The organism is Streptomyces sp. NPDC000404, from assembly GCF_040300365.1.
Lineage (GTDB): Bacteria > Actinomycetota > Actinomycetes > Streptomycetales > Streptomycetaceae > Streptomyces > Streptomyces ramulosus.
Genome location: NZ_JBEPDN010000019.1, coordinates 1 through 113,559, shown reverse-complemented (window position 1 = coordinate 113,559; position 113,559 = coordinate 1). Strand labels below are relative to the sequence as shown.

General features: G+C 73.4%; 101 protein-coding genes and 1 pseudogene (1 of these 102 only partly in view). 55 read left to right on the top strand and 47 right to left on the bottom strand.

Annotation, left to right across the window (positions count from 1 at the left end; genetic code table 11):
* Positions 1–506 carry the 3' portion of a DNA polymerase/3'-5' exonuclease PolX gene (polX, locus tag ABT345_RS30740; RefSeq protein WP_345080483.1) on the top strand. It extends 1,219 nt beyond the left edge of the window, so the window shows 506 of its 1,725 coding nt (coding positions 1,220–1,725); its start codon lies beyond the left edge, outside the window; the stop codon is at positions 504–506.
* A gap of 178 nt (positions 507–684) precedes the next feature.
* Here the strand turns inward: polX and ABT345_RS30735 are convergent, their stop codons facing one another.
* The 3 genes from ABT345_RS30735 to ABT345_RS30725 all read right to left on the bottom strand — a co-directional run bounded on the left by ABT345_RS30735 (position 685) and on the right by ABT345_RS30725 (position 5,631).
* The gene (locus tag ABT345_RS30735; protein ID WP_345080486.1) at positions 685–2,376 is read right to left on the bottom strand and encodes a hypothetical protein; all 1,692 of its coding nucleotides are present in this window, start codon (positions 2,374–2,376) and stop codon (positions 685–687) included.
* Positions 2,377–4,068: 1,692 nt separating this feature from the next.
* Positions 4,069–4,926, bottom strand: coding sequence for an alpha/beta fold hydrolase (locus ABT345_RS30730; protein ID WP_345080489.1), 858 nt, complete (start codon positions 4,924–4,926; stop codon positions 4,069–4,071).
* 216 nt (positions 4,927–5,142) lie between these two features.
* Entirely contained in the window at positions 5,143–5,631 is a 489-nt protein-coding gene (locus ABT345_RS30725) for a GNAT family N-acetyltransferase (RefSeq protein ID WP_345080492.1), read from the bottom strand.
* Positions 5,632–5,844: 213 nt separating this feature from the next.
* On the opposite strand from ABT345_RS30725, the gene ABT345_RS30720 reads away from it, so the two are divergent.
* Together ABT345_RS30720 and ABT345_RS30710 are read left to right on the top strand one after the other, a co-directional pair.
* Positions 5,845–6,309: a GNAT family N-acetyltransferase gene (locus ABT345_RS30720; RefSeq protein ID WP_345080495.1), complete on the top strand. Its 465-nt coding sequence runs from the start codon at positions 5,845–5,847 to the stop codon at positions 6,307–6,309.
* Between the two features lie 354 nt (positions 6,310–6,663).
* Complete coding sequence (locus ABT345_RS30710; protein ID WP_345080500.1) at positions 6,664–7,893, top strand: GNAT family N-acetyltransferase; 1,230 nt, start codon at positions 6,664–6,666, stop codon at positions 7,891–7,893.
* A gap of 195 nt (positions 7,894–8,088) precedes the next feature.
* Here the strand turns inward: ABT345_RS30710 and ABT345_RS30705 are convergent, their stop codons facing one another.
* From ABT345_RS30705 to ABT345_RS30625, 17 genes are all read right to left on the bottom strand, one after another.
* Positions 8,089–10,146 carry a collagenase gene (locus ABT345_RS30705; protein ID WP_345080502.1) on the bottom strand — a complete coding sequence of 686 codons (2,058 nt, stop codon included), beginning with the start codon at positions 10,144–10,146 and terminating at the stop codon, positions 8,089–8,091.
* Between the two features lie 449 nt (positions 10,147–10,595).
* Positions 10,596–11,324: a GntR family transcriptional regulator gene (locus tag ABT345_RS30700; protein ID WP_345080505.1), complete on the bottom strand. Its 729-nt coding sequence runs from the start codon at positions 11,322–11,324 to the stop codon at positions 10,596–10,598.
* An 89-nt stretch (positions 11,325–11,413) separates the two neighbouring features.
* A complete protein-coding gene (locus tag ABT345_RS30695; protein WP_345080508.1) occupies positions 11,414–12,358 on the bottom strand; it encodes an ornithine cyclodeaminase family protein in 945 nt (314 codons plus the stop codon).
* A complete protein-coding gene (locus ABT345_RS30690; RefSeq protein ID WP_345080511.1) occupies positions 12,355–13,356 on the bottom strand; it encodes a proline racemase family protein in 1,002 nt (333 codons plus the stop codon). The genes ABT345_RS30695 and ABT345_RS30690 overlap by 4 nt, the downstream gene beginning before the upstream one ends.
* Before the next feature lie 126 nt (positions 13,357–13,482).
* Positions 13,483–14,391 (bottom strand): dihydrodipicolinate synthase family protein, encoded by a 909-nt coding sequence (locus ABT345_RS30685; protein ID WP_345080514.1) that lies wholly within the window; start codon positions 14,389–14,391, stop codon positions 13,483–13,485.
* Between the two features lie 167 nt (positions 14,392–14,558).
* Entirely contained in the window at positions 14,559–16,031 is a 1,473-nt protein-coding gene (locus ABT345_RS30680) for an FAD/NAD(P)-dependent oxidoreductase (protein ID WP_345080517.1), read from the bottom strand.
* Positions 16,012–16,338, bottom strand: a complete 327-nt coding sequence (locus ABT345_RS30675) for a (2Fe-2S)-binding protein (RefSeq protein WP_345080520.1) — start codon at positions 16,336–16,338, stop codon at positions 16,012–16,014. The genes ABT345_RS30680 and ABT345_RS30675 overlap by 20 nt, the downstream gene beginning before the upstream one ends.
* A 168-nt stretch (positions 16,339–16,506) precedes the next feature.
* Positions 16,507–17,670, bottom strand: coding sequence for an NAD(P)/FAD-dependent oxidoreductase (locus tag ABT345_RS30670; protein ID WP_345080523.1), 1,164 nt, complete (start codon positions 17,668–17,670; stop codon positions 16,507–16,509).
* Positions 17,671–17,817: 147 nt separating this feature from the next.
* Complete coding sequence (locus ABT345_RS30665) at positions 17,818–18,624, bottom strand: class I SAM-dependent methyltransferase (protein ID WP_345080526.1); 807 nt, start codon at positions 18,622–18,624, stop codon at positions 17,818–17,820.
* A complete protein-coding gene (locus ABT345_RS30660; RefSeq protein WP_345080528.1) occupies positions 18,587–19,702 on the bottom strand; it encodes a glycosyltransferase in 1,116 nt (371 codons plus the stop codon). Before ABT345_RS30660 ends, ABT345_RS30665 begins: the two co-directional genes overlap by 38 nt.
* Positions 19,699–20,496, bottom strand: coding sequence for a 5'/3'-nucleotidase SurE (gene surE / locus ABT345_RS30655; protein WP_345080530.1), 798 nt, complete (start codon positions 20,494–20,496; stop codon positions 19,699–19,701). Before surE ends, ABT345_RS30660 begins: the two co-directional genes overlap by 4 nt.
* A gap of 3 nt (positions 20,497–20,499) precedes the next feature.
* Positions 20,500–21,534 (bottom strand): GTP 3',8-cyclase MoaA, encoded by a 1,035-nt coding sequence (gene moaA, locus ABT345_RS30650; protein WP_345080533.1) that lies wholly within the window; start codon positions 21,532–21,534, stop codon positions 20,500–20,502.
* On the bottom strand, positions 21,531–22,694 hold the full coding sequence (locus tag ABT345_RS30645) for a deoxynucleoside kinase (RefSeq protein ID WP_345080536.1): 1,164 nt from the start codon (positions 22,692–22,694) through the stop codon (positions 21,531–21,533). The genes moaA and ABT345_RS30645 overlap by 4 nt, the downstream gene beginning before the upstream one ends.
* Positions 22,694–25,129: an MBL fold metallo-hydrolase gene (locus ABT345_RS30640; protein ID WP_345080539.1), complete on the bottom strand. Its 2,436-nt coding sequence runs from the start codon at positions 25,127–25,129 to the stop codon at positions 22,694–22,696. Before ABT345_RS30640 ends, ABT345_RS30645 begins: the two co-directional genes overlap by 1 nt.
* Positions 25,130–25,200: 71 nt before the next feature.
* Complete coding sequence (locus ABT345_RS30635; protein ID WP_345080542.1) at positions 25,201–25,788, bottom strand: non-canonical purine NTP pyrophosphatase; 588 nt, start codon at positions 25,786–25,788, stop codon at positions 25,201–25,203.
* Between the two features lie 12 nt (positions 25,789–25,800).
* Positions 25,801–26,958 carry an SDR family oxidoreductase gene (locus ABT345_RS30630; protein WP_345080545.1) on the bottom strand — a complete coding sequence of 386 codons (1,158 nt, stop codon included), beginning with the start codon at positions 26,956–26,958 and terminating at the stop codon, positions 25,801–25,803.
* 194 nt (positions 26,959–27,152) lie between these two features.
* Complete coding sequence (locus ABT345_RS30625) at positions 27,153–27,827, bottom strand: DNA methyltransferase (RefSeq protein ID WP_345080548.1); 675 nt, start codon at positions 27,825–27,827, stop codon at positions 27,153–27,155.
* A 416-nt stretch (positions 27,828–28,243) separates the two neighbouring features.
* On the opposite strand from ABT345_RS30625, the gene ABT345_RS30620 reads away from it, so the two are divergent.
* The 7 genes from ABT345_RS30620 (at position 28,244) to ABT345_RS30590 (ending at position 35,250) form a co-directional block, all read left to right on the top strand.
* A complete protein-coding gene (locus ABT345_RS30620) occupies positions 28,244–28,825 on the top strand; it encodes an O-methyltransferase (protein ID WP_345080551.1) in 582 nt (193 codons plus the stop codon).
* Positions 28,822–30,858: a DUF2264 domain-containing protein gene (locus tag ABT345_RS30615; protein ID WP_345080554.1), complete on the top strand. Its 2,037-nt coding sequence runs from the start codon at positions 28,822–28,824 to the stop codon at positions 30,856–30,858. Before ABT345_RS30620 ends, ABT345_RS30615 begins: the two co-directional genes overlap by 4 nt.
* Before the next feature lie 551 nt (positions 30,859–31,409).
* On the top strand, positions 31,410–32,213 hold the full coding sequence (locus tag ABT345_RS30610) for a thaumatin family protein (protein ID WP_345080557.1): 804 nt from the start codon (positions 31,410–31,412) through the stop codon (positions 32,211–32,213).
* A 17-nt stretch (positions 32,214–32,230) separates the two neighbouring features.
* The gene (locus tag ABT345_RS30605) at positions 32,231–33,100 is read left to right on the top strand and encodes a glycoside hydrolase family protein (protein ID WP_345080560.1); all 870 of its coding nucleotides are present in this window, start codon (positions 32,231–32,233) and stop codon (positions 33,098–33,100) included.
* A 47-nt stretch (positions 33,101–33,147) separates the two neighbouring features.
* The gene (locus ABT345_RS30600; RefSeq protein WP_345080563.1) at positions 33,148–33,567 is read left to right on the top strand and encodes a septal ring lytic transglycosylase RlpA family protein; all 420 of its coding nucleotides are present in this window, start codon (positions 33,148–33,150) and stop codon (positions 33,565–33,567) included.
* Between the two features lie 395 nt (positions 33,568–33,962).
* Positions 33,963–34,343 (top strand): peptidase inhibitor family I36 protein, encoded by a 381-nt coding sequence (locus tag ABT345_RS30595; RefSeq protein WP_345080566.1) that lies wholly within the window; start codon positions 33,963–33,965, stop codon positions 34,341–34,343.
* A gap of 346 nt (positions 34,344–34,689) precedes the next feature.
* Positions 34,690–35,250, top strand: coding sequence for a cysteine hydrolase family protein (locus ABT345_RS30590; protein ID WP_345080569.1), 561 nt, complete (start codon positions 34,690–34,692; stop codon positions 35,248–35,250).
* Positions 35,251–35,308: 58 nt separating this feature from the next.
* Here the strand turns inward: ABT345_RS30590 and ABT345_RS30585 are convergent, their stop codons facing one another.
* The 3 genes from ABT345_RS30585 to ABT345_RS30575 form a co-directional block, all read right to left on the bottom strand.
* On the bottom strand, positions 35,309–36,706 hold the full coding sequence (locus ABT345_RS30585) for a DEAD/DEAH box helicase (RefSeq protein ID WP_345080572.1): 1,398 nt from the start codon (positions 36,704–36,706) through the stop codon (positions 35,309–35,311).
* A 197-nt stretch (positions 36,707–36,903) separates the two neighbouring features.
* Positions 36,904–38,394 carry an MFS transporter gene (locus tag ABT345_RS30580; RefSeq protein ID WP_345080575.1) on the bottom strand — a complete coding sequence of 497 codons (1,491 nt, stop codon included), beginning with the start codon at positions 38,392–38,394 and terminating at the stop codon, positions 36,904–36,906.
* 14 nt (positions 38,395–38,408) lie between these two features.
* A complete protein-coding gene (locus ABT345_RS30575; RefSeq protein ID WP_345080578.1) occupies positions 38,409–39,254 on the bottom strand; it encodes an alpha/beta fold hydrolase in 846 nt (281 codons plus the stop codon).
* A gap of 146 nt (positions 39,255–39,400) precedes the next feature.
* Between ABT345_RS30575 and ABT345_RS30570 the strand changes: the two genes are divergently transcribed.
* Both ABT345_RS30570 and ABT345_RS30565 read left to right on the top strand, forming a co-directional pair.
* A complete protein-coding gene (locus tag ABT345_RS30570; protein ID WP_345080581.1) occupies positions 39,401–40,333 on the top strand; it encodes a LysR family transcriptional regulator in 933 nt (310 codons plus the stop codon).
* Positions 40,334–40,460: 127 nt separating this feature from the next.
* On the top strand, positions 40,461–41,411 hold the full coding sequence (locus ABT345_RS30565; RefSeq protein WP_345080583.1) for a UbiA family prenyltransferase: 951 nt from the start codon (positions 40,461–40,463) through the stop codon (positions 41,409–41,411).
* A gap of 119 nt (positions 41,412–41,530) precedes the next feature.
* Here ABT345_RS30565 and ABT345_RS30560 read toward each other — a convergent pair whose 3' ends face one another.
* From ABT345_RS30560 to ABT345_RS30540, 5 genes are all read right to left on the bottom strand, one after another.
* Positions 41,531–43,471 (bottom strand): glycoside hydrolase family 5 protein, encoded by a 1,941-nt coding sequence (locus tag ABT345_RS30560; RefSeq protein ID WP_345080586.1) that lies wholly within the window; start codon positions 43,469–43,471, stop codon positions 41,531–41,533.
* A 218-nt stretch (positions 43,472–43,689) separates the two neighbouring features.
* Positions 43,690–44,925, bottom strand: a complete 1,236-nt coding sequence (locus tag ABT345_RS30555; protein WP_345082477.1) for an FAD-dependent monooxygenase — start codon at positions 44,923–44,925, stop codon at positions 43,690–43,692.
* A gap of 34 nt (positions 44,926–44,959) precedes the next feature.
* Positions 44,960–45,610 carry a maleylpyruvate isomerase family mycothiol-dependent enzyme gene (locus ABT345_RS30550; RefSeq protein WP_345080589.1) on the bottom strand — a complete coding sequence of 217 codons (651 nt, stop codon included), beginning with the start codon at positions 45,608–45,610 and terminating at the stop codon, positions 44,960–44,962.
* Positions 45,607–46,440 (bottom strand): fumarylacetoacetate hydrolase family protein, encoded by an 834-nt coding sequence (locus ABT345_RS30545; RefSeq protein ID WP_345080592.1) that lies wholly within the window; start codon positions 46,438–46,440, stop codon positions 45,607–45,609. The genes ABT345_RS30550 and ABT345_RS30545 overlap by 4 nt, the downstream gene beginning before the upstream one ends.
* Complete coding sequence (locus tag ABT345_RS30540) at positions 46,437–47,645, bottom strand: cupin domain-containing protein (protein WP_345080595.1); 1,209 nt, start codon at positions 47,643–47,645, stop codon at positions 46,437–46,439. The genes ABT345_RS30545 and ABT345_RS30540 overlap by 4 nt, the downstream gene beginning before the upstream one ends.
* Positions 47,646–47,723: 78 nt before the next feature.
* Between ABT345_RS30540 and ABT345_RS30535 the strand changes: the two genes are divergently transcribed.
* Positions 47,724–48,485, top strand: coding sequence for an IclR family transcriptional regulator (locus tag ABT345_RS30535; RefSeq protein ID WP_345080598.1), 762 nt, complete (start codon positions 47,724–47,726; stop codon positions 48,483–48,485).
* Positions 48,486–48,518: 33 nt separating this feature from the next.
* Here the strand turns inward: ABT345_RS30535 and ABT345_RS30530 are convergent, their stop codons facing one another.
* Complete coding sequence (locus tag ABT345_RS30530) at positions 48,519–49,295, bottom strand: IclR family transcriptional regulator (protein ID WP_345080601.1); 777 nt, start codon at positions 49,293–49,295, stop codon at positions 48,519–48,521.
* Positions 49,296–49,374: 79 nt separating this feature from the next.
* Here ABT345_RS30530 and ABT345_RS30525 point away from each other — a divergent pair, with 79 nt between their 5' ends.
* Genes ABT345_RS30525 through dmpG form a run of 3 tightly spaced genes read left to right on the top strand, consistent with a single transcriptional unit; the run spans position 49,375 to position 52,171 of the window.
* Complete coding sequence (locus tag ABT345_RS30525) at positions 49,375–50,199, top strand: 2-keto-4-pentenoate hydratase (RefSeq protein ID WP_345080605.1); 825 nt, start codon at positions 49,375–49,377, stop codon at positions 50,197–50,199.
* Complete coding sequence (locus tag ABT345_RS30520) at positions 50,196–51,152, top strand: acetaldehyde dehydrogenase (acetylating) (RefSeq protein WP_345080608.1); 957 nt, start codon at positions 50,196–50,198, stop codon at positions 51,150–51,152. Before ABT345_RS30525 ends, ABT345_RS30520 begins: the two co-directional genes overlap by 4 nt.
* Complete coding sequence (gene dmpG, locus ABT345_RS30515) at positions 51,152–52,171, top strand: 4-hydroxy-2-oxovalerate aldolase (RefSeq protein WP_345080611.1); 1,020 nt, start codon at positions 51,152–51,154, stop codon at positions 52,169–52,171. The genes ABT345_RS30520 and dmpG overlap by 1 nt, the downstream gene beginning before the upstream one ends.
* Positions 52,172–52,207: 36 nt before the next feature.
* Here dmpG and ABT345_RS30510 read toward each other — a convergent pair whose 3' ends face one another.
* The gene (locus ABT345_RS30510; RefSeq protein WP_345080614.1) at positions 52,208–52,858 is read right to left on the bottom strand and encodes a TetR/AcrR family transcriptional regulator; all 651 of its coding nucleotides are present in this window, start codon (positions 52,856–52,858) and stop codon (positions 52,208–52,210) included.
* Between the two features lie 207 nt (positions 52,859–53,065).
* On the opposite strand from ABT345_RS30510, the gene ABT345_RS30505 reads away from it, so the two are divergent.
* The 3 genes from ABT345_RS30505 to ABT345_RS30495 are packed head-to-tail and all read left to right on the top strand — an operon-like array spanning position 53,066 to position 56,392.
* Positions 53,066–54,562, top strand: coding sequence for a bifunctional 3-(3-hydroxy-phenyl)propionate/3-hydroxycinnamic acid hydroxylase (locus ABT345_RS30505; RefSeq protein ID WP_345080616.1), 1,497 nt, complete (start codon positions 53,066–53,068; stop codon positions 54,560–54,562).
* Between the two features lie 52 nt (positions 54,563–54,614).
* Entirely contained in the window at positions 54,615–55,550 is a 936-nt protein-coding gene (locus ABT345_RS30500; RefSeq protein ID WP_345080620.1) for a VOC family protein, read from the top strand.
* Positions 55,547–56,392, top strand: a complete 846-nt coding sequence (locus tag ABT345_RS30495) for an alpha/beta fold hydrolase (protein ID WP_345080623.1) — start codon at positions 55,547–55,549, stop codon at positions 56,390–56,392. The genes ABT345_RS30500 and ABT345_RS30495 overlap by 4 nt, the downstream gene beginning before the upstream one ends.
* A gap of 84 nt (positions 56,393–56,476) precedes the next feature.
* Here ABT345_RS30495 and ABT345_RS30490 read toward each other — a convergent pair whose 3' ends face one another.
* Complete coding sequence (locus ABT345_RS30490) at positions 56,477–56,911, bottom strand: cupin domain-containing protein (RefSeq protein ID WP_345080626.1); 435 nt, start codon at positions 56,909–56,911, stop codon at positions 56,477–56,479.
* A gap of 240 nt (positions 56,912–57,151) precedes the next feature.
* On the opposite strand from ABT345_RS30490, the gene ABT345_RS30485 reads away from it, so the two are divergent.
* Entirely contained in the window at positions 57,152–58,657 is a 1,506-nt protein-coding gene (locus ABT345_RS30485) for a glycoside hydrolase family 5 protein (RefSeq protein WP_345080629.1), read from the top strand.
* A 7-nt stretch (positions 58,658–58,664) separates the two neighbouring features.
* Here ABT345_RS30485 and ABT345_RS30480 read toward each other — a convergent pair whose 3' ends face one another.
* The 3 genes from ABT345_RS30480 to ABT345_RS30470 form a co-directional block, all read right to left on the bottom strand.
* Complete coding sequence (locus ABT345_RS30480) at positions 58,665–59,531, bottom strand: RNA polymerase sigma-70 factor (protein WP_345080632.1); 867 nt, start codon at positions 59,529–59,531, stop codon at positions 58,665–58,667.
* Positions 59,528–60,085, bottom strand: coding sequence for a carboxymuconolactone decarboxylase family protein (locus ABT345_RS30475; protein ID WP_345080635.1), 558 nt, complete (start codon positions 60,083–60,085; stop codon positions 59,528–59,530). Before ABT345_RS30475 ends, ABT345_RS30480 begins: the two co-directional genes overlap by 4 nt.
* 110 nt (positions 60,086–60,195) lie before the next feature.
* Complete coding sequence (locus ABT345_RS30470; RefSeq protein WP_345080638.1) at positions 60,196–60,597, bottom strand: ArsR/SmtB family transcription factor; 402 nt, start codon at positions 60,595–60,597, stop codon at positions 60,196–60,198.
* Between the two features lie 117 nt (positions 60,598–60,714).
* Between ABT345_RS30470 and ABT345_RS30465 the strand changes: the two genes are divergently transcribed.
* Positions 60,715–62,694 (top strand): heavy metal translocating P-type ATPase, encoded by a 1,980-nt coding sequence (locus ABT345_RS30465; RefSeq protein ID WP_345080641.1) that lies wholly within the window; start codon positions 60,715–60,717, stop codon positions 62,692–62,694.
* 2 nt (positions 62,695–62,696) lie between these two features.
* Here the strand turns inward: ABT345_RS30465 and ABT345_RS30460 are convergent, their stop codons facing one another.
* Positions 62,697–63,227: a GNAT family N-acetyltransferase gene (locus ABT345_RS30460; protein WP_345080644.1), complete on the bottom strand. Its 531-nt coding sequence runs from the start codon at positions 63,225–63,227 to the stop codon at positions 62,697–62,699.
* Positions 63,228–63,273: 46 nt separating this feature from the next.
* Between ABT345_RS30460 and ABT345_RS30455 the strand changes: the two genes are divergently transcribed.
* Positions 63,274–63,876: a hypothetical protein gene (locus tag ABT345_RS30455; protein WP_345080647.1), complete on the top strand. Its 603-nt coding sequence runs from the start codon at positions 63,274–63,276 to the stop codon at positions 63,874–63,876.
* Positions 63,877–64,086: 210 nt separating this feature from the next.
* Positions 64,087–65,970 (top strand): FG-GAP-like repeat-containing protein, encoded by a 1,884-nt coding sequence (locus ABT345_RS30450; protein ID WP_345080650.1) that lies wholly within the window; start codon positions 64,087–64,089, stop codon positions 65,968–65,970.
* A 109-nt stretch (positions 65,971–66,079) separates the two neighbouring features.
* On the opposite strand, the gene ABT345_RS30445 is transcribed toward ABT345_RS30450, so the two are convergent.
* Positions 66,080–67,000 carry a LysR substrate-binding domain-containing protein gene (locus ABT345_RS30445; protein WP_345080653.1) on the bottom strand — a complete coding sequence of 307 codons (921 nt, stop codon included), beginning with the start codon at positions 66,998–67,000 and terminating at the stop codon, positions 66,080–66,082.
* Positions 67,001–67,121: 121 nt separating this feature from the next.
* Here ABT345_RS30445 and ABT345_RS30440 point away from each other — a divergent pair, with 121 nt between their 5' ends.
* The 21 genes from ABT345_RS30440 to ABT345_RS30340 all read left to right on the top strand — a co-directional run bounded on the left by ABT345_RS30440 (position 67,122) and on the right by ABT345_RS30340 (position 88,180).
* The gene (locus ABT345_RS30440; RefSeq protein ID WP_345080656.1) at positions 67,122–68,303 is read left to right on the top strand and encodes a CaiB/BaiF CoA transferase family protein; all 1,182 of its coding nucleotides are present in this window, start codon (positions 67,122–67,124) and stop codon (positions 68,301–68,303) included.
* 69 nt (positions 68,304–68,372) lie between these two features.
* Complete coding sequence (locus tag ABT345_RS30435) at positions 68,373–69,218, top strand: enoyl-CoA hydratase/isomerase family protein (protein ID WP_345080659.1); 846 nt, start codon at positions 68,373–68,375, stop codon at positions 69,216–69,218.
* A 38-nt stretch (positions 69,219–69,256) separates the two neighbouring features.
* A complete protein-coding gene (locus ABT345_RS30430) occupies positions 69,257–70,423 on the top strand; it encodes an acyl-CoA dehydrogenase family protein (RefSeq protein ID WP_345080662.1) in 1,167 nt (388 codons plus the stop codon).
* Entirely contained in the window at positions 70,420–71,403 is a 984-nt protein-coding gene (locus tag ABT345_RS30425) for an acyl-CoA dehydrogenase family protein (RefSeq protein ID WP_345080666.1), read from the top strand. The genes ABT345_RS30430 and ABT345_RS30425 overlap by 4 nt, the downstream gene beginning before the upstream one ends.
* A gap of 379 nt (positions 71,404–71,782) precedes the next feature.
* Complete coding sequence (locus ABT345_RS30420) at positions 71,783–72,556, top strand: HAD family hydrolase (protein ID WP_386458568.1); 774 nt, start codon at positions 71,783–71,785, stop codon at positions 72,554–72,556.
* Between the two features lie 250 nt (positions 72,557–72,806).
* Positions 72,807–73,595: an AfsA-related hotdog domain-containing protein gene (locus tag ABT345_RS30415; protein ID WP_345080672.1), complete on the top strand. Its 789-nt coding sequence runs from the start codon at positions 72,807–72,809 to the stop codon at positions 73,593–73,595.
* 97 nt (positions 73,596–73,692) lie between these two features.
* Entirely contained in the window at positions 73,693–74,286 is a 594-nt protein-coding gene (locus ABT345_RS30410) for a hypothetical protein (RefSeq protein ID WP_345080675.1), read from the top strand.
* The gene (locus ABT345_RS30405) at positions 74,283–75,131 is read left to right on the top strand and encodes a hypothetical protein (protein ID WP_345080678.1); all 849 of its coding nucleotides are present in this window, start codon (positions 74,283–74,285) and stop codon (positions 75,129–75,131) included. Before ABT345_RS30410 ends, ABT345_RS30405 begins: the two co-directional genes overlap by 4 nt.
* Before the next feature lie 308 nt (positions 75,132–75,439).
* On the top strand, positions 75,440–76,510 hold the full coding sequence (locus tag ABT345_RS30400; RefSeq protein WP_345080681.1) for a 3-oxoacyl-ACP synthase III family protein: 1,071 nt from the start codon (positions 75,440–75,442) through the stop codon (positions 76,508–76,510).
* Between the two features lie 2 nt (positions 76,511–76,512).
* Positions 76,513–77,478, top strand: coding sequence for a zinc-binding dehydrogenase (locus ABT345_RS30395; RefSeq protein WP_345080684.1), 966 nt, complete (start codon positions 76,513–76,515; stop codon positions 77,476–77,478).
* A 255-nt stretch (positions 77,479–77,733) separates the two neighbouring features.
* On the top strand, positions 77,734–77,988 hold the full coding sequence (locus tag ABT345_RS30390; protein WP_345080687.1) for an acyl carrier protein: 255 nt from the start codon (positions 77,734–77,736) through the stop codon (positions 77,986–77,988).
* An 8-nt stretch (positions 77,989–77,996) separates the two neighbouring features.
* Entirely contained in the window at positions 77,997–78,986 is a 990-nt protein-coding gene (locus ABT345_RS30385; RefSeq protein WP_345080690.1) for a beta-ketoacyl-ACP synthase III, read from the top strand.
* Complete coding sequence (locus tag ABT345_RS30380; RefSeq protein WP_345080692.1) at positions 78,983–79,744, top strand: SDR family NAD(P)-dependent oxidoreductase; 762 nt, start codon at positions 78,983–78,985, stop codon at positions 79,742–79,744. The genes ABT345_RS30385 and ABT345_RS30380 overlap by 4 nt, the downstream gene beginning before the upstream one ends.
* Positions 79,745–79,808: 64 nt before the next feature.
* A complete protein-coding gene (locus ABT345_RS30375; RefSeq protein WP_345080695.1) occupies positions 79,809–80,582 on the top strand; it encodes an SDR family NAD(P)-dependent oxidoreductase in 774 nt (257 codons plus the stop codon).
* Between the two features lie 59 nt (positions 80,583–80,641).
* A complete protein-coding gene (locus ABT345_RS30370; RefSeq protein WP_345080699.1) occupies positions 80,642–81,400 on the top strand; it encodes an SDR family NAD(P)-dependent oxidoreductase in 759 nt (252 codons plus the stop codon).
* A gap of 122 nt (positions 81,401–81,522) precedes the next feature.
* Positions 81,523–82,005 (top strand): MarR family transcriptional regulator, encoded by a 483-nt coding sequence (locus ABT345_RS30365; protein ID WP_345080702.1) that lies wholly within the window; start codon positions 81,523–81,525, stop codon positions 82,003–82,005.
* On the top strand, positions 82,002–83,402 hold the full coding sequence (locus ABT345_RS30360; protein WP_345080704.1) for an MFS transporter: 1,401 nt from the start codon (positions 82,002–82,004) through the stop codon (positions 83,400–83,402). Before ABT345_RS30365 ends, ABT345_RS30360 begins: the two co-directional genes overlap by 4 nt.
* A gap of 119 nt (positions 83,403–83,521) precedes the next feature.
* Positions 83,522–84,139 (top strand): cysteine hydrolase family protein, encoded by a 618-nt coding sequence (locus ABT345_RS30355; protein WP_345080707.1) that lies wholly within the window; start codon positions 83,522–83,524, stop codon positions 84,137–84,139.
* 283 nt (positions 84,140–84,422) lie between these two features.
* A complete protein-coding gene (locus tag ABT345_RS30350) occupies positions 84,423–84,977 on the top strand; it encodes a hypothetical protein (RefSeq protein WP_345080710.1) in 555 nt (184 codons plus the stop codon).
* A gap of 642 nt (positions 84,978–85,619) precedes the next feature.
* Positions 85,620–86,276 carry a phosphatase PAP2 family protein gene (locus ABT345_RS30345; protein WP_345080713.1) on the top strand — a complete coding sequence of 219 codons (657 nt, stop codon included), beginning with the start codon at positions 85,620–85,622 and terminating at the stop codon, positions 86,274–86,276.
* A gap of 170 nt (positions 86,277–86,446) precedes the next feature.
* Positions 86,447–88,180: an enoyl-CoA hydratase-related protein gene (locus ABT345_RS30340; RefSeq protein ID WP_345080717.1), complete on the top strand. Its 1,734-nt coding sequence runs from the start codon at positions 86,447–86,449 to the stop codon at positions 88,178–88,180.
* A gap of 77 nt (positions 88,181–88,257) precedes the next feature.
* On the opposite strand, the gene ABT345_RS30335 is transcribed toward ABT345_RS30340, so the two are convergent.
* The 3 genes from ABT345_RS30335 to ABT345_RS30325 form a co-directional block, all read right to left on the bottom strand.
* Positions 88,258–89,685 (bottom strand): MATE family efflux transporter, encoded by a 1,428-nt coding sequence (locus ABT345_RS30335; protein ID WP_345080720.1) that lies wholly within the window; start codon positions 89,683–89,685, stop codon positions 88,258–88,260.
* Between the two features lie 266 nt (positions 89,686–89,951).
* The gene (locus ABT345_RS30330) at positions 89,952–90,368 is read right to left on the bottom strand and encodes a hypothetical protein (protein WP_345080723.1); all 417 of its coding nucleotides are present in this window, start codon (positions 90,366–90,368) and stop codon (positions 89,952–89,954) included.
* A 116-nt stretch (positions 90,369–90,484) separates the two neighbouring features.
* Complete coding sequence (locus tag ABT345_RS30325; protein WP_345080726.1) at positions 90,485–91,105, bottom strand: L-threonylcarbamoyladenylate synthase; 621 nt, start codon at positions 91,103–91,105, stop codon at positions 90,485–90,487.
* 133 nt (positions 91,106–91,238) lie between these two features.
* Here ABT345_RS30325 and ABT345_RS30320 point away from each other — a divergent pair, with 133 nt between their 5' ends.
* The 6 genes from ABT345_RS30320 (at position 91,239) to ABT345_RS30295 (ending at position 98,498) form a co-directional block, all read left to right on the top strand.
* Positions 91,239–91,991, top strand: a complete 753-nt coding sequence (locus tag ABT345_RS30320) for a uracil-DNA glycosylase (RefSeq protein ID WP_345080729.1) — start codon at positions 91,239–91,241, stop codon at positions 91,989–91,991.
* 186 nt (positions 91,992–92,177) lie between these two features.
* Positions 92,178–94,760 carry an ATP-dependent Clp protease ATP-binding subunit gene (locus tag ABT345_RS30315; protein WP_345080732.1) on the top strand — a complete coding sequence of 861 codons (2,583 nt, stop codon included), beginning with the start codon at positions 92,178–92,180 and terminating at the stop codon, positions 94,758–94,760.
* 154 nt (positions 94,761–94,914) lie between these two features.
* On the top strand, positions 94,915–95,070 hold the full coding sequence (locus tag ABT345_RS30310; protein WP_345080735.1) for a hypothetical protein: 156 nt from the start codon (positions 94,915–94,917) through the stop codon (positions 95,068–95,070).
* A 43-nt stretch (positions 95,071–95,113) separates the two neighbouring features.
* On the top strand, positions 95,114–95,431 hold the full coding sequence (locus ABT345_RS30305; protein WP_345080738.1) for a hypothetical protein: 318 nt from the start codon (positions 95,114–95,116) through the stop codon (positions 95,429–95,431).
* A gap of 469 nt (positions 95,432–95,900) precedes the next feature.
* Positions 95,901–97,346, top strand: coding sequence for a SpaA isopeptide-forming pilin-related protein (locus ABT345_RS30300; RefSeq protein ID WP_345080742.1), 1,446 nt, complete (start codon positions 95,901–95,903; stop codon positions 97,344–97,346).
* A 297-nt stretch (positions 97,347–97,643) separates the two neighbouring features.
* Complete coding sequence (locus tag ABT345_RS30295; protein ID WP_345080744.1) at positions 97,644–98,498, top strand: MIP/aquaporin family protein; 855 nt, start codon at positions 97,644–97,646, stop codon at positions 98,496–98,498.
* A gap of 24 nt (positions 98,499–98,522) precedes the next feature.
* Here the strand turns inward: ABT345_RS30295 and ABT345_RS30290 are convergent, their stop codons facing one another.
* Positions 98,523–99,197 (bottom strand): GntR family transcriptional regulator, encoded by a 675-nt coding sequence (locus tag ABT345_RS30290; RefSeq protein ID WP_345080747.1) that lies wholly within the window; start codon positions 99,195–99,197, stop codon positions 98,523–98,525.
* A gap of 194 nt (positions 99,198–99,391) precedes the next feature.
* Here ABT345_RS30290 and ABT345_RS30285 point away from each other — a divergent pair, with 194 nt between their 5' ends.
* From ABT345_RS30285 to ABT345_RS30270, 4 genes and pseudogenes are all read left to right on the top strand, one after another.
* A complete protein-coding gene (locus ABT345_RS30285; protein ID WP_345080750.1) occupies positions 99,392–100,609 on the top strand; it encodes a sarcosine oxidase subunit beta family protein in 1,218 nt (405 codons plus the stop codon).
* 11 nt (positions 100,610–100,620) lie between these two features.
* The gene (locus ABT345_RS30280) at positions 100,621–100,929 is read left to right on the top strand and encodes a sarcosine oxidase subunit delta (protein ID WP_345080753.1); all 309 of its coding nucleotides are present in this window, start codon (positions 100,621–100,623) and stop codon (positions 100,927–100,929) included.
* Positions 100,926–103,814 carry an FAD-dependent oxidoreductase gene (locus tag ABT345_RS30275; RefSeq protein ID WP_345080756.1) on the top strand — a complete coding sequence of 963 codons (2,889 nt, stop codon included), beginning with the start codon at positions 100,926–100,928 and terminating at the stop codon, positions 103,812–103,814. Before ABT345_RS30280 ends, ABT345_RS30275 begins: the two co-directional genes overlap by 4 nt.
* Positions 103,807–104,340 (top strand): annotated as a pseudogene (locus tag ABT345_RS30270) (sarcosine oxidase subunit gamma); the annotation flags it as partial. The gene ABT345_RS30275 and the pseudogene ABT345_RS30270, both read left to right, overlap by 8 nt.
* Here the strand turns inward: ABT345_RS30270 and ABT345_RS30265 are convergent.
* The 7 genes from ABT345_RS30265 to ABT345_RS30235 form a co-directional block, all read right to left on the bottom strand.
* Positions 104,276–105,715, bottom strand: a complete 1,440-nt coding sequence (locus ABT345_RS30265; protein WP_345080759.1) for a lanthionine synthetase LanC family protein — start codon at positions 105,713–105,715, stop codon at positions 104,276–104,278. The pseudogene ABT345_RS30270 and the gene ABT345_RS30265 sit on opposite strands and share 65 nt — an antisense overlap.
* A gap of 99 nt (positions 105,716–105,814) precedes the next feature.
* Positions 105,815–106,216 carry a DUF6917 domain-containing protein gene (locus ABT345_RS30260; RefSeq protein WP_345080762.1) on the bottom strand — a complete coding sequence of 134 codons (402 nt, stop codon included), beginning with the start codon at positions 106,214–106,216 and terminating at the stop codon, positions 105,815–105,817.
* Positions 106,213–107,145 (bottom strand): Gfo/Idh/MocA family protein, encoded by a 933-nt coding sequence (locus tag ABT345_RS30255; RefSeq protein ID WP_345080765.1) that lies wholly within the window; start codon positions 107,143–107,145, stop codon positions 106,213–106,215. Before ABT345_RS30255 ends, ABT345_RS30260 begins: the two co-directional genes overlap by 4 nt.
* Entirely contained in the window at positions 107,142–108,311 is a 1,170-nt protein-coding gene (locus tag ABT345_RS30250; RefSeq protein WP_345080768.1) for an Ldh family oxidoreductase, read from the bottom strand. Before ABT345_RS30250 ends, ABT345_RS30255 begins: the two co-directional genes overlap by 4 nt.
* A gap of 32 nt (positions 108,312–108,343) precedes the next feature.
* A complete protein-coding gene (locus ABT345_RS30245) occupies positions 108,344–109,657 on the bottom strand; it encodes a M20/M25/M40 family metallo-hydrolase (protein ID WP_345080771.1) in 1,314 nt (437 codons plus the stop codon).
* A complete protein-coding gene (locus ABT345_RS30240; protein WP_345080774.1) occupies positions 109,654–110,598 on the bottom strand; it encodes a sugar phosphate isomerase/epimerase family protein in 945 nt (314 codons plus the stop codon). The genes ABT345_RS30245 and ABT345_RS30240 overlap by 4 nt, the downstream gene beginning before the upstream one ends.
* Positions 110,588–111,661 carry a Gfo/Idh/MocA family oxidoreductase gene (locus ABT345_RS30235; protein ID WP_345080777.1) on the bottom strand — a complete coding sequence of 358 codons (1,074 nt, stop codon included), beginning with the start codon at positions 111,659–111,661 and terminating at the stop codon, positions 110,588–110,590. Before ABT345_RS30235 ends, ABT345_RS30240 begins: the two co-directional genes overlap by 11 nt.
* A gap of 497 nt (positions 111,662–112,158) precedes the next feature.
* Between ABT345_RS30235 and ABT345_RS30230 the strand changes: the two genes are divergently transcribed.
* A complete protein-coding gene (locus ABT345_RS30230) occupies positions 112,159–113,418 on the top strand; it encodes a nucleotide sugar dehydrogenase (protein ID WP_345080780.1) in 1,260 nt (419 codons plus the stop codon).
* Positions 113,419–113,559: the final 141 nt, after the last annotated feature.

The following is a 113,559-nucleotide window of genomic DNA, read 5'->3' as shown; positions in this document are numbered from 1 at the left end:
GGCTGCTGCACGGCACGGAGCTGAACATCGGGCCGGACGGCGAGGTGGACTGGCCGGACGCCTTCCTGGCCGGTTTCGATCTCTGCGTGGCCTCGCTGCACTCGCACTTCGACCTGGGCCGCGGGCCGATGACGCGGCGGCTGGTGCGGGCCTGCGAGAACCCGTACGTCCATGTCCTCGGACATCCCACCACCCGGCTGATCGGCCGGCGGCCGGGCGTGGACGCGGACTGGGACGAGGTGTTCGCGGCCTGCGCCCGTACCGGAACCGCGCTGGAGGTCAACGCCCAGCCGGACCGGCTGGATCTGTGCGACGAGGACATCCTGCGGGCCCGGGCGCACGGGGTGCGGTTCGCCGTGAACACCGATGCCCACTCGGTGCCGCAGCTGGCGCAGTTGCGGTACGGCATCGGCACCGCCCAGCGCGGCTGGCTCACCCCGGACGAGGTGATCAACACCTGGCCGCTGACCCGGCTGCGGCGGTTCCTGCGCAAGGGCAGGCGTTAGGGCCTTTCGCTCTGACCAGGTCGGAGCAGGTCGGAGCAGGTCGCTCTCGGAGCAGGTGGGCTTCGGGATGGCCTCTGCGGGGAATGGGCGGCTGCGCGTGCCGCCGTTGATCGCGCGTCGGCGCACAACCGCCCATTCGGCGCATGACCGCCCATCGTGGCAGCTTCCGCGGTCTTCCTCAGATGACGTTGATCGTGGTGGAGGGCGAGGTCCGCGCGTCGAGGGAGAACTCCACGCTGGTGGGGCCGGGAGGGGTGTCGTCACAGGCGCCGACGCAGACCCACATGACCGACCGTGATCCGGTGTCGGGGATTGCCAGGTCGACGTCGGAGAAGGTCAGGGACTGTCCGTCGTGGGAGATGCTCCCCTTGTACACGGTGGTCTTCCCGGCGGCTTCCCAGACGGTCAGCTGGTGATCGGGGTTCGCCTCGGTGCCGAAGCGCATGCCGGCACCGGCCGGAAGAGTTGCGGTGACCTTCTGCAGGGGGATGGCCTGTGAGCCGTTGTTGCGTACCTCTACGCCCGGGAACACGGGTTTTCCTCCGCGCTCAGCGGTCACCGGGGTGCCGCCCGGCGACACGTCGAAGGCCGGCGTGACGACGACCGTGGTCGAAGGGCAGACCTTTCCTCCCACGGTGAAGGTCAGATGGGTGGCTCCGAGCGGGGCTTCGTGGCCGGCGCTCACCGCGACCCACATCACCGACGTCCCCGGCAGTTCCAGATCCACGCCGGAGAACACGAGCGAGGTGCCGTCCTCCGACAGGGCGCCCCGGTACTGCGTCGCCTGCCCGCCGGCGTTCTGGACGGTCAGTTGGTAGTCGGCGAGTGTCTGCGTACCGAAGAGCAGACCACGGTTGGCGGGCAGCGCCGCCGTCACCGACACCGGCTCGAACGCCACGTCGGATGCGACCCGCACTCCCGGGTACCCGACCGGTCCGCCCTTCCGCAGCTTCACATCCGGCGGCCCACCGGGGGTGACGGTGAACTCCGTCCATTGCAGGACCACTTGGCCGCGGTGGTCCGCGTCCCCGACACCGGACTGGTACAGGGGGTCATCCTTGCCGCCCGCCTGTGTGCCGTTGCCGGCCACGGTGCGTCCTCCGCTGACTCCGGGGCCGTCCACATAGCTGCTGCCGCCACCGCCGCCGCTGGCATAGTCGCCGGACGGGCTGCCGACGAAGATGCCGCCACCGCCACCGGCGTAGCCGGCGCCTCCCCCGCTACCGCCGCTGTAGCCCGCACCGCCGCCTGCCCCCATACCGGGGACCGGCACCTGACCTCCCGGGGTTCCCAACACGGTAGCGCCGCCGTTCCGGCCGGTGTCGCCACCGCGTCCCCCGTAACTGGCCCCGCAGGACGCACCGGCACCGCCCGTGGAACCCGAAGCTCCACGCGCCGATGCCCCGGTCCACCCGCCTCGCGAGTAGATCCGTCCGTCGGCACCGCTGGTGCCGCCGCCTGCACCACCACGTGCGTCGGCGTTACTCGTGCCCCCTCCGCCGCCGCCGGCGATCAGCAGCATCTGCCCCAGCCGCTGGCTGAACAACCCGCTCATACCGCCCCCGCTGTCCGGTCCTCCTGCCAGGTCGACCACGACCCGCAGCGTCTCCCCGGGCACGACGGCGATCTCCCCCGTGGCAAATCCGCCCCCGCCCCCGGTGCTGCTCCGACCACCGCCACCACCCCAGCAGCGCGCGTTGATCGTGGTGACGCCGGGCGGAACGGTGAAGTCCTGGACGCTGCCGGTGTAGTTGAAGCGCTGGATGTGGGAGTAGGGGGCGAGGGGTGCGCTGGTGGTCGGCTCGATGGCTGTACGGGGTTCGACGGCGGTGGCGGGTTCGGGACTGGGAAGAAGAGCTGTCTCGGTCATTGCGTACCGTCCTTTCGCCGCGGACCGGCAGAAGGGGTCGTGGTACGCCCGTGTCCGGCAGTTCCGTGACGGACGCGGGCGTGGTTCGTGCCCCGGGGTTCGTGCCCCGGGCTCGGGCGTTGCTCCCAGGGCTGTGGCCTGCCTGGATGGCCTCGAAGTCGTCGAAGAAGATCTCAGCGAGCGTGCCGGGTGTGCGCCTGCGGAAGCCGGTAGCCGGGCGCTTACCGGTCGGTCTGCGGTTCCATGGCGGCGCACCGGATGCCGAGGTCGAGGGCTGCGCCCGGTTCGACGGAGGGGGCTTCGGCCCGGTGTCGGGCGCGGGCCCATTTTGGCCGGGGTCTCAGCCGTGTGCGCATATCTGCCGTCCGGGCACCGAGGCGGCCGCTTCGCAAGGGGGCAGCCGCGACGGGGGCACGGCCTGCTGCCCGGAGGTGCCGCGGGAACCGAGGGGCCTCCGCTCCGGTGTCCGGCCGCGCCCCGGTGGAGGCGGCGAGCCGGTCTCCGGGCCGGTGCCGGACTCCGCGGGCGCGGTCTTCCCCGGAGGTACGCCGCCTCCGGGGAACCGGCCTCGTGGTGTCCCGGGTCCGAGGTCGGGACTGCGTCCACTCATGCGGGCCCGCCTCCCAAGTGCGGTGCGTAAGACGCGCAGCCGTACCTTCCCGCGCTGCGCCGCGGGGTGGAGTCCTGGACGTCGCGTACGTCCGATGCGGACCCGCCGCTCCCCCGACCCGGCTCCCTCCACTTTCGGCGACCTGCCGGAGCGGGGCAACCGGGGCCGGGACCCGCCGTGACCGTCGCCGCACCGGGGCTCGGAGCCACGGGATGCGCACCGCGCGGGCCCGCGCCTCGTCGCCGCCGGGGGCGCCCGGGACGCTCCGGCCCCGGGGCTGTCTCCCCCGGCCGCCCCCCCCGCGGACGGCGCCTGATCCGGGTGCGCGGGCAGCACGCTGGACCTGGACGGCAACCCGTACGGCTCGTACGCAGCCCGCCGGTGGTGTTTGCCAGTGCGCCGACGGCCGGGCTCCCCCGCGCTCGGGGGATTGCTAGGTGGCCCGCCCGTGATCAGGTTGAGCCTTGCGCGCACCTCGTCCAGCGTTGCGCCGTGCCCTTCTCGTGCCCGCTTCAGTCTCGATGACTGCCTGAACCCGCTTCGGCAGGCCCACGGCAACCCAGCAGGCCACACGCCGAATCGGCCGCCCGCCTCCCTCGACGGCGCCGCCCTCGCGCCGTCCCCCGGGCGGCCGCCCTCCCGGCGTTCGTACCGCCTCCCGGGAGCGGTGGCCCCACCCGGCGGCCGGCACCCCGTACACTCCGGGGTTCTGCGAGTCGTCGTAGACAAGCAATTGCACGCGCAACGCCAGATGTGAGGAATACGTGAGCGGGAGCAACACTCCGATATACGAGGGCCTGATCGAGGAGCTCGGGGATGTCCCGGGGAAGGTGAGGGCCACTGCGGAAAGGGAACTGGAGCAGCTCCGGCGCGACTTCGGCTTCAGCGCCGTGCATGCGGCCGGGGTGCCGGCACAGGCCGAGGGGCGCGCACAGGGGCGCTTCCCCCGGGCCTTGTCGGCGTGAGGGCTCGGGTGGCCGGCGGCGGTTCTGTCGCGAGCAGCGCGCGGCCGGCCTGAGCGTCGGGATGCGAGATGTCGGCCCGGTGGGATGCCGGGCCGATCAAACCCCGGGGGAAGCCGGTCAGCCCCAGAACTCCCGCAGGGCGGCGTTGACGACGGCGGGTTCCTGGGTGTGCGGGTAGTACCCGGGCACCCGTAGGAGGCGGCCCCCGAGGGAGTCCGTGAGGGACTCGGCCACGGCGATGAGGGGAAGCCCCACATGCTCGCGGTACGCGGCCGGCGCACGGTCCCAGGTTCCGCAGATCACGAGAGTCGGCAGGGCGGCGGCGCGGATCGCCTCCAGCGGGATGTGCGCCTCCCAGACGGGCCGCTCCCCCATGGAGGTGGCGACGGCGCGGAGCCAGCGCGCCGTGGGCTCGGGCACGGCCATCCCCAGCCCCTCGGTGGACGCGCGCAGATACTGCTCCGGCGTGACGCCTTCCGGGATGCCGGGGGCGCCGTCGCGCACCCGGTCGAGGAGGGCGGCGACGACGGGCCGGTCCGCCGCGGCGGTGAAGGCGGAGGGCTGGATGAGGGCAAGGGAGCGGACGAGGTCGAGCCGGCGCGCGGCGGCGAGGAGCGCGGCGACGGCGCCGTTCCCGTGCCCCACGAGGTGGGCGCCGCCGAGCCCCGCGTCAAAGGCCCCGTCGAGAATCTCCACGACGTCCCCGGCGTCGACGTCGAAGTCGCTGCGCGCGGTGTCCGGGCTGTCGCCGTAGCCCCGGCGGTCCATCAGGAGGAGCCGCCGGCTGTCCGCGAGGGGCCGCTGCCCGGCGAACCCGAACAGCGAGTCGGCGCCCCAGGTGAAGATGTTGTGGACGAAGAGGGCGGGGGCAGCGGCCGCCGGAGGCACCGGGACCGCCGAAGCTGCCGAAGCTGCCGGGGCCCGGCTTTCCCCGACCCGGGCGCGGTCATCCCACACGGTCACGTGCACGGCCATGGGCCACCCTCCCGAGGCTGCGGGGTACCGACTCTTGTGAAGGTAACCCGCCCACCGGAACGGCGGCCATGCGCTGCTGCGCGACGGTGAGCACGCACTCTCCGAGGCCCTCGGGGGCGTCCCGTAAAGATCGTGGGGAGCCGGTGGCGGGCTGTCTCGTGAGCGCTCGGGCGGCGTCGTCACGCCCGCTGAGAGACCCCGCGAAGGTGGCCGAGCCTACGTGAGTTCCTTCCGCATCAACGTGCACATCGTCTCGTAGCGGCGCAACGACCCGTCAGGGGCTTGTTCGTCCCACGAGTCCGGCCGACGGTCATATGCGATATATCCCAGCCTCTCGTACAGCGCACGCGCCCGGGGACTGCTTTCCTCCACACCGAGCTCGGCCTGCCGCAGACCGCGGTTCCTGATCCGCAGTTCCGCGGCTTCCACAAGGAACGTGCCGATCCCGCACGACTGCAATGCGAGGTGGACCGCCAGCTGCCACAGAGTGCCGGCACCTTTCCTGACCTGGTAGTCGACGCCGCCTTTCGCCACAGGGATGTCCGTTGCAGGGCAGACCGCGAGGTAGTCGACCTCGCTGGTCCGGACACGTTCCAGCTGCTCGGCGACGTCGGCCAGGTGGAGGCCGGACCCTGCCCACCCGCACGACGCCAGGTCCGCATGCACCAAATCACGGGCTGACAGCTTCAGCACCACGTCAGTCATCTTCCGTACCTCCGGCGAGCCGGCATCCACGCCGACCAAGCCGGGCGCAAAGGCCTTTCCCCTGCCCGTACTCCCAACAGATCCGGTTCCCGCTCGGATCCGGTCGACGGCTGCCTCGCCGGCGCCGGCCGGGGAGGGCCGACCGGCAGGCTGATGGAGGCCGGGCCCGGAAATCCGGGAGCGCGACAACGCGGGGTGCGCGAGACTTGCCTGATGATCACTGACGTCCGTGTCCGCGAGGCCGACGCGGCTGATGCTCCGGTACTGGCCGCTCTACGCTGGGCATTCAAGCATGAGGACCATGAAGGAGACCTCTGCGAGCCGGCTCGTCCCGTGAGTCACGCCGAGGACTGGATCCGGGAGCGGCTCGCGAGCAAACACTGGCTGGCCTGGGTCGCCGAAAGCGACAGCGAGATCTGCGGGCATGTCTTCCTCCACCTCGTGGAGAGGATGCCTGAGCCTTACGAGGACAACACCCCGATCGGCTATGTCACGAACTTCTACGTGGTGCCTGAACAGCGCAATCGAGGGTTCGGAGCAGCCCTTCTGGAAGCTCTGAGGAGGCATGCGCAGGGCAGCGGCATGGACGTCTTGATCGTCTGGCCGTCCGATCGAAGTGCTCCGCTCTACCGCCGATCCGGGTTCCAGGCTCCGACCGGGCTCTTGGAGGCGCGGTGAACTGACCACTCATGGACGAACGGCCCGGCATCACCCGATCATGTTCAGCCCGATCATGTTCAGAATCAGATGGACGCCGCTGCTGAAAGCAGACCAAGCCGGCCGCGAGAGGCCACCGCGTATGGCCGGCAGTCGAGATGGTCTCGGTGTGCCCGATGTGATCACGGCGTCGGAGCCGTCCTGGACGATCCCGTTCACCGGGCTGGGCCCGCGGCAGTTCGGCAAACTCGGCACCGCGCCGCGACCGGCGACGGACTGGTCCGTAATTCGCTTGACCGGGCCGCGGGGCGGCGTTGCACTGTGGCCGGACACCACGAGCCGTGGTGCCGGCATCCCGAGGAGGCAGCGGCAGCGATGGAGATCCGTCCCACGACCGATGAGGATCTCGACGTCTTCGTCGACACGGTCCATGCCGCGTTCGGGCGCTTCCCGGAAACCCCGGTGGCGGGCGACGGGCACTGGTGGTCGGCGCTCGAAATGGACCGCGCGCTGCTGGCCCTGGCCGCGGACGGGCGGCCCGTCGGCACCGCCTCGGCGTACTCCTTCGAGCTCACCCTGCCCGGCCGGGCCGTTGTCCCGGCCGCCGGGGTGACCTCCGTCGGCGTCCTTCCCTCGCACCGGCGTCAGGGCGTGCTCAGCGCCATGATGCGGCATCAGCTCGCCGAGTTGCGGGGCGGCGGGGAGTTCCTCTCCGTGCTGCTGGCGTCCGAGGCCACGATCTACCGCAGGTTCGGCTACGGCCCGGCGACCCGCACCACGCATCTGACGGTGCCGCGCCACCGCGCCGCCCTCGCCGCTCCCCGGGCGCGCACCGAGGCCGGCGCACCGGCGGCCGGCGCGGACCCGGGCTCCGTCGAGGTCCTGCGGCGTGCCGAGTGCGGCGAGATTCTGGAGGAGGTCTACGACCGGTACCGCCGCTCGCAGCCCGGTGCGCTGTCCCGGCCGCACCGCTGGTGGACCCGGCGTGCGGGGAAGCCTCCGATCGCACCGGCGCCGCGCCACGTCGCCGTCCACCGGGCCGCCGACGGCGTCCCCGACGGGTACGCCAGCTATGCGATCGAGTCCGGCACCCTGACCGTCGACGAGATCATCGCCACCGACGACGCCGCCTTCACCGCCCTGGCCCGGTGCGTGCTCGGACACGACCTGGTCTCCGAGATCGTGTTCCAGCACGTTCCGCCCGGCCACCCGCTGCGCTGGCAGCTCGCGGACTTCCGCGCCGCCCGGGTGAGCGAGGACACCGACTGGCTCTGGGTGCGGCTGCTGGACGTCCCGCGCGCGCTGGCCGCGCGCGGCTGGTGCACGGACGGCGAACTCGTCCTCGACGTCGACGACCCGTTCCTCGGCGCACACGACCGCTATCTGCTGACCGTCCGGGACGGCAAGGCCGACTGCACCGTGACGGACCGGGAACCGGATCTGTCGCTGGACCTCAGCGATCTGGGCTCGCTCTACCTCGGCGGCACCGCCCCGAGCACGCTCATACGCGCCGGACACATCCGGGCCCACCACCCGGGCGCCGCCCCCCTCGCCGACGCCCTCTTCCGCACCGACCGTCCCCCGCACTGCCTGCACTGGTTCTGAGGGCGCGCTCGCCGGTCCGGCACGAATCCCGCCGGCCTGAGCGGGTGGCCGCCAGCCGTGGAGAGCCGAGCCCTTCCCCTCCTTCATGACGACGGCCTTGCGCCTGTCTGCGGCCGGTTCCCGTTCGGCGTCCGGCGCCCGCGTGCCGTACCGATCGCCGACCGGTACGGCACGCGGCCAGGTGTCAGGCCCGGGTCACGCGGCCCCGGGTGCGGTGGCCGGGCCGGTGGTGGCGTCGCAGTTGCCGGCCGCGCAGGCGGTCAGCCAGGTCTTCCAGTCGGCTTCGTAGCGGTCACCGATGGTCGAGGTGAGCAGGGTGCGGGCGCCGTTCCAGTCGCCCTTGCGGTAGAGGCCGAGGAGCGTGTCGACGTCCGCGCGGTGGGACTGCAGCATGTAGCGGACGGCCAGGTAGCCCCAGTTGTAGACGCGGGTCTGGTCGGCGTTGTCGTAGGTGGTGTCGAACAGGGTGCGCAGGGTGTAGGTGTGCGCTCCCGCCTGGGCGACGGCGTCGTCGTAGTTGATCTTGCGGTACGAGTAGGAGACGTACTCCGCGAAGCCCTCGACCCACCAGACGGTCGGCGTGGTCATTCCTGCCTCGAAGTCGCCGTACATGTCGAAGCGGCCGTCGAGGTAGTGCGTGTACTCGTGGTTGAGGTTCCAGATCTGGAAGTCGGGCCGGGTCCACTCGGCCTCGTAGGCGATGAAGCGGGGCTGGTTCCCGGCCGCCGCGGGGTCGCCCTCCAGGTACATGCCGCCGTTGTTGGTGTCGATTCCGTAGATCGCACCGGCGTAGGTCTGGTAGTCGGTGCTGGAGTCGAAAACCACGACCTCGATGGTGTCGTTGTGGTCGCCGTCGACCGGCCCGTTGTCCCGGGTGACGTCATGGAAGTAGGCGTCCTGGTTGCGCAGGCTGGTGCAGCTCGCGTCGAGGTCCGCGGCGGACATCTGCTGGGCCAGGATGCGGATGCTGTCGCTGCAGGTGTGGCTGACGGGGAGGACGGCGCTCTTCAGGCGCTGTACGAGGTCGCAGGTGTCGTAGTACGAGCAGTTCGCCTTGTCGTACGCCTCGACCATCTGGGCCAGGCCGACCCAGAGCGGGGCGGTGGGCCCGGTCAGGGAACTCTTGCCGAGCAGTGCGGCGGCCAGCGGGCTCGCCTTGGGGCGCAGGGAGTCCTCCTGCAGGAAGCGGCCGAGCTCAAGTCCCGCGTTGGAGGCGAGGAACGACTGCTCGGTGCCCAGCAGGTCGAGATGGTGCAGCGCGAAGTCGCTGAGGGCGTCCAGCAGGCTGGGATCGGCCTCCACCGCGGCGACGAACTCCGGCACCTGGTGACCGCGGAATGTCACCGTGTACACGCTGTTCACGGCGTTGAGCATGTACCAGGAGCTGTTGTACGAGGAGTCGTAGTCGGCCAGCAGCCGCTTGACGACGGACAGATAGCGGGCGTTCTCGACGGCGCTGTCGATCAGTATGACGGCCTCGGACAGGGTCTCCCCGTTGGCGTCGGAGACGTCGAAGGCGTGCGAGGAGGCGAAGAACGCGTCCAGCGCGCCCTGGATCGCGGTACGCAGCTCCGGTCCGTAATCGCCCACGGTGTCGGGGTCGTAGTACTGCACGTAGTACCCGGCGCGGAGGTAGAGGACCAGCTGGGGCATGCCGGTGCTGCTGTCGCCGGGGTAGGCGGCCGATCCGTCGCGCATGGCGTCGGCGACGGTGACCATCTGCGCCTCGCGGAAGGCGAGATAGCCGTCGTTGCCCTTGACCTGGAACAGCGTGTTGATGCAGTCGGTCGTCGAGGACGTGATCTGCCGGACCAGTTCGCTCCCGGTACGGCCGGTGAAGTCGCTGACCTTGCAGTCGGCCGCGGCCCGGGCCTTGGAGACGCCCTTCATCGAGGGCGCCGGGTGGCTCGGGGATGCGGCGCCGGGGGCGTCGTAGTCCCGGCGCAGTGCGTCCTTGGACGCGGACAGCGGCGGGCGGTCGGCGGCTTTGAGGGCCTTGCGGCCGAGGTGGGCGGGGTCGCCCGCGGGTGCGGTCGGCGATTGGGCGGAGGGACCGGCCGGCCCTGCGGCGGGTCCGCTGCCGCTTCGGGCCGGACCTGCGTCACCGGTCCGGGTGTGGCCGGCCGCCGTCGCCGCGGCGGGGCGTTGCTGAGCGGCCTGACTCGGTGCGGAGAACAGGCCGACGCCTAAGCAGGCCGCCAGGACCGCAGCGGATATTCCGGTGTATCTCTGTCGAACCGTTCGGTTCTTCACGTGCCGCCTCCCAGCGGAGTGGGGACCGCGCACACGACGCGCGGCTGTGGGGGATTGCGCAGGGGTGGGGCGGGGCGGGGCGGATCCGAGGTCTGAACGTGACATGGACACGCCCTCTGACCTCTGCGCGCAGTACAATGGCACATGTCACATGCTCTACGGAAGTATGCGAACGGGCATTCTTCCGAGCGCTAACTCTCCGCGATGACGGGGTAGTTCGTCCAAAGTCCGGCCAACGGCCGTGCTGTCGCTGCCCGTTACTCCTCGCGAATGCCGGCATGGCTTGAAGACCGGGCCGCTCCACCACATGGCCGACTTCGCCCGCGCCTTGCCCCAGCTCGGCCGCGCCTCCGCCGCGCAGCGCAGCGTCAATGAACTGATGCCAGCCGGATCGATATTGACGTCGCGTCAGGACGAGGGAACTTGAGGGTCCACGGCCGGAACGGGAATCAGGCCTCGGCGGCCGGCAGCGTCACCCTTCGGATCCGGATACCGTCCACGCTCGGGCCGGCGTCCTCGTCATCGGCCCAGAGCGACCTGACATGGGACATGTGGGTCAGCATGCAGGTCTCGGCGCGCTCGGCGTCACCGGCGATCACGAGGTCCAGCAGGCGGATGTGCTCCTCGGCCGATGCGGTCAACTGGCCGGTCTCCGCGAGCCGGTTCAACCCGAAGAGGCGCGACCGCTTGCGCAGGCTGCTCACTTCCTCCACCAGCCTGCGGTTGCCGGCCAGTCCGAGCAGTTCGAGATGGAAGCGGCGGTCCGCCTCCAGATAGCCGATGATGTCGTGCTCGGCGGCGGCGGTGACGATCGCCTGGGCGAGCGGCCGTAGCGCCGTCAGCTCCCGGGTCTTGCCCATCCGGGCGATGCGGCCGACGGTGGGCACCTCGATCATGGCGCGCAGTTCGGTGAAGTCGTCGAGGTCCTGATCGGTCAGCTCGGTGATCCGGAAGCCCTTGTTGCGGACCGCTTCGACCAGGCCCTCACGCGCCAGATCGAGCATGGCCTCGCGGACCGGGGTGGCGGACACCCCGAAGTCCGCGGCGAGGGCGGGCGCGGAGTAGATCATGCCCGGGCGGAGGTCCCCCGCGATCAGAGCCGCTCTGAGGGCATTCGCCACTCTGTCGCGCAAGTGCTCTTGCGCGGAAAGGGCGTTGAGCGTCGCCAGGCGGGCCATATGTGTTCCTCCAGCGCCGTACGGGCCCCTCAGAATACAATCTCGCGATTCCGCGGAGGCCTGTCGCGCCCGGCCTGTGGATATCTCGGTCACGGCACTGCGTTGCGGTACACCGCCGCGGCGACCGCGAGGTCTTCCCAGCCCATTCCGACGCTCTTGAAGAACCGGGGTCGTCCAAGGGCGGTTGGCTCCGCTCCGGCGTCCCGGCCGGCCGCCAGGTCCGCGAGGTTGCCGGCGATGTCCTCGGCGCGGAAGGCCCCTTCCGCCATCGGGATCAGCAGGTCACCCGCCTCCGACAGGGCTGCCGCCCTTGATTCGACGTACACCGCGGAGCGCGACACCACGGCGGAGTCGACCTCCCGGGCGTCCGGGGTGTGCGAGCCGACCGCGACGACCGTCGCGCCGTCCGGTACGAGAGCGCCGTCGAAGAGCGGGGTGGCGGACGTGGTGCAGCAGAGCACCAGATCGGCCGTGGCCACCTCCTCGGCCCGGTGCGTCTCGCCCGGGCGGGCGTCCACGCCGAGCCGGCGGGCCTGCTCGACCAGTGCGACGGCCCGGTGCGGGGTGCGGCCGATCACGGTGAGCCGCTCGACCCGCCGCTCCGCAAGCACCGCTGCGAGGTGCCCGTACGCCTGGGGTCCGGTTCCGAAGAGCACCAGATGCCGCAGGACGGGGCCGGTGAGATGGCGGATCGCGAGGGCGGACACCGCCGGCGTGCGCAGCGTGGTGAGCGCCGCCCCGTCGAGCAGGGCGAGCGGCTGCAGGGTGGGGCCGTCGAGCAGCAGATAGCTGCCGGTGATCCGGGGCAGGCCGTGTGCGGGGTTGCCGGGGGCGACTCCGACGATCTTCACCCCGGTCACCTGCCGGGTGGTGGCGGGCATGAGGAGCAGCTCGCCGCCGGGCGCGGTGACATGATGCCGGGCCGGGGAGTTCTCCGGATCGAGTCCGCCGCTCAGCGCCGCCGCCAAGGCGTCCACGGCTCCGGTGGGTCCCAGGGTCTCGATGTCGTCGGCGCCGAGCAGGGGCAGATTCACAGCAGGAACCCTTCGGGAAAGGGGTCGGACGGGTCCAGGAAGAATTGTGCCGTACCGGTGATCCAGGCGCGGCCCGTGACGGTGGGGACGACAGCGGGCAGCCCGGCCACGGTGGTCTCCTCGACGAGCCGTCCGGTGAACGAGGTCCCGATGAAGGATTCGTTCACGAAGTCGGAGTCCAGCGGGAGTTCACCGCGTGCGTGCAGTTGCGCCATCCGTGCCGACGTACCGGTTCCGCAGGGCGACCGGTCGAACCAGCCGGGGTGGATCGCCATGGCGTGCCGGGAGTGACGGGCGTCGGAGCCGGGGGCGAGGAACTGGACGTGCTTGAGGCCGTGGATGCCGGGGTCCGCCGGGTGGGCGGGCCGGTCGGTGGCGTTGACGGCGTCCATCAGGGCGAGTCCCGCCGCCAGGATGTCGTCCTTGCGTGCCCGGTCGAAGGGCAGTCCGAGGTCGGAGAGCTGCACCATGGCGTAGAAGTTGCCGCCGTAGGCGAGGTCGTAGCGCACCGGTCCGTAGCCGGGTACGTCCGCGGTGCGGTCGAGGGCGACGCTGAACGCGGGGACGTTGGTGAGGGTGACCGCGGTGGCCGCGCCGTCCCTGACCTGTACGTCCACGCTGACGAGTCCGGCCGGGGTGTCCAGCCGTACGGTGGTGACGGGTTCGGTGACCTCGACCATGCCGGTCTCCACCAGGACGGTCGCCACCCCGATGGTGCCGTGCCCGCACATCGGCAGAAAGCCGGAGACCTCGATGTAGAGGACGCCGTAGTCCGCGTCGGGCCGGGTGGGTGGCTGGAGGATCGCGCCGCTCATGGCGGCGTGGCCGCGCGGTTCGTACATGAGCAGGGTGCGCACGGCGTCCCGGTGCTCCTGGAAGTGGCGGCGCCGTTCGGCCATCGTGGCGCCGGGCACGGTGCCGATGCCGCCGGTGATGACGCGGGTGGGCATCCCCTCGGTGTGTGAGTCGACCGCGTGGAAGATGTGACGTGTCTGCAAGGCTCCCCCTGGTGCGTCACGGTGAAGGAAGACGGAGTGCGGGTGGTGCGGCGAGAGCGGGTCCGGTCGGGCGAGGGGCTGCTGCCCGACGGCCGGTTCCGGGCGGGGCGGAGCGTGGCGAAGGGCTCATCCGAGGCCGCCGGCCAGCGCCTTCCGCGTCACGGTACGCACGGCGGCCGCGTCGTCCTCGGGGAGGGGAAGGCGCGGCGGGCGGACCCGTCCGCCATGGCGTCCGGCGATGTCCATGGCCGCCTTGATGGCCTGGACGAACTCCGGCTTGGAGTCCCACCGCAGCAGTGGGTGCAGCTCCCGGTAGAGGGGCAGGGCGGTTGCCATGTCACCCGTCACAGCGGCCCGGTACAGCTCGACGCAGCGGGACGGCAGCGCGTTCGGGCAGCCCGCGATCCAGCCGACGGCCCCGGCGAGCGCCAGTTCCAGCAGGACGTCGTCGGCGCCCACCAGCAGATCGAGTCCGGGTGCCCGCTCGGCGATCTCGTACGCCCTGCGGACATCGCCGCTGAACTCCTTGACCGCCACGATGCTGCCCTCCTCGTGGAGTTCGGCAAGCAGCTTCGGTGTCAGATCCACCTTGGTGTCGTACGGGTTGTTGTACGCGACGACCGGAAGCCCGACCTCGGCGACCTCGGCGTAGTGCGCACGGACGGCCGCGTCCGCGCAGCGGTAGCCGTTGGGCGGCAGGAGCAGCACGGAGCCGGCGCCCGCCTGCGCCGCCTGCTCCGCCCAGCGCCGTGACTCCGCGCTGCCGTAGGCGGAGACGCCCGGCATGACGCGGCCGCCGTCGCCGGACGCCTCGACGGCGGTCCGGACGATCTGCTCGCGTTCGCCGTCGGTCAGGGTCTGGTACTCCCCCAGCGATCCGTTGGGCACCACCCCGTCGCACCCCGCCGCGATGAGCTGCCGGACATGTGCGGCGTAGGCGTCGTAGTCGATCGTGCCGTCCTCGCGCAGGGTGAGAGGCGTGGCGACCATGACACCGTGCCAGGGGCGGGTGCGGGGAAGGGCGTTCGTCTGCATCGCGACTCCTTGAGAGGTGTGACATGTCACAGAACGGAGTGGTGGACGAGGAAGGGCGGCGGGTCGGCTGCGCACGGCGCCGGGGAGCGACAGAGGTGTCCTCGGGAAGGACCGGGCCGGGCCGGAGTCCGTCCGGCGCCGCCGGGGAGGCGTCCGGCCGCCGTGGGCTAACCGGAGTCGTCCAGATCGGCGAGCGTGGACAGTTTCACGGGGCAGGCCAGCGGGCGCCGGTCGGGACCGGCCGGCGCCGCGGTGGGGCCGGTGGCGTGTGCGGCGGCCAGTTCCCGGACGGCGAATCCGCAGGTCCGGCCCTGGCACCAGCCCATTCCGGCGCGGGTGAGCAGCTTGACGGTCCGGGTGTCGCCCGCGCCGAGCTCCTCGCACGCGGTACGGATCCGGTCCGCGGTGACCTCCTCGCACCGGCAGACCTCGGTGGTGCCGGTGAGCCACTCGCTCCAGCCCGGCCCCGGCCGGTGCACGGCACCGGTCAGGGCGGCGAAGGCCCGCAGCCGCTGCCGGGAACGCCGCAGCGCGACCGCTCTGCGCGCCGTGCTCCGGTGTACCCCGCCCCGTGCCGCGCGGAGGACGGCGAGCGCCGCCAGCTCTCCTTCGCACAGGGCGAGTGCCACGCCGCCGACGCCGCCGGTCTCGCCGGCCGCCCAGATCCCGGGCACGGTCGTTGCGAGCTGCTCGTCGAGGACGACCGCTGCGGTGCCGTCGGCGCCCACGCGTGTCTCGCAGCCCGCCGCCACGGCGAGTTCCAGCTGCGGTACGAGCCCGTGTCCCACGGCGAGCGCATCGCAGGCGATCTCGCGGCCGGAGCCCGGGACGGGGCGCCAGCGGCGGTCGATCCGGCTGACGGTCACCGCCTCCACCCGGCCGTCGCCGTGGACCGCGGTGACCGCCCGGTGGCACAGGACGCGCACGCCGGCGCGGGCCAGCGCCGCCCCGTGGCGGGCTCCTTCCGCCGCCTTGCCGGGGTTGGCCGCCAGGACCCGGGGAGCGCGGGCGTAGGCCCCGTAGCCGGCTGCCTCGATCAGCGCCGGAACCTCGGCACCGGCGCGAGTCAGCGACAGGGCGACGGCCTGCAGCAGCGGTCCGCTTCCCGCGACCACGATCCGGTGCCCGGGGAGCACCAGACCGGACTTGAGCACGGCCTGCGCGCCCGCCGCGCCCACCACGCCCGGAAGGGTCCAGCCGGGGAAGGGCAGTTGGCGTTCGTGGGCGCCCGTTGCCAGCAGCAGACGTGGTGCGCGCACGGCCGAGTGGTGCTGTGCGTCGGCTCCGGTGACCGCGTGCAGGGTCCAGCCGCCGTCCCCGGCGCGTGCGACCGTCCACACGTGGTGGCCGGCGAGGTGCCGGATCGCGCCGGAGCCGCGGTGCGCCGTGAGGCGCGCGGAGAGCGCGGCGAAGACGGGCCAGTCGTGGTGGAGGGCCTCGGGCCGGGTGGCGCCGAGGCCGCCGGCCGGGCTGCGGTAGTACTGACCGCCGGGGGTGGCGGCCGCGTCCAGCAGGACCACGTCGAGCCCGTGATCGGCCGCGGTGACGGCCGCGGCCAGACCGGCCGGTCCCGCGCCCACCACGGCGAGATCGGCGCGGTGCGCGGCCGGTGGCCGTCGGTCAGCTCCCGAGTGCGGCATGCCCGTCGCCCTCCTGTGTGGTGAGGACGTCCCCGGGCCGGGCGGGGACCAGGCAGGCGCGCTGGTTGGGCCGCCCGTTGACGGTGACCAGGCAGTCGTAACAGGCGCCGATGCCGCAGAAGGCGCCCCGCGGCCGGCCGTGGATCCGTGTGGTGCGCCAGGAGAGGATGCCCGCCGCCCAGAGGGTGGCGGCGATGCTCCGGCCCGGCAGTCCCGGGACCGTGCGCCCGTCGAAGGTCAGCTGGAATTCCGGTTCGGGCTCGGCCCCGACGAGTTCGACCGGCGTACGCGCACGGGGGCGTCTCACAGGGAACCTTCCAAGGACTCGTCGGATGCAGCCAGGCACGGGGTTCCTTTCCTGGGGTACGAGGGCCATCTCCCGGGGTAGCAGGGGTCGTTCTCGTCGGTGCGCCGGGCCGCTCCTTCGCCGGGCTGGGCGCGCCCTTCCCGGAGCGCACGCGCCCCCGGTGTCATGTCACACCTGGCACGTGGCATCGAACCGGTCGGGCCTGAAGGGTTCGAGAGCGAGTACGGGCGGCCGGTCCTGGATCGCGTCGGCGATCAGCAGGCCGGTCGCGGGGGCAAGTCCGATCCCGGCTCCCTCGTGGCCGCAGGCGTGGAAGAGCCCGGGTACCCGGGGGTCCGGGCCGAGCGCGGGCAGGTGATCGGCGAGGTAGGGGCGGAAGCCGTGGTAGGCGCGCAGCACCTGTACGTCCTTCAGCACCGGGAACAGCGCGACGGCCTGGGCGGCCAGCCGGGCGACCACCGGTACGGACAGCGTCCGGTCGAAGCCGACCCGTTCGCGGCTCGCCCCGATCAGCACCGGTCCCGCGGGGGTGCCCTCGATCACCGGCGAGGTCTGCAGCGCCGCGGAGCCGCTCGACACATCGGACACGTACTCCGCCGCATAGACCTTGTGCCGGATCAGCCGCGGCAACGGCTCGGTGACGAGCACGAAGCCCTTGCGCGGCAGGACCGGCAGGTCCACCCCGGCCAGTTCGGCCAGCTCACCGCCCCAGGTGCCCGCCGCGTTGACGACGACGGGGGCACGCAGGTCCTCCCGTGCGGTGCGCACCCCGAGCACGGCGCCCGCCCGGTCCTTGAGTACCCCGATGACCTCCTGCCCCGGGCACAGGCGTGCCCCCGCGCGGCCGGCCGCCCGTAACAACTCGGCGGTGGCCACGGCCGGTTGGACCTGGGCGTCCTGCGGGTAGTGGCAGCCGCCGGCGAGGCCGGGTGCCAGGTGGGGCTCGGCGTCCGGCAGCCGGTCGGGCGGGACGTGGTGTGCCTCGGCTCCGGCTGCCCGCTGGCCCGCCGCGGTCGCCGACAGGGCGGCCAGGGATTGGTCGGAGGCCGCCACGACCAGGCCGCCCTTGCGCTCGTACTCGATGTCCGGCGGGAGTTCTTCCGCCAGTTGGCGCCACAGGGAGGCGGAGAGCAACGCCAGTTCCAGCTCGGGTCCCGGCACCTTGTCGGAGACCAGGAGGTTGCCCTCCCCCGCTCCGGTGGTGCCTGTGGCGAACGGTCCTCGGTCGACGACGGCTACGGACAGTCCGGACCGGGAGGCGTAGTAGGCGCAGGCGGCACCGACCACTCCGGCCCCGACGATGACGGCATCCAGGGGCTGTCTCAGGAGCACGGCGGTAATATGTCACATTGCTTTAGGCCCGCCAAGGGTGCGCGCAGAGCACCGGAAACGGCAGCGAGCCGCCTCACTTGGCCCGCTCCGTCCCGCACGCCGGCGCCCCTTTCGGACCGCCCGGAGGACGGCGTGTCCGCCCGAGGCTCACCGCCCCCGCCGGGCCATCAGCGCCTCCACCCGGATGACGTCCTCGAAGTGGCCTTGCGGACGGCATTGCGTCAACGCCGTGCGGAGGTCCCGTTCGAAGGCGTCTTTCCGGGCGCCGAGCCGGGCGGGGGTGAAGGAGGAATGGGAGAACTGGATTCCGATGAGTTCATCGAGGGTGTGGTCGACGCGGTAGGTCCAATGTTCTTCCGTGACGCAGGGGAAAGGGGAACGGCGGAGGATTTCCCGGTGGGATTCCTCCTGCGCCGGAAAGGTGCCGTTGTCACCGGAGGCGGCGGGGAGGAGATAGCGTTCTCTGATTTCGGCGACGGCGCGGGCCCATTCCGTATCAGGCGGCTGCACGGAGGCGATGACCACGCCGCCCTGAGCGGTGATGAGCAGGTCGAGGTCGGTGAGGACCTGGGCGCGGGACATCCAGTGAAACGATCTGCCCATGACGCAGAGGTCCAGCGGAGGCAGGTTCAGTGCGCGCAATCCGGCGGAATCCCCTTGCCGCCACTGAATGTTGTCGATGTGCCGGAGCGCGGCGAGTCTCTTTCCCTGTTCGAGCATGCCCGGCTCCGGGTCCACGGCGATCACCCGGCCGACGCGTCGGGACAACGGCAGGGCGAGGGTGCCCGGCCCGCATCCGAGATCGAGGGCCGTCCGGGCGTCGTTCAGCGCGAAATTTTCGCTGATCGATTCGTACAGCTCCGGCGGGTAATGCGGTTGATATCGGGCGTAGTACGGCGCCGCTGAGGCGAAGATTTCACTCGGCGTGGAAGGCATGAACGTCCTCGGCACCACTGCTGTCGGAGGTGGAAGCGGTCAGATCGCGGGCGAGCCAGGCGGCTCCGCCGGCCTCGGGGGACGCCGCGGTGCCGTCTGCCGCCGCGGTGCGCGGGCACTCGCGCAGGACGTCGGCGAGGGCGCCGGCGATGGCCTGGCCGTCGGCTTCGGTCACCGCCGCGTGGATGCGCGAGGCGGCGGCCCGCAGGTGCACGCGCTGGTCGTCGAAGTCCCGGCGACCGGGGACGACCACGGTGGGCACCCGGGAGCGGGCGAGTTCCTGGACGGTGTTGTAGCCGGCGTGGGTGAGGGCGGCGGTGGCGTGCCGGTAGGGATCGTAGGTGGGGTCCAGGTAGGGGGTGACCCGTACCGGGCCGGGCATGCCGGGCGGGATGCCGACCGCGCCGTCGAAGTGGGGGCCGGCGAGCACCAGCACGTCGATGCCGTCCGGGGCGTGGCGGCGTGCGTAGGTGCGGATGCCGTGGAGCGCGGCGGTGAGGAAGCCGGGGGCGTCGGGGTGGCCGCCCCCGCCGGCCACCACGGCGATCCGCATCGCCCGGGTGCCGTCCGGCCAGGGTGAGCGGTGGCCGAGCAGCCGGCGGACCATGTGGTCCACGCCCACCAGGCGCACCCCCTGTACGCTCGCCCGCCGGCCCTTCTCGCCCAGCAGGTAGACCGTGCCGATGGCGGGGGTGTGGCGGGCGACCCAGGCTGCGGGGTCGGGCCGGTTGCGCTGGAAGCGGTGGAGGAGGAACTGCGGGCAGCCGAGCCGGGTGGCCCGGTGGTACAGCTCCCGCTGCACGGTCACATCGTGCAATATCACATCGGTCGGCCGCAGTGCGCCGGCGACCAGGGCGCGGGCGATGCCGTGGTCGATGGCCGGGCCCGTGCCGTGCAGGGGCTCGCCGATCAGGCTGCCGGCGTCGGTGGGGACGACGATCTGGGCGAACCCGTAATCCTCGATGAGGCGTTGGGGGCGTTCGGTCAGCAGCAGGGAGTCCCAGCCCAGGGCCCGTAGTTCGGTGTGGACGGCGATCAGGCGGGAGACGTGGCCCAGGCCCCGTCCCCAGGTGAAGGAGACCACCCGGCGGTTCACTGCGGGTCTCCCACGAGGGCGCCGGGCACCTGCCGGGCGTCGGGCAGGTCGAGAAGGACGCCGGTGTCCTCGGTGGGCGGGCGCAGCGGGGTGACGGTCGCGTATCCGGCGGCGAGGAGGGTTGCCTCTCCCCCGCGGTGCCCCTGGTGTTCCTGGTGGGTGGCGCGCAGCAGACCGGGGCCGTGGCGTTGGACGGTGAAGCGGGCGGCGGCGTGCGGGCCGAGTCCGGTGCGCACCACGCCGACGAGCCGGGCGGGGTGCACGTTCGGCACGTTGAGGTTGAGCAGGAGCGGTCGGCGGTCCGGTGCGACGGCGAGGACGCCGGGCAGGAGGACCGCGAGGGCCCGCAGCGCGGTGTCCCAGTGGTAGGGCGCGCCGTGGCCGAGGGAGACCGCGACGGCGGAGCGCCGGTGGTGGGCGGCGGTGAGGACGGCTCCCACGGTGCCGGAGTGCAGCACGGCCGGGCCGGTGTTCGCGCCCGGGTTGATGCCGGCGAGGACCAGGTCGGGGGCGGGCCCGAAGGCTCCTTGGCAGGCGGCCGTGACGATCAGGCCCGGCGGGCCGCCGACGGCGTGGACGGGCACGCCCGCCGGCTCCTCCCAGGTGGTGCTGCGGGTGGGCACCAGTCCGCCGGCGGCGACCGCGCGGCTGGTGCCGCAGCCGCTCTCGTCCCTTTCCGGCGCCGCCACGACCACCTCGTGGCCGGCGTCGTGCAGGTGGGCGGCGAGGCGGCGCAGCCCGGGGGCGGCCACGCCGTCGTCGTTGGTGACCAGCACTCTTGCGCGCGCCGTCATACGTCAGCCGCCGATCATCGACATGCTGCGGTCGGGGCGGACGAAGTCGGGGTGGTTGATCTTGTGTCCGGGCCACTTGTGCCAGAGCGCCTCGCGGATCAGGCGTTCCAGTTCGGCGTCGTCCGTGCCGGCGCGCAGCGCGGAGCGCAGGTCGGTCTCCTCCAGGGCGAACAGGCAGACGCGGAAGGCGCCTTCGGCGGTGATGCGCATCCGGTTGCAGCTGTCGCAGAAGGGGTTGGTCACCGAGGGGATGAAGCCCAGTGCGCCGGGGGCGCCGTCGGCGAAGCGGAAGGCGGTGGCCGGCTGCGGGGTGTCCTGGGCGACGGGGGTCAGTTCGTAGGCGGCGGAGACGGCTGCCAGGGTCTCCTCGGCGGGCATCACCTTGTCCCGCTCCCAGGTCCGCTCTGCGTCCAGGGGCATGTACTCGATGAAGCGCACGTCGTAGCCGCCGTCGTGCGCCAGGCGCGCGAAGTCCACCGCCTCGTCGTCGTTGGTGCCGCGGATGACCACGCAGTTGATCTTGACGGGGTCGAGTCCCGCCTCCTTGGCCGCCGCCAGCCCCGCGGTCACCTTCTCGAAGGCGTCCCGGCGCGTCATCTCGGCGTAGCGGTGGCGGAGCAGGGAGTCGCAGGAGACGGTGATGCGGCGCAGTCCGGCGTCGGCGAGGGGGCGGGCGAGCCGGTCGAGGAGCAGTCCGTTGGTGGTGATGGAGACGTCCACGTCGTCGAGCGCGCAGACCCGTTCCACGATCTCGGGCAGTTCCCGGCGTACGGTCGGCTCACCGCCGGTGATCTTGAATTCGCGGACGCCCAGGGAGTGGAAGAGGCGGGCGAGCCGGTCGATCTCGTCGACGGTGAGGATCTCGTCCTTCTCCAGCCAGGGCAGTCCCTCGGCGGGCATGCAGTAGGTGCAGCGCAGGTTGCACTTGTCGATGACGGAGATCCGCAGGTCGCCCGCGATGCGGCCGAAGGTGTCGATGAGCGGGCCCTCGGTGGGGGCGGGGCCCGGGTTGCGCCAGTCGGTCTTGGGTGCGGTCATCGCTGTCGCTCCTTGGTGGAGGTGGGATGTTCGGGGACCAGTTCCCGGAAACGTGCCAGGACCTGATCGGGGGTCAGTTCCGAGGCGTCGAGGTGGTGGACGGGCAGGCGCGCGGACAGTTCCTCGGCCACGTCCTCGAAGCACTGCGCCACCAGGGAGACGTAGGCGCTGGTGAAGGAGCGCTCCAGGACGCGGTTGCGGCGCCGCATCCGCCGCATCAGGACGTCGGTGCGGGCGGTCAGGTGCACCACCGCGGCCGGCGGGGGCAGCGCGGAGGTGAGCAGGTGGTGGTAGCGGTAGTAGGTCTCGTACTGCCGGTGGCTCAGGGCGCCGCTCAGGCGCAGGGCCTTGGCGTACGCCAGTGAGCTGTGCACGTCCTGGTCGAGTACGGCGCCGTCGGTCGTGCGCAGGTTCTGCAGCACCCGCAGCAGCAGGGTCTCCATCTGGCAGAAGAAGGCCGAGGCGTCGTCCCCGCGGAGATAGCGGCTGAGGTAGTTGTCCCGGCCCGGCCCGCGGGTGACGGGGACGATGTCACTTACGTGGTGGGTGTGCGGGGCGTGCGCGATATGCCGTTTGAGCAGGGTGCTCTTGCCCACCGCGGGCGGGCCGAGGACGACCACTCCGGCCGGTTCGGTGGGGCGCCACATCGCGGGGACGGGGTCGATCAGCCGCCGTGCCGTGCGCTCGATGTCGGACAGCGCCGTGGGTTCCGCGGACTCCTCGGTGGCCAGGCGGAGAAGCCGGTCGAGGTCGGTGCGGAGGCAGTGGGCGGCCGCCGGATCGAGTTCGTCCTCGGCGATCGAGGCGAGCGGCCTCCAGTGCAGATGCGGTCCGGGCGGCGTACGGAGGGCGGAGTCGCGCTGGTGGTGGGCGAAGACCCGCAGGTCGTGGGCGACTTCGCCGTCGGGCCCGGGTGGCAGGTGGAGTTCGCTCAGGTAGCGCAGGCGGGCCGCGGGCACGCGGGTGCCGCACGCCCGGTGCGCCACCGAAGCCGCGGCCTGCCGTGCGGTGCTTCCGGCGGGGACGACGGTCCAGGGGAGGCCGGGGCGCCCGGACGCGGTGGGCGGCCGGGAGATCAGGACGCGGTCGCGGTCGTCGAGGACGAGGCAGGCGGCGCGGCGGTGGTCGGGGCGGTGGCGGGGCGGGACCTCGGTGAGCATCACAGTCCTCGCGGGTCGGTGGGTTGCAGCAGCGGTGCGGTGGGGGCAGCGGTGCCGGTGGACGACGGGGTGGCTGCCGGGGTCCGTTCGTGGACCAGATGTGCCAGCGTCAGGAGTGCCACCCGCTCGGCGAAGGCGACCGGGTCCACCTCCCGTCCGGCCCGGGTACGGGTTTCCCGCGGCGGCAGCAGCCACGAGAAGCGGGCGTCGCCGCGGATCAGCGTGTCCCGCACGGCGGCCTCCGGGTCGCGTACGCGGTCCGGCAGCGCGGCCCACACGCGGAAGTCGGGTCTGTCGCCGGTGGCCGTCCACAGCGGTGCGCCGCCGGCCTGCGATGCCGGCTCGACCAGACCGCGCAGGCGGCAGCCGGGCGACTCCGCCACCCGCAGCTCCCGGCCGCCTCCGGCCGCCGGCGGCGCCGGAGGCACCCCCAGCCACCAGCACCGCTCCGCGGTCCGGCCGGGCCCGGGCGCCCAGGGGCGCCGCGGGGTCAGGATCTGCCCGCGCCAGCCGCGGCGGGCCAGGTCGGCACGGAGCCGGTCGACCGTGACGGGGAAGAGGGAGGCCGCCCGCCAGGTCGGCACGCTCACTCCGTCGGGCAGCGCGGTCGGCACGCGCCAGCTGCGGAGCGGGGAGCCTTCGATGTTCTCCAGCAGCCTGCGGTACGAGGCGGCCGGGAACCGGACTCCCCCGCCCAGGTGAGGCTGTGCCTCGATGAGGCTGGTCAGCAGGAGCAGACCCGCTCCGTCGTCGGACTCGTGCGCGGGCGCGGGCCACGGGACGCGGCCCAGCACGCCTACGTAGCACCGCCGGCCCGCGACGGTGATCGTGCCGGAGGCGGTTGCCGGGTCCTCGCCCCGGGCGAGGGCCCGGCCGAGCCGCGCCCACACCGGGGCCAGCCCGGCGTCCGGCGGCGGGCGCACCTCGGCGGACGGGCGCAAGGAGCGGGCGCGGGCGGCGGCGGGCGGGCGCACGGGACGGCGGTGGCGTACGGCGTCGATCTCGCGGTCCAGTTCGGCCAGCGCCGAGCCGAGCCGGGCCCGCAGCAGCAGGGCGAACAGCCCGATGCCGGACAGCGTCACCGGGCCCTCGGCGGGCAGGGCGTCGTGGCGGCTGGTGAGGACGGTCGGCGCGGGTTCCGGGTCGGTGGCCGGGCCCGGCCGTATCTCGCGCAGCCGCCCTCCGTACTGTGCGGCGGAATACCCCAGGCGGCCGGCGAGCAGATCGTCCAGGTCGCTTCCCGTGACGGCCACCTCGATGTCCGCGACGCTCCTGGGCGGCTCCGCGGCGAGGGTGCCGTCCGGGTGCAGCCGCACCGTTCGCTCCGCCGCCGGAAGGGCGTCCGGCCCCACGGCCACGAAGCGGTAGCGGGTGTCGCGCAGCCGGCCGGCGGCGCTCGCGGCGATCTCGGCGAGGCCCGGTACCGGAGTGCGCGAGGAGCCGTCCGCGTCCAGCGGCGGCAGGGCGAGCAGATGGTCCAGGAGGGATCCGGCCTGGCGGGGGGACGTGTCCTCGGGGGGTGGCGTGGAGGGGGTGGCCGGCCGCCGGTCCGCGATCAGCGGCCCGATCCAGGACCCGGGACGGTAGCCGCGGTCGTACGGTGCGTCCGTGGCCCGCACCCAGGTCAGGGCGCCCGTCTCGCGGCGTACCGCGCCACGCGACACGGTGAGTCGGTCTCCGGGGCCCGGGCGGAGGATCACGCGGTCCGGGTCGTCCGCGCGCAGTGCCTGGTCGACGAGGCCGGGCGGGACGGGGAACTTGTGCCCGTTGAGCCATGCCGCGTCGCCCAGGCCGTACTGCCCCTCGGGGAGCGGGACCACATGGGCGGGGCGGGCCTGGGCCAGCAGATCGGTCAGCGGTTCCGCCCAGCCGGTGTCCGCGCCGGGCGGTACCCCGTCCACGCTCCGGGTCTCCTCGATCGGCTGACACGGTGTCAGGAGGAGGTCGGGCGGCGGCCCGGAGCCGAGCAGGCGCTCCACCCATGCGGGGGTGACCAGGCTGTCGACCATGTGCCAGACGAAGGAATCCGGGGTGCGGACGGCCAGGCCGTGTTCCGGGCCGGCGAACGTCGAGGGCGTCCACATCAGTTCGAGCCCCGGGCGCGGGGCGAGGGTCATCCAGTCGCGCACCACGGTCGTCCGGGTGAAGCCGAGCCGGCGCAGTGCGTGGTGGATGCGCGGATCGTCGGGGTGCAGCACCGGCAGCGACCGGTCGAGCAGGGCCAGGGAGGCGATGTCGAAATGGTCGCGGTGGGAGTGGGAGATCCACACCGCGTCCGGTCGCGGAAGGGCCTGCGGGACGACGCGCCGCGGCGGTGCGTACCCGAGCAGCCCGCCGCGGTAGGACTCCCCCAGGTGCGGATCGCACAGCAGGCTGAAGTCGTGCGCCCGTACCAGCACCGTCGCGTGGCCCGCGATCTCGATGGTGACCGGCATGCCGTTCTCCTCGCTTCCGTGGCCCGGGGCCCGTCGTACGCGCGGCGGCGCGGGGCCGGGGCGACCGGGCGTCATGCGGCCACACGCAGACGGGCGGCCAGCCCCCGGAAGGCCCTGCCCCGGCAGTACAGGGCGGCCTTCTCCTGCGGGGTCATCTGGCCGAGGGTGCGTCCGTCGCCCTCGGCCGGTACGAAGACGGAGTCGTAGCCGAATCCGGAGGTGCCCCGGGGCCGTTCGGCGATGTGGCCGAGCGTCACTCCCTCGTGGAGCACCCGGCGGCCGTCGGGGTAGCGCAGCAGGGCCACGGTCCGCACCCGCGCCCCGCGCCGCGGCGCCGCCACGCCGGTCAGCTCGGCCAGGACCTTCGCCACGTTCTCCGCATCGCTCGCCGTGTCGCCCGCGTAGCGGCCCGAGCGCAGTCCGGGGGCGCCGCCGAGGGCCGCCACCTCCATCACGGTGTCGTCGGCGAGCGCGGGCAGCCCGGTCGCCAGGGTTACCGCGACGGCCTTGAGGTGGGCGTTCTCCTCGGCGCTCGCCCCGTCCTCGATCACATCCGGCAGCCCGGGCGGACGCGGCAGCAACTCCAGGCAGCCGTCGAGCAGGGCGGCTATCTCCACGGCCTTGGCCGGGTTGGCGGTTGCCAGCACCACACGCTGCACGGGAGGCCTCCTTCAGGCGGGGGTGACGGGTTGCGGGGCGGGCTGCCGGCCGGGCAGCGTCCCGGGTTCCGACCGGCTGTGCCCCATGGCCAGGTAGCCGCCGTCCACCGGCAGGTCGGCACCGGTGATGAACGTCGCGCCGGGGCCGCACAGGAAGAGGACCGCGGCGGCGATCTCCGCCGGCTCCCCCACCCGTCGCAGGATGTGGTGCCCGCCCATGACCGGGCCCCACCGCGCACGGTCGCCGCCCGTCATCCGCTCGACCTCCGGGGTCCAGACGAGGCCCGGCGACACGCTGTTCACGCGGATGCCGTCGTCGGCCAGATCGAGCGCCTGGCAGCGGGTCAGCGCCAGCAGGGCGCCCTTGCCCGCGCTGTAGGTCCACTGGCCGGGCTGTGCGATGTGGCCCGAGATCGATGCGACGTTGACGACCGCGGCGCCCCGGGCCCTGCGCAACGCGGGGGCCAGGGCCGCCGTCATCAGCGCGCTGCCCTTGACGTTGACCCCCAGACTCCGGTCCCACTCCTCGGGGCTGGCGTGCTCGGCGCGGGCGAGAAAGGTGGCGGCGCAGTTGACCAGCGCGCGCACCGGAAGACCCATGGCTTCGGCCGCTTGGGCTGCTGCCCGGCAGTCGCTCTCTTGTGAAATGTCACCGGTCACCGTGGAGACGCGTGGCATGTCACTGGGCGTGGTGGGGGCCCGTGACATGTCACCGGTGACCGTGCTGCGTGAAATGTCACCGGTCGCCGTAGCGCGTGGCATGTCACCGGTCACCGCGCCACGTGGCATGTCACCGGTCACCGCGCCACGTGAAATGTCACCGGTCACCGCGCCACGTGGCACGTCACCCGTCACCGCGCCACGTGGCACGTCACCCGTCACCGCGCCACGTGAAATGTCACCCGTCACCGCGCCACATGACATGCCACCCGTCACCGTCGCAACCGCCGCCCCCTCCAGCTCCTTGGCCGCCGCCCGCACCCCCTCCCCGTCCCGGTCCACGAGCAGGACGTGGGCGCCCGCCGCGACGAAGGCGCCGGCCGTGGCGCGGCCGATGCCCGAGGCCCCGCCGGTGACCACGCAGACGGTGCCGGCGAAGTCCCCGTCGGGCCGCTGCCCGCCACCGGTGGCGGCTCCCGGAGCACGCTCCGGCTCACTTGGCGATGTCATGGGGCCCCAGATCGAGGTCGACGAAGAGCAGAGATTCCGTTTTGGGCATATCGCCCGTTCATCAGCGTGTTCGCGGTGGAAGAGGTCCACAACTTCGCAGGCGCCAATCCGGCGAACGGCGGTGCGCGGACGGTCACTTCCCGGCACCGGGTCCCGGCGCCTGCCGCGCGCCGCTCTGCCGGGCAGCCGGCCGTTCAGGGCTCGTAGCGGAACACCAGCACATGGGTGTGGTGGTAGCCGGGGGCCGCCTTCTCGGGGCCCGTGTGGACGAACACGATGTCCTCGGACAGGCGGAACAACTCGCTCAGCAGCATGCCGAACTCCCACACCAGGGGCCGGGTCTCCGTCCATTCCGGGCGACGTGCCTGGGAGACCTCGACCACCACCGCGGCGCCCGGCAGGAGGAACCGGGTGAGCCCCGCGAAGATGCGGCGGGCGTCGTCCAGATGAGTCGCGCGGGCATCGGCCGCCTGCGAGGTGCGGAAGCTGGTGTAGGGCGGGCCGGTGAACAGCAGCGAGAAGCCGGGCCAGGACCCGGCGGGCACGTCCTCCGCCGAGGCGACGACGAGCCGGGAGGGGTCGGGCAGCCGGGGCCGGGTGAAGTCGGCGCGCTCACGGTCGCGTTCGAAGCCGACTGCTTCCCGGCCCAGGCGATGGGCCACGGTCAAGGTGGTGCCGAACCCGCAGAACGGGTCGAGGACCCACTCCCCGGGACGGGAGAAGCGGTCGATCACGTACTCGGCCAGCGGCTCGGGGAACCGCATGTCCGTGAGGCCGTCGAAGTCGAGGGGTTCCAGGGAGCCGTCGATGGCCTGCCAGGAACGCCGCGCGGCCGTTGGGCCATCGGCTGTCACCAGCGGATCGGGCATGTGCACGCACCTCGCAAAGGCAGGGGTAGCTGAGCGGTACGCCCCCCGCGGCGGAGGGCCGCGCCTCGAACATCGCCGACCCCGGCGCGGTGCGCCACCGTTCTTCCCCTGACCGGCGTAGCGCGTGCCCACCGAGTACCCCGGGGCCGTGCCCGCGGGCGGTGCGGCGCGGGACCGCCCTCCAGGCGGAACGGCCGCCGGCCGGGGCCCGGGAAGCGGCTCCGCAGACCGGGCTCATTGCCCCTTGTCGGGTAATTTCGAGCTGCGGCCCGCGGCCGCGCACGGGCGCCCCCGGCCCCGCGCCATCCGCCTTGCTCCCCCGGCTCCCCCGGCTCCCCCGGCTCCCCCGGCTCCCCCGGCTCCCCCGGCTCCCCCGGCTCCCCCGGCTCCCCCGGCTCCCCAGGAAGGAATGCCCCTTGGACGACAGCCCCCTTCGGCACCCCGCCGTGGCCGCCACGATCCGGGCACGCAACGCGGTCCTGGGATTCAACGGTTCCTGCCAGGACCGCACCGGCGCGCTGCTGCGCACCCTCGCCGCGCTGAAGCCCGGCGGCCGTCTGCTGGAGCTGGGCACGGGCACCGGCGCGGGGACCGCCTGGATCCTGGACGGCATGTCACCGGACGCGCGCCTGGTCACCGTGGAGCAGGATCCGGAACTCGCGGCGGTCGCCGGTGACCTGTTCCGGTCGGACCCGCGCGTGGAGTTGGTGGTCGACGACCTCCAGCGGTGGCTGCCGCACCAGCGGACGCAGACGTTCGACTTCGTCTTCGTCGACTGCCGCCTCGCCAAGCAGCGCCACGAGGCCGTGCTGAGCCTGCTGCGCCCCGGCGCCGTCTACGTCGCCGACGATCTCCACCCGGGCAGCGGCTGGGGAGCGCAGGACGTGGTGGCGCGGGACGAATATCTCGCCACCCTCGCAGCCGATCCCCGCCTGCGGCCGACGCTGCTGGGCTGGTCCAGCGGCCTTGTCGTCGCCGCCGTCGACGGGCACGGATGAGGCCGCCGAGCGGACGGCGGCCGACGAGCGAGTGTCCGGGCCGCCTGGTGCTGCCGCCGGAGGACCGGGTCCGCTCACCGCGCACGGGCTGGACCCGGGCGCACTGGGAGGCCGTCGCGGACCATCTGCTCGACTCCGTACGGCCGTACGCGAGTCCGCTCGGGGCCTCGGTGCTGCCGCCGGGGCGGCCGAGCTGGTCCGGGTCCCGGGTCGACGGCCTGGAAGGGTACGCCCGGACGTTCCTCCTGGCCGCCGTCCGTCTCGCCGGCGCCGGCGGCGCGGACCGCGGCGGCCGGACGGAACTCTGGGTGCGCGGGCTGGGCGCGGGCACCGAACGCCGCGGCCCGGAGTCCTGGCCGGAGATCACCGAGTGCAGCCAGCAGATGGTCGAGGCGGCGGCGATCGCGGTCGCCCTGCATCTGTCGCGGCCGTGGATCTGGGACCGCCTCACCCACGGCGTCCGAGAGCGCGTCGTCCACTGGCTCAGCGGCACGGTGGGCCGCCGCACCCGCCACAACAACCATCTGCTCTTCCAGGTCGTCGTGGCCGAGTTCCTCCACTCCGTCGGCGCCCTCGACGACCGCAGCGGTATCGAGGCCGCACTCGACCGCGTCGACGAGTGGTACCGGGGTGACGGGTGGTACCAGGACGGTCCCTGTCACCGGAGCGACTACCGTGACGCCGGCGGAACGGTCCGGTCGGCGGCATCGGCCTACGACGCCGGCGAACGTTTCGACCACTACAACGCCTGGGGCTTCCACCTCTACACGCTGCTGTGGGCACACATCGCCGGGCCGCGGGGCGGCGCCCGCGCCGCGGTCTACCGGGAACGCCTCCATGCCTTCCTGTCCCAGTACGTCCTTCTCTTCGGCTCGGACGGCGCCCCGGTCCACCACGGACGCTCGCTCACCTATCGGTTCGCCTGCCTCGCGCCGTTCTGGGTCGGCGCCCGGGAGAACGCCACACCGCTCTCCCCCGGCCTCACCCGCCGGCTGGCCAGCGCCACGCTGCGGCACTTCGTGGAACACGACGCGCCCGACGGGCACGGTCTGTTGACACCGGGCTGGTACCGGGCCTTCCGGCCTTCGGTCCAGGACTACAGCGGGCCGGGGGCGCCGTACGCGGCGGGCAAGGGGCTGCTGGGCCTGCTGTTGCCGCCGGACCATCCGGTGTGGACCGCGCGCGAGGAGCCGCTGCCCGTCGAGACCGGCGACTACGCGAGGGCGCTGCCCGCGCCCGGCTTCCTCGTGCACGGGACCCGGCGCGACGGTCTGGTCCGGCTGCTGAACCACGGGAGCCACTACCTGACGCCGCCGCCCGCCACGCACCGGGACGATCCGCACTACGCCAAGCTCGCGTACTCCTCGCGTACCGGCCCGGAGACGGGAGCGGACGGCCGCGCGGCACGGATCGACAATCACATCGCGCTTCTCTCCCCGGCGGGCGAGGTCTCGCGGCGTGAGCGCATCCACCGGGTGGCCGTCGCCGACGGGTTCGCCGCTTCCTGGCATCAGCCGCTCTCCGATGACGGCGCCGCATCGGACGCGTGCCGCATCGACAGCGTGTCGGTCGTGTGCGGCCACTGGGAGATCCGCGTCCACAAGGTGACCGCCCCGGCCGGGCTCCTGCTGCGCGAAGGGGGCTACGCCCTCGCCTGCCGGGAGCGTCCCCGGGCCCGCGTCGCGGGTGATCACGCCGTCGCCCGGCGCGCCGACGGCCTGGTGAGCGGCGTCGTCGGCCTGTACGGGTGGGCGGCTGCGCACCTGCGGCGGGAGGCCGGGAGCAACGCCTTCGGGGAGCATTCGTGCGTGCCCTACCTGACCGCGGTCACCGGCCCGGCGGCGGAATCGGTCCATGTCACGGGGGTGTTGTTGAGCGGAGCCGCCGGCGGTTCGCTCGATGCGGTGCTCCGGCACGAGATCACCGTCACCGTCGACGCGGGCACCGTGCGGCTGGAGGCGCCCGGGCAGGGCCGCCGGCTGATCCGGCCGGGGGCGGAGCGGCCGGTGACCGTCGAGGGCGGACACCGGTAGGCCGTCGGCGGGCGGGCGCCCGCCCCGCCTTCCGCATGCGCCGCACCCGGCCGCCCGCCGAAGCGGACAAGGATGCGCGGCGCCGCCCGCCCGCTCCCCGCCGAACGCCGTCTCCCCTCCGCTGGCCGGAAACGGGTCCCGCCCAGGTGCAGACCATTGACAGGGTATGCGGGCGACGGATGTCATATGCCCGCCGGGTCCCCTACCTCCCTACTCCTGGGGCTCCGTCCCGGGGGTGGCAAGCTCTCCATCCGGCACGAACCCGCCGATGACCGGTCGCGTCACCGTCCGCCCCACGCTCCCGCATCCACCGCCTCCGCAGCCCACGTACGGCCACGCGCACCCGATATGCCCTCATGGCCAGGGCCGCGGCAGGCCTCGTCCCACCCTTCCCGCGTGCCGCCGGTACCCGGCTCCGGCTTCTGCTAGGCCGGGACCGCGGCCGCCGGACCGCACTCCGGGCGCCGCCACCGTGTCCGTCCACCGACCCGGCCGGCCCCGGCTTTCCCGCCTCCCACCCCACATGCAACGGAGGAGCTTTGCGCAAGGTTGTGAGCACTCTGGCGGCCACGATCGCCGTGGTCGCCGCGTTACTGGCGCTGGTCCCGTCATCCGCGGACGCCCCGCACCGGGCGAGCGCGGCCCCGGGCGCGGTGTTCGACCGCGCCGCGCCGGCCGCGGCCACCGCGGGCGCCCACACGGTGACGTTCGTCAACAGCACCGGCAAGAAGATCTGGGTCGGCAGCGCCGTCAACGCCGACGGTTCCCGGAACTTCGGGTCGTTGCCGGTCCTGGCGCCCGGGCAGTCGGCGACGGTCACCGTCCCGGAGGACGCGGACCCCGGACACTGGCGCGGCAAGTTCTTCGCCCGCATGGGGTGCAGCGGCGAGTCCGGCAGCAGCTTCCACTGCGAGCTGGGCGACTGCGGCGTCTTCGCCGACCACTGCGCGCCGGACACCGGCGAACAGCCCGTCAGTCTCGCCGAGTTCAACTTCGACCGCGCCGACGGCATGGCGCCCTGGTACAACGTGAGCTACGTCAACGCCTTCTCCGTGCCGATCACCATCACGCCCACCGAGGTGTCCGGCTCCGGTGCCGGCTGCGGTGAGGTGGGCTGCGCCGAGGATCTGCTGCCGAAGTGCCCGGCCGGCAATCTGACGCGGTGGGACGACGGCACGCCGAAGCTCTGCACCAGCCCGAACCGCGATGCCAAGACCCCCTACAGCGACATGATCGCCACCAACTGCCCGAAGGCGTACGGCTGGTCGGGGCAGGACCAGGAGCCGGGCAACCAGGTCGTGCAGCAGTGCAGCCGGTGCAGCGGCTTCACCGTCGAATTCCACCGCGGCGCCTGAACGGACGGGAACACACCATGCGCAGAAGGAACATTCTCACCGCCGCGCTGGCGGCCCCGCTCGTGCTCTCGGCAGCCGGCCGCGCCACGGCGGCCCCGGCCCCGGGCGGTCCGGCGACGGCCACGGAGCGGATCACGGCGCCGGGCGCCACCGCCGTGAAGAAGAAGGGCGTGAGCGCCTGGAAATTCGACGGCGACGCCCAGGATCTGGCCGATTCCAAGGCGGGCTGGTTCTACACCTGGGCCTCGGGCCGGTCGCAGATCGCGGCGCCCGACGGCGTCGAGTTCGTCCCGATGATCTGGGGCCCGGCCTCGGTGACCGACGACGAGCTGAACCAGGCCAAGCAGCAGGGCACGACCCTGCTCGGCTTCAACGAGCCCGACCATCCGGGGCAGGCGACGATGCCCGTGGGGCAGGCGCTCGATCTGTGGCCCCGGTTGCAGTCGACGGGCCTGCGGCTCGGCGCGCCCGCGGTGGCCACCGGCGCGGACACCGCCGGCGGCTGGCTCGACCAGTTCCTCCAGGGCGCCGCCGGCCGCGGCCTCAAGGTCGACTTCGTGCCCGTCCACTGGTACGGCGCCGACTTCAACGCCGCCAACGCCACCGGCCAGTTGCGCGGCTACCTCCAGGCCACCTACGACCGTCACCGCAAGCCGCTCTGGCTGACCGAGTACGCGCTGATCGACTTCTCCTCCGGGACCCCGCGGTACCCGACGCAGGAGGAGCAGGCGGCCTTCGTGCAGCAGTCGACGGCCATGCTCCAGGGCCTGCCGTTCGTCGAGCGGTACGCGTGGTTCACGCTCTCCACCAGCCGCGGCGACGGCACCGGACTGTACGACGGCACGACCGCCACGCAGGTGGGCGCCGCCTACCGCGCGGCGGGCTGAACCGCACACCCGCCAGGAACATTCCGCTCCGGAGAAAGGCAGCAGCCATGGTCCGCTTACTTCCCCTTGCCCGTCTGGCCGTCGGGGTCACCGCGCTCGCCGCGGTGGTCGTCGCGGCGCCGCCCAGCTCCGCCGCGCCGCGCGCCGGCACCTGCTGGGCGACGCATTACGGCCCCATACCGCCCGGCTCCTACACCGCCAGCGGCGAACTCTTCGACAACAACGCCGACACCGCGGCGACCTCCCTCTCCCGTGACCCGCAACTCCCCTTCAACACCCGGGTGAAGGTCACCAACACCGCGAACGGCGCGTCCCTCGTCGTCCGCATCAACGACCGCGGCACCTTCCAGCAGACCCCGCAGGAACCCAAGTGTCTCGACCTGACCGACGGCGCCTTCCAGCGCCTCGGCGGCGTCATCGACCCCGACCAGGGCCATATCGAGGTGACGGAGGAAGTGCTGCCGTAGGCAGCCGTATCGGCGACGTCGGCGCGGCCGGGGAGGGGCGGCCGCGCCGACGTCGCATTTCCCCTCCGCACCTCGGGATCAATCAATCCCGTCACCTTTTCGGATCTTCTACGGAAGGCGAACTCGCAGGCCCGGCGAGCGGCATCGCGCGATCAGCCGGCGCCGGCCGGGACGCGGTTCGGGAGCGTTTACCTGAAGAGGCTCCGGAATATCACCTGTTCGTGTTGCACGGCAAAATTTCCCAAAACCCCGGGAAGCCAATTAACCCAGCGGGAGAAACCTTCACTCGCCGAATTCCCGACTTCCGGTGAGTATTGCGAGCCGGCCTGCCGCATTCCTACTCTGACCACGGTTGACTTTATGCGGTCGACCATGGAAACGAAACGGAGAAAAGCATGGTCCGATTCAGAAGCTTCTCCTCCCGCCTGTGGGCCGCCGCGGCCGTCCTGGCGTTCACCGCGGGCACCGCCTCCATGACCGTGAACCCGGCGGCAGCCGACTCCGAACAGTGCCCGTCCGGATCTTTCTGCGTATGGGAACAATCCAGCTACCGGGGCGACTTCCGGCACTACACCTCGTCGAACCCCAACGTCGGCGACTACATGAACGACCGCATGACCTCGTACTGGAACCGCACCGGTAAAACGGTCAGCGTCTACGAGCACTCCAAGTACGTCGGGTGCATGTTCACGATCGGCCGGGGCAAGTCCGAGGCGGCCGTGGCCTCGCATTTCAACGACAAGATGACCTCCCTCCGCATCGGCCAGGGCTGCTGACACCGCCTCGAAGGCGAACGGCGTCCGCGAAGCCGGAGCCGCGCCGGTGAATTCCGCCCTGTGAGCCCTGAGAGCCCCAGCCCGACCGGGCCGGGGCTCTTCGCCATGCGCTCGCCGTGCCGGGCCGAGAGGGCGCCGTGGATGGTCAGACACCACGGGAGCCGGCCGGGAATTGTCCCAAAGCCCAGGTGGAACAGGACAGTCAAGTCGTTCAATGGGGAGGATCGCACGGCACGGGGGGGGCGGGGATGACGGCATCGCACCACCGGCCGGTCACGCCCGGCGCCTGCCCGGCGCACGCGAAAGCCGAGCCCCTTCCCGATCCGACTCTGCCCCTGGAGACGACATGAGCAGCGCCCTTCTCGTGATGGACGTCCAACAGGACATCGTGGACCTCGCCGACGACGGCTCCGGCTATCTGCCGCGCCTGCGCAAGGCGATCGACGCGGCCCGGGCGGCGGATCTCCCCGTGATCTACGTGGTGATCGCCCTGCGCCCCGGCTTCCCCGAAGTCGGCACCCGCAACAGGGCGCTCGCCGCCATCGCCCGGGCCGGACTTTACGTCGAGGGTGCGCCCGGTACCGAGATCCACCCGGAGGTCGCGCCGCGGCCGGGCGACGTCGTGGTGACCAAGCGGCGGGCGAGCGCGTTCTCGGGCAGCGATCTCGACCTGGTGCTGAGGGCGCGCGGCATCGACAGCCTCGTGCTCACCGGCATCGCCACCGGCGCGGTGGTGCTCTCCACCCTGTGCCAGGCGAACGACCTGGACTTCGGGCTCACCGTCCTGTCCGACGCCTGCCTGGACCTGGACCCGGAGGTGCACCGCGTCCTCACCGAGCGGCTGTTCCCGCAGTGGGCGGACGTGGTCACCGTGGACGACTGGTGCGAGGGGATCGCGTCCCGGTAGCGGCGGGCCGCAGGCCCCACGGGGCGGTGCGGCCGTTCGCCCGGTCGGCGGCGGGTGCTCAGTTGCCGCGCCGCACCCGGGCCGCCTTGCGCGCCTCGGCGAGCTTGCGGGCCTCGGTCGCCTTGCGGGACCTGCCGCCGGTGCCGCGGGAGGAGGCGCCCTTGCCGGTGCCCAGGCCGCGGAAGGGCTCGTGGGAGTTCTTGGGCCGGGAGGCGGCGGGCCCGCCGTCGAGCGGGGTGCCGGAGGGCGCCTTGGCCCCGGTGATCCGGGTCAGCTCCGCCTCGCCCGAGCGCACCTTCGTGATCGTCGGCTCGATCCCGGCCTCGGCCAGCAGCCGGTGCGTCTCCCGGCGCTGGGCCGACAGCACCAGCGTGACGACGGTGCCGGACTCCCCGGCCCGGGCGGTGCGGCCCGCGCGGTGCAGATAGTCCTTGGGGTCGGTGGGCGGGTCGACGTTCACCACCAGATCGAGGTCGTCGACGTGCAGGCCGCGGGCCGCGACATCGGTCGCCACCAGGGCGGTGACCTGGCCGTTCCGGAACTGTGCGAGGGTCCGGGTGCGCTGCGGCTGGGACTTGCCGCTGTGCAGCGCCGCGGCGTGCACCCCGCTGGCCCGCAGATGCCGGGTGAGCTGGTCGACGGCGTGCCTGGTGTCCAGGAAGAGCAGGACGCGGCCGTCGCGGGCGGCGATCTCGGTGGTGACGGCGTACCGGTCGGGGCCGTGGACGACCAGCAGATGGTGGTCCATCGTCGTGACCGCGCCCGCCGACGGGTCGACCGAGTGGACGACCGGGTCGTGGAGGTGGCTGCGGACCAGCTGGTCGACGTCGCGGTCCAAGGTGGCCGAGAACAGCATCCGCTGGCCGTCGCGGTGCACCTGGTCGAGCACCTCGGTGACCTGCGGCAGGAAGCCCATGTCACACATCTGGTCGGCCTCGTCGAGAACGGTGATCCGTACCCGTCCCAGGCGGCAGGCCCGGCGCTCGATGAGGTCGTGCAGCCGGCCGGGGGTGGCGACGACGATCTCGGCGCCGTCGCGCAGCGCGGCGGTCTGCCGGCCGATCGACATCCCGCCGACGACCGTGGCCATCTTGAGCCGGAGCGCGTCGGCGTACGGCGTGAGCGCCTCGGTCACCTGCTGGGCCAGCTCCCGGGTGGGCACCAGGACCAGCGCGAGGGGCTGCTTCGGCTCCGCGCGCCGCCCGGCCGTCCGGACGAGCAGCGGCAGGCCGAAGGCGAGCGTCTTGCCCGACCCCGTGCGCCCGCGCCCCAGGACGTCACGTCCGGCGAGGGCGTCGGGCAGCGTGGCCGACTGGATCGGGAAGGGCGTGTGCACGCCGCGGTCGGCGAGCGTGCGCTGCACCTCGGCCGGAAGGTCCAGGTCGGCGAAGGCGATCGGGGGCGCCGCCGGGGTGGGGGCGCCGGGCGCGGTGGTGAGGTGGTCCGGGTGATCCATGAAGAGCCTTCCGCAGGGGGAACGTACCGAGAAAGGCCCGGCAGGAGTGGTGAGCAGCCGACGAACCAGGGGAACCGCACGGACGGATCCGCCAGCCGTCACGGCCGTCCGGACAAGTGAGACTAACTGATCGATTCAGCATGAGGTGCGCAGGCGGCGGAGGCGGACGAGGCCGCGGGCCGGCTCGGCGTCGGGCCTTACCGGCCTGCTACCTCGCCTCCCGGCGCTTCGCGCAGCTCACGTTCCAGGTGTTCCGGGCGTCCCGCGGCACGCGCCGCATCCGCCCGTGGCGCGGCCGGGCGGTTCCGGTCGCGCATCCGAAGGCTGATCAGCGCGGTGACGGTGAAGACGGCGGCCTCGTAGATCATGGCGTGCCGGAACGCGGCGTCCGGGCCGGCGGCGGGTGCGAAGTAGACGAGCCCCGCCGCGGCCACCCCGATCGACCCGCCCAGCTGCTGAGCCGTGGGCAGCAGCCCGGACACCGAACCGGCCGCGGAGCCGTCCACCCTCGCCAGCACTGCCGCGAACACCGAGGCGGTGAACGCACCGAACGCGGCACCGCCGAGAGCCAGGACCGGCAACGCCGCCCACCGTCCGGCCGCCGTGCCGATGAGCGGCGCGAGAGCCAGGGCCGTCCCCGCCAACACCAGCGCCGAGACCGTGAGCACGGCCGCCCCGTGCCGGCGGGCCGCCGCGGGTGCGCCACGGCTGCCCAGCACGGCCGCGGCCGCGAAGGGAGCCGACGTCAGCGCGGCCGTGAGGGCGGGATATCCGATGGCCGACTGCAGATGCAGGAACAGCAGATACGTGAAGGACGGCACCCCGGAGTTGAACACGAACACCAGCAACACGCCCGCACGCGCCCTCCGGTCGCGGAACAGCGACGGATGCACCAGGGGGTCCGGCCGGTGCGGGAGAGTCAGGGCGAAGCAGCCGAGAGCGACCGCGGAAACGGCCAGCGTGGCCCAGGTCCACCAGGGCCAGCCGGCCTCCCCTCCCAGAGCGAGCGGCAGCACCAGCGCGCCGAAGCCCACGGTGGTCAGCAACGCACCCACCCCGTCCACGCGCTGTCCGGCCGCGCCCCGCGCGGGTGGCAGTACGATCGCGCCCGCGAGCGGGACGAGCGCCACCGCCGCCGTGACCAGGAACACCGAGCGCCAGCCGAGACCGAAGGGGTCGGCACCGACGAGGAGTCCGCCGATCAGCGGCCCGGCCAGCGACGCCACTCCCATCGTGGCGCCGAAGAGGCCGAGAGCCCGCGGGCGCCGGGCTGCGGGGACGGCGACCTGGATGATCGACAGCACCTGCGGGGCGACCAAGCCGCTGCCCGCGCCCTGGACCAGCCGGGCCGCGATGAGGAACGAAGCATCGGGAGCACCCGCGGCGGCCACCGAACCGGAGATGAAGACGACGGTGCCCCACACGAACAGCCGGTGGTAGCCGTACCGGTCGCCGAGGCGCGCGGCCGTGATGAGCAAACAGGCGTAGGTCAGGGTGTATCCCGCAAGGATCAGCTGCACGGCACCCGATCCGGCGCCCAGGTCGGCCCGGATCGCCGGGGCGGCGATCTGCGCGACGGTGACGTTGAGCAACTGCACGAATGTCGCGCACAGCACGACCGGCAGGACGAGCCGCCCGCCGCCACCGGCCGCGAGCCGTCCCGCGCTCGGGAACGGGGAACCCTTCACGGGCCGGTGCCGGCTCATGAGGCGAGGGCCGCGGCGAGCTCGCCCGGCCGGGCGGCGAACGGGCTGTGGCTGCCGGGCAGGGTGTGCACGGTGAACGGGTTGCCGGGGAAGGCCCGGTCGGCTTCCGCGATCATCAGGTCCTGCGCGGCCGGTGCCAGCGCCCGGTCCTCGGCGCAGCGCAGGAAGGTGCGTGGAATGCGTCCCCACCGTGCCGCGGTCAGGGTGACCGGAGTCGTCGGGATCGCCAGGGGCAGGTCGGGGCTCAGCGCGGACCGCCACCGGTCGAAGCGGTCCGGCGGGGTGTCGTGGTAGTGGGTTTCCCGCAGCTCGTCGAGGTAGGCGGGGTCCGGTGAGAGCGGATTGATCCGTACGGCGCCCAGGGCCTCGGGGTCGCCGAGGTTCAGGTTCCGGCCCAGCGCGGTGGCGTTCTCGGGTGAGCCCAGGTAGTCGGAGAACCGCGGCCGCCCGCCCGGGACGAACGCGGACAGGTAGACGATCCGGTCCACCAGCTCGGGCGCCCGCTCCGCGGCCAGGGACGCGGGACCGCCGCCCGCGCTGTGCGCGACGAGCACGACGGAGCGGTGGTGACGCACCTGGCGCAGGACGCTCAGCACCGCCTCGGCGCAGTCGTCCATCGTCAGGGAGGCGAGCCGTGACTTCTCGGTCAGCAGGCCCGGCTGGCCGGGCAGCAGGTATCCGGTGGGCAGGGGTGCGTCGAAGCCGTGCCCCGGCAGGTCGACGGCCACGCTCGCGGCGCCCGGTCCGGCCAGCGCGCGCTGCGTCGCCGCCCACTGTCCGGAGCTGTGCCAGGCGCCGTGCACGAGAACGAAGACGGTGCCGGTCAAAGAGACGTTCTTCATGGCTCCATTCCAGACGGGAACCACAGCGCCATCCATGCGTAGATCTGGTAAGTGGCACGGCGATATCTTTCAGGTATTGCCGTTCGGGTATTGCCGTTCGGGTGTTGCCGCACAGCCGATGGGATCGACGGAACGGAGGGCGGGTCATGGAAGCGCGACACCTGCGGTACGCGGTGGCTCTCGCCGAGCACGAACACTTCGGCCGGGCGGCCGGCGCGCTGGGCATCGCGCAGCCGCCGCTGTCCAAGCAGATCGCCGACCTGGAGCGCGAGGTCGGGGCCCGGCTGTTCGACCGCACGCGTCAGGGGGTGTTCCCGACCGCCGCCGGTGAGGCGTTCCTCGCGCGGGCACGCCGGGCGCTCGACGAGATCGCGGCGGCCACGGTCGACGCGGGCCGGGCCGCGCGCGGCGAGACGGGCCGTCTGCGCCTCGGCTTCATCGCCTCGGCGCTGCTCGACCCGCTGCCGGGCGTCCTGAGCCGGTTCGGCCGTGAGCGGCCCGACGTGCGGCTGGAACTGCACGAGATGGCGACCAGCCGCAGCAGCTCGGCTCTCGTCGCCGGGGAGCTGGACGTGGCCCTCACCCTCGGCCCGCCACGGGGCGCCGGAGCCGAGCAGCTCGTGTCCGTCCCCGTAGGGCGCGACCATGTGATCGCCGTGGTGAGTGCGGCGCACCCGTACGCGGGTCAGCGGTCGGTGAGTGCCGGCCAGTTGCGGCGGCAACCGCTGATCGTGTCGGCCGGCGAGGACGAGCCCGCCGTGGTCGCCGGGCTGCGCGCCCTGCTGGGCGCGGACTCATCGGCTCTGGGCGGCGCGACCGTCGCACGGGACGTGCACACGATCATCGGCCTCGCCGCCTCGGGCGTGGGCGTCGGCCTGGGACCGTCCCGCATGAGGACGGTCCCGCGCCCGGGAGTGCGGTTCTGTGAAGTGACCCCGCGCACGCCCCTGCCCGACCTCGTCCTGTCCTTCGCGGCCCGCGACCGCTCCCCGGTGCTGCGCGCCTTCCTCGACACCATCCGGAAGACCTGCCCCGACGTCGGTGCCGCACTCGACGACCGGCTCCGACCCCACACCTGATGCGGGCCGGAGGCCGAGCGCCGGCCTGACGGGCGTCCAGGCTGTCCGGGAGGGGGGTTCCGTTGCTTCGCGTCGGCTGCTTCGTTAGGGCAGGGGGACCGACGTTCTGGAGCTGTGACCTCTCGCCATGCATGCCGAGCCTGCCGCCTTCCGCACCGCACCGTTCGGCGCATACGTACGGCTGGCCAAGGCCGACTCGCTCGATCTTTTTCTGCTGCCGATCCTCGTCGGCTGGTCCGCGCTGCCGGCCGGGCACCGGCTGGCCGCCGGCTCCGTGCTCGTCGTCGCGCTGATCACGCTCGGCACGGCGGGCGTGTTCGCGGCCGCCGTGGCCCTGGATGATGTGCGCGGCCACCGTGACGGCAGTGACGCCGCCAACTACGGGGCGGCGCACGGGCTGCGCGAGCTTTCCCGCAAGCCCCTCCTGGGCGGGGAGCTGACCGGGCCGCAGGCGCTGCGTTTCGCGTATGCGGCCTGGGGGGCCGGGGTGTTCCTGTGGTGCCTGGCCGTGGCCGCCGCCGCCCAGCGTCCGGGGTGGGTCGTGCTCCTCGTCGTCGTCCTGCTGGCCGCCGCTCCGCAGTACTCCTGGGGGCTGCGGCTGAGCCACCGGGGCATGGGAGAGACGCTCATGGCGTACTTCTCCGTCGTCCTGCCCGTGGCGGTCCTCACCCTGGCGGCCGGTGGCCGGCCCACCTCCGTGCCGCTTCTGCAGGCGTTGCTGGTCGGTGTGTGGCATGTGCTGATCGACGGCTTCGCGAACACGGCGGACGTCTTCGGTGACCGGGCGGTCGGCCGCCGTACCTTCGCCACCTGGGCGAGCCCGGCCCGTAACCGCGCCTTCCTCGCCGCCCTCATCACGGCCGAACTGCTGCTCACCGCCGCGGTCATCGGTCTGTCCCCGGCGCCGGGGTGGTTCGCGGTGGCGCTGCTGCCCGTGGTCGTGCTGCGGTTCCGGCAGGTGCACGAGTACGGCAGGAGCGGCGACGCCGCGGCCGCGAGCAGGCGCTGCTGGCACATCCACCGGCTCGGCGCATGGGCGCTGACCGTCGCGAACTGCGCCGCGACGACGCTGCTGTAGGTCCGTGTGCGGCCCAGTTGCTGCGGCGGTACGGCTGAGCGGCTCGCCGCCGATCGCCCGTGCGGCGCACGCCCCGGAGGCGTGCGCCGCGGCCCCTCGGGCGGGGCGACCGTCCCCGATCAGGCCGTGAGGGGGCGGCACAGCAGGGCGGCGGGGCGGCCCTGCTGGAGTGACTTCCAGGTCATGGCGACGCCGGCCAGGTACTCGTGGTCGGCGCACTGGCCCTTGTAGTCGTGCTCGGCCCAGTCGCTGCCGTGGGCGCCGCCGGTGGCGGGGCGGTTGTCGCCGCGGTCGAACCACACGCTGCGGCCGTCGGTGGGCAGCGGGGTGGCGGCGGGGGCGCAGAGCAGGGAGACCATGGCGGGGCCGTGGGTGCTGTAGCCGACCGCGAAGCTGTTCACCGGGCACTGGACCTTGTTGTAGCCGACGGCCCAGTCGCCCTGCTGGACGTAGCGCTCGTCGGCGACGGTCTCCCAGGCGCCCGCCGCCTTGCGCGGCTCGGCGGCGTCGGTGCACAGGCCGCGGCCGTGGGTGTGGCTGAGTCCGATCAGGCGCTGGGTATCGGGGCAGTTGCCCTTGGTGTTGCCCGGGCTCCAGTCGTCCTCGGCGAGCATGGTGCGGGAGAGGTTCCAGTCGGAGTGGTCGGTGAAGACGAGGTTCCAGTGGTCGACGGGGGCTATGGGGCCGCTCTTGGACGGGGCGTTGACCAGCTTGTTCCAGTCGGTGGCCCGCCAGTCGCCGGCGTCCTCGACGCCGGTCCTCCGTCCTGCGGCGTCGTACGAGAGCAGTGCCCAGTTGTCGTTGGGTGTGCCCTTGTCGTCGCTCCAGCCCACCAGCGGCCACTGGGCGAAGTCGGTGTCGTTCTTCACCAGGATGTCGGTGAAGTTCCTGAACCAGGCCTGTTCCTCGGTGTTGGCGGAGCCGCGGCCGGCGGCGCCGAATTCGCTGACCCAGACCGGGGCGGTGAAGTGCTTGCCCTCCTCGGTGACGAACAGCCCCTCGTCGTTCACGACCCGGGCGAGCTGTTCGGGGGTGAAGTCCTGGTAGCGCGGGTCGTCGGTGGAGCCCGGGCCGCTGCCCGCACCGGTGTTGGCCGGGCCGGTGTAGCCGTAGAAGTGCACCGCGTAGACGAGCTTGCCCGAGTCGATCAGGGTGTGGGAGAGGGTGCGGACCGGTTTGAGGTCCGGGCGTCCGTGGGGCAGGCCGTTCGCGGGGATGCCCTGCCAGTTGATGCCCTCCATGATGATCAGCAGGTCCGGGTCGGCCTGGAGGATCTTGTTGCCGGCCTGTTCGAAGGCGGTGTACTCGTCGTGGTCGTCGCCCATGCCCCAGTTGGCGTCGTCCCAGGTGTCGCGGCGGACCTCGTTGCGCAGATCGGCGCCGACCACGCGCTTGTCGTTGCGGTAGCGCTCGGCCATGAACACCCAGTCGTCGATCCACTGCTGGGTCGACTGTCCGCTGTTCCAGCGCTCGTTGCCGTCCAGCCCGCAGCAGAAGCGGTAGCTGGTGGTGTGGTTGTTGAGGATCACCGCGAAGCCGTCGGCGGTCAGCGCCGCGACGACGGCGTCGAAGATCTCCAGGGGCGTCTTGCCCTTGAGTTCGGGATTGGCGGCGACCGCGGTGTCCGGCACCGCGGTCCGATCGTGCACCAGGGCGTTGGCGAACGGCAGGCGGACGCTGTTGATGCCGAGGCGGTGGAAGTCGGCCAGGATCCGCTCGATCGGGGTGCGGTCCAGACCGAGCGGGATGTTGTTCGACTTCTGGTGCGCCTGGTGGTTGGCGACGTCGTCGGCGTCGCCGCTGCCCGTGTACGTCCCCTGGGCGCCCGCCCAGTTGCCGGACCTGAGCTTGAAGCGGTTGCCGTCGGCGTCGACGATGTACCGGCCCCGGGTGCTGAGCGGGCCGGTCCACGAGGCCGCGAGGGCGTCGGCCGTCGCCGCGGCGGGAGCCGGGGCGGGGGTGTCCGGGGCGGCGACGGCTCCGGGGACGGCCACCAGCAGCAGCACGGCGGCGACGAGCAGCGCCGGGATGCCCCACAGGGCGGATATGACGGTTCTCATGGTGCCCTCCGGGCGGGGTGGGGGTGAGGAGCACGGCGACTGTGTGGCCCACCACCCTTGTACGGAGCGGCAGTTGGCGCATCACCGTACACGGCGGCCCCGTCCGCCGCACCACCCTCACCGGGCCTTGCGCACCGTCCGCACCACCCGCCCCGGCCGACCGGATCGCCCGGCCGGGGCACGGCCGGGGCCGGCCGCCACCGGGCGCGCGGTCCCGTTCAGAGGGCGACCGAGTCCAGCGGGACCGGCCGGAACATCTCCGGCTCCTCCTTCGGGGTCAGGGCCGTCGGGCCGTAGAGCCAGTCGATGAACGTGTAGTCGTGGATGTCCCGGTCGCGCAGGACGGCGTTGCGCCGCAGCCTCGGGAGGCCTTCGAGGTGCCACAGCTCGCCCCAGGCGCGGGCGGTCTCGACGACCCGGCGGCAGTGCTCGGGCCGTACCGCCTCGTAGGCGGCGAGTGCGGTGTCCCAGTCGACGCCGGAGCCGTCCGCGGTGCGCCGGGCGCGCTGCGCCGCGACGTGTTCGCCGAGCACCCAGCCGTCCTCGATCGCCATGATCGCGCCCTGCGCCAGGTACTGGAGCGGCGGGTGCGCGGCGTCGCCGAGCAGGGCGATCCGGCCCGACACCCAGGTCGTGACGGGGTCGCGGTCGTACATCCGCCACCAGCGGTCGCGCCACATCAGCTCCAGGCCCTGCCGGACCGGGCCGCAGGTCCCCGCGAAGGCGGCGTCCAGCTCGTCCGGGGTGCCCCAGTCCGCCTCGCCGGCCAGGGCCTTGGGCGATTCGAAGACGGCGACCTGGTTGAACATCTCGCCGCCGCGCAGCGGGTACTGCACGAGGTGGCAGCGCGGGCCGACGTGGACGACGACGTCCTTGCCGTGGATGTCGTGGCCGGCCACGGTCTCGAACGGCACGGCCGCGCGGTAGGCGACGTAGGCGGAGTTCACCGGTTCGTCCCCGACCAGCAGCGCGCGGGCCACGGAGTGCAGCCCGTCCGCGGCGATCACCAGTTCCGCCTCGTCGGTGCGGCCGTCGGCGAAGCGGACGCGGGCCCCGGCGCCGGTGTTCGCGTACGCCGTGCAGTGCGCGCCGGTCACCAGGTCCACACCGGCCCTTTCGCAGGCGGCCAGCAGGACGGCGTGCAGGTCGCTGCGGTGGATCACCAGGTAGGGGTAGCCGTAGCGGCGTTCCAGGTCGCCCAGGTCGAGGCGGGTCAGCTCCTCGGCGTCCACCGCGTCCTTCATGACGAGGTGCTGCGGCACCACACCCCGGCTCCTGGCCTCGTCCAGCAGCCCGTAGCGGTCGAGGATGCGGGTGCAGTTGGGGGCGAGTTGCAGGCCCGCGCCGACTTCGCCGAAGGCGGGCGCCTGCTCGTACACCCTGACGTCCAGGCCCTGGCGGGCGAGGGCGAGCGCGCCGGAGAGGCCGCCGATGCCGCCCCCGATGATGATCACGTCCATGGGTTCGGTCCTCTTCTCCGCGGCGTCTTCACAGCCACGCCGGCAGGGCGGGCGGTGTGCTTCCGTCGGCCGTGGTCACCCCGGTCGCGGGGCGCCCGGCCAGATAGGCGACGATCTGGGCCCGCGGCCCCGCCACCTCCGGCACCGCGCCGGGGCCGCGCCGGGCGCGGATGTCCGCCTCCAGCTCCCGCAGGAAGTCCGCGGGCAGATCGGCGAAGGTGAGGCCGGTGGCGAGGTCGACGGCGTGGACCAGGACCTCGCGGGCGCGCAGGTACGGGGTCTCCTCGGCCGGTACGGTGCGGCCCTGCGCGGTCACCACCTCGGCCTGCCACGCCGCGTCGGACAGGGCGTCCATCGCGGCGGCCAGCCGTGCCGCCGAGGCCATGAACCACCCGGTCAGCTCGGCTCCGCTCAGCCGGGGACCCTTGGCGATGCCCGCCGCGCGCTCCTCGGGTGAGGCGTACATCGGGGTCGGCTCGCCGGTGTGCGCCCACCGGATCAGGTTGCCGACCGCCTCGGCGTTGGCCGCCAGGTGGGCGACGAGGTGCTTGCGGGTCCAGCCGGGCAGGGCCGAGGGGGCTGCGTACTCCTCCTCGGACAGCCCGGCGAGGACGGTGGCGCACCGCGCGGTTCCCTCATCGACCCAGGCGAGCGCGGCGGTCCGGGTCCGTGTCCTCACACGTCCTCCCGCACGACGCGGTTCTCCAGGCGGCCGAGGCCCTGGATCTCGGTGACGACCGTCTCGCCGCCCTGGAGGAAGACGGCCGGCTTGCGGGCGTGGCCGACGCCGCCGGGGGTGCCGGTCGCGATGATGTCGCCGGGGCGCAGCCGCAGCGTCGTCGAGACGTAGCGGACCAGTTCCACCGGGTCGAACAGCAGGTCGCCGGTGTTGTCGGACTGCATGAGACGGCCGTCGACCTCGCAGCGGATGTCGAGCGCCGGGCGGGCGCCGGTCTCGTCGGCGGTCACCAGGAAGGGGCCGACGGGGGTGGAGGAGTCCCAGTTCTTGCCCTGGAGCCATTCGCGGGTGCGGAACTGCCAGTCGCGGCAGGTGATGTCGTTGAGCACGGTGAAGCCCGCGATCGCGGCGACCGCCTCGTCCTCGTCGGCGCGGCGCACCTCCTTGCCGATGACGAGGGCGAGTTCGGCCTCCCAGTCGAACTGCTCGGTCTCCACGGGGCGGCGGATGTCGTCGCCGGCGCCGATCAGGGTGTCGGCGAACTTGGCGAAGAGCGTGGGGTGCTGCGGCAGGTCGCGGCCCATCTCCTGGATGTGGTTGCGGTAGTTCAGGCCGACGCAGACGACCTTGCCGGGGTGCGGGACGACCGGGGCGAGGTCGGCGCCGGCGCGCGGGTGGCGCGGGCCGTTCGCGCGAGCGGCGGCGGCGAGGCCGCCGGGGGCGGCCAGGACCGCGCCGACGTCGGGCTGTCCCAGCTCGACGAGGTGGTCGCCGTCGGCGCGGACGGCGGCGGTGCGGTGGTCATCGAGGCGGATGGTGGCGAGCTTCATCGGGAGTCCTTCGCGTCCTTCGGGCCGCTCTCCGTGCGGCTGCGGAACAGGTTGAGCTTGGTGAGGATCGGGGCGTCGCTGAACTGGAAGAGGTCGAGCGCGCCGGAGTCGGAGTCCGAGGCGGACGCCTCCGAGCGGATCGACAGCGGCTGCCAGGACGGCACGGTGAACAGGTCCCCGCGCGTCACCGACCAGGTGCGGTCGCCGACGGTGATGCGGCCGGACCCGTCGAAGACCTGGTAGACCGAGGAGCCGGTCTCCCGGTGCGGGGCGGTCTGGGTGCCCGACGTGATCCGGTGGAACTGGGCCCGGATCGTGGGCAGGACGTCCGCGCCGCTGGTCGGGTCGGTGTAGCGGACGAGGGCGTGCCCGTGCTCGACGGTGCCGGGGTGGCCCGCCCGTTCCAGTTCCAGCTGGTCGGTGAGGGCGGCGTCGGTGTCGGCCCAGCGGTAGCACAGCAGCGGGGTGCCGGCGCGGGGTCCGAGCTGGGCTGCGGGCGCGAGTCCCGGGTGCCCCCACAGCCGCTGCGAGCGGGAGCGGTCCGGGGTGGCGTGCTCCGCCTCGTCGAGGGTGTCCCGGCCGGCGTCGAAGAACTGTGCCTCGACGGCGTACTGGAACGGGATGTCGAGCCCGTCGAGCCAGGCCATCGGCTGCCCGGCGGCGTTGTGGTGGGCGTGCCGGTGCATACCGGGTTGGGGGAGGAAGTCGCCGCGGCGCATCGGTACCGGGTCGCCTTCGACGACCGTCCACACGCCCTCGCCCTCGACGACGAAGCGGAACGCGTTCTGGGTGTGCCGGTGCTCGGGCGCGTTCTCGCCCGGCAGCAGGTACTGGATCGCGGCCCAGAGGGTGGGGGTGGCGCAAGGGCGGCCGCCCAGGCCCGGGTTGGCCAGGGCGATCGCCCGGCGTTCCCCGCCGCGGCCGACGGGGACCAGGCCGCCGGCCCGGCCGGCCAGCTCCAGCAGCCTGTTCCACCGCCATCGGTGGGCCCGGGCCGTGGGGCGCGGGTGCGTGGGCATCAGGTCGCCGATCTCGGTCCACAGCGGAACGAGCAGCTCCTGCTCGAAGCCTCGGTAGAGATCGACCAGTTCGGGGGTGACGGGGGGTTGGCCGGGCCGGTCCACCGCGGTCAGGCGGACCGGTGACACCGGGATGTCCGTATCGGGCTCCGCCTCGGTCCTGGGGTCGGGCTGTGCGTCAGACATGGCCCGAATATCGACCTGGGCGGCGATTGCAGAACAGAGGATTCTGCTCCGCGGAACAGCTCATGGCAGGATCGACCCATGGCGAAGCCGATGAAATCACCTCCTGCCTATGCGCCGAGCAGCGTCGACCACGCGCTGCGGCTGGCCCAGATCCTCCAGGTCGACGGGGCGGTCACCGTCTCCGCGGCGGCCGAACGTCTCGGCGTCGCCCGCTCCACGGCCCACCGGCTGCTCACCGCGCTGGTCTTCCGCGATTTCGCGGTGCAGGGCGAGGACCGCACCTACCGGGTGGGCCCCGTCCTCGCGCTCGCCGAGCGCGCCCGCTCGGACCTCGGTGCGCTCCGGGCGGCGGCCGTCGGTCCGATGCGTGCCCTGGCCGACAGGTTCGACGAGACGGTGAACCTCGGCATCCGCTCCGGGCGGACCGTCCGCATCATCGCCTCGGCCGAGTGCACCCGGACGCTGCGGGTGGGCAGCCGCGAGGGCACGGTCTTCCCGGCGCATCTGGCCACCGGCGGCCTGATCGAACTGGCGGCGCTGACGGACGAGGAGATCGCGGCGCTCTACGCGGACGGCCGGCGCTCCCCGGGCGAGGAACTGCCGGACCTGGCGGAGCTGCGGCGGGAGCTGTGGGCGGTGCGACGCAGCGGTGTCGCGCTCAACAGGGAGCGCACCGAACGGGGCGTGGTGGCGTTGGGGTGCGCGGTCAAGGACCGGGCCGGTGCCACGCTCGCGGGGCTGTCGGTGGCCATGCCCGCCGTCCGCTACACGCCCCGGATGCTCAAGCCGCTCACGGCGGCGCTGACGGCGGCCGCGGACAAGATCACCGGGGCGTTGTGACGGACCGTCCGGCCCGCCGGCCGGGCCGGACGGTCACTGACGCGGTGGGCGCCGGAGCAGCATGCTGCCCAGCCCCGCGGCCGCGGCCCGTACCTGGGTGACGCACCGTTCGGGCCGGAAGCGGCTGGTCGGCCCGGCCACGCTGATCGCGGCGATCGCCTCGTTGTCGCGTCCCAGCACCGGTGCGGCCACGCACTGGAGCCCGGCGGTCGACTCCTCGTGTTCGAACGCGACGCCCGTCTCGGTGATCTCCCGCAGCTGGCGGCGCAGCGCGCCCGGCGCGATGAGGGTGTGCGGGGTGCGCCGCTCCAGGGGCCCGGCCAGCACCTCCTGCCGCAGGGCGTCGTCGGCGTGGGCGAGCAGCGCCTTGCCGATGGCGGTGCAGTGCAGCGGCATCCGCCCTCCGGTGCGCGAGGGCGCCCTGACCTGGCGGTGTCCGCCGATCTTGGCGACGTAGACGATGTCGTGTCCCTCGCGCACCCCGAGGTGGACGGTCTCGTGGGTGCGTTCGTACAGGTCCTGGAGAAACGGGACCGCCACCTCCAGCAGGCTGCGCTCGGGCGAGGCCAGCATGCCGAGTTCGAAGAGGCCGCCGCTGGGGCGGTAGCCGCCCTCGACCCGGTCGAGCAGCCGGTTGGCGACGAGCGCCGCGGCCAGCCGGTGCACGGTCGCCTTGTGCAGGCCGGTGCGCCGGACGAGTTCGGCCAGCGGCACGGCCCGGTCGTCGGGGCGGAAGGCCCGCAGGATCGTGACGGCTTTGCCGAGCACGGTGTCGAGACCGGCGGCTTCGGGGCGAGGGGCTTCCGTCATGCGTCCACCGTAGCCGCCGCGTATCGCTGAGCGAGACGAAAGGCTGGTCCGCGCCGGGCGGCGGACCCAAGGTGATGCCGTGACTGCGAATCCACCGCTCGCCTCCGCGAGCCCCTCCGCCATCGCCGCCGCGGCCGCGCGGCTCGCCGGCGCCGCGGCGTCCGGCGTGCCCTGCGCGCCGGTACGCGATCTGATCGGCCGGGACGATCTGGCCGCCGCCTACGCCGTGCAGGCCGAACTCACCGCGCGGCGCCTGGCCCGGGGCGCCCACATCACCGGCCGGAAGATCGGCCTGACCTCCGCGTCCGTGCAGCGGCAGCTCGGCGTCGACCGGCCCGACTTCGGCGTCCTCCTCGACGACATGGCCCATCCGGACGGCGGCACGATCCCTGCCGGACGGGTGCTGCAGCCCCGTGTGGAGGCGGAGGTCGCGTTCGTGCTCGCCGCCGATCTGGCCACCGGCCCCCTCGACACCGCGCAGGTCCGCGACGCGATCGGGTACGGCGTCGCCGCGCTGGAGGTCTGCGGAAGCCGGATCGCCGGCTGGGACATCAGCTTCGGCGACACGGTGGCCGACAACGCATCCGCGGGCGCCTATGTGCTCGGGACCGACCGGCGCACCCTCGCCGAGGCCGAGCCGGTGGACACCCGGATGACGCTGCGCGTGAACGGCACCGAGGTCTCCGCCGGAACCGGCGCCGCCTGCCTCGGCGACCCGGTCGAGGCCCTCGGCTGGCTGGCCCGCACCGCCCGTGAGCTGGGCGAACCGCTGCGCGCGGGCCAGGTCGTGCTGTCCGGTGCGCTCGGCCCGATGTACGCGGTGTCCCCCGGCGACAGCGTCACCGCCGAGCTGTCCGGCTTCGGCTGCGTCACGGTCCACTTCGGCGAGGGAGAGCCGTCATGAGCAGGACGAAGGTCGCGATCATCGGCTCCGGCAACATCGGCACCGATCTGATGATCAAGACGCTGCGCGGCGCGGAGCACCTGGAGACGGCCGCCATGGTCGGCATCGACCCGGCCTCCGACGGTCTGGCCCGCGCCGCCCGGCTCGGCGTCCCGGTCACCCACGAGGGCGTCGACGGGCTGATCGCGCTGCCCGGCTTCGACGAGATCGGCATCGTCTTCGACGCGACCTCCGCCAAGGCGCACCGGGCGAACGCCGCCCGGCTGATCCCGCTGGGCAAGCGCCTGATCGACCTCACCCCGGCCGCCATCGGGCCCTACGTCGTGCCCGCCGTCAACCTCGACGAGCATCTCGGCGCCCCCGACCTCAACATGGTCACCTGCGGCGGCCAGGCCACCATCCCGGTCGTCGCCGCGGTCAGCCGGGTCGTCCCGGTGGCGTACGCGGAGATCGTCGCGTCGATCGCCTCGAAGTCGGCGGGCCCCGGCACCCGCGCCAACATCGACGAGTTCACCGAGACCACCTCCGCCGCCATCGAGCAGGTCGGCGGCGCCCGCCGGGGCAAGGCGATCATCGTCCTCAACCCCGCCGAGCCGCCGCTGATGATGCGGGACACGGTCTTCTGCCTGGTCACGGCCCCGGATCCGGACGTCCGGGAGGAGATCCGGCGGTCGGTCGAGCAGATGGCCGCCGAGGTCGCCGCCTACGTCCCCGGCTACCGGCTCAAGCAGCGGGTGCAGATCACCGAGATCCCCGGCGACCAGCCGGTCGGCACGCTGCTGGCCGACGCGGCAGCCGGCGGCGGCGCCCGGCCCACCCACCAGGTGTCGGTCTTCCTGGAGGTCGAGGGCGCCGCGCACTACCTCCCCGCCTACGCCGGGAACCTCGACATCATGACCTCCGCGGCGCTCCGGGTCGCGGAGCGCATCGCAGCAGGGAAGGCAGACCGCTGATGGGCACCCCGATCTTCGTTCAGGACGTCACCCTGCGCGACGGCATGCACGCCGTACGCCACCGGATCACCCCGGACGACGTCCGGCGCATCGTCACCGCGCTCGACGCGGCGGGCGTCGACGCGATCGAGGTCGCCCACGGCGACGGCCTCGCCGGCGGCTCGGTCACCTACGGCCCCGGCTCGCACACCGACTGGGAGTGGATCGAGGCCGCGGCCTCCGTGCCGCGCCGCGCCCGCCTGACCACGCTGCTGCTGCCCGGCGTCGGCACCGTGCACGAGCTGAAGCGCGCCTACGACCTCGGGGTCCGCTCCGTCCGCGTCGCCACGCACTGCACCGAGGCGGACATCTCCGCGCAGCACATCGCCGCCGCGCGCGAACTCGGCATGGACGTCTCCGGGTTCCTGATGCTCTCCCACATGGCGCCGCCGAAGGAGCTGGCCCGGCAGGCGAAGCTGATGGAGTCCTACGGCGCGCACTGCGTCTACGTCACCGACTCCGGCGGCCGGCTCACCATGCCCGACGTGGTCGCCCGCGTCCGTGCCTACCGGGACGTGCTGGACGCCGGGACCGAGATCGGCATCCACGCCCACGAGAACCTGTCGCTGTCGGTCGCCAACTCCGTCGTCGCCGTCGAGAACGGCGTCCGCCGCGTCGACGCCTCGCTGGCCGGGCACGGGGCGGGCGCCGGCAACTGCCCGATCGAGGCGTTCGTCGCGGTCGCGAACCTGTCGGGCTTCACCCACGGCTGCGATCTGTTCCGGCTCCAGGACGCCGCCGACGACCTCGTCCGGCCGCTCCAGGACCGCCCGGTGCGCGTCGACCGCGAGACCCTCACCCTCGGGTACGCGGGCGTCTACTCGTCGTTCCTCCGCCACGCCGAGGCGGCGTCGGCGCGGTACGGGGTCGACGTCCGCGCCGTCCTCATGGAGTGCGGGCGGCGGCGTCTGGTGGGCGGTCAGGAGGACATGATCACCGACATCGCCCTCACGCTCGCGGACGACGGGCGGCCCGCCTGACGCCGCTCCCGCCGGGGCCGGGGGCGCGGGCGGCGGTCAGCGGGGCCCGGTCAGCGCCTCGCCGAGCGCCGCCACGGCGTCCGTGAGTTCGCGCATGTACGCCGCGATGGGCTTGCCGTCCTCGGACTGGAGGGAGACGAAGGCGCCGTCGAAACCGGCCATGCCGAAGTGGGCCAGCGCGTCCGCGACCCGGTCCGCGGTCTCCGCGCCCTCGCCGAGGAACGCCGAGCGGATCATCCGGCGCATGTAGGCGCGCCCCTCGTCGCGGATGGTGATCACGGTCCGCAGCGCCTCCGGTGCCTCGGCCGCCTCATGGCTCATCACCAGGACCAGCAGCAGCCGCAGGAAGTCCTCGCGGTGCTCCAGCACCTCGCCGGCCCGCTGCAGGTACCAGCCGAGGCGCTCGCGCGGCGTGCCGCCCTGCGGCGGGTCGCGGTGCGCCTCGCGCATGGCGTCGAAGAACTCGTGGGCCCCTCGCTCCATGACGGCGGCGAGCAGGCCCGCCTTGGAGTCGAAGTGGTGGTAGAAGGCGCTCTTCGGCAGCCCTGACTCCTTGACCAGCGCGGACATCGAGGTGCCCGCGTATCCGCGCGCGGCCATCACCCGGGCCGTCGCGTCGAGGATCTCCTGTCGTGACCGCCGGCCGCGCCGGTTCACGGAGTGCGCCTGCCGCGCGGAATTCTGCATTCGCCGAAGTTTACGGGCCGCCCCCGCACGCACCGGGCGCGGCCCGAAGTCCCGTACGCCGAGGCCGTCTTCGGCCGCCGCCCGCACCCTCTTTTTCCGCACCGCAACCCTTGACACACGGCCGAAGCGCGCTGTTAGCCTCACAACTAATGGACCGATCGGTCCAACACTTCCGCAGTGCTGCGGATGGGACGACGGAGTCATCGCATGACCCACAGCTACGACGCGGATGTCGCCCTCGTCGGGTACGGCCCGACCGGAGTGATCGCCGCTCTCACCCTCGCCAGGAACGGGGTGTCCGCCGTGGCCCTCGAACGGGACCAGGACCTCTATCCCCGGGCCCGGGCCGTGACGGTCGACGACTGGACGATGCGGATCTTCCAGGACCTCGGCATCGACGAACGGGTCGAGAAGAAGATCGAACCCCAGCGCGCGCTGCGCTGGATCACCTACGACGGCACACAGCTCATGCGCGTGGACCGGCCGCGGTCGGTCCTCGGCTGCCGCGCCCGCGCCTTCAACATCTACCAGCCGGCCATGGAGGCCGAACTGCGCGCCGCCGCCGAGGAGTACGGCGACCGCCTCACCGTGCACTACGGCGCGGAGGTCACCGGCCTCGCCCAGGACGCCGACGGCGTCACGGTCACCGCCGCGGACACCGCGACCGGCGAGCGGCGCACCGTCCGCGCCCGGTACGCGATCGGCGCCGACGGCGGCAGCAGCGCGACCCGCGGCCGGATCGGCTGCCAACTCCTCGGCGAGACCGGCGATGTCACCTGGGTGGTCATCGACTGCCGGGTCAAGCGCTGGTGGCCCCACCGCGACACGCTGACCTTCTGGTCCGACAAGAAGCGCCCGGTCGTCGACATCGCGCTCTCCGCCGGCAACCACCGCTGGGAGATCCCGCTCCTGCCCGACGAGACCCCGGCCGACTACCCCACGAGCGCCGAGGTGTGGCCGCTGCTCGAAGCCCTCGGCGTCACACCGGACGACGTCGAGATCCACCAGCACGCCTTCTACCGGCACCACGTCCGCATGGCCGACACCTGGCGCGCGGACCGGGTCTTCCTCGCCGGGGACGCCGCCCATCTGATGCCGCCGTGGGCCGGGGCCGGTATGCAGACCGGCATCCGCGACGCCCACGACCTCGGCTGGAAGCTCGCCCGCGTCATCAAGGGCGAGCTGCCCGCGAGTTGGCTCGACACCTACGAGGCGGAGCGCCGCCCGAGCGCCGCGTTCTTCACCGAACTCGCGGTCTCCCTCGGCCAGGTCGTCAAGCAGGAGGTCACCGGCGTCGAACCGCCGCTCAACGCCGAGCCCCGGCTCCGCGGCGGCTGGCTGCGGGGCCCGGTGGACGGCAGCGGCATCGTCGGCCGGATGGTGCCACAGCCGGTCGTCGGCAACACCGCGGGCCGGATGTCCCGCCTGGACGACCTCTTGGGCCGCGGCTTCGTCCTGCTCGCCGACGACACCGACCCCGCGACGCTGCTGACGCCCGAGGAGAAGGCCGCCTGGGACGCGCTCGGCGCCCGCTACCTCGCGGTGCGCCCGAAGTCGGCCCACACCCGCGGGCCCGACGAACTCGTGGACCTCGACGAGGTCCTGCTCCCGTGGCTGCGCGGCCACGGCGCGCGCGCCGTCGCGGTGCGCCCGGACAAGTTCGTCGCCGCCTCCGACATCGACGGCCTGGCCGTACCCGCATGAGCAGCACACGCACGCCAAGGACGAGCACGACAGCACGGCAAGGAGCAGCCATATGACCGGGGTGAGAGAACTCGGTTACGTCGTCTACGAAGTCAGCAACGCCGCCGACTGGGAACGCTTCGGCACCGAACTGCTCGGTATGCAGCTCGGCGAGCGGACCCCAGGCGGCCTGACCCTGCGCACCGACCGGAAGGCCCACCGCTGGATCGTCACCGAGGGCCCGGCCGACGACCTGGTGGCCAGCGGCTACGAGGTCGCGGACGCGCAAGCGCTGGACGCCCTGGTGGCGAAGGTCCGCGCGGCCGGTGTCGAGGTCACCGAGGGCGACGCCGCGCTGGCCGCCGCCCGCAAGGTGGACCGGATCTTCCTCACCACCGACCCGATGGGCAACCGCATCGAACTGGTCACCGGCCTGGCCGACGCCGCCACACCCTTCACGTCCACGAAGCTGCTCGGCGCCTTCGTGACCGGCGCCGGCGGCGCGGGCCACCAGGTCCTCATGACCCACGGCGTGCCGCGCGAGACCTACCTGGCCTTCTACCTCGATCTGCTCGGCTTCAAGATCAGCGACACCGTCGTCGAGGAGGTGGCCCCGGGCGTCGTCGCCGACCTGATCTTCCTGCACTGCAACGGCCGCCACCACACCGTCGCCTTCGGCGACATGCCGTCCCCGAAGGCCACCCACCACTTCATGGTCGAGGTCGGTGACCTCCGCGACGTCGGCGCCGCCTACGACCGCTGCATGGACGCCGGGCAGCCCTTCGAGATGACGCTCGGCATGCACCCCAACGACCACATGTTCAGCTTCTACGTCTTCACGCCCTCCGGCTTCAGCATCGAGTACGGCTGGGGCGGGCTGATCATCGACGACGAGACCTGGCAGGTACGGACGCTCGACCACCTGCACAGCTGGGGCCACCGCCCCCCGGGCGCCGTGGCCGAACTCCTCGCCGCCGCCCCCCACCCCCATGGAGAGGACCACCGATGACCCTCGACCCCCAGGACATCGCCCGCACCGTCCGGGCCGGCGGCTTCCACCTCCGCTACTACGAGGCGGGTTCCGGCCACCCCGTCGTCCTGCTGCACGGCAGCGGTCCCGGCGCCACCGGCTGGAGCAACTTCTCCGGCAACATCGAGGCGCTGGCCGAGCACTTCCATGTGTACGCCGTCGACATGCCCGGCTGGGGCGAGTCGGATCCCGCCACCGTCGACCGGCTCGACCATGTCGGGACGGCCATCGCCTTCCTCGACGCCCTGGGCATCGGCAAGGCCGCGTTCGTCGGCAACTCGATGGGCGGCCAGACCTCCCTGCGGCTCGCCACCGAACACCCCGACCGCATCTCGCACCTGGTCACCATGGGCCCGCCGGTCGGCACGGCGCCCACTCTCTTCGGCCCCGGCGGCGGCCCCTCGGAGGGCCTCAAGGTGCTCATCGAGGCCTACCACGACGCCGGCCCCGAGAACATGCGCCGCCTCGTCGAGATCATGGTCTACGACAAGGAGCGGTTCGCGACCCCCGAGCTGTGCAAGGCCCGTTCCGAGGCCGCGCTCGCCCGCCCGGAGCACCTGCGCAACTACGTGGCGGGACTGCCCAAGGGCGCACCGCTGCCGAAGTGGGCCGACCCGAAGCTGCTCCCCGGCATCGAGGTGCCGACGCTGCTCATCCACGGCCGCGACGACCGCGTCGTCCCGTACGAGACCTCGCTCCATCTGCTGGCGAACATCCCGCACAGCCGGCTGGTGCTGCTCAACCACTGCGGCCACTGGGCCATGATCGAGCACGCCGACGAGTTCAACCGCCTGGTCACCGACTTCATCGCGCACAACTGACCGGCCCCGGCCGGGCGTTCGTCACCGTGCCACCGCATGCGGACGAGGGCCCGGCCGGATTCCGTCGTCGCACTCCCTGGGCGGCTACCCGAAGGGGCACCCCGGGTTGGGCGCGTCCTGCGAGAAGGGTGCCCCGTGCGGCAGCACGTACAAGACCGTGAGGACGACGTCCGTGGTGCCGCGGTTCTCCCCGACGTGCACATGACCGGCGCCCGCCGGTTCCTCGATCGAGCTGCCCTTCGGGTACACGCCGTCCGAGGCGCAGGTGGCATCGAAATGGCTCAGCGTGCCCTGCTCGACGCGGCCGTAGAGGGTGCCGTCGTGATAGTGCCATCCCGTGCCCTGACCTGGCGGAACGGTGATCTCGCGCAGGATGTGGTCCGTGTCGCCGACGGTGATCCGGGCGATGTCCTTCGCGGTGACCCCGGGCCCGCCCGGCGTCGCGGAGGCCGGACCGGCGGATAGACAGAGGGCGAGCAGTGCGGCGCCGATCGTTCCCGGACGTGAAAGATTGCGCATGAAAGCCCCTTCGGGGGATGCGGGTTGCCGAACGGTCCCGGCCCGTGGCCGGCGGAAGAGAAGCGGTTCGTGTCGCGTGTCCGGCGCACCCCGCCAGAGGCGGGATGCGCCGCTGTCCGGTACCGGCGACGCCCGCGGGGTGCCGCGCGGTTCCGGTGGTAGCTGACGGCGTCCCGGGGTAGGTAACGCCCGGCTCTTCGAACTGATGCGTCGTCAATTTCCTGCCATCGGGAGTTCGTTATGCGTCTGCGCCGTACCACCGCGGTCCTGGCCCTCGGGCTGGCCCTGCTCTGCGCCGTCCCCGAGACGGGCCCGGCGGCGGCCGCGCGGGCCGTCTCCGGGCCCGGTCCGGCGGCCGTACCCGAGGTCCCGAGCGCCGGCCGGCCCGTCCCCGCCGGTACCGTCACCGCGCCCGACGGCCGTACGTACCTCGCCGACCGGCACGGCCGGGTGCTGCGGCTGCGCGGCCTCAACCTCGGCAAGAACGAGACGGTGACCGAGGAGGACATCGCCCGGCTGGCGGGCGACGGGTTCGGGCTGCTGCGGTTCACCGTCCAATGGGAACGGCTGGAGCCGCGGCGCGGCCGCTACGACACGGACTATCTGGCCTACCTCGGGCGGGTCCTGAGCTGGGCCGACCGCCACGGGGTGCAGGTCCTCGTCGACTGGCACCAGGACGTCTACGGCCCGGCGTTCGGCCACGGCGGCATCCCCGCCTGGGCCACCCGCACCGACGGACTTCCCTTCGAGCCCGACCCGGACGACTGGTTCGCCGACTACTTCCAGCCCGCCGTACAGGCCGCCTTCACGCATCTGTACGACGACGGCGATCTGCGCGCCGCCCAGAACGCCGCCTACGCCAAGGTCGCGGCCACGCTGCGCGGACACCGTTCCCTGCTGGGCTACGACCTGTTCAACGAGCCCTTCGGGCCGGTCCCCGGCGACCCGGCCGACCCCGGCGACCGGATCGAGGCCTCCGCCGCCCTGGAGCGCGGACGGCTGGCCGCGATGTACCGGCGGCTGATCGGCGCCGTCCGCTCCGCCGACCCCGACGCCTGGCTCTTCGTCGAGCCCACCGTCCTGGTCGGCGAGGGCGTACCCACCAGCCTGCCCTCCTTCACCGACCCCCGGCCCGGCGCGGACCGGCTCGGGTACGCCCCGCACTACTACGACACGGCCGTCGAATCGGGTGCCGACTGGGACACCGGGAGCCGCTTCGTCGAGAACTACGAGGCCGCCGTCGGCGCCTACCCCACCGCCCACCGGCTGCCGGTACTGGTCGGCGAATGGGGCCCGCCGCAGGCCGTCACCCCCGGCAACGCGGAACTGTTCCGGCGTCAGGTGGCCTCCATGGACCGCTTCGCCGCGGGCTGGGCACTGTGGTACGACTGCCGCGCCCGCGACGGCGGCGGCTACTGCGCCTACGACACCGACGGCAGCCCCGCCCCCGGCAAGCAGCCCGCCTTCGCCCCGTACGCACCGGCCGTGGCCGGTATCCCGGCCGCCGAGTCCTACGCCCCGGGCACCCGGACGTACACCCTCACCCTGACCGCCACCCGCACCACCCGGCGCGCCTGGACCCAGCTGGCCCTCCCCGCCACGGCCTTTCCCGACGGGGCGCGGATCGCCGTCAGCGGCGCGGGCCCGGCGGTGGTGGTGAACGACGGCCGCGGCACGGCCCGGGTGCGGCTCCCGGCGGCAGCCCCCGGGGCCACGGTGCGGATCACGGCGACGGCCCGTCCGTAGCTCCGGGTCAGCCGGCGAGCCGGACGCGGAGGAGCTTGTCGGGGTTGCGGATCAGCCGGATGGCGCTGATGGTGCCGTCCTCCGTGACGTCGCAGCAGGCCACCGAGTCGGGCTGGGCGCCCGAGGTGAAGAGGTGGCCGGGCAGGCCGTTGACCAGCACCCGGTGGGCGCCGGCGGCCGGGAGCGGGGTGGAGAGGACGCCGAGGATCCAGCGGGAGACCTTGTCGGCGCCGAAGAGCGGGCGCAGCGCGGCCCGGATCTTCCCGCCGCCGTCGGTCCAGACCGTCACATCGGGGGCGAGCAACGCCATCATCCGGTTGAGGTCCCCGCCGAGGCAGGCGGCCAGGAACTCGTCGGTGACCTTGCGCCGTACGTCGGCGGGCGCGTCGTAGCGGGGCCGCCGGGCCTGCACATGGCGGCGGGCCCTGCTGGCGACCTGACGTACCGAGGCCTCGGAGCGCTCCAGCATCCCGGCGATCTCCGGGTGGCCGAAGCCGAACACCTCCTTGAGGACGAACACCGCCCGCTCCAGCGGGGAGAGCGCCTCCAGCACCACCAGCATCGCCAGCGAGACCGCCTCCGCCTGCTCGACCCCGGCGCCGGCGTCCGGCGCGGTCACCAGCGGCTCCGGCAGCCACGGGCCCACATACGACTCGCGTCGGACGGCGGCCGACTGTGCGCGGTTGATCGCGAGGTTGGTGACGATCCGGCACAGGTATGCGCGGGGGTGCTCCACCGCGTCGACGTCCACGGCGCTCCATTTGAGCCAGGCGTCCTGGACGATGTCCTCGGCATCGGCGGCACTGCTCAGCATCCGGTAGGCGATGCCGAACAGCACCGGCCGGTGTTCCTCGAAGAGTTCAAGCGCGCTCACGCACGCGACGGTACCTCGCAGCGGTCCGAGAAGCCCTGCCCGGTGAGGCCGAAGGCGCTGTTCATCCGGGAGCGCAGGTTCTCCACGGCGACCATCGCGGTGAGTTCGACGAACGCCGGCTCGCCGAGCTGCCCGATCAGCCGGGCCGTCAGTGCGTCGGTGACGGCCGGCGGGGTCGCGGTCATCGCCTCGGCGTACTCCAGGACGTCCAGTTCCAGCGCGGTGAACGCCTCACGGCGGTTGCGCCAGTCCGGTACGGCGTGCAGCTTCTCGCGCGGCATGCCGTTGTTGTGGGCCTCCCAGTAGCCGAAGTCGGTGCACCAGGAGCAGCCGATCAGATGCGCGGGGGCCATCACGGCGAGCAGCTTGAGCTGAGGGTCCAGCGTCTTCCACCGGGCGACGGACAGCTCGAAGCGCATATCGGTCAGCATCACCTTGCGGTGATGGGCCATCGCGCGGGCCGGATCGAGAACCGCGCCGAAGGTACGCCGGGAGTACCACGCGCTGATCCGGTACAGCAGGGTGCGCGGCGGGTCGAGTGAAATACGGGCCATGGAAATCGCCTCCGAGGTGGGAGTCCCGGGGTGGGACTCCTCGTCACCGGAGGGGACAGGGCAGGGCGGCGGGGTGTGACATGGCGCCGCGCGAGGTGCGGTCCGCGCCCTCAGCCCGCCGTGGTGGCTTTCCGCTCGCCGCCGGCGGGCGTGCGGGGTGTGGCGTCGGTGAGGCCGAGTTGCAGGTGTTCGACGTGGTAGAGCGCCTGGTCGAGGAGTTCGGCGACGTGGTTGTCGTAGAGGGCGTAGACGACGGAGCGGCCGTTGCGGGTGCCGGTGACCAGGCCGAGGTTGCGCAGCAGGCGGAGCTGGTGGGAGCAGGCGGACTGTTCCATGCCGACCTCGGCGGCAAGCTCCGTGGCGGGCAGCGGGCCCTCGCGCAGGCGGGCGAGGATCAGCAGGCGGGAGGGGGTGGCCAGGGCCTGGAGCGTGGTGGCCACCTTGGCGGCGTTGTCCGCGTCCAGGCGGGTGCGCGGGACGGCGTTGTTCGCGGGAGCGGCTCCATGACCCATGGATTCATCGTAACGACCCGGACCAACATATGAATCAATGTTCATTTGTTCCTGTACGGTGGTGGGACCGGGCCCGTTCCCCGTATCCCGCATGCGACCCGAAGGATCTCCGCTGCGATGACCTCGACCCTCACCCACCGGCCCCCGGGGCCGGACGCCGTCCGTCAAGCCGTGCCGCCCCGGCGCCGCACCCGGATCTTCGCCCTGCCCGAGGCGCGATGGGCGGCCGCCGCGCTGGTGCTGTTCCTGATCGCGCTGCCGCTGCAGCTGCTCGGCGCCCCGGCCTGGGCGTGGGGGCCGCTGTACGCGCTGACCTATGTCTGCGGCGGCTGGGAGCCGGGGTGGGCCGGGCTCCAGGCGCTGCGGGAGAAGACCCTCGACGTGGACCTGCTGATGGTGGTGGCCGCGCTCGGTGCCGCCGCGATCGGGCAGGTGCTGGACGGCGCGCTGCTGATCGTCATCTTCGCCACGTCCGGCGCGCTGGAGGCGGTCGCCACCGCCCGCACCGCCGACTCCGTGCGCGGGCTGCTCGACCTCGCCCCCGCCACGGCCACCCGGCTCGCCGACGACGGCACCGAGGAGACGGTGCCGACCGGGCGGCTCGCGGTGGGCGACACCGTCCTGGTGCGGCCCGGCGAACGGATCGGTGCCGACGGCCGGGTCCTGGACGGCGCGAGCGAGGTGGACCAGGCCACCATCACCGGCGAGCCCCTGCCGGTCGCCAAGGAGGCCGGGGACGAGGTCTTCGCCGGCACCCTCAACGGCACCGGCGCCCTGCGCGTCAAGGTCGAACGCGATCCGTCGGACTCGGTGATCGCCCGGATCGTGGCCATGGTCGAGGAGGCCTCCGGGACCAAGGCGCCCACCCAGCTCTTCATCGAGAAGGTCGAGCAGCGGTACTCGATCGGGATGGTGACCGCCACCGTCGCGCTGTTCGCGCTGCCGCTGCTGTTCGGCGCGGCGCTCCAGCCGACGCTGCTACGGGCCATGACCTTCATGATCGTCGCCTCGCCGTGCGCGGTGGTGCTGGCCACCATGCCCCCGCTGCTCTCCGCCATCGCCACCGCGGGACGCCACGGCGTCCTGGTCAAGTCCGCCGTGGTGATGGAACAGCTGGGCCGGATCGACGCGGTGGCGCTGGACAAGACCGGCACCCTGACCGAGGGCACCCCGCGCGTCACGGACATCCGTCCGCTCGCCGCATCCGAGCTGGGCGAGGAGGAGCTGCTGACCCTCGCGGCGGCGGCCGAGCACCCCAGCGAGCACCCGCTGGCCCGCGCCGTCGTCGACGCCGCCCGCGCCCGCGGCCTGGATCTCCCCGCCGCGGAGGACTTCACCTCCGCCCCCGGCTCCGGCGTGACGGCCACCGTGGGCGGCAGGGCCGTCGCGGTCGGCAGCCCGGCCCGGCTGCTGCACGGCCGCACCGGTCATCCGGCCGCGGCCGTCGCCGCCCGGCTGGAGGACGCGGGCCGCACCGCCGTCCTGGTCGAGGTCGACGGCGTACCGGTCGGGGTGTTGGGGATCGCCGACCGGCTGCGGGCCGAGGTCGCCGCCACCGTCGCCGCCCTCACCGCCCTGACCGAGGCCGCGCCGGTGCTGCTCACCGGCGACAACCCGCGCGCCGCCGCCCGCCTCGCCGACGAGGCCGGCATCACCGACGTCCGCGCGGGGCTGCTGCCCCAGGACAAGGTCGCGGCCGTCAACGAGCTGGAGCGGGCCGGGCGCAAGGTCCTCGTGGTGGGCGACGGCGTCAACGACGCTCCCGCGCTGGCCGCCGCCCACTCCGGCATCGCCATGGGCCGGGCCGGTTCCGACCTCGCCCTGGAGACCGCCGACGCGGTCGTCGTCCGCGATGAACTCGCCACCGTCCCCGCGGTCGTGGCCCTCTCCCGGCGGGCCCGCCGTCTGGTGGTGCAGAACCTCGTCATCGCCTCGGTGTTCATCACCGGATTGGTGCTCTGGGACCTGATCGGCACCCTGCCGCTCCCGCTGGGCGTCGCCGGCCACGAGGGATCCACCGTCATCGTCGGCCTCAACGGCCTGCGCCTGCTGGCCGACGCCGCCTGGCGCCGCGCCCGCGCCGACAGCGGCCGTTGACCTCACTCCAGCTGCCGCCGGTAGTGCGCCAGTTCCACGCGTGCGCCGGAGGGCGTGCGGTCGACGTCGACCCCGGTCCGGTGGAATCCGCTGCGCTCCAGACAGCGCTGGGACGAGAGATTGCCGGTCGCGGTGCGTGCCGTCAGTTCGCCGAGGCCGCTGCGGGCCGCCAGCGCCGCGGCGAGTTCCAGCGCCGCGGCCGAGTGGCCCCGGCCCCGCGCGTCCGGATGGAGCCAGAATCCGACTTCGGCGGTCGTGTCGGTGACATCGAAGAGCACCAGGCTGCCGAGGAAGGCGTCCGCCTCGTCGGCGATGCCGAGCACGGCGAGGTCTCCGGTCCGGAGGCCTCGCGGGACGACGTCGGCGGCGAGGCGGGCCACGGTCTCGGGCGTGTACTCCGGTTCCGGCAGGTGTCCGTACTTCCGCACGAGCGGATCCCGGGTTCCGGCGGCGTACCGCTCGGCGTCGTGCACGGACAGGGGGCGGAGTGTGCGGAGGCCGTCGCTGATCGGGAGCAGGGTTGCGTCAATCACGGGCCTAAACTAACAGCGATCGCTTAAGGGTCGATTAAGGAGGGCCATGAGTTACTGGGAACGCGTCAAACCCGTGCGGCGCGTCCGGGCTCTCGACCCGGACGCCATCGCACGCGCGGCCGTGGGCATCCTGGACGCTTCGGGGTTCGACGGGCTGTCGCTCCGCGGCCTGGCGCAGGCCCTGGGGACGGCGCCGGCGAGTCTCTACTCGCGCGTCAACGGCCTGGCCGACGCACTCGACCTGGCGCTCGACCATGCCCTGGCACACGATGCCGCGGTGCAACGCGCCGTCCGCGAAGAGGAGGCGGCGGAGATCCTGCTGGCGCTGTACCGCCACCTCCTCGCGCACCCGTGGGCCGTCCGGGTCATCGCCGCGCGCCCGCCGCGCGGGCCGGCCTATCTCGCGTTCTCGGAAGGGCTCTCCGCGCGACTCGGCGAGCCGGACGCGGCCACGCCGCTGTGGACCGCGTACGCGGCGACCAACCTCGTGATCGGAAGCGCGCTGACCCGCCAAGCCGCCCAGCTGGAACCACGGACGCCAGGGGACGACGAAGTCGCGCCGGTGTACGAGGAGTTGAGACGCCGTGGCTCGGACGGTCCGGAGGACGTCCTGCGGCAGGCGCTGCACACGCTTCTCGGGAACGCGTGACCGTCGCCGGCACACGGAAGAGCGAGGTGAGAGGCGGAATTCACCGAGCTGCCGCCCCGGACCTCGCACCTACCGGGGCGGCGCCGGCAGCCGTAAGGACTGTGCATTCCCGGCCAACAATCCCTGTATGTACGGCAGTTCACCCGGTGTGGCGCTTGAGGGAGCGGATTAGGGTGAGCCTTCCATCGGCGAGGGGAAGGGGTTGGCCTCGTGGGGGACAGCCGGCTGGGACTGGTGATGGTCCACGGAATCATGTCCGGGCCGCAGGTGTGGGAGCCGTTGCGCAGATTGATCGCCGCGGACCGGGACCTCGATTTCGTCGCGCCGCTGGCATTCGAATACGCCACCGGCCTGTTTCCGGTCCATCCGCTGCGGGTTCTTCCGTCGATCGAAACCGTGGCCGACAGCCTGAAGGAGTATCTGGCCACCGAAGCCGGCGCATTCGACAAGCTGATGCTGGTCACCCACAGCCAGGGAGGGCTGGTCGCCCAGCGCTACCTGGCCCGGATGCTCCAGGACGGCAGGGGCGCCGAGCTGGCGCGGATCCAGCGGCTGGTCATGATCGCCTGCCCGAGCAACGGTTCCGAGCTGTTCCTCTCGCTGCGCCGGCGCGCGCTGGGCCTGCGCCATCCGCAGGAGAAGGATCTGCGCCCGCTCAGCGATCAGGTCAGCGCGACGCTGCGCACGGTCCTGCGCGATGTCGTGCACGCCACCGCGGTCACCGAGCGGACCTGCCCCATTCCGGTGACGGTGTACGCGGGCGAGAGCGACGGCGTGGTGTCCCGTGCCTCGGCGCAGTCGGTCTTCCCCGACAGTTCCGCGCTGCCCGGTGATCACTCCAGCATCCTCAAGGCCGATTCGCCCCGGCACCGGACGTTCACCGCGCTGCGCCGGCTCCTGCTGGCCACGCCGCACGAACCGCCCGCGTCCGGCCCCGGGGCGCCGCGGCCGTTCCCGCCGCCGCCCGCGCCGTGGGATTCCGCGGGCGCCGCGGTGCCCGATCGGAAGCGGCGGCGCCGGACGATCGCCGTCGCCTCGGCCGCCGCCGTGGCGGTCGCCGTCCCGGTGCTGCTCCTCGCTCCCCTGCCGTGGACCTCCGCCGCCGATACGTCCGGGAGCACCCGGCCCGACGCCACCGCCTCCGGGAGCACGGCACCCGACTGCGGGGCACCCGGCGGCAAGGCGCCCGCTGCCGGGAAGACCGATGCGGGCGCGCCGGGTCCGGCGGCGCGGGGCAGCGGCGGCACGCCGGAGAAATTCCCGGCCACGAACGCGTTCTGGTTGGTCGACATCAACGAGAGCAAAGCCGATTATGTGACGGTCGACGCATGCCAGCGTTTCCAGTTCTGGTGGAACGGCGGTGTCAAGAACGACCTTCTGCTCTTCGGCGAGAAGGGGCGGAACTCGTACACCCCTGATCCCGGAGCGAGGGGCGAGGCGTTGCGCTTCGGCGATATCGACGGCGACGGTTGGCCCGACTGCCTGGTGACCGATCGGACCGGCGGACTCACCGTCCACACCTGGATCGAGGACAATCCCGAAGGCGCACGGATGTGTATGCGGCGGTACGACGGTGTCGCCGACGTGTTCACGCACGGCTCCACCGGAGAGAAGCTGGACATCGGGAAAGGTACGCAGATCCAGTTCGCCGATCTCAACGGCGACAAGAAGGTCGACTATCTGCTGGTGGAGCCGGACGGCACGGTGAGGGCCTGGTACAACAAGGGCCGCCTGTCCGAGAACGGCCGGGAATTCCTCCTGGAGTGGTCCCCTCCCCAGCAGATCGCCTCGCCTCTCGCGAAACCCCATCCCTTGATGTACGCCGACATCAACGGGGACGGAAAGGCCGACCAGATCCTCCTCACACCCGGAGGCGGCGCACGGGCCTGGATCAACAAGGGCTACGAGGAGGGCACCGAAGCCTTCGACATCGGCGAGATCGTGAAAGACACCGGGGCCCCTCCGGAGGAAATCCAGTTCGCGGATGTCGACGGGGACGGAAGGGACGATTTCACGTACATCGAGAAGACCGGCGTCGTCCACGTGCGGCTGAACAGGCTGACGGACGAGGATTTCCGCACCTTCCACAGCTGAGGTCCCGCCGCGGCCGCGCCCCGCGGAGCAGCCGCACGGCATCGCCCTGGACCCGGTAGGAGCCGGGCCCCGCCCCGTTTCCCCGGTGTGCGGCCGAGGCCGGCTGACCTCAGCTGTCCGGCCCGGTTCCGCCCGGCGGGTGGCAGGCGTCGATCAGCTTCAGGACCTGCTGTACGGCGGCGTCGGGGCCGTCCGCGCGGTGCACGGCGGCGACCGCGGTCTCCAGGTAGGGGGAGTCGCCGTGCAGGGGGCGGTGGACCACGCCCGGGATGCCCAGGGTGCGGACCTGCTCGGGGGCGAGCGCCAGGCACAGACCGGCGGCGACATGGCTGAGCAGCCCCGGCAGGTCGTCCGCCCGGCCGCCCGGCCTGGGGGTGAAGCCGGCCTGTGCGCAGGCGAGGGCGATCTGTTCGGAGAGGGCGGGCAGCGCGCCCGGCTTGGGCACCGCGAACTGCTCCTCGGCGAGTTCCCGCAGATCGAGGCGGGATGCGGCGGTGAGCGGATGGTCTTCGGGGAGGACCACCACCAGCCGTTCCACGCCGATCCGCCGGACGGTCAGCCGTTCCGTGCCGGTGACGGGCAGCCGGACCAGGGCGAGGTCGAGGGCCCCGGCCCGGAGCAGGTCGATCAGCTCCGCGGAGGGGTGTTGTCCCAGGTGCAGCCGGAGGCCGGGCAGTTCCTCGCGGGTGCGGCGCAGCAGGCGCGGCAGGAGGCCGTAGCCGAGGCTGCTGATGAAGCCGAGCCGCAGTTCGCCCTCGTGCCCGCCGGCGATCCGCCGGGCCCGGTCCACGGCCGCGGCCTGCGCTTCGAGCAGCCGCCGGGCGTCCTCGGCGAACGCGCGGCCGGCCGGGGTGAGCCGGACACCGCGCGGCAGCCGTTCGAACAGGGCGGCCCCGAGGCCGCGCTCCAGTCGTTGGATCGCCTGGCTGAGCGGTGGTTGCCGCATGGTGAGCCGTTCGGCGGCGCGGCCGAAGTGCTGCTCCTCGGCCAGCACGACGACCTGCTCAAGGAGGCGCTGGGTCAGTTCCATATGCCACAGGATATGGGTGCTGCCAGTAGGAAGTATTGGACGATATCGGACGCCGCGGATTTGACTGACCGTCGACGGCCCGGCGTGCGAAGCCGGTCCCGAGGGAGATCGGAGACGTGCCATGACAACAGGACGGGAAGCGGACGCCGGCGTCGGCCCGCTGCACGGCGTGCGGGTGGTCGAGCTGGCCGGCGTGATCATGGGCCCGTACGCGGCCCAGCAGCTCGGCGACCTCGGGGCGGACGTGATCAAGGTCGAGCCCCCGACCGGCGATCTGACCCGCCACTACCCGCCGACCCGCAGCCCCGGCATGGGGGTGATGACCCTCAACCTCAACCGCAACAAGCGCAGCGTCGTACTCGACCTCAAGGCCCCGGACGGCCGCGACGCGCTGCTCGCCCTGCTCGCGACCGCCGACGTCTTCCTCACCAACGTCCGCCCGCAGGCCCTGCGCCGCCTCGGTCTGACCTACGAGGACGTGGCGGCAGCGGCCCCCGGCCTCGTCTACCTCAACGCCCAGGGCTTCCGCAGCGATTCCGCCCTCGGCGGGCGCCCGGCCTACGACGACGTCGTCCAGGCGGCCTCCGGTCTGGTGTGGCTGAACGAGCAGGTCAGCGGCGTCCCCTATTACGTGCCCACGGTGCTGGCCGACAAGATCTGCGGCCTGGTGATCGTCCAGTCGGTGCTCGCCGCGCTGCACCACCGCGACCGCACCGGCCAGGGCCAGCACATCGAGGTGCCGATGGCCGACACCATGCTCGCCTTCAACCTCGTCGAACATCTGGCGGCGGCGACCCTCACCCCGCCCGACGGGCCGATCGGCTACCCGCGGGCGCTCAGCCCCCGCCGGACGGCCTCCCGCACGGCGGACGGCTGGATGTGCCTGCTGCCCTACAGCGACCGCAACTGGCGGGACTTCTTCGCCCATGTCGGCCGCCCGGAACTGGCCGACGACCCTCGCTTCGCGTCGTACGCCGCCCGCGCCCGCAACGCCGACGCGCTCTACGTCCTGCTCGGGGAGCTGACGGAACGCCACACGACGGCGGAATGGCAGGAGTTCTGCACCGCGGCCCAGATCCCCGCCGCCCCGGTGCTGAGCCTGGCCGAGGCCGCCACCAGCGCCTACGCCACCGAAGGCGGTCTGCTCCGGGAAGCCGAGCACCCCACCGAGGGCGGCTACCGCCTCATCGGCCAGCCCGTGCGCTTCGGCGCCACACCGGCCGGCGTGCACCGGCACTGCCCGCACCTGGGCGAGCACACCGAAGAGGTCCTCGCCGAGATCGGCCACCGGCCGTCCGCCTGAGCGGCGAGCCGTCAGCCACCGGCACCCCGCACGCACCCGTCCCCCTCCCGTGGACCGAATCGAGGACCCGTGAACGAGCAACCGCCCCTGGACGAACCGACGGCACCGGACGCACGAACGACGCCCGGCGACCGGGAACCGCTGCGTATCGAGCACCGGCCGAACGGCGTCACGGTGCTCACCTTCTCCCGCCCCGCCACACGCAACCCGATGACCGCGCGGCTGACCGCGCAGTGGCGGCAGGCGATGCGGTCCCTGCGCCGGACCCCCGAACTGCGCGCCGTGGTGATCACCGGCACCGGCCCCGCCTTCTGCTCCGGCGCCGATCTGGGAGAACTCGCCGACCGGCACGGCCAGGACCTCCCCGACGCCCGGGACCGGCTGTCGGACTTCTACCGGACCTGGCTGGCCGTCCGCGACCTGCCCGTCCCCACCGTCGCGGCCGTCAACGGCCATGCGGTGGGCGCCGGACTGGCCCTGGCCCTCGCCTGCGACCTGCGGTACGCCGCGGCCGAGGCGCGGCTCGGCGCGCCGTTCGTCCACCTCGGCCTGCACCCGGGCATGGCCACCACCGCCCTGCTCGCCGAGGCCGTCGGCCCGGCGCGGGCCCGGGAACTGCTGCTGACCGGGCGGCTGATCAGCGGGGCGCGGGCCGCCGCCCTCGGCATGGTGCACGAGGCGCTCCCCGCCGGTCAGGTGCTGCGGGCCGCGCTCGATACGGCCGACGAGATCGCCGCCGCGGCCCCGCTGGCGGTCCGGCTGACCAAGAGCGGCCTGGCGCAGGGGCAGCTCACCGTCGAGCAGGCGCTGACCTGGGAGGGGCTCGCCCAGGCGGTGACGACCACCACCGACGACTTCCGCGAGGGCGTCCGGGCCCGCCGAGAGCGCCGCCGCCCGCGCTTCACGGGCGCCTGACCACCACCGCACACCACGGACTCCCCAAGGAGCACCCCATGCCCTTCTCCGCCCTCGACCTCAGGGCCGTACACCTTCCCCCGAGCGTCCGGCAGTTGCGACAGGAGGTCCGCGACTTCCTCACCGCGGAACGCGCCGCCGGCACCGTCCTCGGGCGGCCCGATTCCTGGCTGACCGGCTGGGACCCGGCGTTCACCCGCCGGCTGGCCCGGCGCGGCTGGGTCGGTATGACGCTGCCGCGGGCGTACGGCGGCGGCGGGCGCAGCGACCTCGAACGGTATGTCGTCATCGAGGAGTTGCTGGCCGCCGGCGCCCCGGTCTCGGCCCACTGGGTCGCCGACCGGCAGGCCGGCCCCACCATCCTGCGCCACGGCACCGAGGCGCAGCGCCACCGCTTCCTGCCCCGGATCGCCGCCGGGACGTGCTTCTTCTCGATCGGGATGAGCGAGCGGGACAGCGGCTCGGACCTGGCCTCGGTGCAGACGCGCGCGGAGCGGACCGACGGCGGCTGGCGGCTGACCGGCACCAAGATGTGGACGGGCGGTGCGCACGTCAACGACCACGCGATCGTGCTCGCCCGGACCCACGACGCCGAGGACCGGCACGCCGGGCTGAGCCAGTTCCTCGTCGATCTGCGCGATCCCCGCGTCCACGTCGAGCCGATCCGGCTGCTCAGCGGTGAGCACACCTTCAACTCCTGCCGTCTGGAGGGCGTCGAACTCGCCCCGGACGCCCTGCTCGGACGCCCCGGTGACGGCTGGCGGCAGGTCACCGGCGAACTGGCCCTGGAGCGCAGCGGGCCCGAGCGTTTCCTGTCCACGCTGCCGCTGCTGACCGCGCTGGTGGAGCAGGTGCGGCGAAACGGCGGGGGCGACCTTGGGCAGCAGGCCCGGGTGGGCCGTCTCACGGCGCGCCTGTCGTCCCTCAGGCAGCTGTCGTTGGGGGTGGCGACGGCGCTCGCGGCCGGCCGGCCGGCCGACGTGCAGGCGGCGCTGGTCAAGGATCTCGGGACCCGCTTCGAGGGCGAACTCGTCAACGAGGTCCGCGAGATCCTGCCGACCGCCGCCCGCTCCGACGCCACCCCGGGCAGCTACCCCGAGCTGCTGGCCACCGCGATTCTGCACGCGCCGGGGTACACGTTGCGCGGCGGCACCAACGAGATCCTGCGCAGCATCATCACCCGAGGTCAGGAGAGGTCCCGATGAGCACCGAGTCCCCCGCCGCACACGCCGCCGGCGCCCTGCCGCCGCTCGGCACCTCCCCGGCCACCCTGGTGGCCCTCGCTCAGGAGGCCGGCCACGGCGGCGCCCCGGGGCCGCTCGCCGAGACGTTGCTCGTCGCCCGCCCGCTGCTGGCCGCGGCCGGGATCGCCGTCCCGGACGGGCCGCTGACGGTTGCGAGCGGCCCGCTCGATGTGCGGTTCGCCCATGTGGACACCGGCAGCCGGGTCGGACCGGTGGGAGCGGCGGGCACCGACGACGCCCTGCGGGTGAGCGGCACGCTGCACCGGGTGCCGTGGGCGCGCGCCGCCGGCGCCGCGGCCGTGCTGACCGAGGGACCGCACGGCGGACCGGTGCTCCTCCTCCTGGAAGCCGCCGAGTGGCGGCAGGTGGCGGGCACCAACCTGGCGGGCGAGCCCCGGGACGACCTCGTCCTGCTCGATGTGACCGTCCCCGCCGAGCGGGTCCGCCGCGTTCCGAAGGCGCTGGTGAGGGAGGCCGCGTGGCGGTGTGGCCTGGCGCGCGCCGCCCTGATCGCCGGTGCGGCCCGCCGCTGCGTCGAGCTGACGGTCGCGCACACCGCCGCCCGCCGGCAGTTCGGCCGGCCGCTCCGTCAATTCCAGGCGGTCAGGCAGGAGGAGGCCAAACTCATCGAGGAGGCGGCTCTGGTCGCCGCGGCCGTGGAGGCGGCCGCGTCCGCGCTGGTTGGGCCGGATTCCGCCGAGTTCCCGGCGTGGGTCGCCGCCGCGCAGGCCGCCGCCTCGGTCGCCGAGATCACCCGGATCGCCCACCAGCTGCACGGCGCGATCGGCTTCACCCAGCTCAGCCCGCTCCACCTGGCCACCACCCGCATGTGGTCCTGGCGCGACGAGGACGGGGGCGAACGGGCCTGGCAGCAGCGGCTCGGCCGGCAGGTGCTCGACGGGGACGGCGACCGGTTGTGGCGGCAGGTGACCGGCGGCTGACCTGCGGCCGGCCGGGCCCGCGGACACCTGATCGCCGACCGGCGGACCGGTGTCCGCGGGCCCGGCCGTGCCGCCGCACCGTCCGCGGGCCGTACCGCACGGCGCCGGGGCCCGCCGGACATGCCCCTTCGCCGGTGCGGAGGCGTACGGAGTTGTCGTCCCGGATGTTTCCCGTCAGCCCCGGAAAGTTTGCCCGCCACTTACCGGCAACGCTTGTACGGGAGACCTCCCCGACTTTTGAAGCTGGCCGAAAGGTAAGCTGCGTCGGCTCCTGTGAGGGCTGAGACTGAAGGGACACGACACGCACTTCGGTGATGCCTGGCCCACGGGATTTCCTTCCACCCGGGTGGATTTGCATCGCCCGACGAAGGTAGGCGCTGTGAGTGATGGGGCCGGATTACCACCGGAATTCACACACGAGGGATACGCCGTGCGGGAACGGCGTCCGGCGGGCGGAAGCCCGCGGTCCGCAGCATTCTTCGATGTCGACGAAACGCTCATCACGGTAAAAAGTATGTTTGCTTTTCTGCGCCACTGGCTGGCGCGGAACGGGGACGACGGCACGCTGTACCGGCGAAGAGCCGACGCGCTACGGGAGATGGCCGCGCGGCTGCCCCGCGAGGAGGGCAACCGCGCCTACTACACCTTCTTCGCGGGCGTGCCCGCCGCCGGACTCCTGGCCGCCGGCCGGGAGTGGTACGCCGCCTACCGGATGGGGCCGGACGCGTTCGTCACCGCGACCGTCCGCGCACTCGCCCGTCACCAAGCCGCGGGCGACCGCACCGTCCTGGTCTCGGGCGGCTTCGCCGCCTGTTTGGAGCCGCTCGCCGAGGACCTCGGGGTGGACCTGATCCTGTGCTCGACTCCGCTGGTCAGCGCGGACGGAACGCTCACCGGCGAGGTCGGGACGGCGATGATCGGCAAGGCCAAGGCCGTCGCCGTCGACCGGACGATCGCCGAGTTCGGGCTCCCGGCGGCGGACTGCTGGGCGTACGGGGACCACTCCAGCGATCTCGGCATGCTGTCCTCGGTGGGGCACCCGGTGGCCGTCGGGGACGACCCGGTGCTGTGCGCCCACGTCCGGCGCCACGGCGGCAGCGTCCTGCCGATGACGGGCGGACGCCGGGACGGAACCGGAAGAACGGACCCCTGAGCACTCCGCTTCCCGCATTCCCCCTTCCGGAAAAGGGGAAGAAGCGTGACCACGACGTGAATCTCACGCGCGGCCCCCGGAAAGGCGCACCGCTACGCCGCTCCTGACCGCTTGTCGGGTGCGGCAGGAAACGCCTCGGCGGTGCCTCCGGAGCACTTTGCGGCCTCTCCCGGAATTCAGTGGCGCACACACCGTGCAACGGCGCACGGGTGCCGGCGCCTGCCGGCCATGTGATGAATGGAATTCTCGCATGTCAGAAAGTGAAACCACCGCCCTCTTCATCGTCGGCGACCGTTACGGTGCTTTCGCCGACCAGACTTCCGCCGTTACCGTCTCCCGGTTCATCGACCAATTACGGGCCGGCGCATACCGGAACGCGGACGGCGGCAACGCCCTGCTCCTCGCCGAGGGACAAGGGATCACCGCCTACGACTGGGACCGTATACAAGAGGAATTGCAGCGCTGCGACTCCCCCCGGCGCACCGTGATCGAACGCAGCCCGCGGGGTCGGCTGGGCAACCACACCGAGACGCACAAGCACCGCGAGAGCAATGTGCTCCTCGCGGGGCTGACCCGCCGCTCCGAGACCTCCTTCCGCGCCTGCCTGCGGCTCCACAACGACCAGGAGATGCAGCTCGATCACCAGGCGAGCCATGTGCAGGGCATGGTCGTGCTGGAAGCCGCGCGGCAGATGTATGTCGCCGTGTGCGAGCGCTACTACACCTGCCGGCGGCCGGAGCACCGCTACAGCCATGTCTTCGCCCGCCTGGAGACCAGCTTCCGCAACTTCCTCTTCCCGCTGGAGGCCACCCTCGACTGCGAGGTCCTGCGGGCGGACCTGAGCGACCCCGAACTGCTGCTGTTCGACCTGGAGGTCACTCTCCGGCAGGCCGCGCTGCACGTCGCCACCGTACGGATGACGGGTACGGCGCTGCCCGGTGCGGTGATGGCGCGCAAGGAGCGCCGCGGCGCCGAGCGGGCCGTGCGGTACGCGCTCAAGCGGCTGCCCGCGCCGCCCGGACTCGCGGCCGCCGAATGACCCGCCGGACGCGACCGGCAGCACCCCATTGCCATGGACCTCATGAAAGGGAACGCGTGCGATGACTTCCCCCCTGCTTCTGGTGACAGAGGTACCCGTGGAACGAGAGGCCTCCCGGGAGGCGCTCGCCCGCTGGCAGGAGCACACCCGCGCCGCCGGGGAGAGCGGCAGCGTGCTCTACGAGAGCACGGAGGCGCCGGCCATCCTGGAGCTGACTCCGCTGGCCCGCCTCGCCGATCTCACCGCCCACACCGACCGCCACAAGGAGCTGCACACCGCGCTGGCCCCGCTGTCCACCGGCGATGTCCGCCGTCAGGTGCTGGAGTTCGTGACGGCGCCGAAGCCCGCCGCCGGAGAGCTGCCGGACACGCCGTACCTCCAGCTGCGCCATGTCGAGGTCAGGCCGCCGGTGCACGAGGAGTACCTGACCTGGCGGGAGGGGACCATCTTCGCCGAGGTCCTCAAGTCCGAGCGGATCGAGGCGTTCCTCGCGTACCACTCCCTGCTGAGCACGGAGCCCGGCGTCCTGTTCCTCTCCGGGTTCTCCTGCCCGCCCGAGGAGTACCTGCCGACGTTCGCGTCGGAGCGCTATGCGGAGATCGCCCGGCAGGCGCACCCCCGGTTCGTCACCGACGAGGGGCTCTACACCCGGATCTACCGCCGGGTGTCCGGCGGGGAGGCCCTCCGATGACGCATTCGCGCTCGTACGAGCTGAGCATGACGACGCAGGGCCCGCTCTATCCGCCGAGCGAGGTCATGAACGCCGACGGGCATTTCGTGGTGATCGGCGGGATCAACCGGGCCCGCTCCGCCGGAGAGGTGGCGACCGAGTGGGGACGGGCGCTCGTCGCCGCCGACAGCGTGCTGCCGCCCTTCGGGACGAACGCGCCCTACCGGATCGTCCGGGAGCTGCCCTCCGCGCTTTCCGCGAAGGACGCGGAGATGGTGCTCTGCACCTTGCCGCTGCCCCTGCCGTGCTCGAACTACACGGCCGTGATGGCCCCGGAGCAGCAGCCCGATCCGTTCTCCGTGGTGCGCCCGAGCCATCCGTTCCACCAGGTCCCGATCCCGGACCTGCAGCCCGAGGACGGGCCCAAGGTGACCGAGCCGGTGACGCTGGGGCAGTGGGTCAAGGCGCGCGGGCGCCTCACGGTGACGGTGGCGGAGGAGGGGACCGCGGCGGATTTCCGGGGGACGTTCCACGGGCTCATCCCGAACAGCCTCTACACCGTCATGGCGATCCGCCGCCGCGACCTCGATCCGGACGGCCCGTCGCACCCGAGCCCGTTCGGTGTCCCCAATGTCTTCGTGGCGGACGAGGAGGGCAACGGCAGCTACTACGCCCGGCTCCCCCACCCCTTCCCGGCGCCCGGCTCCCCGGCGGCCGGCAACCGGATCGTCAACTTCGTCGTCCTCTGGATGAGCTACCAGATGAGCTACGGCGGCGCCGTGGGCCACCACGGCCTGGGCTCGGACATCCATGCCCAACTGCGCCTGCCGACACCGGGATTCGGCGAGTTCGTCACCCATCCCTGACACCCGGCCGGTAGCCCCGGTACGGGTTTCGCTCCCCGGCGCCCGGCGCGCCGGGCGCTCCGCACTCCCGTTCCGCCGTGCCGCGCTCCGGTCCCCGGGCGCGGAGCCGTCGCGCCCGTACGGCCGCCCGGACCGGCGGCCGTGCCGCGCGCGAGCCGCGGCAGCGGACGTACCGCACCGACGCCGGAACAACGGCAAGGCCCGACAGCCGCCGCAGTCACCGCATGCGCCGGAATTCCCCTGCGTATCGCCAGGGAAAAGACGGCCTTTCGCCGCCCCGCCACCAGTTGACCGAACGGAGTTCTCCCATGCCGCACGGCCTGATTCCGACGACACGAGAAATACCCGGGGAAAAACCGGCCCCCCGGCCGCCGAATCCCGCGGCCGGACTCAAACGCCCCGTCGGGATCCACTCGACCGGCCTTTACGTACCGCCCCGGGTGGTGACCAACGAGGAATTGACCCGAACGCTCGACACCTCCGACGCCTGGATCACCTCCCGTACCGGAATCAGGGAACGGCGTTTCCTGGAACCGGGCATGGCCACCTCGGACATGAGCATCGAGGCGGCCCGGCAGGCGCTGTCCCGCGGTGGCGTCGCCCCGGCCGAGCTGGACGCCGTCGTGCTGACGACCTTCACCCCGGACCAGCCGCTGCCCTCCACCGCGCTGATGGTCAAACAGGCGCTGGGCGCACACCGCGCCATCCCGTTGGACCTCACCCAGGCGGCCTGCTCCGGCGGGATCTACGCGCTGCTCGTCGCCGCCCATCTCCTGCAGAACGACTCCTACTCCCGCATCCTGGTCATCGGTGCCGACGCCGGATCGCGCGCCACGGACCCGCAGGACCGCGGCACCCGCGTCTTCCTCGGTGACGCCGCCGGTGCGGTGCTGCTCGGCCCGGGCGCCCCGGGCTTCGGGCTGCTGTCCTGGGACACCGGCGACGAACTCTCCTACGACGTGGAGATCCCCGCGGGCGGCTCCCGCCGGCCCGCCGGCCAGGAGGCCGCCGGCGGCCGTGACCAGTACCTGAAGATGCTCGGCAAGTCCGTGTGGAACATGGCCACCGGCCGCTTGCCGCACAGCATCCGGCAGACGGCGCTGCGCGCCGGGGTGGAGCTGGACGAGGTGCGGTACTTCCTGCTGCACCAGGCGAATCTCAACATCATCAACGAGGCGATGCAGAGCCTCGGGGTACCCGCCGAACGCGCGCCCACGACCGTTGGCCGGTTCGGCAACACCGCGGCGGCCAGCATGTTCACCGTGCTGCACGAGGCCATGGCGGGCGGGGTCCGGCACGGCGACCTCCTGATGATGTCCGGGATCGGCGCCGGCTTCCTGTGGGGCTCGGCCTGCTTCCGGTACGACGGGCGGGGTTGAGCATGCTCGCCGTATCGGCCGTGCGCACCGACGCCCAAGACCCGCTCGGCTGCCTGGACGTGGGCGAGCGGGGCGAGCCCGTGGCCGCCGCCGGCTGGACGACCGTGACGGTCCGCGCCGCCGCGCTCAACCGCCACGACCTGTGGACCCTGCGCGGCGTCGGCCCCTCGTACCAGCGCATCCCGGTCATCCTCGGCTCGGACGCCGCCGGGGTGGACGAGGAGGGCAATCCCGTCATCGTCCACTCGGTCATCGGGGACGGCGCACGCCCCCGCGGGGAGGACGCCGGTCCGCGCTGGTCCGTGCTGGGCGAGCGGCACGACGGCACGTTCGCGGAACGGGTGGCCGTGCCGCGGGGCAACCTCGTGCCCAAGCCGGCGGGCCTGTCCTTCGAGGACGCCGCCTGCCTTCCCGGGGCCTGGCTGACGGCCTACCGCATGCTCTTCGACCGGGCGGCGCTGGAGCCCGGCGCCACCGTCCTGGTGCAGGGCGCGGGCGGCGGGGTCTCGACCGCCCTGATCGTCCTCGGGTCGGCCGCCGGGTACCGCGTCTGGGTCACCAGCCGCAGTGCGGGGCGCCGCAAGCAGGCCGAGGCGCTCGGCGCCGAGGCGGCCTTCGCGCCCGGTGCGCGGCTGCCGTCCCGGGTGGATGCCGTGATGGAGACGGTGGGCGAGGCCACCTGGGAGCACTCGCTGCGCAGCGTCCGCGACGGCGGGCGCATCGTGGTCAGCGGCGCGACCACCGGAGCGCTGCCGCCCGCGGGGCTGGACCATGTCTTCTTCCGGCAACTGACCATCGCCGGCTGCACGCTCGGCAGCCGGGACCAGCTGGCGCGGCTCTCCCGCTTCTGCGTACGAAGCCGGCTCACGCCGGTGATCGACCGGGTGCTGCCGCTGTCCCGGGCGCGCGAGGGCTTCCGGGCCATGTCGGACGGCGCGGTCTTCGGGAAAGTCGTCCTCACCCCCTGAGAGAAGGGGGTGAGGGAAATCCAAGGGAAGGGAGACCGGCCCGCTCGTCGCGCAGCATGCGAAGAATTCGCGACGCCTTCGCCCGGGTAATTCCACCGGCCCCCTTTCCCTGCGGGAACGGGCTGTCCGGCATGCCGGAAAATGCTTTTCCGGGTACGGCGGACAGGGCTTGACGGTCATTTATTCACCGGTATAGCTTCCGGTTCGCACGCCGTTCCGGTCATCGAAATCCACCCTCAAGGAGCGTGATTTTCCATGGCAGTTCCCTCTCGCGGCAAGGAATCCGTCAACGCATTCGTCCTCGATGTGCTGGAGAAACTCGGCATCGACCGGGAGCAGATCACCCCCGACGCCTCGTTCGACGACCTGGGGGTGGACTCGCTCCATGTGACGGAGCTGGGGCAGGCGGTCAACAGGGAGTTCGGCATCGAGGTGCACGCCGCGGACCTGGAGGAGGCCCAGAGCCTCCGGGAAGCGCTCAACGCCATCTACGCGAAGGCCGGCCTCTAGGGGGTGCCATGACCGTCACACTTGCCGGCGCCGGGGCGGCGCTGCCCGAGCAGGTCCTGAGCAATCACGACTTCGTTCACCTCGACACCTCCGACGAGTGGATCGTCCAGCGCACCGGCATCCGGGAACGCCGCCGGCTGGCCGCGGACGCCAGCCTGGCGGAGCTGGCCACGGACGCCTGCGCCCGGGCGCTGGCGGACGCCGGCGTCGCCCCGCGCGACATCGGGCAGGTGGTCGTGGCCACCTCCACGGCCGACCGGATCAGCCCGGGCATGGCCGTCGAGGTCGCGACCGGGCTGGGCATCGACCGGCCGGCCGCCTTCGACGTCAGCGCGGGCTGTTCCGGGTTCCTGTACGCGCTGGACCACGCGAGCGCGGCGATCGAGTCGGGGCGCGCCGACCACGTCCTGGTCTGCGGCGCCGAGGCGCTCTCCCGGATCACCGATCACACCGACCGCAACACCGCGGTGCTGCTCGGCGACGGCGCGGGCGCGGTCGTCGTGTCGCGGACGGACGGCGGGCTGCGGCCGTCCTTCGCGCTCGGCTCCGACGGCAGGCGGATCGACCTGCTCTACGTGAAGCAGGACAAGTTGCTCCGGATGCGCGGGCGGGAGATCTTCGAGAGCGCCGTGGACCTGATGGCCGGCCACACCCAACTGGTGCTCGAACGGTGCGGCCTCGGCCCGGACGACCTCGATCTCTTCGTCGCCCACCAGGCCAACGCCCGGATCGTCCACGCCGTCCGGCGCCGCCTCGGCGTCCGCGCCGACCGGGTCTTCCTCAACGTCGACAAGGTCGCCAACACCTCCTCCGCCTCCATCCCGCTGGCCCTCGCCCATGCGAGGGAACAGCAACTGCTGCACCCCGGTGCCGTCCTGGGGCTGACGGCCTTCGGCGCGGGCCTCTCCTGGGGCGCCGGCGTCATCACCTGGCAGAGCCCGGCCGCCGCGCCCGGGCAGGCGCGGGACGAGCTGCCCGCCGGCCGGGGCGTGCGGTGAACATCGCGGGCAGCGTCGCGCTGGTCACCGGCGCCACCTCCGGTCTCGGGCTGGCCACCGCGGAGCGGTTCCTGCGGGCCGGTGCCCGCGTCGTCCTCCTGGGTCCGTCGCGGGCCAAGGGCCGGGCCGTCGCCGAACGGCTCGGCGGCAAAGCCGTCTTCGTCGCCGCGGACGTCAGCAGCGAGGAGGACGTCGGCGGTGCGCTGGACGTCGCCCAGGAACTGGGCACGCTGCGCACCGTCGTCAACTGCGCCGGCATCAGCAACGCCGTCAAGACCGTCGGCCGCCGCGGGGTGTTCCCGCTGGCGGACTTCAGCGACGTCATCCGGGTCAATCTGATCGGCACGTTCAATGTGATCCGGCTCTTCGCCGAGCGCGTGGGGCAGGCCGACGTCATCGGCGGTGAGCGCGGCGTCGTGATCAACACCGCCTCCGTCGCCGCCTTCGACGGCATGACGGGCCAGGCCGCGTACGCCGCCTCCAAGGGCGGCATCGTCGGCCTGACACTGCCGGTCGCCCGCGATCTCGCCGCCCTGAAGATCCGCGTGGTCACCATCGCTCCCGGGCTGTTCGACACCCCGATGCTCGCGAACGTACCGGCGGCGGCGCGCGCCGAACTCGGCTCCCGGACGCCGCATCCCGCCCGGCTCGGCGCCCCGGCCGAGTACGCGGAGCTGGCGCTGCACATCGTGGCCAACCCGATGCTGAACGGCGAAACCATCCGTCTCGACGGAGCCCTCCGCATGGCTCCGGGGTGACGCACCGCCCCCGAGTACCGCCCCTGGGTACCACCCCGACGAACTGGAAAGGAACGGTCTGGACATGACCGATAAAGACGGCATTCTGTCCGGCAAGGTGAGTCTGATCACCGGTGCCAGCAGCGGCATCGGCGCGGCCGCGGCGCGGGTCTTCGCACACGAGGGCTCCGCCGTCGTCCTCCTCGCACGCCGCGAGGACCGCCTGGCGGCCCTGGTCGAGGAGTTGCGGCAGGCGGGCCTGGCTGCGGAGTACGTGGTCGCCGACGTGAGCCGGGCCGCCGACATGCGGCGCGCCGTGGACTTCACCGTGGAGCGCTTCGGCCGGCTCGACGCGGCCTTCAACAACGCGGGCTACGCCACCGGCCGCACCCCGCTGCACCTGATGGCGGACGAGGCGTACGACCCGGTCATGGACACCAATGTCCGCGGCCTCTTCAACTGCCTGCGGCCGGAGATCGCGGCGATGCTGGAGAAGGGGGGCGGTGGCGCGATCGTCAACACCAGCAGCGTCGGCGGGCTGGTGGCGTCGCCGGTCGCGGCCCCGTACATCGCCTCCAAGCATGCGGTCATCGGGCTGACCAAGGCCGCCGCCGCGGAATACGGCGGCCAGGGCATCCGGGTCAACGCCATCGCCCCCGGCACCACCCGCAGCGAGCTGGTGGCGCAGTGGTACGCCCAGAACCCCGAGATGGAGAAGGAGTTGCACCGTACGACGCCCCAGCCGCGTACGGCGGATCCCGAGGAGACCGCCGAGGCGGCCGCCTGGCTGTGCAGCGACCGCAGTTCCTATGTCACCGGTGCGACCTTGCCGGTCGACGGCGGCTTCACCGCGCTGTAGCGGGCCGCGCGCCCTCCCGTTCCCTCTTCCTCCCCTCCCCTCAGCCGAAGGAGAATGTCGTGATCGGTCGCCTCGAAGGCAAGGTGGCGGTGGTCACCGGTGCCGGATCCGGTATCGGCCGGGCCGTCGCCGAGCGGTTCGCGGCGGAGGGCGCCGCGGTCGCCGTCTGGGACGTGAACGCACAGGACGCCGCCGGTACGGTCGATGCGGTGCAAGAGCGCGGCGCGCGGTCCGCGGCGTACGCGGTTGACGTCGCCGACAGCGCCTCGGTCGGCCGGGCCGCCGCACGCACGCTGGCCGCGTTCGGGCGGGTGGACGTGCTGGTCAACAACGCGGGCGTCTTCGACCACTACGCATCGGTGCCGGAGACGAGCGAGGAGCAGTGGGACCGCGTCCTGGGCATCAACCTCAAGGGCATGTTCCTCGTCACCAAGGCGCTGCTGCCCGCGCTCCTCGACGGCGGCGGCACGGTCGTCAACACCTCCTCGATCTCCGGGGTGGTGGCGGGCGGCGGCGGGATCGCCTACACCTCGTCCAAGCACGGCGTGCTCGGGTTCACCCGGCAACTCGCCGCCGACCACGGCGCGCAGGGGGTGCGGGCCAATGCGATCCTGCCGGGCGCCGTGGAGACCCCGATGACGCGGCCGATCCTGGAGCGGGGGGACGCCGCCGTGCTGGAGACCGTCCGCAGCGTGCCCGCCCGGCGGCATGCGCAGCCCCCGGAGATCGCGCACCTCGCGCTGTTCCTCGCGAGCGACGAATCCTCGTTCGTGCACGGCGCCGGCTACGTCATCGACGGGGGCTGGACCGCTCTCTGACGCCGCGGCACCGCTGCCTTCCGGGCCCCCGATCGCCACCGCCTCCGCAAATGGACAGGTAGCCTGAAGAGATATATTGTGCAGGCTACCTGTTCACTTGGCGAAGTGGTGATGACGGACCGATGGATCTGGCAGCGTTGGCCATGGACCTGGATTTCGCGATGCGCCTGCTGCGCGGCCGTATCCGGGCCGAGTCGGGCGTGGAGGCCGAAGGGCTGTCGCGTCCCCAACTGACGGCGCTCTACCGCGTGGTGCGCGAGGGGCCGATCACCACGAGCGAACTGGCCGCCCTGGAGTACATGCGCCCCCAGTCGATGGCGCAGACGCTGACGGGGCTGGAGGAGGCCGGTCTGATACGGCGCAGCCCCGATGAGAACGACGGCCGCCGGGTGCTGCTCTCCGGTACGGAGCGCGGCAGTGCGCTGGTGACCGATCTGCTGGAGTTGCACGCCCGTTGGCTCAGGGCGGCGATCGAGGAGGAGCTGTCCCCCGAGGAGCAGGAGCAGCTGGCGGCGGCCGTGAAGCTGATGGGACGGCTCGTCGAGAGCACCGTCGGCCCGGTCGTGAGCATGCGCCGCAGGGGTGTCCACGGGGGTGCGCGGTGAGCGGTGAGTTAACCCGCGCCACGACGGCGGCGGCCGGCGGCCCGGTGCGGACACCCGGGTGGCGTCTGGTCGCCCCGCTGCTGGTGGGCTCGGCCCTCAACCCCATCAACAGCTCCATCCTGGCGACGGCCCTGGTGCCCATCGCCAAGTCGCTCCGGGTGGACATCGCGGCGACCACGGTGCTCGTGTCGTCCCTCTACCTCGCCAGTGCGATCGCCCAGCCCACGATGGGCCGGCTCGCCGAGCGGTTCGGACCGCGGCGGGTGTTCCTCGCCGGGCTGTGCCTGGTCGGCGCGGGCGGTGTCCTGGGCACCCTGGCGCCGGATCTGGCGACGCTGACCGTGGCCCGGGTGCTGCTCGGCATCGGCACGGCCGGTGGCTACCCCACGGCGATGATGATCGTGCGGCGGTTCGCCGAGCGCCATCCGGAGGTGAAGGTCGGCGGCACGCTGGGCGCGCTGTCGGCCGCCGGGCTGGTGACCGCGGCCGTGGGGCTGCCGATCGGCGGCGCGCTGGTGGCGGTGGCGGACTGGCGGGCGACGTTCCTGGTCAATGTGCCGATGGCGCTGATCGGCATCGTGCTGACCCTCTGCTGGGTCCCGTCCGACGGCGGCGCGACGACGCGCGCCTCGGCGTCGTTGCTCAGCCGGCTGGACCCTTTGGGCATGGTCCTGTTCGCCTCCGCGGTCACCTGCGCGCTGCTGTTCTGCGGCGATCTGGCCCACCCGGACTGGCTGATGCTGACCGCGACCCTCGTGGCGGCCCTCGCGCTGGTGCTCTGGGAGCGCAGGGCCCGGCTGCCCTTCATCGATGTGCGGATGCTCGCCCGCAACCGCCCGCTGAGCATGACCTATCTGCGCGTCGGGGCCACCTTGCTGGTGCCGTACTGCATCCTCTACGGCCTGTCCCAGTGGCTGGCGGAGAGCCGGGGGATGTCGGCCATCACGGTCAGCCTCCTGCTGCTGCCCATGTCGTTCCTGGCCTCGGTGGTCACCGTCCCGTTCTCGCGCCGGCAGCTCGTCCGCGGACCGCTGATCGCCGCGGCGGCCGCGGCGCTGGTCGGGTCGCTGGCGATGGTGACGTTCGGCCGCGGCACGCCCGTCGTCGTGATCGCGGCGGTGACGCTGCTGTTCGGGGTGACGACCGGCCTGGGCTCCGTCGGCAACCAGACCGTCCTCTACGCCCAGTCCCCCGCCGAACAGGTCGGTGTGGCCTCGGGGTTGCTGCGCACCTCCACCAACCTCGGCGCCATCATGTCGGCGAGCCTGGTGAGCCTGGCGCTCGGCAACACCGCCGGCGACGCGGGGCTGCACGTCCTGGGGTTCGCGCTGGCCGGGCTCGCCACGGCGCTGTTGCTGGCCACCGTCCTCGACAAGCTGCCGGCGCACACCCGTTGACCCGGGTGCGGGTCTCTCCGCCCGCGCCCCGGCCCCACCCGGCGGGCCGCTGCAGTCGGGCCCGCGCCCGACGCCGGGACTGTGCACGTCCGTTGGAGCGATCGAAAGGAAAGACCACGATGACCGACGCCCTCACCTTTACGCCGCACCGCACGGCCTTACTGCTCATGGATCTGCAGGCGGGCATCCTCGGCCTCCTCCCCGACCCTGCCGAGTTGGTGCAGCGGGCCAAGCAGGCCAGGGAGGCGGCCACGGCCGCCGGTATCCAGGTCGTTTATGTACGGGTTGCCTTCACCGAGGAGGACTACAAGGGCATCTCGGAGTACAACAAGACCTTCGCCCCGGCGGCCGCCCACCACCTCTTCGCGGAGGGTTCCCCGGAGACCGTCATCGCTCCCGAGGTCCAGCCGGGGCCGCACGACGCGATCTTCACCAAGACCCGGACCGGCGCGTTCAGCACGACGCACCTCGACGCCTTCCTGCGGGAGCGCGGGATCGACACTTTGGTCCTGGCCGGGGTCAGCACCACGGGCGTCATACTGTCCACCGTCCGTGACGCGGCCGACCGCGACTACCGGGTGATCGTGCTCTCGGACGTCTGCGCCGACCCCGACGCGACCGCCCACCACACGCTGCTCGAATCGGTCTTCCCGTCGCAGGCCGACCTGCTCGACGGCAAGTCCTTCGCCGACAGCCTGATCGCGCCGCACGCGGACGGAGCCGGCCCGGCCACGTGACCGACCGCGTCCCCGGCCGTGGCCGAGCGCCCCGGAACCCGGCTTTGTACGAGGAACGGGAGTGCGCATCGGCCGGGTGCCGGCGGGCGCGGCTTTGAGCTGTGACGCCGGCCGGGGGTCACACGGCCCCCGGCCGGCACCCACTCGTCGGACGGCGCCGGCACGGCCTCCGCCACCGGGATCGCTCCCGCCATCGCCGGCCGGGACCGGCCCACCCGGGGACCGGGCCACCTGGGGCACGGCGCCGTCGGGCAGTGGCACCCAACTACCGTGGAGGCGCCGCATGGCGATCCGGATCAGGATCGGTGACTACGAGCGGGTGACCGGCGACCCGCTGAACCGGCACTCGATCGGCTACTTCCCCCGTATGACCGAGCGCGAGGCATGGGACGCCGGCCGCGGGGTGTGGCGCCTGGACCTGCGGATGGTCCGGCGCGAGCGGTACGCCCTCATCGTGGGCGAGGGCCGGGTGCGGGCCATCGCCGAGATCACCGACGTGACCGTGCACGGCACCGACCGCGGCCGGAAGAAGGCGCTGTGGGGCACGCTCCTGACGACCGGACACCCGATCTACGACCGCTACGCCCACCAGGTCGATCCGCTGCACAACGATTCGCGCAACAGCGTCGCCTACGGCGAGCTGCCCGAGGAGGTACGGCTGCGGGCCCGGCACTGCGCCTGCGGCTGCGGTCAGCCCACGGAAGGGAACTTCGTCCCCGGCCATGCGCTGCGCGCCATCCAGGCACGGATACGGGAGCACTTCGGCGGCTCGGCGCTCTCCTTCCTCACCTGGCTGGACAACGAACTTCCGGCCGAGGAGCACTCCTCCCGGCCCTGACCCGCCCGGTCAGGGCGACCGGACCGCCCTGGCCCGTCGCCTCCTGCCCGGGCAGCGCCTGCGGGGACCGGGAGCCGGAGCCGATGCGGTCCCCTCGGCGCCGGGACCGCTGCCCGATACCGCGCCCGACAGCGGCGGCGCACCGCCGGCCGCTGCGGGGCGCGCTACCCTTACCGCTGGTGACGCCCCAGGTGGGAGCGTTACGCGGCGGTGGGGCTCGCCGTACCCGAACTGCGGCGTCGTCGCCGCCAACAGTCCCTGCTTGCGCGACAGACGCGCCCGCTTCCGGGCGCCCGCGAGTAGGGAGTGGTGCGTCGTGGTGTCCCCACGGAGGCGGGCCGGGCGGAAGTCCGCGCGGGATTTCCCGGTGCGGCCCTGCGGCCGGGGCCCGCTCATCACCGGCGCTCCGCCCGACGTCGCGCCCGGCCCGACGACTCCCCCGCACTCCCCACGCTCCCCGCACCGCTGCCGTGCCCCGGGTGGTGCGGCGTGGCGCTGAAGCGCGGCAACCCGCCCCGTGGGCCACCGCGCGACCCGCTCCCCCACCTTGCGCCGTGCCCGCCCCGTCCCGCTCCCGGCGGGCCCCGGGCTCCCGTGCCCGTGGCCCCGTCACGTCCCGAACCACCGGAGAACACACACCCCATGCCCTCCTCTCCCGCCGCCGCACCCGGTCTGAACGGTGCCGCGATCGACGGCGACTGGTACACCTCCGTCACCGATCTCGCCCACCGGACCCACTGGCTCAACGGCCCGGCCTTCGCCTGGACCAGCTACGGCATCGCCGTCTTCGCCGTCCTCCTGCTGGCCGGCTGGTGGCTCGCCCGGGGCGCCGACGACCGCACCATGGCCGCGGCGCTCTTCGCCCCCGTCGCCGTCGCCCTCGCCTATCTGGTCAACGACGCCGTCAAGTCCTTCTTCCAGGAGCCCCGCCCCTGCCGGGCGCTGCCGCACGACTTCCTCATCGAGCCCTGCCCGCCGGCCACCGACTACGCCTTCCCCAGCAACCACACCACCGTCGCGTTCGCCGTCGCCGCCGCCCTCTTCTTCGTCCACCGCCGCCTCGCCGCCGTCACGGCCCTCGCCGCGGTACTCATGGGCGCCTCCCGCGTCTACGTCGGCGCCCACTACCCCCATGACGTCGCCGTCGCCGCGCTCGCCGGCTCCTGCACCGCCCTCCTCACCGTGCTCCTCGCCCGCCGCCTCGGCACCCCGCTGGTGGCCGCCCTGCGCGGCGGCCGGTTGGGCCCGCTGCTGAACGCGCCCGCGCCGCGCCGGCACCGGCGGCCCCGGACCCCGTAGCCCCCGCGCGTCCGGTGTCCCCTCCCCGCCGTCGCGCCGCCGGCACGGTGTCCGCCGGCGTCCGGCCAGGTGACCCGGCGGGCGGGGCTCGGCGCCTGCCGGGGCCGGGCGGGTGATGATCGCGGCAGCCGGGCCGGTATCGGTGCGGGCCCGGCGGTCGGGAGGTAGCGGTGCACATCCTGCTGATCGCGAGCGCGGTCAACAGCCTCACCCAACGCGTCTTCGCCGAACTGGGCGAGGCGGGCCACACCGTGGCGGTGGAACTGGCGCTGGGCGAGGAGTTCCTGCGGGACGCCGTGCGGCGGCACCGGCCGGAGGTGATCGTCGCGCCGGTGCCCACCACCGCGATCCCGCGGGACATCCGGTCCGCGTATCCGTGTCTCGTCGTCCACCCGGGCCCGGTGGACAACCGCGGCCCGTCGTCGCTGGACCGGGCGATCCACGAGGGCGCCCGCGAGTGGGGCGTCACGGTGTGGCAGGCCGGTGCGGAGGGGGACGCCGGGGACGTCTGGGCGTCCGTGCCCTGTGTGCTGCCGCCGGTCGGCAAGAGCGATCTGTACCGGGGCGAGATCGGCGACGCGGCGGTCGAGGCGGTGCTGCTCGCGGTCCGGCGGTTCGCCTCGGGCGGGTACCGGCCCCGGCGGCAGGAGGGTGCCGGACGCGTCCGGCCCCGCTTCGATGGGAGCCTGCGGCGTATCGACTGGGCGTCGGACCCCACCGCGACCGTGCTGCGCACGCTGCGGGCGGCGGACTCGCAGCCGGGTGTGCCGGATGCGTTCGGGGGCGAGGAGTGGTATCTGCACGGCGGCTGCGGTGAGGACACGCTGCGCGGCCGCCCGGGCGAGATCCTGGCCACCCGGGCGGGCGCGATCTGCCGGGCGACGGTGGACGGCGCGGTGTGGATCCCCGAACTGCGGCCCCGGCGGCGCCCGGGCGGCCCGGCCACCTTCAAACTGCCGGCCACCCTCGCGCTCGGCAAGCGGCTGCCGCCCGTCCCGGAGGTCCCCGCCCCGCTCCGACTCCCCGGGCACCGGCGGACCTGGACGGACATCCGCTACCGGGAGGACGGCGCCGTCGGCTTCCTGCACTTCTCCTTCCCCGGCGGCGCGATGAGCACCGAGCGGTGCGAGCGGCTGCTCGCGGCGTACCGCTTCGCCTGTTCCCGGCCGACCCGCGTCCTGGTGCTCGGCGGCGGCCGGGACTTCTTCTCCAACGGCATGCATCTGCACGTGATCGAGGCCGCCGCCGACCCGGCCGTGGAGTCCTGGGCGAACGTCACCGCCCTGAACGACCTGGTGGAGGCGGTCTTGACCACCACGGACCGGCTGGTCGTCGCCGCGCTCGGCGGCAACGCCGCGGCGGGCGGGGCGATGCTGGCGCTGGCGGCGGACGAGGTGTGGTGCCGCGGCGGGGCGCTGCTCAACCCGCACCACCGGCTGATGGGCCTGTACGGCTCCGGGTACTGGACGTACACCCTGCCCCGCCGGGTCGGCACCGGGCAGGCGGCGCATCTGATGCGGCGCGCGCTGCCGGTGACGGCGGCCAAGGCGCTCGGCCTCGGGCTGGTGGACCGCGTCGTCGACTGCGCGCCGGAGGAGTTCGGCGGCGAGGTGGCCCACCTCGCCGCGCGGATCGCCACCTCGTCGCCCATCCAGCGGCGCGTCGAGGCCAAGAAGGCGGTCCGGGAGCGGGACGAGGCCGTCAAACCGCTGGCCGCCCACCGCGCGGAGGAGCTGACGCGGATGCGCCGCGCCTTCTTCGACCCGGGCGCTCCCTATCACGCGCTGCGCGGCGCCTTCGTCCGCAAACGGCCGCCGCGGAGCACCCCGGAGCATCTGCGGGAGGCCGCGCTGCGGAGTGCCCCGCGCGAGACGGCGCAGGCCCGGTCGCCGGCCGGCGGGTGAGGCCGTCGCCGTCCCGGCGGCGCCCGGTCGGCCGAACCGTCCGCGGGGCCCCGCCCGTTCCGGGTCCGGACGGGGCGTCAGATGCGCTGGACGCCGTCCTCGCCGGCCGGCTCCGGTGCGGGCTGCGCGGCGATGAGGTGGTTCTCGCCGGCGGCCACGGCGCGGCGGATGCGGCGGAAGTAGACGAGGCCCATCACCCCCTCGTACAGGGCGTAGACGGCCCAGACGAGCGTCACGTAGCCGGAGTTGCCGCGGTGGGTCAGGGCGAGGGCGAGGATGGTGGGGATGCTCAGGGCCCAGACGACGCCGATCCGGGTGAGCAGGACGAAGCGGGTCAGGCCGAAGCTCTCCAGGACGGCGCCGCCGACCATCGAGAAGAGGAACGCCACCGCGTACATCCACACCACCCGCGACGCGGCGACCGCGGCGTCCGTGGTCGCCGCGTCGGCGCCGTCGAGGCCGAACGGGGCGAGCAACAGCGTCGGCAGGAAGATCTGGAAGAAGGCGATGACCAGGACGTATGCCACGCCGACGGCGAGCGTGGCGCGCAGCAGGGCCGGGATGCGGGCGTGGCGGCGGTCGCCGACGGCGTTGCCGGTCAGCACGGAGCAGCCGACGCCCAGGCCGATCAGCGGGATGATCGCCACGTAGTTGAGGGAGAGCACGACGTTGTTGGCGGCGAGGGCGACGGGGCCAAGGAGGCCGGCGATCCATACGACGGAGGTGTGGCCCAGCTCCTCCAGTCCGCCGGCGCCGCCGGCCGGGGCGCCCTTGCGCAGCCGGCGGCCGAGCAGCGCGGCCACCGTCCGCACGCCGCCCGCGGCCAGCCGGGCGAAGCCCGCGTAGAAGGAGCGCGGCAGGCGTACCAGATAGCCCACGAGCATCGTGGTGACGGCGAGGAAGGTGGCGATGCCCGAGCCGCGCATGCCGAGTTCGGGCAGTCCGAAGGCGCCGAAGACCAGACCGATGTCCATCACCACGCCGACGGCCTGTCCGACGAGGCCGACGGCCATCGGGACGCGGGTGCGGCGGGTGCCGTTGAAGTACGAGGCGAGCGCGGTGTTGACGGTCATCACCGCGCCGAACCGCACCGACCAGGCCAGGAACACCGACTCCAGCGCGGTGCTCGCGGCCGGGCGGTCGCTGAGCTGCGGGATGCGGACGATCAGCGGGGTGGTGAGCAGCAGCGCCGCGGCCAGCCCGAGGGCGAGGAGGACGCCCGCGGCGCCCTCCTCGGCGGCTCCGTCGCCGTCGCCGCGGCCGTGGGCCTGGGCGACGTACGAGCGGGTGATCCCGGCGATGCCGGTGACGCACATGATGAGCGTCATGCCGGTGAAGACGGCGGGCCCCGAGGCCATGAGGGTGGCGTCCGAGTAGCGGGCCAGCGCGATGCGGTCGACCAGCATCATCACCAGATTGCCGGCCATGCCGAACATCAACGGCAGCGACACCTGGACCACTTCACCGACGAGGGCCGGATCGGGCCGGACCCGCACCCCCCTCACGCCGCGGCCCCGGCGAGCGGTGCGTCCACGGTGGCTGCGGTGTGCTGCATGGCCGGACATCCCTGCGGTGTCGGGGGCGGGCGCCCCTGCCGGGCGGCCGGGGCGCGGTGGTACGCGCCGAGCGTAGCGGCGGCGCCGGGTGCGGTGCGGGCAGCGGGGGCGGACGGCACGAGCGGCGGGCGGCTGCGCGCCGGGACCGGGGCCGTTCCGGACGGAGCTCACACCGCCGGGCGTGCTCCGCCGCTCCGCCCGGCGGTCCGGCGGGGCTACGATCGGGCGATCTCTTGCCGGAGTTGGTGGGTGAAGCGGCTCAGCAGGTCCAACGTCTCGCGGAACTCGGCCCGGCGGTCGTCGCTGCCGTCGGTGGGCCGGGTGCTCCAGACGCGGCGGGCGAGCGCATCGGCGAGGCCGACGGTCTCGTCGGCGCAGAGGAGGTAGAGGGCCGAGCGGGCTTCCTGCATCCGGTTCGCCAACTCGTTGGCGCCCGGGCCGTCGCCGCTCAGCCGGGTCTCCTTCAGGTGGTCCAGCAGCTGCACGACGGCCGTGTTGAAGCCGGTCCCGGCCTTGAGCTTCTGCTCGCGCAGCCACATGCGGTCCTGCCGACGCGCGGTGAACCACGCGCCGAACACCACCCCCAGCAGGCCGATGACGGCCCCGACGGCCACGGAAAAGATGTTCCCCACGGTCAGCTCCCCCCGACGTACGACGACATCAGGCTACCGAGGCCGTCGCAGGCGCCGCGGCCGAGGAGCGCGGTCACCCGTGCCGAGCGGGCCGGGCGGCGCCGCGGCCGGCGGGGTCAGGCGAAGCGGTCCGGGTCCCCCGCGCCGTGGCGCACGATCTCCGGTGTGCCGCCGGAGAAGTCGATGACGGTGGTGGGCACGGTGCCGCAGTCACCGGAGTCGACGACCGCGTCGACGACGTGGTCGAGGCGCTCCTTGATCTCCCAGCCCTGGGTCAGCGGCTCGTCCTCGTCGGGCAGCAGCAGGGTGCTGGAGAGGATCGGCTCGCCCAGTTCGTCCAGGAGCGCCTGGGCGACCGTGTGGTCGGGGATGCGGACGCCGACCGTCTTCTTCTTCGGGTGCTGGAGCTGGCGCGGCACCTCGCGGGTGGCCGGGAGGATGAAGGTGTAGCTGCCGGGCGTGGCCGCCTTGAGCGCGCGGAACACGTCGTTGTCGATCTGTACCAGCTGGCCCAGCTGCGCGAAGTCGCGGCAGACGAGGGTGAAGTGGTGCCGGTCGTCGAGCTGACGGATCGACCGGATCCTGGCGACGCCGTCCCGGCTGCCGATCCGGCACCCCAGCGCGAAGCAGGAGTCCGTCGGGTACGCGACGAGCCCGTCGGAGCGGATCAGCTCGGCGACGGTGCCGAGGGTGCGGCGCTGGGGGTTGTCGGGATGTACATCGAAATACTTCGCCATCCGGCGAGTGTAGTTCGCCCTCCGGCGAGTGGAGGGGGTGGCGGCGGGGTACCGGGCGGCGGCGACGGGCCGGATCCGGCGGGCGCCGGACGGAGGCGGGGCGCGGGCCGGGTGGCGGTTCTACGGTGTGGGGATGGACGAGGCCGATGCGGGATTCCCGGCGTACCGGGCGGCGCGCTGCGCGGACGTGGCGGAGCTGGACGCGGTGGTGACCGGCTGCCGGGCCTGTCCGCGGCTGGTGGCGTGGCGGGAGGAGGTCGCGTCGGTGCGGCGGGCGGCGTTCCGGGACGAGGAGTACTGGGCGCGGCCGGTGCCGGGGTTCGGCCCGGCCGACGCGTCGCTGGCGGTGGTGGGACTGGCCCCGGCGGCGCACGGCGGGAACCGTACCGGGCGGATGTTCACCGGGGACGACGCCGGGGACTTCCTGTTCGCCGCGTTGTACGCCGCGGGGCTCGCCTCGCAGCCGGCGGCGACGCACCGCGGGGACGGGCTGGAGCTGTACGGCGTGCGGATCACGGCGCCGGTGCACTGCGCGCCGCCGGAGAACCGGCCGACCCCCGTCGAGCGTGACACCTGCCGGCCGTGGCTGGCGGCGGAGCTGGCGCTGCTGGCGCCGGGGTTGCGGGCGGTGGTGGTGCTGGGGGCGTTCGGCTGGCAGGCGCTGTGGCCGGTGCTGGCGGCGGCGGGGTGGCGGCTGCCGCGCCCGCGGCCGGCGTTCCGGCACGGCGGGCTGGTGACGCTGGACGGCGGGGGCGGCCGGGGCCCGCTGCACGTCCTGGGGTGCTACCACCCGAGCCGCCGCAACACCTTCACCGGGCGGCTGACCGCGCCGATGCTCACCGAGGTGCTGGAGCGGGGCGCCCACCTGGCCCGGGGCGCGGGGTGACGGGCCACCTCCCGGCGGACCGGCGCGCCGGGCACCGGCCGCGGCGCGCCCCGTCCACATGCGGACCGCCCCGGTCACCCTGATCCTGAAGCAGGGGCCGCCGTCCGGCGTGTGCGCGCCCGCGGTGGCCGGTATCGGATCCGACAGGCAGCATGTCGCGGCACCGTGACAGCGGAACGGACACAGATGAGCGACGGATTCATGGGCCCGGAGGGCTTCGAACCGGACCCGTTCGGCGACTTCCTGGGACGCGTCTTCGGCCGTTCGGGCGGCTCCAGCCGGATGCCGATGCAGGCGGACATCGCCCGGCTGATGAGCGCCGGCGCCCGCGATCTGGTGACCTCCGCGGCGACGTACGCCGCCGATCACGGCAGTGCGGAGCTGAGCACCGAGCATCTGCTGCGGGCCGCGCTGACCGCGGAGCCCACCCGCAGCCTGGTGCGGCAGTCCGGCGCGGACCCCGACGCGCTCGCCGCGGACATCGACCGCAGCGCGGGGACGGGGCCGCAGCAGTCGCGGGTGGCGGTGACGCCGGCGGTCAAGCGGGCGCTGCTGGGCGCGCACGACATGGCGCTGGGCAGCGGAGCGTCGTACATCGGGCCGGAGCATGTGCTGGAGGCGCTGGCGGCCAACCCGGACTCGGCGGCCGGGCGGATCCTGAACGTCTTCCGCATCGATGCGCAGCACGCCGAGCGGAACCTGCCCCCGGGCCATCCGCCGCCCCCGCCGGAGCCGGGCGCGCCGCCGCGGCACGAGACGCCGACGCTGGACAAGTACAGCCGTGATCTGACGGAGCTGGCGCGGGCCGGGCGGATCGATCCGGTGATCGGGCGCGGGGCGGAGATCGAGCAGACCGTCGAGGTGCTGTCGCGGCGCGGCAAGAACAATCCGGTGCTGGTCGGCGACGCGGGCGTGGGCAAGACCGCGATCGTGGAGGGGCTGGCGCAGCGGATGGCCGACGGCGAGGTGCCCGAGACGCTGGCGGGGCGGCGGGTGGTGTCGCTCGACATGACGGGCGTGGTCGCCGGGACGCGGTTCCGCGGCGATTTCGAGGAGCGGCTGAACACCATCATCGAGGAGGTGCGGGCGCACTCCGATGCGCTGATCGTCTTCATCGACGAGCTGCACACCGTGGTGGGCGCGGGCGGCGGTTCGGAGGGCGGCAGCATGGATGCGAGCAACATCCTCAAACCGGCGCTGGCCCGCGGTGAGCTGCACGTCATCGGCGCCACCACGCTGGAGGAGTACCGGCGGTACATCGAGAAGGACGCCGCCTTGGCCCGCCGTTTCCAGCCGCTGCTGGTGCCGGAGCCGGACGTGGCGGACGCGGTGGAGATCCTGCGGGGGCTCCAGGACCGTTACGAGGCGCACCACCAGGTGCGGTACACCGACGAGGCGCTGCTGGCGGCGGTGGAGCTGTCCGACCGGTATCTGACCGACCGGTTCCTGCCGGACAAGGCGATCGATCTGATCGACCAGGCGGGCGCCCGGGTCCGGCTGCGTTCGGGCACCAAGGCGGCGGGCGTACGGGGCATGGAGCGCGAGGTCGAGCAGCTGACCCGGGACAAGGACCAGGCGGTGGCGGCGGAGCAGTACGAGCGCGCCACCGAGCTGCGGGACCGGATCACGGCGCTCACCGAACGGATCGGCGCGGGCACCGGCCCGGCGCCGGGCGACGACCGGGTCGTGGAGGTCACCGCGGCGGACATCGCCGAGATCATCTCGCGGCAGACCGGCATCCCGGTCAGCAATCTCACCGAGGAGGAGCGCGAGCGGCTGCTGGGCCTGGAGGAGCGGCTGCACGCGCGGGTGATCGGGCAGGACGACGCGGTCGGCGCGGTGTCGGAGGCGGTGCTGCGCTCGCGCGCGGGGCTGGCCGATCCGCGGCGTCCGATCGGCAGTTTCCTGTTCCTGGGGCCGACCGGCGTGGGCAAGACGGAGCTGGCGCGGGCGCTGGCGGAGGCGCTGTTCGGCAGCGAGGAGCGGATGGTGCGGCTCGACATGAGCGAGTACCAGGAGCGGCACACGGTGAGCCGGCTGGTCGGGGCGCCGCCCGGGTACGTCGGCCACGAGGACGCGGGGCAGCTGACGGAGGCGGTGCGCCGCCATCCGTACGCGCTGGTGCTGCTGGACGAGGTGGAGAAGGCGCACCCCGATGTGTTCAACATCCTGTTGCAGGTGTTGGACGACGGGCATCTGACCGATGCGCAGGGCCGGACCGTCGACTTCAAGAACACCGTCATCGTGATGACCAGCAATCTGGGGTCGGAGGCGCTCAGCGGCGGCCGGGGCACGCTCGGGTTCGGCCCGTCGGGCGGGGACGGCGACGACGGGGCGCGGGAGCGGGCGATGGCGGCGCTGCGGACGCACTTCCGGCCGGAGTTCCTGAACCGGCTCGACGAGATCATCGTGTTCCGGCAGCTCACCGACGCCCAGCTGCGGGAGATCACCGCGCTGCTGCTGGACGCGACGAGCCGCCGGATGCGGGCGCAGGACATGACCATCGAGTTCTCACCGGAGGCGGTCGACTGGCTGACCCGGCGCGGGCACCGGCCGGAGTACGGTGCGCGGCCGTTGCGGCGGACCATCCAGCGGGAGATCGACAACGCGCTCTCCCGGCTGGTGCTCGACGGCGCGCTCTCCGCCGGTGACCGGATCCGGGTGGAGATCGAGGACGACCGCCCGGCGTTCCGTACGACGTCCGGCGGGGACGCGGCGGCGGGCGGCGCCACGGCGGAGGGGAGCCGCGAGGGGCCACCGGCCGGATGAGGGACCGGCGGCCGGGCGGGGGCCGCCGGACCGGGCGCCGCGCGCACCCCGACCACCACGACCATTTCTCCCGCTTCACACCCGTTTGTCGCCACCGCTGCCGGGTACCACACAGGCACGGGGCACGGCCCGGTACGAGCGCCGGGAGGTCGTCGTGATCGTTCTCGGTCTGATCCTTCTGGCGATCGGCCTGGTGACGGGCATCACGGTGCTGTGGGCCATCGGCGCCGCGCTGGCCGCCGTGGGAGCCGTGCTCCATGTGTCGGAGATCCGGCGACGGGCCGTCGGCAGGCGGCGGCGCTACTGGTAGACGAAGCCCGGGCGGCACGCGGAACGCAGCATCGGAGCACCTCATGTTCGTCATCCTCGGACTCGTCCTTCTGATCGCCGCGGTCGTCGTCGGCGTCGCCGCGGTGGTCGGCAACGTCGGCGCCGGACACGAACTCCTCATGGCGTTCAAGGTGTTCGGCTACCACCTGACGGGCTCCGCGGGTGCGCTCTTCCTCTTCGGGGTGATCGTCGGCGGGGTGGCCGTACTGGGTCTGGGGCTGCTGGTGGCCGGGGCGGGCCGCTCCTCGCGGCGGGCGCGGGCCGAGCACCACGACCGCCAGGCGCCCGGCGAACCGCGCCACCGCCACCACCTCTTCGGCCACCGCACCGCACCGCACTGACCGGCCCGCGGCGCCGCCGCAGGGCATCGGACCGGGCCCCGGGAGCCCGCCCGCGGAGCGGCAGCCGTGCCGCGCCTCCCGTGCCGCGGGCGGGTTTTGGCCATCACTGGCGGAGAGCGCCTCGGCCCGCGGACGGCCGCGGCGGCGCACCGGACGCCCTCGGGACGGCGCGCGGCTGAAGGTCCGCAGCTCGGCGGGGTGCGCCCGGCCGGGCGGGGGCGGCGTGCGGCTTTGTGCCCGCCATGGCCGGGATGCGCTTGATTGTGCCAAGTTCCTTTGACATGACCGCGATGGCGGTACTTTTCTGTGGCAGTCCGCGCCGCAGCCGGGCGGCGCCGGGACCAGCCGGCCGCCGCCCCCTCGCGCTGCGGCCGCGCGGGCGGGAGGGGCCGCGCCGCCCCGCGGGCGGCCCGAATTGCGAGGGGGCTCGACTTTCATGCGTACAGCTCGGATGAAGAGACTTTCGGCCATGGGCGCGGTGTCCGTGGTGGTGGGGGTGGTGGGCGCCGCGCTCCCGGCGTCCGCGGCGTCGGCCGCCGACCGGTCGGGGCACGAGAGCGGCAAGGGCGTCGGCTGGCATCTGCGGACCGGCAAGCACACCGCGATGTGGACCGGCACCCGCGTCCTGGACAACGGCAGCCACGCGCTCTGCCTGGACGTGGCGCTCTACGGCCCGGACGGCAAGGACAACGGCTACACGCGCACCGACGCGCCCAAGGAGCTGTCCGAGGACACCAAGGCGCGGCTGGCGGAGCTGGCCTCGCGGTACGGCAAGCTGCCGGACACCGTCGAGGGCCGCAACACCTCGGCCGCCGCCGCGCTGGTGACCTGGGCGCTCGCCGCCCACGACGGCATCGACGAGAGCGGCTACAACGGCGAGAAGATCCCCTGGCAGCGGTGGCTGGACAAGGGCATGCCGAAGGACGCGGTGGCGGGCTACGGCGGCGACGCGTCGGTGGACACCGCCCCCGTCGTCGAGCAGTTCAACCGGCTCCGCAAGGAGATCCTGACGGTCGACGCGGCGCCGTACACGCTGAGCGTCGAAGGGTCCGGCAAGACCTTCCCGTACGAGCGCACCCCGCAGGAGAAGGAGCTGACCGTCAAGGTCGCGCAGGGGAAGAAGCCCGCCGAGGGCGTCACGGTGAACACCACGGACCTGACCAACGTCGCGCAGCCGGCGAAGCCCGGCGCGGTGGGCGCCACCGACGCGCAGGGCAAGGCGGTCTTCCGCTTCACGCCGGACAAGCCGGGCGAGCGCGCGGGCGCCGCGTTCGGCGCCGAGGTGTCGGTGAACTCGCCGACGTTCTGGCACACCGACCGCACCGTGCACGGCAAGCCGATGCAGCGGCTGGTGTACTTCGTGGCCGAGCGCAAGCCGCTCACGGCGTCCGGCGAGATCCGCTTCCAGCCGGCCGCGGTGGTGATCACGGTGAAGAAGGACCGCGCCACGGGCGAGGCGGTCACCTCCCCGGCCACGTACGAGATCCGGGCCGACGACAAGGGCGCGCCGGGTGCGGTGGTCGCCACCGTGACCACCGGGAAGGACGGCCGGTCAAAGGAGGTCGACCTGCCCGCCGGGACGTACTGGGTCGTCGAGACGAAGGCGCCCGAGGGGTACGAGATCGACAAGAAGCCGCAGAAGATCGAGGCGGTGGCCGGGGAGCGGCAGACCGTGACGGTGTGGGACAACGCGGTGCCCAGCCCGTCGCCGTCCCCGTCGGCGCCCACCACCCCGGCGACGCCGCAGCAGCCGACGCCCAACCATCCGGCGCCCGCGGGCGTCACCGGCGGATCGCTGGCGCACACCGGCGCGGACGGCACGCCGTATCTCGCGGCGGGCGCGGCGGCGCTGGTCGTGGCCGGCGGCGGCGCGGTGGCGTACGCCCGGCGGCGCCGCTCGGCGGACAGCCGCTGACCTGCACGAACAACGGAGCGCCGGCGCTTCGCGGACGGGGCGTGGTCCAGGGGACCACGCCCCGTCGTCGCGCTCCGGGCGGGCCCGGCGTCCCGCCCGGAACGGCCGCCCCCGAAGCGCATTCGCCGCCCGCAAGCCGGCGTGCCCGGACGGAGCAGCGGGTCACCCGACCGGGCCATCATCCGGGCGGTGGACGGCGGGCCGGGTGGCGCGGCGAGCCGGAGGCTGATGACGATCGGGCGACGTCCCGTTCCACTCCGGCGGGGCGTGACCGCCGAACGCCGGGGAGACGCCGACATGAGCGCACCGCCTCGCACACCCAAGCTGATCCATGAACTCCTCGCGGAGTTCCTCGGCACGATGGTGCTCATCCTCTTCGGCTGCGGTGTGGTCGCCCAGGTCAACGCCGGCGGCGCGCTGACCGATCCCAAGGGCGGGCTCGGGGACCACGACAGCATCGCCTGGGCCTGGGGCCTGGGCGTCACCCTCGGCGCCTATGTCGCGGCGCGGATGACCGGCGCCCACCTCAACCCGGCGGTGACGGTGGCGCTCGCCGCGTTCAAGGGCTTCTCGTGGGCGAAGGTGGTGCCCTACGCGCTGGCCCAGACGGCGGGCGCGTTCTGTGCCGCGCTGCTGGTGCGGTGGAACTACACCGAGGTCATCGCGCGGGCCGACCCGACGCACAGCATCAAGACCCAGACGATCTTCTCCACGCTGCCGGGGAACGGCTCGACGGCGGCGGGCATCCACGAGTGGGGCGCCTTCCGCGACCAGATCATCGGCACCGCCGTCCTGCTGATCCTGATCTTCGCCCTCACCGACCTGCTGAACAGCCCGCCCGGTGCGAACCTGGCGCCATTCGTCATCGGCCTGGCGGTCGTCGCGATCGGCATGTCGTTCGGCACGGACGCCGGGTACGCCATCAACCCGGCCCGCGACTTCGGCCCGCGCCTGGCCAGCTTCCTCACCGGCTACCGCGGCGCCTGGCGCGACCAGTGGGGGAATTTCTACTTCTGGGTGCCGATCGTCGCCCCGCTCTGCGGCGGTCTGCTCGGCGGCGCGGTCTACAAGTTCGGCATCGGCAACTTCCTGCGCCGCATCGCGGCCGAACCGGAGCCGCCCGGCCGCATCCCCACGGCCGACGAGACCTGAGCACGCGGGCGGCCGCGGCGCCTTTCAGAGCGCGGTGCGGATGGCGCGTTCGAACCCCTCGACATGGGCCGCGGCGAGGGCCGCGGCCTTCTCCGCGTCCCCGGCGACCACCGCGCGCAGCAGCGGACCGTGCTCCCCGATGTGTCCGGCCACCCCGGGCAGCCGGTCGACGAAGAGGCACCACACCCGGGTGGCGAGGTTGTCGTAGTGGACCAGGGTGTCTTCCAGGTACGGGTTGCGGGTGGCGGCGTAGACCGCGCGGTGGGCCTGGAGGTCGAGGTGCATCAGCGCGCCGGGGGTGCGGGGCGCGGCCGGGGCACCCTCCAACTCGTCCATCAGGGCGGTGAGCGCGGCGCGGTGGGCGTCGGTGGCGCGGCGGGCCGCCTGCCCCGCCGCCATCGGCTCCAGCTCCCGCCGCACCTCGGAGATATGGGCGAGATCGGTGATGTTGACCTCGGTGGCGAAGGTGCCGCGCCGGGGGTAGACGGCGATCAGCCGCTCGTACTGGAGGCGCTTGAGGGCCTCGCGGACGGGGGTGCGGCCGACGCCGAGGGACTGGGCGAGCTGGTCCTCGCTGATGGGGGTGCCGGGGCGGATCTCCAGCATGATCAGCCGGTCGCGCAGGGCCCGGTAGGCGCGTTCGGCGAGCGAGGGCTCCCCCGCGTCGCGGGGTGACTCCGCCACCCGGTGCTGCTCCATCCCGCCCCCTTGACTGGCTCCCGATCGGTCCCCTACGTTACCGCAAGCTACTGATATATCAGTCGACCGTCAGCTGAATTTCAGGAAGGTGCGCAGGTCAGAAGGGTCCGGAGGGGCGGCGCGGGCGCGCGGCCCGGCGGGGCCCGGCCCTGTGGCACCGCCGCCCGCCCCCGCGACTCGAAGGGAACCGCCGGATGAGCACCCCCCTTCCGGAACACCCCGCACACCTGTGGCGCAACCCCGAGCCCCGTTCCTCGTACGACGTGGTGATCGTCGGCGGCGGCGGGCACGGGCTGGCCACCGCGCACTACCTCGCGTCGGTGCACGGCATCACCGACGTCGCCGTCCTGGAGAAGGGCTGGCTGGGCGGCGGCAACATGGCACGGAACACCACGATCATCCGGTCCAACTACCTCTGGGACGAGACGACCGCGCTCTACGAGCACGCGCTGAAGCTCTGGGAGACGCTCCCCGCCGAGCTGGACTACGACGTGATGTTCAGCCGGCGCGGCGTCCTCAACCTCGCGCACACCCTCCAGGACGTCCGCGACTCCGCCAGGCGGGTCGGCGCCAACCGGCTCAACGGCGTCGACTCGCACTGGCTGGAGCCCGACGAGATCGCCGAGGTCTGCCCGATCCTCAACACCTCCCCCCGCAGCCGCTATCCGGTCCTCGGCGCCACCTACCAGCCGCGCGCCGGGATCGCCAAGCACGACCACGTCGCCTGGGCGCTGGCCCGCAGCGCGGACGCGTACGGCATCGATCTGATCCAGGGCTGCGAGGTGACCGGCTTCCTCACCGACGGCGACCGGGTCACGGGCGTTGCGACCACCCGCGGCCGGATCCACGCCGGGCGGGTGGGGCTGACCGTCGCCGGGCACAGCAGCGTCCTCGCCGAACGGGCCGGGTTCCGGCTGCCGGTGCAGTCCCATCCACTCCAGGCGCTCGTCTCCGAACTCCACGAGCCGGTCCACCCCACCGTCGTGATGTCCAACCATGTGCACGTCTACGTCTCCCAGGCGCACAAGGGCGAACTGGTGCTGGGCGCCGGGGTCGACGGCTACAACGGCTACGGGCAGCGCGGCGCCTTCCATGTCATCGAGCGGCAGATGGCCGCCGCCGTCGAGCTGTTCCCGGTCTTCGCCCGCGCGCACGTCCTGCGCACCTGGGGCGGGATCGTGGACGTCACCCCCGACGCCTCCCCCGTCATCGGCACCACCCCGCTGGAGAACCTCTTCGTCAACTGCGGCTGGGGCACCGGCGGTTTCAAGGCCACCCCGGCCGCGGGGTGGACCTTCGCCCACACCCTGGCGACCGGCGCGCCGCACCCGCTGAACGCGCCGTTCTCCCTCGACCGGTTCACCACCGGCGCCCTCATCGACGAACACGGCGCCGCCGCCGTGGCCCACTGAGAGGAGACCTCGTGCTCCAGCTGACCTGTCCGTGGTGCGGGCCGCGCGACGAGACCGAGTTCCGCCACGGCGGGCAGGCCCATGTGGCCCGGCCCGCCGACCCGGCGGCGCTCGACGACGAGGCGTGGGCCGCGTACCTCTTCTTCCGCGACAACCCCGCGGGCCCGTTCGCCGAGCGGTGGGTGCACAGCCTCGGCTGCCGCCGCTGGTTCCACGCCGTGCGGGACACCGTCACCTACGCGGTGCTCGCCACCTACCGCCCCGACCAACCGCGGCCGGACGTCGCCGCCGCTCCCCGACCGGACGGAGAGACCCGATGACCGGACGGCCCGACCAGCCGGCCCGGCTGCCACGCGGCGGCCGGATCGACCGCACCACCACCTACCGCTTCACCCTCGACGGCCGGGAGCTGACCGGCCACCCGGGCGACACGGTCGCCTCCGCCCTGCTCGCCCACGGCCGCACCACCACCGCGCCCTCCCTCCACCGCGGCCGGCCGCGCGGCATCGTGGGCGCCGGCGTCGAGGACCCCGGCACCCTCCTGCGGATCGAGGGCCCCTGCGCGGAGAGCATGCTGCCCGCCACCACCGTCGAGCTGTACGACGGACTGCGCGCCACCACCCTCGCCGGACGCGGCCGCCTCGACCCCGCACCGGACCCCGCGGTGTACGACAAGAAGTACGTGCACACCGATGTGCTGGTCATCGGCGCGGGCCCGGCCGGACTCGCCGCCGCGGCCGCCGCGGGCCGGGCCGGGGCGCGGGTGCTGCTGGTCGAGGACCGCCCGGACACCGGCGGCGCCCTGCTCGCGGCCGCGCCCGGCGACGGCCCGGAGGCGGCCGCCCTGACCTGGGCCACCGCCACCCGCGCGGCGCTGGAGGCGGAACCGGAGGTCCGGGTGCTGACCCGCACCTGTGCCTTCGGCGCGTACGACGGCAACTACGTGCTGGCGCTCCAGCGGCGCACCGATCACCTCGGGGCCGCCGCGCCCACCGGCGTCTCCCGGCAGCGGCTGTGGCACATCCGGGCCCGCCAGGTGGTCCTGGCGACCGGCGCGCACGAACGTCCGCTGGTCTTCGCCGGCAACGACCGGCCCGGCGTGATGCTCGCCCACGCGGTGCGCACCTACCTCCACCACTACGGGGTGCTGCCCGGCCGCCGCGCCGTGGTGGCGACCACCGGCGACAGCGCGTACGCCACCGCCGCTGACCTGACCGCGGCGGGCTGCGCGGTCGCCGCCGTCGTCGACTCGCGGCACGAACTCACCGAAACGGCACGGGAGTTCGCCGATCTCACCGGGGTTCCGGTACACACCGGCAGCGCCGTGACCGCCACCTCGGGCACCGACCGGATCGACGGGGTCACCGTCCGCCCGCTCGACGCGGCGGGCCGTCCCACCGGGCCCGGCGAGGCGCTGCCCTGCGACTTGCTGGCCGTCTCGGGCGGCTGGAGCCCGGTGGTGCATCTGCACAGCCAGCGGCAGGGCGCCCTGCGCTGGGACGCCGGCCGCGCCGCGTTCGTGCCCGGCAGCGCGGTGGACGGCCAGCACCTGGCCGGTACGGTGCGGGGCACCTACGACACGGCCGGCTGCCTCGCCGAGGGGGCCCGGGCCGGAGCGCTGGCCGCGTCGGCCGCGGGGCTCGCGGCCACCGTGCCGCCGCCGCACCGGCCGCAGGCCCCGGCGCCCGTACGGCCGCTGTGGCTGATCCCCGGCGACGGCGACGACCCGGCCGCCTGGGACACCCACTTCGTCGACCTCCAACGGGACGTGACCGTCGCGGATCTGCACCGCGCCGCGGGCACCGGGATGCGCGGCGCCGAGCACATCAAGCGGTACACCACGCTCGGCACCGGCCACGACCAGGGCCGGACCTCCGGGGTCAACGCGCTCGGCGTGCTCGCCGCGCTGCAGGGCGCGGACTCCCCCGCGGCGCTGGGCACCACCACCTACCGGGCGCCGTACACCCCCGTCGCGTTCGCCGCGCTGGCCGGCCGGGAGACCGGTGCGCTGTTCGACCCCGTGCGCCGCACCGCGATGCACGACGGGCATGTGGCGCGCGGCGCGGTCTTCGAGAACGTCGGGCAGTGGAAGCGGCCGCGCTACTACCCGCTGCCCGGTGAGGACATGGACGCCGCGGTGGCGCGGGAGTGCCGGGCGGCGCGGGAGGGCGTCGCCTTCCAGGACGCCTCCACGCTCGGCAAGATCGAACTCCGCGGCGCGGACACCGGGGAGTTCCTCAACCGCGTCTACACCAACGGCTTCAAGAAGCTCCGGCCCGGCTTCGCGCGCTACGGCGTGATGTGCGGGGAGGACGGCATGATCGTCGACGACGGCGTCACCCTCCGCCTCGCCGACGACCGGTACTTCATGACGACGACCACCGGCAACGCCGCCGCCGTCCTCGACCGGCTGGAGGAGCTGCTCCAGACCGAGTGGCCGGAGCTGGACGTGGTCTGCACCTCCGTCACCGAGCAGTGGGCGACCGTCGCCGTCGTCGGCCCGCGCTCCCGCGACGTCGTCGCCCGCCTCGCGCCCGGCCTAGACGTGAGCCGGGAGGCGTTCGGATTCATGGCCGTCCGCGAGACCCGCCTCGCCTCCGGCGTCCCCGCGCGGATCTGCCGCATCTCCTTCTCCGGCGAACTCGCCTACGAGATCAACGTCTCGGCGTGGTACGGCCAGGCCGTCTGGGACCAGATCGAGGAGGCGGGCCGCCCCGAGGGCATCACCCCGTACGGCACGGAGGCGATGCATGTGCTCCGCGCCGAGAAGGGGTTCCTCATCGTCGGCCAGGACACCGACGGCACCGTCACCCCGCTGGACGCCGGGATGGACTGGGTCGTCTCCCGCCACAAGGACTTCATCGGCAAGCGGTCGCTGTCCCGCCCCGACACCGTCCGCCCGGACCGCCGGCACCTCGTCGCCCTGATCCCCGCCGACCGCCGCACCCTGCTGCCGGAGGGCACCCAGATCATCGACCGGGACACCCCGCTGACCCCGCACAACGGCCCGGTACCGATGCTGGGCCACATCACCTCGGCCTACCGCAGCCCGGCACTCGGGCACCCGTTCGCGCTGGCACTCCTCGCGGGCGGACGCGACCGGATCGGCGACGAGGTCCTCGCCGTCGTCGGCGACACCCCGGTGCCCGCGGTGGTCTCCTCCCCCGTCCTCTACGACCCCGAAGGGACCAGGCGTGATGGCTGATCCGACCGCACCGGGCCCCGCAGCGCTGCGCCGCGGCCCGCTGGAGAGTCTCACCGGCGCGCTGCGCGCCGCCACCGTCACCGGACCGCGCGCGGTGGCCCTGACCGCACTCCCCTGCCGGACCATGACCGCGCTGCGCGCCGCTCCCGACGGCCCGGCCGCCGCCCGGCTCGCGAAGGTACTGGGCGCACCGCTGCCCACCCGCTGCGGCCAGACGGCCCGCGGCAGCCACGGCACCGCGCTCTGGCTCGGCCCCGACGAATGGCTGCTGGTCGCCGAGGACGGTGAACCGGCCCCGCTCACCGCCCTGGACACGGCACTGGGCGACGCCCCGGGCCAGGTCGTCGACGTCTCCGCCCAGCGCACCGTCCTGGAACTCCACGGCCCCTCGGCCCGCCCCGTCCTGGAAAAGGGCTGCGCCCCGGACCTCCACCCCCGCGCCTTCCCACCGGGACACGCCGTCACCACCGCCCTGGCCCAGGTCCCCCTCCTCCTCTGGCACCCCGCCCCCGACACCTACCGCCTGCTCCCCCGCTCCTCGTTCGCCGCCCATCTGACGCACTGGCTGACGGATGCGATGGGGGAGTTCGGGGTGGCGGAGGTGGGGTGAGGGGCGGCGTCCGCGGCTGCCCCGCCTCCCCCGGCGAGAGCCGTACCGCCGGCGGCTGATCCGGCCAGGTGACCGCGTACGTGGGGTCGCCTCCTCGCCGGATCCGCACATGGCGGAGCAGCTCGCGCACGATCCCGGCGCTGCCCGACGCCCAGCCGGTGCGCGGGGCGAGGAGGCCGGGGGCGGCCCGGTGTTCCAGGTTGGACCACCGCGCCCCACCGGTGTCGCAGGTCGCTCGGGAGAGCAGATCCGCGACGAGGAGCTGCGCGAAGCCGGGGCGGTCGTCCTGCTCGACGAGGCGGTCGCAGGCGAGCGCCAGGACACCGGCGGTACCGCAGCACCGCCCGTTGTTGTCCCAGAATCCGGGCCGCAGCCGACGCGGCAGACCGGACCGGGTCACGGTGTACCAGCATCTGTCGGCGAGGATCCCCCACCGGGGATCACCGAGGACGTCCCGGAGCAGCCGGAAGGTCTGGGCGTCGCCGGACGGGCCGTGGCACCAGCCGTAGCTGTGGCGCGGGGTGAGCTCCGGATGGTCCTGCGGATCGGAGTGCGGGACGAGGAACCCGGCCGGACCGGCCTCGTCCCGTGCCACGACGTCCGCGGCGCCCGCCCGCGCCGCCGCGAGCAGATCCTCCCGACCGGCGGCGTGGCCGATGTGGGCCAGTCCGTGGACGATTCCGAGCGTGCCGTGCGAGAGATGGTGGAACCGGGGTCCCCGGCCTCGTTCCGCCTCCCAGTGCACGCCTGCCGGGGTCTGCTCCGCCGTACGCAGATAGGGCTGCATCGCACGGACGGCAAGCTCCGTCTCCCCCATCGCCAGTGCCCCGAGACCGATACCGGCGTTGCCGCCCAGCAGATCGAACCAGTCGCCCCAGCGTGCGCCGTCGAACCGTGCGCGCACCAGGTCCAGGGCGCGCACCGCGGCTCCGTCCGGGGCGCCGAGTACGTCGTGGACCGCCCGGAGGGCGAGCGCCATACCGGTCAGCCCGAAGTACAGGGAGTTGTTCTCCTGGTCGCCGACGGCGGCGGACACGCTGCGGGCGGCGCGCAGGGCGGCGTCGCCGTACCGGTCGTCGCCGAAGTGCCGCCATGCCTCCAGGAGTGCGGCGATGACGCCTGCCGTGCCGCTGTAGAACGTGGGGTCGGTGTCGCCGTCGGACGGCGTGGCGGGCCAGGCGAGACCGTTGCCCGCGGTCTTCCGCGCGCTGCCGAGCAACCAGCGCACGGCCTCCGCAGCCCGCGCCTCGGCCTCGTCAACCGCTGGGTCCCTCACGTCCGTTGCCGTCATGGCGCCCCACTGTGGCAGACGGTGGGGCGCGGCGCGCCCGGCTTGCCGCCGCGGGCGGGGTGCGGGACGCCCTGCCGCCCCGCACCCCGCCCGCCCCCGTCACTGCGTGAACCGGATCTCCGCCTCCGGCTCCAGCCCCAGTTCGGGGCCGGTGCGTGGGGCGGGTGTGGTGAGCAGGATGTTGTAGTGGTTGGGGAAGTGGCAGGCGTCGAAGCCGAGGACGGTGCCGATGCGGCGGCCGTCGGCCCAGACCGTGTCGCCGCGGTCGAGGACGCCGGCGCATCCCAGCTCCACGAAGCCCAGGAACCCCACCCGGTCCACCGGTCCCTCGGCGTCGGTCCCGGTGTGGTCGGTGGTGACCAGCTCATGGACCTCGCCCGCCCGCACGCAGCGGGAGGCGAACGGTTCCAGAGTCATCCCGCGGTCGTCGCGGCGGTGGGTGAGGACCTTCACCAGCCGCCCGTGCACCGCCCGCTTGGCGCCGTCCTCCGCCGGGTTCACGAGCGGACCTCCTGCCGGGCGCCGCGGGCGTAGGCGTCGGCGACGAGTTCCGCCGTGGCCAGGCCGTCCGGCGCCGTCGGGCCGCCGCTCACCCCGGCGCGGACGGACCGGGTGAACTCCCGCAGCACGCCCTCGTACTCGTGCCAGAGCGAACCCTTGAACTCCGGGTGCCCGGCGAGCATGTCGGCGCGGTCGGTGCGGCCGTCCGCGAGCCGGACCTCGACGGTCTTCCGCTCGCCCGGGTACGACCAGTCCAGCACGATCCGGATGGCGGCCCCGGCCGGCGTCTCCAGCAGGATCTGCGCCGAGCGGTCCACGCCGTGGGCGTCGAGGCGCAGGTCGGCGCCGGTGACGCGGACGTCGCCGAGGAGGAGGCGGGCGACGTCGAGGGCGTTGGGCCCGTTGTCGGCGAGGCAGCCGCCGCCGCAGCGCGCCGGGTCGAGGTACCAGCGGTCCCGCCCGGCGTGCTCCTCGATCAGCTCCTCGTAGCGCACCGTCAGGGAGGCGACCGGCACACCGCGGGGCAGCCGGTCGCGGAGCGCGAGGACCTCGGTGTTGTAGCGGCGGTGGAAGGAGGTGAAGAGCACGGCGCCCCGCTCCCGCGCCAGGGTGACCAGCTGCCGGGCGTCCTCGACGCTGTTGGCCAGCGGCTTCTCCACGCAGACGGAACGCCCGGCGGCGAGCGCATCGCGGCAGACGGGGAAGTGCAGGTCGTTGGGGACGTTGACGACGACGGCGTCCACGTCGGCGGTGGTCAGCAGCGTCCGGTGGTCGGTGTGGCGGGCGACGTGCGGCGGCAGACCGTCGTGGGTGCTCTTGTCCGGGTCGCAGACCGCGACGAGGTCCGCCTCCGGGGAGCGGTCGAGGGCGGCGAGGTAGAAGCGGGAGATGACGCCCAGTCCGATGATGCCGATGCGCAGCGGTGTCATACGGCGCCTCCGCAGCGGACGGCGGCGGGGAACGCCAGGCCGGCGGCGTCCGCGACGGCGCGGAGTTCGGCGTGGAGCGCGGGGGTCAGCGGGACGCCGTGGGCGGTGCGTTCGCGGGTGCGGCGCTGTTCGTGCCAGCCCGGGTAGCGGACGGGGTCGCCGGGATCGTGCGGCGGGCAGTCCAGCAGGGCGCCGAAGAGGCCGGTGGCGGCGGTGGCGAAGGCGTCCGGGGAGCGCAGCGCGGCCGGGGCGACGGCGAGCAGGAAGTAGCCGACGTCGTCGTCGGGCCGGGCGGTGGGCTTCTTCCCGGCGGCGGGCTGCGGGCCCACCCCGGAGCCGGAGACCAGCGCGGACAACACCTCGACCAGCAGTCCGAGCCCGAAGCCCTTGTGGGCGCCGTGCTCCGGGTCGCCGCCCAGCCACCGCAGCTGGGCCTCGCCGCGGTCGTAGGCCGCGGGGTCGGTGACGGGGGCGCCGTCGGCGTCGGCGAGCCAGCCCGGCGGGATCGTTTCACCGGCCCGGGCGGCCGCGCGGATGCGGCCGGTGGGGACGACGGTGGTGCTCATGTCGAGGGTGAACGGCGGGTGGTCGCCGGCCGGGGCGGCGAGGGCGAGCGGGTTGGTACCGAGCATCGGGGCGGCGCCGCCGGGCGGCGGGACGAGGCGCTGGTGGCCGCAGTTGGCGGTGGCCAGGCCGATCATGCCGTGCGCGACGGCGCGCAGCGCATGGAATCCGGCGCAGCCGAAGTGGGTGCCGCCGCGGACGGAGACCATGCCGATGCCGTGGGTGCGGGCGCGCGCGACGGCGAGGTCCATCGCTTCGGCGGCGGCCCACAGGCCGAGGCCGCGGTGCGCGTCGAGCAGGACGGCGGCGCCGGTGTCGGTGACCGTCTCCGGCTCGGCGCGCGGATCGCAGCGCCCGGAGTCGAGGAGCGGCAGGTAGAGCCGGGCGAGGTTGGTCAGTCCGTGGGTGGTGAAGCCGGTGAGGTCGCCGTGGCAGAGCGCCTCGGCGGCGGTGGCCGCGCGCCCGTCGGGCAGGCCACGGGCGCGCAGCACCTCGGTGGTGAAGGTGAGCAGCGGGCCGTACGGGACGCGGACCTCGGCGGCGCGCTCGGCGCCGGCGTCCGGGGCGCGGCCGGTGGCCGGTGCGGCGGGGGTCGGGGGCATGGGGGTCCTCTCGGTGTGTGGGCGGGACGGGGTCAGCGGGACGCGCTGGGGTGGGCGCGCCGCCGGGCGGCGAAGGCGGTCAGGACACGGGCGATCTCCTCGGCGTAGCGGTCGAGGTCGGCGAGGTCGGCGAACTCCCCGGCGGCGTGGGCGCGGTTGGCGCCGAGGTCGCCGGGGCCGAGGACGGCGGTGCAGGTGTCGGGGAGGTCGGCCATCCAGATCGCGTCGCAGGTGAAGGCCGGTTCGCCGTCCGGCCAGCGGGTGAGTCCGGCGTCCTCGGTGAGCAGCTCGTCCGCCCAGGTGGCGCGGCTGTCCAGGGCCGGCAGGCCGCGTTTGTGCCAGCGGACGGTGGTGAGCGCGGCGGCGTCCCGGGCGGTGCGGGCGAGAGTGGGTTCGGCGGCGGCCGAGGCCCGGAAGGCCGCGATCCCCTCCCGGACGGCCGTGTGCAGCGCGGCTTCGGCGGCGCGGGCGGTGGCGCGGGTGCCGTAGGAGAGGTTCAACAGCAGGCGGCCGGTGCCGTAGACCTTGTTGTGCCTGACGCCGGTGTGGAGTCCGGCGACGCAGACACCGGCGCCGGGCACCCGTCCGGGCAGGACGGTGGCGAGGTGGTGGGCGAGGTGGCCGAGCAGCGCGGTGGCGTTGTGGCCGGCGGCCGGGCAGTCGTCGACCGCGTCGGCGCCGTCGACCTGGATGCAGGCGGTCATCGCGGCGGTGGCGCGCGGCAGCCAGCGGTGCCGGGTCGGTTCGCAGAAGAGGTTGAGGGCGCCGGTCAGCCCCTCGCGGACCAGCGGCCGGGTGCCGTAGGTGCCCATGGCGCCGCCCTCCTCGCCCGCGACCGCCTGGACGAGCACGGCGACGTCGGTGCCGACGGCCCGGTCGCGGGCCATGGCCGCGCGGATCCCGGCGAGGAGGGCGACGGCCGGGCCCTTGGCGTCGATGGCGCCGCGGCCGTGGAAGCGGGTGCCGTCGAAGGAGGCGGGCCACCAGCCGCCGACGGTGTCGAGGTGGACGTTGAACATCACGGTGTCGGCGCGCGGCAGCGGCGGCCCGAGCCGCAGGACGAGGGAGGGCTGGCAGGCGAGGAAGTCGGGGCGCCCGGCGGCGGCCTCGCGGACCGTCAGCGGCACGTCGTCCAGGTCGAGTTCGACCGGATCGGGGGCGGCGTGGCGCACGGTGGCCAGGCCGAGCGGGGCGGCGGCCGCGGCGTAGGCGCGTCCGGCGTCCCACAGGCGGACGCCGGTGGTGTCGCCGCCGGTCTCCAGCGGTCCGGCGGTGGGCGTGTCGAGGAGGCGGAGCAGCAGGTCGCGGTCGGCGGGGCCGAGGCGGGCCGGGTGGGGTGCGGTCACGGGCGGCCGCCGTGTTCCGCCGGGGCCGCCGCGGGGCGGACCTCGCGCTCGACCAGGCGTTCCAGGGCCCGGCCGTACGCGGTGAACGCGGCGATGCCGTCCAGCTCGCGGTGGTCGGTGCCGTCGTGCGGGCGCAGCCGGGTGTGCGGTTCGATGGACCAGGTGCCCTGCCAGCCGCGGCGGGCCAGGGCGCCGAGGCAGGCGGCGACGCCGGACTGCCCGTGGCCGGGGAGGGTGTAGGCGATGTCGCCGTCGGGCCCGGCCGTGGCGTCCTTGACGTGGACGTGGGCGACGTGGTCGATGACGGCGTCGAGCAGCGCGGGGGCGTCGTAGCCGTGCGGGACGCCGTTGCCGATGTCGAACAGCAGGCGCAGCGCGGGGCTGGCCACGTGGTCGAGGAGGGCGAGCATCCGGTCGGCGCGGGTGCCGGCCCAGCCGTGGCAGTTCTCGTGGAGCAGGACGAGGCCGTGGTCCTCGGCGAGGCGGGTGAGGGTGGTCATCCGGTCGAGGACGCGGCGGCGCCACTCGTCCTCGGGGAGCCCGCCGTCGGGGTAGGACATCACGCGGACGTGGCGGGTGCCGAGGGTGGCGCAGCGGGCGGCGAGGGTGCGCAGTTCCGCGAGGTCCTGCTCGAACGGATCGGTGGCCGGGCGGCTCCAGTTGGCGATCCGGGAGTCGACGCAGACGACGTCGGTGCCGGTGGCGGCGAGGCGTCCGGCGAGAGCGTCGAAGGCGTCGGGCGTCAGGTCGGCGAGGGCGGTGCCGTCGACGGAGCGGAGTTCGACGGCGTGCCAGCCGAGGCCGTGGACGGCGGCGAGCTGCCCCTGCGCGCCCGGCGCCGCCTCGTCGCCGATGCCCGCGTAGCGGATGCCGGGCGCGGCCCATCCGGTGCCCGGTCCCGGCTGCGGGTGGGGGGTGGGTCGGACGGACTCAGCCGGCATGACCGGCCACCTCTTTCCGGTCGGTGGGACGGGCGGGCAGCGGCAGGGCCGTGGCGGCCAGCCGCCGGGCGTCGTCGAGGAGTTCGACGGTGCGGATGTGCAGGGCGAGGTCGCCCGGCCCGCCGGGCAGGGCCGCGTCGTCCGGGGCGGTGCGGCCCGCGGCGTGGCGGTAGGCGCGGACCAGGCAGCGGGTGAGGGCGTCGTCGGGCAGGAGTTCGCGGGTGACGCTCGCGGGGCCGTCGCCGGGCCGGCGTTCGACGAGGAGTTGGGCGACGTCGTCGTCCTCGCTGACCGGGTAGTCACCGGTCAGCCGGGCGCGGTCGGTCTCGATGACGATGCGGCGGCGGCGGACGGGCGAGGTGAGGTCGGAGTACACCTCGCTGTGGCCGCCGGTGGCGTGGGCCAGGCGCAGCCGGGCGGTGCCCAGGCGGGGGGCGACGGCGTCGCCGAGGCGGACGTCGCTCCAGGAGGCCTCGTCGGTGCGGGCGTCGCCGAGCAGCCGCAGCAGCACCCCGACCGCGTGCGGCACCTCGACCTCGAAGGCGCTGGTGTGGCCGGCGGTGGTCAGGGAGCGGCGGAAGCGGGGTTTGTGCTGGGTGACGCCGATGTGCCGGACGGCGCCGAGCGTGCCGCCGCCGAGGAGCGCGGCGAGGCGGTCGGTCAGCGTGCTGTGCAGCCAGGGGGCGACGACGGTGACGTCCAGGCGGTGACGGTCGACGGCGGCACGCACCCGGCGGAGCGCGGCGCGGTCGGCGGCCAGGGGTTTCTCGATGACGAGGCGGCGGAAGCCGAGGGCCGCGACCTCTTCCAGCACGCCGTCGCGGACGGCGGGCGGGGTGCAGAGGTGGACGACGGTCCGCTCCGGGTCGAGGAGGCGGCGGGCGTCCGGGAGATCGGCGGCGACGGTGAGGCCGTCCGGGGCGGCGGGCGCGCGGACCGGGTCGACGCCCACGACCGGCTCCGCGGCGAAGAGACCGGGCTCGGCTCTGCGGGCGCGCAGCAGGACCGGCAGGTGGAGTCCCGTTCCGGACCTGCCGAGCCCGACGAGCAGGGTGCGCAGCACGATCGGTGTGCCTCCTTCGTGTGTTCCGGGCGCCCCGGACCGGGGACCGTTCCCTTTTCCGGTGGGCGCCGTTTTCCTGGTATGCCCTCCCCGCCGCCCGCGTTTCCCGGCGGAATTCGGCCGGAATCCGTACGGTGCGGGCATCCGGCGGGAAGGCGGGCGGCACGTATCCCCGCCGAATCATCCGACGGAAAGGAAAACGTGTTGTCTCACCCCATGACGAGCCGTCACGCTACCTCTCGGCCACGTTCTCCCTCTCCCCCACGAAGGCAATTGATCACTTTCGACAGGAGTCGATCGCAAATGCCGAACGGCGACCATCATCGGCCGAATGAAGAGTGACCGCGAGCGAGAGTGAGCACTTTCACCAATCTGGGTGAACCCTCTTCCGCCGCCCCCTTCGAGCGATTCCAGGCACTTAAGGTTGAGCCGAAAATCGGGGAATCGTACGGAGGTCCGTACGAAAAACTCCGTACGACATCGCAGCGTGAGGAGAGATGGTGGAAAGACTGGCCGTGATCGGTCTCGGTTACACGGGGCTCCCGCTGGCGCGCGAAGCCTGCGCCGCGGGCATGCAGGTCACCGGGATGGACACGAATCCGGCCGTGACGGCGATGCTGGAAGCCGGCCGCTCACCGCTGCCGGACGTCACGGAAGCCGAGGTCACAGCCATGCGCGCGGCCGGCTTCCACGCCACCACCGACCCGGGCGTGCTGGCTGAGGCGTCCGTCGCCGTCCTCTGCGTCCCGACGCCGCTGGACGACGCGGGCGGGCCGGATCTGACGCATGTGAAGGACGCGGCGCGGGCGCTGGGCGCACATCTGAAGCCGGGCACGCTCGTCATTCTGGAATCCACTTCCTTTCCCGGCACCACGGACGGCCCGGTCCGCGCGATCCTTGAGAAGTCCTCCGGTCTCACCGCCGGTCCGGATTTCTCCCTCGCCTTCTCACCGGAGCGCATCGATCCCGGAAATGAGACCTTCGGCGTGCGGAACACCCCGCGCGTGGTCGGCGGTTACACCCCCGCCTGCACGGACGCCGCCCTCGCTTTCTTCCGGCGATTGTGCGACCGCGTCGTCCGGGCCCGTTCCGCGCGCGAGGCGGAGCTGTCCAAATTGCTGGAGAACGTCTACCGCAGCGTGAATATCGCGCTGGTCAACGAAATCGCGGTCACCGCCCGATCCTGGGGAATCGATGTCGCCAACGTCATCGACTGCGCCGGCAGCAAGCCCTTCGGTTTTCAGGAATTCCGCCCCGGCCCCGGCGTCGGCGGCCACTGCATTCCCGTCGATCCCGCCTATCTGACGCACTGGGCGCGCGAGATCGGCTCCCCGCTGCCGCTCGTCGAGCTGGCCCAGCGGATCAATTCCGCCATGCCCTCCCATGTCGTCCGCCGCGCCGGGCAGCTCCTTGCAGACGCCGGCAAGGAGCTGGCCGGCTCCCGGATCCTGCTCGTCGGGGTGACGTACAAGCGCGACAGCCGCGATCTGCGCTCCACGCCCGCCGCGCCGCTCGCCCGGCTGCTGGACAAGGCCGGCGCCCGGGTGACGTACCACGATCCGCTCGCCGACGGCTGGGCTCCGGGCGGCACGGCCGTTCCCGCCGAGCCGGATCTGCGCCGGGCAGCGACCACGGCGGATCTGACGATCCTGCTCCAGGACCACCGCGTGATCCCCGTCGACGAGCTGCCGGGCTGGTCACCGCTGCTGCTCGACACCCGGGACCGGCTCCGCGGCACCAGCGCCCAACCGCTCTGAGCGGGCCACGCGGACCGCGGGCGCGCCCCGGACGGATCACCGTCCGGGGCGCGGCGCCCGGCCGAGGGCCAGCACCCCCCCGCCCGAACCCCCGGCCGGGGGCCAGGGGAGGGGGGCGCCCGGGGCGTCGGTACAGAGGGG

What these genes read in the sequence shown, in the direction of transcription:
- ABT345_RS30545 (WP_345080592.1), bottom strand. Translation starts at nt 46,440, where the DNA reads ATGAAGCTCGCCACCATCCGCCTCGATGACCACCGCACCGCCGCCGTC.
- ABT345_RS30730 (WP_345080489.1), bottom strand. Translation starts at nt 4,926, where the DNA reads ATGGCCGTGCACGTGACCGTGTGGGATGACCGCGCCCGGGTCGGGGAA.
- ABT345_RS30285 (WP_345080750.1), top strand. Translation starts at nt 99,392, where the DNA reads ATGAGCACCCCCCTTCCGGAACACCCCGCACACCTGTGGCGCAACCCC.
- ABT345_RS30230 (WP_345080780.1), top strand. Translation starts at nt 112,159, where the DNA reads ATGGTGGAAAGACTGGCCGTGATCGGTCTCGGTTACACGGGGCTCCCG.
- ABT345_RS30735 (WP_345080486.1), bottom strand. Translation starts at nt 2,376, where the DNA reads ATGACCGAGACAGCTCTTCTTCCCAGTCCCGAACCCGCCACCGCCGTC.
- ABT345_RS30465 (WP_345080641.1), top strand. Translation starts at nt 60,715, where the DNA reads ATGACCTCGACCCTCACCCACCGGCCCCCGGGGCCGGACGCCGTCCGT.
- ABT345_RS30250 (WP_345080768.1), bottom strand. Translation starts at nt 108,311, where the DNA reads ATGCCCCCGACCCCCGCCGCACCGGCCACCGGCCGCGCCCCGGACGCC.
- ABT345_RS30375 (WP_345080695.1), top strand. Translation starts at nt 79,809, where the DNA reads ATGACCGATAAAGACGGCATTCTGTCCGGCAAGGTGAGTCTGATCACC.
- ABT345_RS30505 (WP_345080616.1), top strand. Translation starts at nt 53,066, where the DNA reads ATGACCCACAGCTACGACGCGGATGTCGCCCTCGTCGGGTACGGCCCG.
- ABT345_RS30725 (WP_345080492.1), bottom strand. Translation starts at nt 5,631, where the DNA reads ATGACTGACGTGGTGCTGAAGCTGTCAGCCCGTGATTTGGTGCATGCG.
- ABT345_RS30530 (WP_345080601.1), bottom strand. Translation starts at nt 49,295, where the DNA reads ATGACGGAAGCCCCTCGCCCCGAAGCCGCCGGTCTCGACACCGTGCTC.
- ABT345_RS30345 (WP_345080713.1), top strand. Translation starts at nt 85,620, where the DNA reads ATGCCCTCCTCTCCCGCCGCCGCACCCGGTCTGAACGGTGCCGCGATC.
- ABT345_RS30645 (WP_345080536.1), bottom strand. Translation starts at nt 22,694, where the DNA reads ATGCTCACCGAGGTCCCGCCCCGCCACCGCCCCGACCACCGCCGCGCC.
- ABT345_RS30300 (WP_345080742.1), top strand. Translation starts at nt 95,901, where the DNA reads ATGGGCGCGGTGTCCGTGGTGGTGGGGGTGGTGGGCGCCGCGCTCCCG.
- ABT345_RS30500 (WP_345080620.1), top strand. Translation starts at nt 54,615, where the DNA reads ATGACCGGGGTGAGAGAACTCGGTTACGTCGTCTACGAAGTCAGCAAC.
- ABT345_RS30575 (WP_345080578.1), bottom strand. Translation starts at nt 39,254, where the DNA reads ATGAAGAACGTCTCTTTGACCGGCACCGTCTTCGTTCTCGTGCACGGC.
- ABT345_RS30320 (WP_345080729.1), top strand. Translation starts at nt 91,239, where the DNA reads ATGGACGAGGCCGATGCGGGATTCCCGGCGTACCGGGCGGCGCGCTGC.
- ABT345_RS30415 (WP_345080672.1), top strand. Translation starts at nt 72,807, where the DNA reads ATGTCAGAAAGTGAAACCACCGCCCTCTTCATCGTCGGCGACCGTTAC.
- ABT345_RS30585 (WP_345080572.1), bottom strand. Translation starts at nt 36,706, where the DNA reads ATGGATCACCCGGACCACCTCACCACCGCGCCCGGCGCCCCCACCCCG.
- ABT345_RS30440 (WP_345080656.1), top strand. Translation starts at nt 67,122, where the DNA reads ATGACAACAGGACGGGAAGCGGACGCCGGCGTCGGCCCGCTGCACGGC.
- ABT345_RS30275 (WP_345080756.1), top strand. Translation starts at nt 100,926, where the DNA reads ATGACCGGACGGCCCGACCAGCCGGCCCGGCTGCCACGCGGCGGCCGG.
- ABT345_RS30605 (WP_345080560.1), top strand. Translation starts at nt 32,231, where the DNA reads ATGCGCAGAAGGAACATTCTCACCGCCGCGCTGGCGGCCCCGCTCGTG.
- moaA (WP_345080533.1), bottom strand. Translation starts at nt 21,534, where the DNA reads ATGACCGCACCCAAGACCGACTGGCGCAACCCGGGCCCCGCCCCCACC.
- ABT345_RS30630 (WP_345080545.1), bottom strand. Translation starts at nt 26,958, where the DNA reads ATGACATCGCCAAGTGAGCCGGAGCGTGCTCCGGGAGCCGCCACCGGT.
- ABT345_RS30680 (WP_345080517.1), bottom strand. Translation starts at nt 16,031, where the DNA reads ATGCCGCACTCGGGAGCTGACCGACGGCCACCGGCCGCGCACCGCGCC.
- ABT345_RS30455 (WP_345080647.1), top strand. Translation starts at nt 63,274, where the DNA reads ATGAGTTACTGGGAACGCGTCAAACCCGTGCGGCGCGTCCGGGCTCTC.
- ABT345_RS30625 (WP_345080548.1), bottom strand. Translation starts at nt 27,827, where the DNA reads ATGCCCGATCCGCTGGTGACAGCCGATGGCCCAACGGCCGCGCGGCGT.
- ABT345_RS30325 (WP_345080726.1), bottom strand. Translation starts at nt 91,105, where the DNA reads ATGGCGAAGTATTTCGATGTACATCCCGACAACCCCCAGCGCCGCACC.
- ABT345_RS30475 (WP_345080635.1), bottom strand. Translation starts at nt 60,085, where the DNA reads ATGGCCCGTATTTCACTCGACCCGCCGCGCACCCTGCTGTACCGGATC.
- ABT345_RS30590 (WP_345080569.1), top strand. Translation starts at nt 34,690, where the DNA reads ATGAGCAGCGCCCTTCTCGTGATGGACGTCCAACAGGACATCGTGGAC.
- ABT345_RS30350 (WP_345080710.1), top strand. Translation starts at nt 84,423, where the DNA reads ATGGCGATCCGGATCAGGATCGGTGACTACGAGCGGGTGACCGGCGAC.
- ABT345_RS30405 (WP_345080678.1), top strand. Translation starts at nt 74,283, where the DNA reads ATGACGCATTCGCGCTCGTACGAGCTGAGCATGACGACGCAGGGCCCG.
- ABT345_RS30615 (WP_345080554.1), top strand. Translation starts at nt 28,822, where the DNA reads ATGAGGCCGCCGAGCGGACGGCGGCCGACGAGCGAGTGTCCGGGCCGC.
- ABT345_RS30720 (WP_345080495.1), top strand. Translation starts at nt 5,845, where the DNA reads ATGATCACTGACGTCCGTGTCCGCGAGGCCGACGCGGCTGATGCTCCG.
- ABT345_RS30240 (WP_345080774.1), bottom strand. Translation starts at nt 110,598, where the DNA reads ATGCCGGCTGAGTCCGTCCGACCCACCCCCCACCCGCAGCCGGGACCG.
- ABT345_RS30600 (WP_345080563.1), top strand. Translation starts at nt 33,148, where the DNA reads ATGGTCCGCTTACTTCCCCTTGCCCGTCTGGCCGTCGGGGTCACCGCG.
- surE (WP_345080530.1), bottom strand. Translation starts at nt 20,496, where the DNA reads ATGACGGCGCGCGCAAGAGTGCTGGTCACCAACGACGACGGCGTGGCC.
- ABT345_RS30290 (WP_345080747.1), bottom strand. Translation starts at nt 99,197, where the DNA reads ATGGAGCAGCACCGGGTGGCGGAGTCACCCCGCGACGCGGGGGAGCCC.
- ABT345_RS30365 (WP_345080702.1), top strand. Translation starts at nt 81,523, where the DNA reads ATGGATCTGGCAGCGTTGGCCATGGACCTGGATTTCGCGATGCGCCTG.
- ABT345_RS30390 (WP_345080687.1), top strand. Translation starts at nt 77,734, where the DNA reads ATGGCAGTTCCCTCTCGCGGCAAGGAATCCGTCAACGCATTCGTCCTC.
- ABT345_RS30315 (WP_345080732.1), top strand. Translation starts at nt 92,178, where the DNA reads ATGAGCGACGGATTCATGGGCCCGGAGGGCTTCGAACCGGACCCGTTC.
- ABT345_RS30710 (WP_345080500.1), top strand. Translation starts at nt 6,664, where the DNA reads ATGGAGATCCGTCCCACGACCGATGAGGATCTCGACGTCTTCGTCGAC.
- ABT345_RS30510 (WP_345080614.1), bottom strand. Translation starts at nt 52,858, where the DNA reads ATGCAGAATTCCGCGCGGCAGGCGCACTCCGTGAACCGGCGCGGCCGG.
- ABT345_RS30565 (WP_345080583.1), top strand. Translation starts at nt 40,461, where the DNA reads ATGCATGCCGAGCCTGCCGCCTTCCGCACCGCACCGTTCGGCGCATAC.
- ABT345_RS30685 (WP_345080514.1), bottom strand. Translation starts at nt 14,391, where the DNA reads ATGCAGACGAACGCCCTTCCCCGCACCCGCCCCTGGCACGGTGTCATG.
- ABT345_RS30255 (WP_345080765.1), bottom strand. Translation starts at nt 107,145, where the DNA reads ATGACACCGCTGCGCATCGGCATCATCGGACTGGGCGTCATCTCCCGC.
- ABT345_RS30595 (WP_345080566.1), top strand. Translation starts at nt 33,963, where the DNA reads ATGGTCCGATTCAGAAGCTTCTCCTCCCGCCTGTGGGCCGCCGCGGCC.
- ABT345_RS30430 (WP_345080662.1), top strand. Translation starts at nt 69,257, where the DNA reads ATGCCCTTCTCCGCCCTCGACCTCAGGGCCGTACACCTTCCCCCGAGC.
- ABT345_RS30445 (WP_345080653.1), bottom strand. Translation starts at nt 67,000, where the DNA reads ATGGAACTGACCCAGCGCCTCCTTGAGCAGGTCGTCGTGCTGGCCGAG.
- ABT345_RS30305 (WP_345080738.1), top strand. Translation starts at nt 95,114, where the DNA reads ATGTTCGTCATCCTCGGACTCGTCCTTCTGATCGCCGCGGTCGTCGTC.
- ABT345_RS30570 (WP_345080581.1), top strand. Translation starts at nt 39,401, where the DNA reads ATGGAAGCGCGACACCTGCGGTACGCGGTGGCTCTCGCCGAGCACGAA.
- ABT345_RS30395 (WP_345080684.1), top strand. Translation starts at nt 76,513, where the DNA reads ATGCTCGCCGTATCGGCCGTGCGCACCGACGCCCAAGACCCGCTCGGC.
- ABT345_RS30520 (WP_345080608.1), top strand. Translation starts at nt 50,196, where the DNA reads ATGAGCAGGACGAAGGTCGCGATCATCGGCTCCGGCAACATCGGCACC.
- ABT345_RS30425 (WP_345080666.1), top strand. Translation starts at nt 70,420, where the DNA reads ATGAGCACCGAGTCCCCCGCCGCACACGCCGCCGGCGCCCTGCCGCCG.
- ABT345_RS30540 (WP_345080595.1), bottom strand. Translation starts at nt 47,645, where the DNA reads ATGTCTGACGCACAGCCCGACCCCAGGACCGAGGCGGAGCCCGATACG.
- ABT345_RS30560 (WP_345080586.1), bottom strand. Translation starts at nt 43,471, where the DNA reads ATGAGAACCGTCATATCCGCCCTGTGGGGCATCCCGGCGCTGCTCGTC.
- ABT345_RS30355 (WP_345080707.1), top strand. Translation starts at nt 83,522, where the DNA reads ATGACCGACGCCCTCACCTTTACGCCGCACCGCACGGCCTTACTGCTC.
- dmpG (WP_345080611.1), top strand. Translation starts at nt 51,152, where the DNA reads ATGGGCACCCCGATCTTCGTTCAGGACGTCACCCTGCGCGACGGCATG.
- ABT345_RS30495 (WP_345080623.1), top strand. Translation starts at nt 55,547, where the DNA reads ATGACCCTCGACCCCCAGGACATCGCCCGCACCGTCCGGGCCGGCGGC.
- ABT345_RS30470 (WP_345080638.1), bottom strand. Translation starts at nt 60,597, where the DNA reads ATGGGTCATGGAGCCGCTCCCGCGAACAACGCCGTCCCGCGCACCCGC.
- ABT345_RS30295 (WP_345080744.1), top strand. Translation starts at nt 97,644, where the DNA reads ATGAGCGCACCGCCTCGCACACCCAAGCTGATCCATGAACTCCTCGCG.
- ABT345_RS30640 (WP_345080539.1), bottom strand. Translation starts at nt 25,129, where the DNA reads ATGCCGGTCACCATCGAGATCGCGGGCCACGCGACGGTGCTGGTACGG.
- ABT345_RS30535 (WP_345080598.1), top strand. Translation starts at nt 47,724, where the DNA reads ATGGCGAAGCCGATGAAATCACCTCCTGCCTATGCGCCGAGCAGCGTC.
- ABT345_RS30485 (WP_345080629.1), top strand. Translation starts at nt 57,152, where the DNA reads ATGCGTCTGCGCCGTACCACCGCGGTCCTGGCCCTCGGGCTGGCCCTG.
- ABT345_RS30265 (WP_345080759.1), bottom strand. Translation starts at nt 105,715, where the DNA reads ATGACGGCAACGGACGTGAGGGACCCAGCGGTTGACGAGGCCGAGGCG.
- ABT345_RS30700 (WP_345080505.1), bottom strand. Translation starts at nt 11,324, where the DNA reads ATGGCCCGCCTGGCGACGCTCAACGCCCTTTCCGCGCAAGAGCACTTG.
- ABT345_RS30490 (WP_345080626.1), bottom strand. Translation starts at nt 56,911, where the DNA reads ATGCGCAATCTTTCACGTCCGGGAACGATCGGCGCCGCACTGCTCGCC.
- ABT345_RS30400 (WP_345080681.1), top strand. Translation starts at nt 75,440, where the DNA reads ATGCCGCACGGCCTGATTCCGACGACACGAGAAATACCCGGGGAAAAA.
- ABT345_RS30385 (WP_345080690.1), top strand. Translation starts at nt 77,997, where the DNA reads ATGACCGTCACACTTGCCGGCGCCGGGGCGGCGCTGCCCGAGCAGGTC.